Raw genomic sequence first — 112566 nt, 5'->3', positions numbered from 1 at the left:
CGCAGGGCTGGCAGCGACGGGCGTGACAGGCCTTTGCGCAGCGGGTAGGCGGCGTAGGCCGAATGCCAGCGGATGTACAGGGCAAGGGCGATGGCCATGCCCAGCGATACCACTGCGGTGACCAGGCCGATGCCCATCAGGCCCAGCTTTGGCAGCCCGAACATGCCTTCGATCAACGCCACGTTGAACAGGTAGTTGAGCACCGTGCCGACCACACTGATCACCATCACCGGGGTCGAGCGACCCAGCGCGCTGGTAAAGCCACGCAAGGCCATGAAGGTCAGGTAACTGGGCAGCGCCAGCGGCAGCAGGGTGAGGAATTCGGCGGCCGAGGCAACGTTTTCGGGCTGTTGCCCGAACAGTAGCAGTACCGGCTCAAGGTTCCAGAGGGCCAGCGCGGCGATCAGCGCCAGGCCCCAGGCCAGCCACACGCCGTTCTGTGCCAGGCGGGTGGCACCTTCGATGTCGTTGGCGCCCTTGCGGATCGCCACCAGCGTGCCGACCGCAGCGATCACGCCCAGGCAAAAGATCGACACGAATGAGTAGCTTGCCGCGCCCAGGCCGCCACCGGCCAGCGCTTGCGGGCTGATACGGGCCATCATCAGGGTGTCGGTCAGCACCATCAGCATGTGCGCCAACTGCGAGGCGATCAGCGGCCCGGCCAGGCGCAGCAAAGCCTTGAGTTCTGTGGTGGGCGCGACATGCATGGGGTGGTCCTTTTTCCTGGGGAAAACAACGAAGGGCGATTCTGAGGCTTCGGTCAACTTTGCACAAAAGGATAAAAGCGATCCTTGGCATGAGTCTGACTCATGTATATATGCTCATTGGTGATTCGCTCCACAGTCCCGTATGGCAGGTGCCTCATGTCCCGACAGCTCCCTCCGTTGTATGCCCTGCGCGCATTCGAAGCTGCTGCACGGCTTTGCTCGTTCACCCGTGCGGGCGAAGAGCTGTCGATTACCCAAAGTGCTGTCAGCCGGCATATCCGTACGTTGGAAGAGCACTTTGCCTGCCGCCTGTTCGTGCGCAGTGGCCGCAGCCTGCAGTTGACCGAAGCGGCGCGGGTGCTGTTGCCCGGGGTGCGCGAAGGCTTTGCGGCGCTGGAGCGGGCCTGCGATAACTTGCGCGGCGAAGATGACATCTTGCGCATGAAAGCCCCATCGACCCTGACCATGCGCTGGTTGCTGGCGTGCCTTAGCCGGTTCCGCCACCTGCAACCGGGCAACGAAGTGCAGCTGACCAGCGCATGGATGGACGTCGACCATGTGGACTTCAACCAGGAACCGTTCGATTGCGCAGTGTTGCTCAGCGACGGCGTGTTCCCGGCGGAGTGGGAGGTGCGCAAGCTGTTTCCGGAGTTGCTGATCCCGGTCGGTGCGCCGGACCTGCTCGACGAAGAGCCTTGGGACGTGGGCCGGCTGGCCTCTATCGAACTGCTGCACCCCACGGTAGACAAGCGTGACTGGCGGGAATGGCTGGAGCGCATGGGGCTTGGCGACAAGGTTTCGCTCAAGGGCGGGCAGGTGTTCGACACCCTGGAGCTGGGCATGATTGCCGCTGCACGGGGCTACGGGATTTCCATGGGTGATTTGCTGATGGTGGCCGAAGATGTGGCGCAGGGGCGGTTGAGCCTGCCTTGGCCGACAGCAGTGCCCAGTGGGATGGACTACTACCTGGTATGGCCGCGCACCCGGCCGGGTGGCGAACGGTTGCGGCGCTTGAGTGATTTTCTGGCAGACGAGGTGGCGGCGATGGATTTGCCGGATGTGGAAATCCTGCCGCCTCTCTGATCGCCCGTACCGGCCTCTTCGCGGGCTCGCCCGCTCCCACACGGATCGCACAGGCTTCAATACTGTGTATTACCTGTGGGAGCGGGCAAGCCCGCGAAGAGGCCCGTACGGTTTTACATCGAACCCAGGTTCAACGCCTGCGCACAGGCCTGCAGCGAGCGGCGCTCGCTTTGCGCATACAGCGCCAGCTCATCCTGCACCGGCAGCCCGAGCGCCGCTTCGAACGCATCGCGGTTGGCATTGCTGCCGTATTCGGCCTGTGCATCGTCGCCCAGGTTGGACTGGAAGATCCCCGCCGCACTCACCGGCAGGAAGTCCTCATACACCAGCGCTTCGAAATGCACATGGCCAGCGTCGATCAGCCCTTGCAGGGTGGTCGGGCGGCCCTCCTGGTCACGTGCAGCCAGGCCTTTCTCAGTGGCAAAGTAGCGGAAGTACGCCAGGCCCTGTTCACGCATCTGCGCCAGGTCATCCGGGAATTCGGCAAAGGTATCTTTGAGCAAGGTCATGTAGCGCTCGGCATTGGCTTCGGCCGGTGCGCCACCCAGGGCGGCGCGGGTGGCGTCGAGCAGCTTGTCGTACAGCTGGCGGCCTTTCGGCGTCAGGGCCGCGCCACGTTGCTCTATCTCGCCAAAGCGCGCGGTGTGGCTGCCTTCGCTACCCTGCTGGTCGCTGAACGCGACCTTTTCCTGCAAGGCCTTGAAGCTGGTCTGGCGCAGCAGGATCGGATGGCGGCGGGTGGGCGGGCCTTCGACCACGGCCTTCGGCGGGATGCCCTTGGCCGGCATGCCGAGCTGGATCGCATCGATGTCCAGGGTGCGTGGGGTGAGGTGGTTGATGTGTGGGCCCTTGAAGGCCACCACATCGGCAATCAGGCGGTGCTGGTCGTGCAGTTGCTGGTACTGCTCGGCGGTGACGGTGGCGTCATGGTGCCAGCGGAAGGTGTGCAGCGCTTCCTGCACGAACGCTTCGGCATCGGCTGCGTTCAGGCCGCCATCGCGCTCGCACTGGGCGATCAGTTCCAAGGCGCGGGTGGTGAAGATCTGCCGCTTGGCCAGGATGCTCTGTGCCAGCTCACGCAGCTGCGGGTTGTCGATCAGCTCCAGGCGCAGCAGCGAGGTGAACACACGGAACGGGCTGACGTGCAGCGACTGCTCGTGTACTGCGCGGAAAGCGGTGGAGTGCACCGGCACGCCGGCGGAGCTCAGGTCGTAGTAGCCGACCGGTTGCATGCCCATGACGGCAAACAGGCGGGCGATAGTGGCCAGTTCTTCAGCGGTGCCGACGCGGATGGCGCCGTGGCGTTCGTGGTCCAGGCGCTCGATTTCGCCGGTCCAGCGCAGGGCTTCGGCAACCTTGGGCTGCTGGGCCATGACCTGCTGGTTGATTTCGCTCACCAGCTCCAGCAGCGTGCCGTACAGCGGCACTTCCTGTTTGTACATGAGCGACATGGCGGCAGAGAACTGCGCGCGGATGCTGTCTGGGCTGACGAAATCGTGGGCGGGCATCGCTAGCTTCCTGGTTGGGTTCGGACGCTTACATGAAAGCTGGGAATGCACTTGGCTCACAAGCGAAAAAAAGTGAGTGTGTCATTCCTTTTTTGATCGACCTTCAGGGCCATTGGGGCCGCAAAGCGGCCCCGGCAATCTCAAGGCTGAAGCTGCTCCTGAATCCACTCCACCAACGCCCGCACCTTGGGCACCTCCGCCGCATGCTCGGCATACGCCAGGTAATGCGCCCCGGCACTGCGCATCGCATGGTTCCACGGCACCACCAGGCTCCCTTCCGCCAGTTCCTTCGCCGCCAGGTAACGCGGCACCAGCGCCACCCCGCAACCGGCCTGTGCCGCGCTCAACGCCATATAGAACGTATCGAAGCGCGGACCGTGGTAGGCGCTGACGCTCTGCAATCCCAGCTCCAGGAACCACTCATGCCAGGCCTCCGGCCGCGAAGTGCTTTGCAGCAGCACCAGGTCGGCCAGGTCTGCAGCATCGCCCAGCGTGCGCCCGGCCAGCAGCTCCGGCGCACACACCGGCACTACTTCCTCACGGAACAGCTCCACGCAGGTGGCCCCCGGCCACGTGCCTTGGCCATAGAAGAACACCACGTCCGCCGAGCCCTGCAGCAGGGCGAACGGCTCCATCTCGTTGCGGATGTCCAGGTGGATGTTGGTGTGGCGTTTGCCAAAACCCTTGAGGTGCGGGATCAACCAGCGCACGCCAAAACTCGGTTGAGTGGCTACCTTCAATATCTCGGTCTGCTCGCCGTAGGTGAGCACGTAGCGGCTGGACATATCCACCTGGGTGAGGATCTTGTTGACCTCGGCCAGGTACAGGCTGCCGGCTGGGGTCAGTTGCAAGCGCCGCCGGATGCGCAGGAAAAGGTGGTGGCGCAGCATGTCTTCAAGCTGCGCCACCTGCTTGCTGACGGCGCTCTGGGTCAGGTGCAGTTCTTCGGCGGCACGGGTAAAGCTCAAATGGCGGGCTGCAGCTTCAAAGCACTGCAGGGCGGTCATGGATGGCACCAGGCGTTTGGACATAGCGGTCTCTGCGGCTCAAATCATTACCTGACGGAATGATATGCGGAATAAAGGTCGTTTGTTGTACCTATGTGATCGGATTAATACTGATCCACATCATTTTTCCACCCCATCACCGATGTAGGAGATGCACAAATGGTTGCTGGATTGCTCGAGCGCCTTGGCGTTGCCGCCGAGGCTTATACCCAGGGCGACTACCCTGTTCACACGCCGATCGACGGCAGCCAGATCGCCTCGGTGAAACTGCTCGGCAAGGCCGAGACCATCGCGCGCATCGATCAGGCCCAGAGCGCTTTCGACGCCTGGCGCACTGTGCCGGCCCCGCGCCGTGGCGAACTGGTGCGCCTGTTCGGTGAAGTGCTGCGTGAGCACAAGGCCGACCTGGGCGAGCTGGTCTCGATCGAAGCCGGCAAGATCACCCAGGAAGGCCTGGGCGAAGTGCAGGAAATGATCGACATCTGCGACTTCGCCGTGGGCCTGTCGCGCCAGCTGTACGGCCTGACCATCGCCTCCGAGCGCCCGGGCCACCACATGCGTGAAACCTGGCACCCGCTGGGCGTGGTTGGCGTGATCAGCGCCTTCAACTTCCCGGTCGCCGTCTGGGCCTGGAACACCGCCCTGGCCCTGGTGGCCGGTAACTCGGTGGTGTGGAAACCGTCTGAAAAGACCCCGCTGACCGCCCTGGCCTGCCAGGCGCTGTTCGAAAAAGCCCTGAAAGCCTTCGGCGACGCCCCGGCTGGCCTGGCACAACTGGTAATCGGTGGCCGTGAAGCCGGCGAAGCCATGGTCGATGACCCGCGCGTACCGCTGGTCAGCGCCACCGGCAGCACCCGCATGGGTCGCGAAGTCGGCCCACGTGTGGCTGCCCGCTTCGGCCGCAGCATCCTCGAACTGGGCGGCAACAACGCCATGATCCTGGCGCCGAGCGCCGACCTGGACCTGGCCGTGCGCGGCATCCTGTTCTCGGCTGTCGGCACCGCCGGCCAGCGTTGCACCACCCTGCGCCGCCTGATCGTGCACCGCTCGATCAAGGACGAAGTGGTTGCCCGCGTCAAAGCCGCCTACGGCAAAGTGCGTATCGGCGACCCGCGCAAGGACAACCTGGTGGGCCCGCTGATCGACAAGCTGTCGTTCGACGCCATGCAGGGCGCGCTGGCCAAGGCCCGCGACGAAGGTGGCCAGGTGTTTGGTGGCGAGCGTCAGCTGGCCGACCAGTACCCGAACGCCTACTACGTGTCGCCTGCCATTGCCGAAATGCCGGCGCAGAGCGACGTGGTGCGCCACGAAACCTTCGCCCCGATCCTGTATGTGCTGGCCTACGACGACTTCGAAGAGGCCCTGCGCCTGAACAACGAAGTGCCACAAGGCCTGTCGTCGTGCATCTTCACCACCGACATCCGTGAAGCCGAGCGCTTCCAGAGTGCTTCGGGCAGCGACTGCGGTATCGCCAACGTCAACATCGGTACCAGCGGCGCCGAGATCGGCGGTGCGTTTGGTGGCGAGAAGGAAACCGGCGGTGGTCGTGAGTCGGGTTCGGATGCCTGGAAAGGCTACATGCGTCGCCAGACCAACACCGTGAACTACTCGCGCGAGCTGCCGCTGGCGCAGGGTATCGTGTTCGACTGATTCGATGCTGGATGGCCGGGGGCAAAGCCCCCGGTTCGCGGCACAAGGCCGCTCCTACACAGGCATCGCGATCTCCTGTAGGAGCGGCCTTGTGCCGCGAATGGGCTGCGCAGCAGCCCCAACAAGAACAAATTGCTGGAGCCGGCCATGTCCGAACTGCGTCAAGAATGCTTGTGGGAATTCGTCAGCAAACCGACCGTTGCCGCCCAGGCCCTGGCCGGTGAGCACAAGGCTGATGTCTGCGTGATCGGCGGTGGCATCACTGGCCTGTCGGCGGCCATCCACCTGCTCGAACAGGGCAAGTCGGTGATCCTGCTTGAGGCCTGGAAGATCGGCCACGGTGGCTCCGGGCGCAACGTCGGCCTGGTCAACGCCGGTACCTGGATCCGCCCCGACGACGTCGAGGCCACCCTTGGCCAGAAGCAGGGCAGCCGACTGAACAAGGTGCTTGGCGAAGCCCCGGCTGAAGTGTTCGCCATGATCGAGCGCCTGGGCATCGACTGCCAGGCCCAGCACAAAGGCACGCTGCACATGGCGCACAACGCCACCGGCATCGCTGACCTCGAGGCCCGCCACGAACAATGGCGCCGCCGTGGTGCCGACGTGGAGTTGCTGACCGGCACCCAGTGCCAGGAATACTGCGGTACCAACAAGATTTCCGCCGCGTTGCTCGACCGCCGCGCCGGCACCATCAACCCCATGGGCTACACCCAGGGCCTGGCGGCTGCCGTGGCGCGCCTGGGTGGCAAGCTGTTCCAGCAGTCTTCGGTCGAAGGCCTGGAACGTGATGGCGATGGCTGGCGGGTGAAGACTGCGCGTGGCTCGGTGCGCGCCGACAAGGTGGTTGTTTCCACTGGCGCGTACACCGAAGGCGACTGGAGCAACCTGCAGAAGCAGTTCTTCCGTGGTTACTACTACCAGGTGGCGTCCAAGCCGCTGCAGGGTGCCGCGGCCGACAAGGTACTGCCACATGGCCAAGGCTCGTGGGACACCCGCACCGTGCTTAGCAGCATCCGCCGCGACGATCAGGGCCGCCTGCTGCTCGGCAGCCTGGGGCGGGTCGACAACAAGCCGGCGTGGTTTGTGCGCAGCTGGGCAGACCGTATCCAGAGCCACTACTACCCGGAGCTGGGCAAGGTCGAGTGGGAAATGCACTGGACCGGCTGTATCGACTTTACCCCTGACCACCTGATGCGCCTGTTCGAGCCGGCGCCAGGGTTGGTTGCGGTTACGGGTTACAACGGGCGGGGCAACACCACGGGTACCGTAATCGGCCGTGCGTTTGCGGAGTTTCTGCTCAAGAGTGACGCGGACAGCCTGCCGATTCCGTTCTCGCCAATGAGCGGCGTGAGTGCGCCTTCGCTGCGGACCGCATTCTACGAATCCGGCTTCTCGCTGTACCACGCGGGGCAGTGCCTGAGGGTTGTGTTGTAAGTACTGGCCTCTTCGCGGGCACGCCCGCTCCCACAGGAATCGCGCAGATGCTGAAGCCTGTGGGGTTCTTGTGGGAGCGGGCATGCCCGCGAAGAGGCCGGCCAGGTTTACTTGTGCAACCAGCTGAGGAAGCCGCCTTTCTTGATCAGGGCCGGCTTTTGCAGCAACAACGACTCCCGGCTTTGCCGCCGGAACCGCTGCAGTTTGCTCAACGCCGTCTGCACCTCGCCACGCTGCTGCAAACAGCTCTTCACCTGTTCCTTTTCGATGCGGTACAGCACGCAACCGGTCAGTGTGCGGAACTCGGCGAACGAGTCATCCTCATCGATGATCCCCTCGATCCCCAGCACCTCACCCGGACCCATGCGCCCAGCCTCGATCCGCTTGTCGCCATCACGCACCGACGCCGACACCACCCCGCTGCCAATCACCAGCAGGTGCTCGGAATGCTCACCCACGCCCAGGATCACCTGGTCCGCCAGGTACTCCACCGCCGTCATGCGCTGGCTCAGCGCGTCACGCTCCTCATCGCTTAGCGAGCGGAACACCCGCACTTCGTCCAGCACCTCGCGCTGGCGGCTGCGCGGCGGCACGGCCAGGTCCACGTTCCACATCACCCCGCTGGCCTCCAGGTGCCGGTGGGCAAGGTCGAACAGCTGATTGCGTGCGTCGCCCTTGGTGCCCGCGTCGGCCACGAAGCCGCTGGCCTCGTACTCCACGGACTCCAGCGTCGAGGCCTTCACCGTCACCTTCGGCTTTGGGGTCGCAAGAATGGCACTCACGCCCTGCAAGGCCTTTTCCAGCGTATCGAACACCCGCTTGGGCCGCACCTTGGCCGGCACCACCACGCTGATCGACACCCCATGCACATCGGCCGGGCGGCTGTGGTTGAGCAGCCGCGCCTTGGCCGCGACCGAGTTGGGTATCACCGCCAGGCTGCCGGTGCCGGTCAGCAGCCGCGTGGCGCGCCAGTCGATGTCCAGCACCTTGCCTTCGGTGCCGTCGATGGAGATTGAATCGCCAATCTGATAGGGCCGCGTGGTGTTCAGCACGATGCCGCTGAACACGTCCGCCAAGGTGCTCTGCAACGCCAGGCCGATGACGATGGCCATCACCCCGGACGTAGCCAGCAAGCCCTTCACCGGCAATTGCATCACATAGCCCGCGGCAGCCACTACAGCGACCAGAAAGATCAACGCCCCCAGCACATCCTGCAGCAACCGCCCGCCATGGCTGCCCCGGGCCACCAGCAGCAGGCCGAACACCACCGTGACCGTGCGCGCGCCAAACAGCCACCAGCCGATGGCCAGTACCGTGGCCATGAGGTTGCGCGAGACATCGTCGGGCCAGGGTGGCGGTTGCAGCGGGCTCATGCCGGCGGCCACCAGCACCGAGCTGAACAGCAGGAATATCACCAGCCGCGTGCCGATGCGCCAGGCGCGGCGCTGCATGGGGATGACTTGCCAGAGCACGAGGTCGAGCAGGATGAGGGTAGTGCCGAGCAACAACGGGGACGACTGGATGAACGCCAGCATGGTGGTCTCGGGGGTGAGGGGAGGGCTGTGGGTAGTAATAGAGCAGGTTTGCCGGGCAGGCAATGCAAGCCTGTGCTGGCCCCTTCGCGGGCTTGCCCGCTCCCACAGGTAAAGCGGTGGTTGTGAATCTTGTGCGATCCCTGTGGGAGCGGGCGAGCCCGCGAAGAGGCCAGCAAAACTAACGCCAATCTATCGTTCCTAAAACAGAACGCTAAAGCCAAAAACCGCTGTCTACCGCTCCAAAGGTGATGGTTTTAATCTTCTCCCATCAACGCGAAACACCCAACTTACTGAAGACAGAAACCCTTAGGAGCAACGACCATGACCAACTTCAAATACAACCGCCTGAACAAAGACGACGCTGCCGTACTGCTGGTCGATCACCAGGCTGGCCTGCTGTCGCTGGTGCGTGACATCGAACCGGACGCTTTCAAGAACAACGTGCTGGCCCTGGCTGACCTGGCCAAGTTCTTCAACCTGCCGACCATCCTCACCACCAGCTTCGAGCAAGGCCCCAACGGCCCGCTGGTCCCCGAGCTGAAAGCCCTGTTCCCGGATGCGCCGTACATCGCTCGCCCCGGCCAGATCAACGCCTGGGACAACGAAGACTTCGTCAAGGCAGTAAAGGCCACCGGCAAGAAGCAGCTGATCATCGCCGGCGTCGTGACTGAAGTGTGTGTTGCTTTCCCGGCCCTGGCGGCCCTGGAAGAAGAGTTTGATGTGTTCGTGGTGACTGATGCCTCCGGCACCTTCAACGCCATGACCCGCGACGCCGCCCACAACCGCATGAGCCAGGCCGGTGCGCAGTTGATGACCTGGTTCGGCGTAGCGTGCGAGCTGCACCGCGACTGGCGCAACGACGTTGAAGGCCTGGCCGCGCTGTGCTCCAACCACATCCCGGACTACCGCAACCTGATGACCAGCTACAACGCCTTCAACGCCGGCAAGTAAGCCGACGTCCCCGGGCACCGCCAGTCGGTGCCCGCCAAGGCCAGCACACCCATCCAATCCTCCGCCCGTTCACCGTTGCACAGTGGATGCGGGCAAGCTCATCCAAAGGAACGCCGATGAACACTGCACTCCAGGACAACCGTGAAGTGGTGACCGTATGCCTGCAACACCAGGTTCTCGCTAGCCCGACGGGCGCCACGCCGGCCCAGCCGCCGCGCTGGAAGCAGGCGCTGCTGACCTACCTGGTGATCTGCCCGATGACCATGATCATTCCGCAGCTGCTGGCGCCGCTGTTCGCACGCTTTCCGCAGGTGGGCGGCCCGATCACAGGCAACCTCATCGTCAACCTGTTCGTCATCCTGCCCGTGGTGTTCTACATCATGCCTTGGGTAACCCGCCGCTGTGCCAACTGGCTGCGCGGGCAGCACAAAGTATGAACACGGCTAACCTTCTTCAACCCACCGCACATCCATCCAAGCCCTGACCGTGCATCAACCGGCATGCTTCGCAGTCGCCCTGCCGGCCCCAGTCGGAGAAGCCTATGTCCCAGGACCGCAACGACAAGACCCGTCGCCAGTTCCTCGCCACCAGCACCGTGCTCGGTGCCGCCGGCGCGCTCTGGTCTGCATTGCCCTTCGCCGGCCAGGCCGGTTCCGCTTACGCATCCATCCAAGGAGGTTCCATGACCGCTGACCTGATTCTGTTCAATGGCAAACTGCACACCGTTGACCGCGAAAAGCCCACCGCGACTGCTGTCGCCATCAAGGATGGGCGCTTCATCGCCGTGGGCAACGACGCCGAGGCCATGGCCCACAAGGGCACTAGCACGCAGATCATCGACCTCAAGCAGCGCACGGTCATCCCCGGCCTGAACGACTCGCACCTGCACCTTATCCGCGGTGGCCTGAACTACAACCTGGAGCTGCGCTGGGAAGGCGTGCCGTCGGTGGCCGATGCCCTGCGCATGCTCAAGGACCAGGCTGCGCGCACGCCCACCCCGCAGTGGGTACGCGTGGTGGGTGGCTGGAACGAATTCCAGTTCGCCGAAAAACGCATGCCAACCCTTGAAGAGATCAACCAGGCTGCGCCCGATACCCCGGTGTTCCTGTTGCACCTGTATGACCGTGCGTTGCTCAACCGCGCCGCGCTAAAGGCTGTCGGCTATGACAAGGCCACCCCGAACCCGCCGGGTGGCGAAATTCAACGCGACAAGTTCGGCAACCCGACCGGCATGCTGATCGCCCGCCCGAACGCGATGATCCTCTACGCCACCCTGGCCAAAGGGCCGAAGCTGCCGCTGGAGTATCAAGTCAACTCGACGCGCCAGTTCATGCGTGAGCTGAACCGCCTGGGCCTGACCAGTGCCATCGACGCCGGTGGCGGCTATCAGAACTTCCCTGACGACTACTCGGTCATCCAGGAGTTGGCCGACAACAACCAGCTGACTGTGCGCATCGCCTACAACCTGTTCACCCAGAAGCCCAAGGAAGAGCTGGACGACTTCAAGAAGTGGACCTCCAGCGTAAAGCTGCACAGCGGCACCGACTTCCTGCGCCACAACGGCGCAGGCGAAATGCTGGTGTTCTCCGCCGCCGACTTCGAGGACTTCCTCGAACCGCGCCCGGACCTGCCACAGACCATGGAAGAAGAGCTGGAGCCGGTGGTGCGTCACCTGGTCGAGCAACGCTGGCCGTTCCGCCTGCACGCCACCTACAACGAATCGATCACGCGGATGCTTGACGTGTTCGAGAAGGTCAACCGCGACATCCCGTTCAACGGCCTGCCGTGGTTCTTCGACCACGCCGAAACCATCACCCCGCAGAACATCGAGCGCGTGCGCGCCTTGGGCGGTGGTATCGCCGTCCAGGACCGCATGGCCTTCCAGGGTGAGTATTTTGTCGACCGCTACGGCGCCAAGGCTGCCGAGCAGACCCCGCCCATCAAGCGCATGCTCGACATGGGCGTACCGGTGGGTGCCGGTACCGATGCCACCCGCGTGTCCAGCTACAACCCGTGGACCTCGCTGTACTGGCTGGTCAGCGGCAAGACCGTCGGCGGCATGGAGCTGTACCCGGAAGGCCTGGATCGCGATACCGCACTGCAACTGTTCACCCAGGGCAGTGCCTGGTTCTCCAGCGAGCAGGGCAAGAAGGGCCAGATCAAGGTGGGCCAGCTGGCCGACCTGGCGGCGCTGTCGCTGGACTTCTTCAGTGTCGATGAAGAGGCGATCAAGGGCATCGAGTCGGTGCTGACCATCGTCGATGGCAAGGTGGTGTACGGCGCTGGCGAGTTCGACAGGCTTGGCCCGCCGCAGGTGCCGGTACTGCCGGAGTGGTCGCCAGTGGCCAAGGTGCCGGGGCACTGGCGCGTCGGTACGCCATCGTTGGCAGCCGCCGTGCACCAGTGCAGCGGGCCATGCGGCGTGCATGCGCACAGCCATGAAAAGGCCCGGCATTCGAGTGTGCCGGTGAGTGACTTCCAGGGCTTCTGGGGTTCGCTGGGTTGTTCCTGCTTTGCTTTCTAAGCTGCTTTGCCTGGATAAATGACGGCCGCTTCGCCGGACAAGCCCGCTCCCACAGGTTCACCACCCATCCCGAGGGCAGTGGGGTAACTTGTGGGAGCGGGCTTGCCCCGCGAAAGGGCCGTTACTGACAGCCACCGACTCACGCCATGTCGCTGATCGCAAATTCCTCAGCCAGATGATCGATCAGCGCCCGCACCGACGGCAATAACCCCCGCCGCGACGGGAAGATCGCATGCACGATGCCGCAACGCGGATGCCACTCAGGCAGTAATTCCACCAACCGCCCCGAAGCCAGGTCCTCGCGGACCGCCACCCGCGGCAAATGCGCGATCCCCACCCCAGCCACCACGAAATGGCGCAGGGCAAACAGGTCGTCGGTCACCATGCGCGGTGTATGCGGGATGACGATGCTGCGGCTGTTGTCCTCACCCTGGAACAGTTCCCACTGGTACTCGCGCTGGGCGCTGCCCCAATGCACGCTCGGTAGCGTGCCCAGCAGCTGTGGGTCAAACCCTTTGGGCAACTGCGCCAGGTAGTGCGGCTGGCCGACCAGGCACTGGGTGCTGTTGCTCAGCACCTTCATCACCATGTCGGTGTTCTCCAGCGGCGGAAAGCGCACGCGCAGGGCGATGTCGAAGCCCTCGTGCAGCAGGTCGACGCGGCGGTTGGTGCTCTCGATGAACAGTTCCACCTGGGGGTACTTGAGCATGTAGCGGGTCAGCATCGGCCCGACCCAGGAGTTGAGCAGGGTGGTGGGGCAACTGATGCGAACCAGCCCGCGTGGCTCGCTGCGGTTGCGCTCGATGATTTCCGCCGCGCCCTCGGCCTCCACGCGCATGGCCAGGCAACGGTTGTAGTAGGCCTGGCCGATTTCGGTCAGCGAACAGTGCCGGCTGGTGCGGTGCAGCAGGCGCACGCCCAGGCGGTCTTCAAGGTCGGCGATGCGCCGGCTGAGTTTCGACTTGGGCATGTCCAGCGCCCGCCCGGCCGGGGCGAAGCCGCCGTGCTCCACGACTTGGGTGAAGTAGTAGAGGGAGTTGAGGTCTTCCAATGATCGTTCTCCAAACGGAACGCTAAGGACGGTTTTCGCAGTCTAGTGCAGCAAAGGTGATGATTTTAATCTGTGCCCATCAACGCGAAACCCCCCGGATTGCTGAAAAATTCATAACCCTTAGGAGCACAGACCATGAGCAAATTTACCTACAACCGCCTGAACAAAGACGACGCTGCCGTACTGCTGGTCGACCACCAGGCTGGCCTGCTGTCCCTGGTGCGCGACATCGAGCCGGACAAGTTCAAGAACAACGTACTGGCCCTGGCTGACCTGGCCAAGTTCTTCAACCTGCCAACCATCCTCACCACCAGCTTCGAGCAAGGCCCTAACGGCCCGCTGGTGCCAGAGCTGAAAGCGCTGTTCCCGGATGCGCCGTATATCGCCCGCCCAGGCCAGATCAACGCCTGGGACAACGAAGACTTCGTCAAGGCGGTGAAGGCCACTGGCAAGAAGCAGCTGATCATTGCCGGTGTGGTGACTGAGGTCTGCGTAGCCTTCCCGGCGCTGTCGGCGCTGGAAGAAGAGTTCGATGTGTTCGTCGTGACCGATGCCTCCGGCACCTTCAACGAAATGACCCGCGATGCCGCCCATGACCGCATGAGCCAGGCCGGTGCGCAGCTGATGACCTGGTTCGGCGTGGCCTGCGAGCTGCACCGCGACTGGCGCAACGATGTCGAAGGGCTGGCTGCGCTGTGCTCAAACCACATTCCGGATTATCGCAACCTGATGACCAGCTATAACGCGGTGACTGCGGGTAAGTAACACTAAGTAACCTGATGATTGGCCTCCCCTGAGGCGATATCGTTGACTTGATCGTAGAGTGTTGTTAGCGTTTGACTTGAGCGCGAAACCAGCTGCCATTCAGCGGCACTAGCTGGCGTAGGAACCCCGTCGATGGCTGAATCATCAGCGTCGGGTGAGACCTCCACACCCCCGCTTGAGGGTGTGTATATGAATATCAAGCGCAAATACAGGGCCACTGGTGACAGTGGCCCTTTTTTTCGTCGGCAAAAAAGTGTACCGCTTGTAGAGCAGCTTTCCGTGGCGATGTTTATTCAATGCTTTTGCATCGCACTGCATGAAATTCCACAGCATTTTGCCGTTGTCGAGTGTCACGATTACCAGCATCTGCCGCCTGGTTTCGTAGGCGCCGATGAACGCCAGTCTGCAGGTATCATTGGTGTAAGCGACCTTCCATACCTCAAATGGTCCGATTAACGTATCCAGCGCTACTTTCACATAGCGTTCCCGGGCGTCCTGTCTCTTCTCGACGATGTGGTGGATACAGCTGCGCAGAATCCGGATGTCGCCCATTGGGCTGCTGATGCTTACTTCCTCAGTTTTTTCGCTGTCGAAGCCCAGCTGCTGCGCAGCAACCTCGATTGCAGCGTCATGCGAATCAGCAGGCGCTAGTTCTTCGATAGCCTGGGTGCGTAGATCGCGCGCAAGTGTTCTGAGGTCGGGTAGTTGTTCGTCCAGCCAGGACATCTGGCCTTTGTTCTCGGCAATTGTTGCGGCTGGGTTTTTGGGTCTCAATGAGATACCTGACGGGGAACAGTCGCTGATGCGGCGGCGGGCCAGGTGAGCCTATGCCGAAGTGTTCCCCCGAACAATCAGACGGAGGGTGACGCGTTTTGTAGGTCGTTTCCTGAATGTCGGTAGAGCAGGCTGATCATTGCAGCCTGCTCAAAGCTTATCCAATGCGCTTCAACTTATTGGCTGTGACTCAATCCCATCCAGCAGTGCCTCAACCAATCCTTCTGCCATTTCGATTGCATTCAGGTTGCTCCAGAACAGGCTTTTGCCGGTGTCATCCAGATGCTCCAAGGCTTTGTAGCCGCAGTCGTAGGCGCCGCGCAGGTACTGGGCGACATGCACCAGGGCGTCGTGGGCGGAGACACCCGGGTTTACTGTGAACAATGGGGGATGGCCGGCATCGCAGTGGCTGAAAGGGCGTTGTGTGGTGTTGGGGAGGGGTGGATCCGGAACAATCTTTTTCATTGCTGTAAGCTCTCTAGGTTGTACTGCAACCATCCGTTTCCACGCGAAGGGTGGCAGTTGTACGCGGGGTGGAAAACCGGTGAGAGGCAACCCGGTAGGCCATACGGCCTCCCGCGCACAACTGCCATTGAAGACAGCACCTCAGACCGAGACGGGTTTCCACACCCGATCGCTGAACCGACAGCGACCCGGTCAGCCAAGAGAGCAGGCCTTCCCCGGACAATCAGACGTGCGTCGACACGGTGTGTAGGATAAATCCTCGGGGACGGCGTTAACGTAGGAAATGGTTGGCTGGAAAGTAGGACCTTGCTGAGAATCGGACGATTCTGTGATGGTTTTTTTGGGGGCGCGTAATGGCGGCGACGTGATCGTCAGGAGGTTGCAGGATGGCCTCCAAGTGCCAGGCGATAGGTTTTTGGCGCCTGTGAGATCGAGCGCCGCCCGCGCGGCGCTCGATCTCACAGGCGCCACAACCCTCAAGGCGTACGACAAAAACTCTCAATCCGCATCCGAATCAAACAACCGCTCCAGCTCCACCCGCGCCTCCTTGGCCGTCTGCATCACCTTGGCCCGGTCATCGCGTACCCGCCCCTGGGCCACCAGCACTTCTTCGTCATGCTGGGTAAACCGCGCGATACGGTCCGCGGCCTGTTCATCGCTCAAGCCCAGCCCTACCAGTGCCCGACGGGTCATCTCCAGGCTGGAGTAGAACGTCTCGCGAATCGGCTCGGCGCCTGCATCCACCAACTTGTGCACATGCTGGCGGTTACGTGCTCGGGCGAGCACCTTCAGGTGTGGGTACAGGCGCTTCACCCGTTCGGCGGTATGAATGGCGGCTTCTGGGTCATCGATGGTGATGATGAAGTACTCCGCTTCACCCACCTTGGCGGCGTGCAGCACCTCGGGGCGCAGTGGGTCGCCGTAGAACACCGGCACCTGTTCGAACATGCGGGTCATCTCGATGGTGTCCACCGAGGTTTCCAGGGCAATGAACGGGATCTTCTGTGCCCGCAGGATGCGTGCGACGATCTGGCCCATGCGGCCCATGCCGACAATCACCACCCGCGGTGTATCCGTCTGGATCTGCTTATACTGCTCGGGCACTTCACGCGCCGGTTGCGGGCGTTTGAGGGCGCGGGCGCAGCCCAGCATCAGCAGCGGGGTGATGGCCATGGACAGGGTAATGGTCATCAGCAGCAGGTCGTAGGTCTGGGTGTCGAACAGGCCTTGGTCCTTGCCCAGCTTGAACACCACAAAGGCGAACTCGCCACCGGCCGCCAGCACCATGCCCAGGCGCAGGGCGCTGGCGCTGTTCAGGCCACCGACCAGGCGGCCGACGCCTATCAGCAGCGCCAGCTTTACTGTCACCAGCGGCAGGGTCAGGCCCAGCACCACCAGTGGCATGTCCAGCAGCAGGCGCAGGTTGGCGCCCATGCCCACGCTGATGAAGAACAGCCCCAACAGCAGGCCCTTGAACGGCTCGATCTGCGATTCCAGCTCGTGACGGTATTCCGAGTCGGCCAGCAGCAGGCCGGCGAGGAAGGCGCCAAGGGCCATGGAGATGCCGGCTTCTTCCATCAGCCAGGCTGTGCCGATCACCACCAGCAGCGCGGTGGCGGTGGACACTTCCGGCAGGCCGGTGCGGGCCACGGTGCGGAACACCGGGCGCAGCAGGTAGCGGCCACCGACGATCACCACGGCGATGCTGGCGAATACCTTCAGGCCGTGTTGCAGGCTGTCGCCATGGCTGGTGTCCGGACCACTGGCGGCCAGTAGCGGCACCAGGGCGATCAGCGGGATCGCGGCGATGTCCTGGAACAGCAGGATGGCGAACGCCAGGCGGCCGTGCGGGGCGTTGAGCTGCTTGCTCTCGGCCAGGCTCTGCAGGCCAAGGGCGGTGGACGACAGCGCCAGGCCCAGGCCGAGCACGATGGCTGCTGGCAGCGTCTGGCTGAAGCCGAACAGGGCAATGGCACCGATCAGCGCGCCGGTCAGCAGCACTTGGGCGGTACCCACACCGAACACCGACTTGCGCATCAGCCACAGACGCTTGGGCGACAGTTCCAGGCCAATGATGAACAGCAGCAGGACCACGCCCAGCTCGGAAATGTGCGCCACGCTCTCGGTGTCGCGGATCAGGCCAAGTGCCTGCGGGCCGATGGCTACACCGGCCAGCAGGTAGCCGAGCACGGCGCCCAGTTGCAGGCGCTTGGCCAAGGGGACGGCGACGACGGCAGCGAGTAGAAAGATCACCGCGGTTTGCAGAAGGCTGCCTTCGTGTGGCATTGGCTCTTACTCCATGAGCTGCCGGGGCAGCGTTTGAACAGTTTGGCCGACGATTCTGAGGGGTGAGGTGGCATCAGACAATCAGCTGCCCGGAAGAAACATTGTCCCGTAAAAAGGGACAGTTGCCGCGGGCCGTTGCCAATTGCAGGTTCTGCTGATGGGGCTGAAATTTCCAGGGCCGCTTTGCAGCCCTCATCTAACTGCTCCCCGGCCGGTACTGCAGGGCCTCGGCCAGGTGCGGCCGGCCAATCGCCTCGCACCCCTCCAGGTCCGCCAGTGTTCGTGCCACTTTCAATAACCGGTGCGCTGCCCGCAACGACAACGTCAACCGTTCGCATGCCCCTTCCAGCCAGGCCTGGTCCGCCGCGGCCAATCCGCAATGGCGGCGCAACCCTTCGAGGTCGAGAAACGCATTCACACACCCTTGCCGGCGCTGCTGTACCTCCCGCGCCTGCGCCACCCTTGCAGCCACATCGGCACTGGCTTCACCACAGGGCTGGTTGTTCAGCGTGGTGCTTTCGCGGGCCACGGTCAGGTGCAGGTCGATGCGGTCCAGCAGCGGCCCGGACAGCTTGTTGCGGTACCGCGCGATCTGCTCGGTGCTGCAACGGCAGCGGCCAGTGGGGTCGCCCAAGTAGCCGCAAGGGCATGGGTTCATCGCCGCCACCAGCTGAAAGCGTGCCGGAAAGCGCACCTTGTCGCGGGCGCGGGCAATCACGATCTCGCCCGATTCCAGCGGCTCGCGCAGTACCTCCAGCACACGCCGCTCGAACTCTGGCAGCTCATCGAGAAACAGCACGCCATGGTGGGCGAGGGTGATTTCGCCCGGTTGCGGACGGCTGCTGCCACCGACCAGTGCCGGGCCGGATGCGGAGTGGTGGGGGTGGCGAAAGGGGCGCTGCGGCCAGCTGCTGAGCGGTGTATGCCCGCTGACCGACTGGATGGCCGCCACCTCAAGTGCCTCGTGCTCGTCCAACGGTGGCAGCAGCCCTGGCAGGCGGCTGGCGAGCAAGGTCTTGCCGGTGCCGGGTGGCCCGGTGAATAGCAGGTTGTGCGCCCCAGCCGCCGCCAGCATCAATGCGCGTTTGGCCGCCAGCTGGCCTTGCACCTCGCTCAGGTCAGGGTAGGGACGTTGATGCAGGACCAAACCGTTGGCCGCGTAAGGCGCCAGCGGCACCTGGCCGTTCAGGTGGGCGACCAGCTCCAGCAGGTGCCCCACCGCATACACCACCAGCCCGCCGGCCAGGCTGGCTTCCTCGGCATTCTCCCGTGGAACCACCAGCGAGCGGCCCGCCTCGCGTGCCGCCAAGGCCGCCGGCAGCACGCCTTGCACCGCCCGCAATTTGCCCGACAACGCCAGTTCGCCCAGGCACTCGACCTCTGCAAGGCTGGCCGTGGGCACCTGGCCGTCGGCGGCCAGGATGCCCAGGGCAATGGCCAGGTCGTAGCGCCCGCCGTCCTTGGGCAAGTCGGCGGGGGCCAGGTTCTGGGTTATGCGCCGCTGTGGGTAGTTCAGCCCGGAGTTGACGATGGCACTGCGTACCCGGTCCTTGCTTTCCTTGACCGTGGTTTCTGGCAGGCCAACCAGGGTGAGATGAGGCAGGCCGTTGGCCAGGTGGGTTTCGACGCTGACCGAGGGTGCCTGCACACCCACCTGGGCGCGGCTGTGGACGATGGCTAGGGACATGGACGCTCCGTTGTCGCTGAAAAAGGGCCGCTTCCTGCGGCTGGGTCAAGGATAGCGATGGTGGCCACGACAGGCGCAACAAGTGTGCGTCGTGGTTTTGCAGAGCAGGTTTTTTCCCTGTGTTTTCTTAAAAATCGGCAAAAAATGGATCCAATAATCTTTGCGCAGGTGCGTGGTATGGCTTAGTGTTGTTGGGCAAATGCCGTTGCCATGGGATGGCACAGCGTCTTCTTTCAAATGGACTTGAGGTATTGCGCCGTGCAAACGCTCACCCACATGCGCCAGGTCATCCGCGAACTGGTGCAGGCCAAATCATTCATTGAACTCACCTGCTTTTTCGACAGCCTTGAGGCGCAATGGCGCCAAGCCCCGCCCGGCGAGTTCCCGGCCTACCTTGTGGCCATCGAAGGGCACATGCTGGTCGACCCGCAAAGCCAGGGTGACAGGGCCCTGAGCCAAGTTATCAAAGCCTGGATTCACGCCTGCCCGAAGGCTTATCACCCACAGGTGGTAATGGGCATGCACTGCTTCCACCGGGCTTGCCAGGTGCAGGGTGCTGGCCAGCACAACGCTGCGCGCTTGCTGGCCGTTGAGCAAATATGTGAAACCGCGACCGCGCACCTGTTGCGTGCAATGGACCGCTGCGCAAAACCCGTGGCAGCGGCCATTGGCATGCTGCGTATCAGTGCGCAGCTGCGCGAGCCTGGCTGGTTGATCGAACTGTTTCAGGGGCAGCCTGCGCGGTACAGGCCCAGCGCCCATGCCGATGTGGAAGTGCAGGAAGCCGCGGCGCCATTACTGGTGAAGCATGGGTTGTTGCCCTTGGCCGAGCTGCCCCAAACGTTGCCGGCGTGCCTGAGCAGGCGGGTCGATCACGAAAACGAAGCACCACGCTATTACTGGTTGCGCCATGCGCTGGTGGCCCGCCCTGGTTGTTTCGAAGCGGTCCAGGCCCTTGCCGTTTACCTGCTGCCCCGTTGGGGTGCCAGTTTCGATGCGCTGGAGCTGTTGGCCAATGGACCGTTGTGCGAGGCGTGGGACGAAGCGCTGCGCAATGCGTTGCGCTGGATGGCCGTGGAAGAACGGCTGAAGCTGCCACATGCCGAGCAGTTGCAGGCCGTCGCCGATTGGCAGCAACTGTTCGATGCCTGGCTGCAACGCCCGCTAAGGCCCAGGGAAAGCGCCGTCGTGCTGGCTTGGCGCGGCGCGCTGCGTAGCAGTGCCTTGCAAGACCATGCCGGCGGCATGCGCGATTTCGCCGCGAGCTTGGCATGTAACGCCGATCACGGTGCCATCGCTGCCATGGGCGAGCCATTTCGCTGCCTGGTCGGGCTGATAGTTCGCGATGGCATGGCAGATGAACACCAACTGTTGCGCACCGCCATCGAGCGCCTGTGTGAAGGCCGCTCGCATGCTGGCGCCTGTGCAATGCGTGCTGCCGGGCATCGCTTCGGCCTGTGGGGGCTGCCACGTTCGGCCGAGCAGGCAAGGCTATGGTCGCAGGTGGCGGTAACGCGCCAGCGCGCGGGCCAGGCGCCAGGCTTCGAGGTGCTCGCTGTTGCGCGGCTGCTGTGGGCTGCCAACCGGCATGAGGTGGCGTGTTACCTGTACGAGCGCTGTGCCGAGCTGAGCTTGCCGGGGGCTGCCCTAGGCCTGTACGAGCTGCACAGTGGCGGCCTGGGCAACACCCCGGCGGACTATCTGGATGACGAGGCGGCTGAGTATTGGCTGCAGCGTGCGGTAGAGGCGGGCAGCAGGCAGGCCAAGTACAACCTCGCCTGCCTGCGCATGGATGGCGATGAGGACCTGAATGAGCGAAGTGCCATGCTGGCTGTCAGGCGCCTGCTGGTCGATGCATTGGGTAATCCGCAGACCAATGCTCGCGCGCGCTTGCATCTGGGAATGCTGTTGCGCCAGTTTGGCGAAGTGCAGGAGCGATCCGAGGCGGTTGCCTACCTGTCGAGCCTGGTCGAGCACCCGGACGCGTGGATTGCCGGGCGTGCCAGTGCCGAACTGGGGTTGGCCTGGATGCAGGGGCGCGGCACCCGCAAGCAGAGCCGTTTTGCCGCCATCGAATGGGCCAACCGTGCGGCTGCCTTGCAGCCTGGGGATTCAGCCATCGAAGACATCCAGGCCGAGATCCTCAACTCGCACAACCGGGTGAAGACCCTGGTTACCCAGTGTGGTGCGACCTTGTTTCGCGGCACCTTGCACGCCAGCGAGTTGCCGCCGAAACAGTCAGTACCCGAGCCGGCCCGGCTACGGGCCTCGGCCTGATACCCTCAGGGCTTGGCGCCGAGGATAATGTGCGAGGCCTTGATCAGTGCAGTGGCCTTCACACCCGGTGCCAGGCCCAGCTCCTGCACGGCTTCGCGGGTCACGATGGCAAACACCTCGGTGCCGCCGGCCAGCTTCAGCACCACTTCGGCATTCACTGCACCATCACCCACCCGCACCACTTCGCCTTCCAGTGCGTTACGGGCCGATAGCTTGTAGCCTGCGGCGTCGGTCAGCAGTACCACCCACGGCGCCTTGACCAGCGCCACGGCGTCTTTGCCGACGTTGATGCTCAGTTTATGCAGGCTGGCCATGGTGACCACCGCTACCAGCTTTTCGCCGCCCCCCAGGGTCAGCTCGACTTCGGCATTGACCGCGCCGGGCTGAACGTTGGTGACTTTGCCTTCAAAAACATTGCGTGCGCTGACTTTCATGGGGAACGCTCCGTGTATCGGTTGTTATTCCTGCGCGCCGGGCGTCATGCGTGCTTCCAGCTCGGCAACTTGTTTTTCCAAGGCCTCCAGGCGAGCGCGGGTGCGCGCAAGCACGACCATCTGGCTGTCGAATTCGTCACGGCTGACCAGGTCCAGCTTGCTGAAGGCACCTTGCATCAGCACCTTGAACTGGCTTTCCAGTTCTGCGCGGGGCTGTGCAGTATCGCTGCTGAACAGGCGCGAGGCCTGGTCGCTCAGGGCATCGAGAAGGGCTTTGGGCGCAAGCATGGGGCAGTCCACTGAAACTGAGAATGGCCGGCAGTGTAGCACGCACAAACCTGACGTTTGAGTGCACGTTTTTCGCGCAATGCGCCCTGCTTGTGCGCACCGGAACTGTGCATGTTTCCCATGCTGGCGACTGGCCAATCCCGACCCTTTCGCATAACTCGCTGTTTTCTGGTGATTTGCCGGAACTGGCAAGGTTTCTGCAAAGACCTGTACGAGCCATGCACTGATGCAGTTCTTTGTGACCAAGCAGTGCGCACGCGGAGCCGGATGCCGACGACGCGTTACAAAGCCAACCGCTGCGCTTAGACTTGAGACGGGTTTGTTTTCCTGGGGCAAGTCCACCAAATCGGGAGAGAGTTTCATGAAGCTAGTCACAGCCATCATCAAGCCGTTCAAGCTGGACGACGTGCGCGAGTCGCTGTCGGAAATCGGCGTGCAGGGCATCACTGTTACTGAAGTCAAAGGCTTCGGCCGGCAGAAGGGCCACACCGAGCTGTATCGCGGTGCTGAATATGTGGTCGATTTTCTGCCCAAGGTGAAGATCGATGTCGCCATCGATGACAAGGACCTTGATCGGGTAATCGAAGCCATCACCAAGGCAGCCAACACCGGCAAGATCGGTGACGGCAAGATTTTCGTGGTGAATCTGGAGCAGGCGATCCGCATCCGTACCGGCGAAACCGATACCGACGCGATCTAAGCAGCAAAAAAGCCTCACCAAACCCAACGCCCCAGGAGAAAACAACATGACTCTGCGTAAGATCGCAGGGCTAGGAGCCCTATTGTCCCTCGTAATGCCCGGGCTTGCCCTGGCAGAGGAAGCTGCCCCAGCGCTGAACTCCGGCGACACCGCCTGGATGCTGACTGCAACGGCGCTGGTGCTGTTCATGACTATCCCCGGCCTGGCCCTGTTCTATGGCGGTATGGTGCGTTCCAAGAACGTGCTGTCGGTGATGATGCAGTGCTTTGCAATCACCGGCCTGATGAGCATTCTCTGGGTCGTCTACGGCTACAGCATGGCCTTCGATACCACCGGTATGGAAAAGGGCGTGCTCAACTTCAATTCCTTCGTCGGCGGCTTCTCCAAGGCCTTCCTCAGCGGCGTAACGCCCGAGAACCTGACCTCGGCCACCGCGCTGTTCCCTGAAGCGGTCTTCATCACCTTCCAGATGACCTTCGCCATCATCACCCCGGCACTGATCGTGGGTGCTTTCGCCGAGCGCATGAAGTTCTCCGCGATGCTGGTGTTCATGGGCATCTGGTTCACCCTGGTGTATGCGCCGATCGCGCACATGGTGTGGAGCGGTGACGGTGCACTGATGTGGGACTGGGGCGTACTGGACTTCGCTGGCGGCACCGTGGTGCACATCAACGCGGGTATCGCAGGCCTGGTTTGCTGCCTGGTGCTGGGCAAGCGCAAGGGCTACCCGACCACGCCGATGGCCCCGCACAACCTGGGCTATACCCTGATGGGCGCCGCCATGCTGTGGATCGGCTGGTTCGGCTTCAACGCAGGCTCCGCCGCTGCCGCCAACGGCACCGCTGGCATGGCCATGCTGGTCACCCAGATCGCCACCGCTGCTGCTGCACTGGGCTGGATGTTCGCCGAGTGGATCGGTCACGGCAAACCCAGCGCCCTGGGCATCGCTTCGGGCGTGGTTGCCGGCCTGGTTGCCATTACCCCGGCTGCAGGTACCGTGGGCCCGATGGGCGCCCTGGTGATCGGCCTGGCTTCGGGTGTGATCTGCTACTTCTGCGCCACCACCCTCAAGCGCAGGCTCGGCTATGACGACTCGCTGGATGCCTTCGGCGTGCACGGCATCGGCGGCATCATCGGTGCCATCCTAACCGGTGTGTTCGCAGCCCCGGCGCTGGGCGGCTTCGGTACCGTCACCGATATCGGCATGCAGGTCTGGATCCAGGCCAAGGGCGTGATCTTTACCGTGGTCTACACCGCCATCGTCACCTACGTGATCCTCAAGGTGCTGGATGTGGTGATGGGCCTGCGGGTCAACGAAGAAGAAGAGTCGGTCGGCCTCGACCTGGCTCAGCACAACGAACGCGGCTACAACCTGTAACTGCGACGCGGTAAAAACTTGCCCGGCTTGCCGGGCATTTTTTTGCCAGATTTTCAGCATTTCGCGCTTGGCAAACGGTTTATCCGTCACGTTCGCGACGTAGGTAAAAAACTTACAAGTCGTAGGGCGTTTATGGTGCTTTGCTTTTTCCACGGGCGCGCTAGAATGCGCGCCGAAGGGTGTTTGACGTGTAGTCCACACACTTCGCCAGCCTTTGCTAGGCTTGCCAATAGCGTGTGGCCAGCAGGGGCTAGATGGATTTGTCAGGTCCTGCCAGGAGCAGGGCCTGCTGGGTGCCGCCTCCCATCAGGAGCGCCGACCCAAGGGCAGTGGCCTAACCCACGGCCAGTTGAATTTTCACTGGTGGCTGCCGGTCTACGGCTGCACTGGTCTATAACTAACCTGCTTTTCGCAAGTCATGAGGTAGAACATGAGCGACGACGATCTGGAAAACGACGACCTCGAAGTAGGCGATGAAGACGAGGCTGATGAAGGCCTCGAAGCGGCGGCTGACGACGGCGTTGAAGACGCTGGCGATGACGACAGCAGCCCGGCACCTGCTGCCAAGGGCAAATCCAAGGCGGCTGTCTCGGTAGACGAGATGCCGAGCATGGAAGCCAAGCAGAAGGAGCGTGATGCACTGGCCAAGGCGATGGAAGAATTCCTTTCGCGCGGTGGCAAGGTGCAGGAAGTCGAGGCCAACGTGGTCGCCGACCCGCCCAAGAAGCCGGACAACAAATACGGCAGCCGCCCCATCTGAGTGGCTGAACGCAAAAAAGCCCGCCGTCGCTGCGGGCTTTTTTTGTGCCTGTGAGTTTTGTGCTGGCTGTACTGGCCCTATCGCCGGCAAGCCAGCTCCCACAGGATCACCGAGGGCCTCAGCCTTGCGCGATCCCTGTGGGAGCTGGCTTGCCGGCGATAGGGCCGCACAGCGGCCCCTGTCAGCGCCAGCGCGAAAGGATATCGGGCAACTGCGAAAGGCGCTGGATCTCGGCATCCGGTGCCTGCTCACCCGTCCAGGCCTTGCCCTGGGGGTTGAACCAGACGGCCCGTAGCCCGGCGCGCTGGGCGCCTGCGATGTCATCCCCGGGGTGGTCGCCGATGTGAACGGCGGCGCTGGCGTCCGCCTCGCCGCGGCGCAGGGCTTCCAGGAACGGTGCCGGGTCCGGCTTGCCGATGCCGAGGTCTTCGGCGCACAGGGCAAAGCGAAAGTAGTCCGCCAGCCCCAGCCGGCTCACATCGGCATTGCCGTTGGTGACCACGCCCAAGGTGTAGTGATGGCGCAAGATCTCCAGCACCGGCTGCACCTCGGGGAAGATCTCCACCTGGTGGCGAGCGTGGAGGAACACTTCAAAGCCTTCGTTGGCCAGGGACTGCGCTTGCTTTTCGCTGTAGCCGACCTCCTCCAGGGCATGGAACAGCACCCGTCGGCGCAGGGCGCTGATGCGGTGCTTGAGGCCGGGCTCGGCCTGTACCAGGCGCTCACGGATGGCGAACAGGTGCTCCACCGGCACGCCGCCCAGGATCGGGGCGTTGGCTTCGAGCCAGTCGCGCAGCACGACTTCGGCGCTGGCGATGACCGGCGCGGTGTCCCACAGGGTGTCGTCGAGGTCGAATGTGATCAGCTTGATGCTCATGAGTCTGTGCCTTTGCTGCGTTTGGCCCGAGGGTGGGCGCTGTCGTACACCGCGGCCAGGTGCTGGAAGTCCAGGTGGGTGTAGATCTGCGTGGTACTGATGTCGGCATGGCCGAGCATCTCTTGCACCGCCCGCAGGTCCTGGGACGATTCCAGCACATGGCTGGCGAAGGAATGGCGAAGCATGTGCGGGTGCAGGTGCTGGCCCAGCTCGCGCTCACCCGCCTTCTTCACCCGTTGCTGCACAGCCCGTGGCGTGATGCGGTTGCCCTGGCGGGTGATGAACACTGCGCGGTCACGCGGGTTGCCGATGCCGCGCAGGCAGTACCAGGCCTGCAGCGCCTCGCGGGCCTTGCGGCCAACCGGCAGGACGCGGGCCTTGCCACCCTTGCCCAGCACCTGCACCAGGCCGGCGGCGAGGTCGATGTGATCGAGGTCGAGGTTGGTCAGCTCGGACAGGCGCAGGCCAGACGAATAAAACAGTTCAAGAATGGCCTGGTCACGGCGGGCGATGAAGTCGTCGTCGACGCCGCCATCAAGCAGCTGCAGGGCGCGGTCGGTGTCCAGCACCTTGGGCAGCCGGCGCTCACCCTTGGGCGCGCTCAGGCCGGTGGCCGGGTCGTGCTGGCACAGGCCTTCGCGGTTGAGGTAGCGGTACAGGCCGCGCACCGCCGATAGCAGCCGTGCCAGGCTGCGCGAGGACTGGCCATGGTGGTGCAGGCGCGCGATCAGCTGGCGCAGCTGCTGGATCTGCAGCGCCTGCCAACCGTCAATTGCGTGTTCCTTGCAATAGGCGATGACCTTGTCCAGGTCGCGACGGTAACCCAGCAAGGTGTGCTCCGACACCTGGCGCTCGTTGCGCAGGTGTGCGCAATAAGCCTCCAGCTGGCGTTCCATCAGCGTACCGAGCGCAGGGTCTGGGTAACGCGCGGTACAACGCGGCCGAGCACTTCGGCGATGTAGCCGAGGAACAGGGTGCCGACGCTGCTCTTGTAGTGTTGCGGGTCGCGGCTGCCGATCGCCAGCACCCCGTGCAGCCCCTGGTATTCGAGGGTGGCCACGGCGCTGGAACCCACCTCCCGGCGCTGTTCTTCACCGAACAGGAACGCCAGCTCGTGTTCACGGAGGTTGCCACTGACCGTCTTGCCGCCGCCCAGCAGTGCACCGATGGCCTGTTGCGCCTCGGCGTTGCTGACCCAGCGCCCGACCGGCGCAACGTTGTCGCCGAACAGGATGAGGCTGACGAAGGGCACCTGGAATTCCTGGCGCAGGCTGTCTTCGACCGCCATCACCACTTCTTCCAGGGTACCGGCGTCGAGCAGGTCGAGGATCAGCCGTCGGGTCTTGTCGAACAGCCGGTCGTTGTCGCGGGCCACGTCCATCAGTTGCGAAAGGCGATGGCGCATCTCGATGTTGCGGTCACGCAGCAGCTTGAGCTGGCGTTCCACCAGGGACACGCTGTCGCCACGCTGGTGCGGGATGTGCTGTTCGATCAGCAGCTCATCGTGCTCGGCGAAGAAGGTGGGGTGGGCGCGCAGGTAGGCGACCACCGCTTCGGCATCGAGCTCGGCGGACTGCTGGGGTACAACCTTGGGCTGATCGGTCATGGCGGTTACTCGCTTAGAGACGAACCTGTCCTTCGTAGACGCGCACGGCAGGGCCGGTCATCAACACGGGCTTGCCGGGGCCGGCCCATTCGATGTGCAGGCGGCCACCGGGCAGGTCGAGGGACACCGGGGAATCCATCCAGCCTTGGCTGATCGCTGCCACGGCCGCGGCGCAAGCGCCGGTGCCGCAGGCCTGGGTTTCGCCCGCGCCGCGTTCCCACACGCGCAGGTTGGCGCGGTGGCGGTCGATGACCTGGAGGAAGCCGGCATTCACCCGCTGCGGGAAGCGTGGGTGGTTTTCGATCTTCGGGCCCAGCTCATGCACGGGGGCAGTATGCACGTCGTCGACGCGCAGCACGGCATGCGGGTTCCCCATGGACACGGCGGCAATCGAATGCAGCTGACCGTCGACTTCCAGTGGGTAGTTCAGCGCCTGCTCGTCAGCGACAAAGGGGATTTCGGCAGGAATGAACCGCGGTGGGCCCATGTCGACACTCACCTGGCCGTCGTTCTGCACGTCCAGCACGATGATGCCGCTCTTGGTTTCCACGCGAATGCGCTTTTTCGCGGTCAGGCGCTTGTCCAGCACGAAACGGGCGAAGCAGCGCGCACCGTTGCCGCACTGTTCCACTTCAGAGCCGTCGGCGTTGAAGATGCGGTAGCGGAAGTCCACTTCCGGATTGTTCGGCGCCTCGACGATCAGCAACTGGTCGAAGCCGATGCCGGTATGGCGGTCACCCCATTGCTTGGCGTGCTTTGGCTGGATATGCGCGTGCTGGCTGACCAGGTCGAGGACCATGAAGTCGTTGCCCAGGCCGTGCATCTTGGTAAAACGCAGCAGCATGGGCTTACTCCGGCAGCAGGCTTTCGCCAGCGTACAGTTCGGCGATGGTCTCGCGGCGGCGTACTTCGAACGCCTGGTCGCCGTCGACCAGGATTTCAGCGCAACGGCCACGGGTGTTGTAGTTGGAGCTCATGACAAAACCATAGGCGCCCGCGGACTGCACGGCCAGCAGGTCACCTTCGGCCAGGTTCAGCACACGGTCCTTGCCGAGGAAGTCGCCGGTCTCGCAGATCGGGCCGACCAGGTCGTAGGCACGGCCTTCGCCTTCGCGTGGGATGACCGCGCTGACACCCATCCAGGCCTGGTAAAGGGCCGGGCGAATCAGGTCGTTCATTGCCGCATCGATGATGGCGAAGTCTTTGTGTTCTGTGTGCTTGAGGTATTCCACGCGGGTCAGCAACACGCCGGCGTTGGCCACGATGTAGCGGCCCGGCTCGAACACCAGGGCCAGGTCGCGCTTGCCTACGCGTTCGCGAATAGCCTTGATGTAGTCGGCCACCAGCGGTGGCTCTTCGTCGCGGTAGCGCACGCCAACGCCGCCACCCAGGTCCAGGTGGCGCAGGTGGATGCCGCAGTCGGCGAGGCGATCGACCAGGTCCAGCAGGCGGTCGAGGGCATCGAGGAACGGCTCCACGGTGGTCAGCTGCGAGCCGATGTGGCAGTCGACGCCGACCACTTCCAGGTTCGGAAGCTGCGCGGCACGCACGTAGATAGCCTCGGCGTCGGCGATGGCGATACCGAACTTGTTTTCTTTAAGGCCCGTGGAGATGTACGGGTGGGTGCCGGCGTCTACATCCGGGTTTACCCGCAGCGACACCGGGGCAACCTTGCCCATTTCGGCGGCCACGACTTGCAGGCGCTCCAGCTCGTCGGTGGATTCGACGTTGAAGCAGTGCACGCCCACTTCCAGGGCGCGGCGCATGTCTTCGCGGGTTTTGCCGACGCCGGAGAACACCACGCGGTCGGCGCGCCCGCCAGCAGCCAGCACGCGCTCCAGCTCACCGCCGGAGACAATGTCGAAGCCTGCGCCCAGGCGTGCCAGCACGTTCAGCACGCCGAGGTTGGAGTTGGCCTTGACCGCGAAGCACACCAGGTGCTCCGCGCCTTGCAGGGCGTCGGTGTAGCTACGGTACTGGGCCTCGATGTGGGCGCGCGAATACACGTAGGTGGGGGTGCCGAAACGTTCGGCGACGGCCGACAGGGCCACCCCTTCCGCGAACAGCTGGCCGTCGCGGTAGTTGAAAGCGTTCATCTGGTTTCCTTACTGCGCAGGCGACTGCTCGGGCTCGGACTGCAGCTCGGGCTGCTGCGCTGGCGCCGGGGCGGGCTTGGCTTTTGGCTGGTGCTGGTGCGACTTGTGCGCTTTGCCGTTATCGCCGTCTTCAGGCAGATACAGCGGGCCTTTCTGGCCGCAGGCCGAAACGAGGCAGGCAACAGCGACCAGCGCCGCGAAGGAGGAAATCAGGCGCTTCATGGGTGAAATCCTTAGAAAAATGCAGTATTGCGCCCGAGTATACCGAGCGACCGGCGGCTTGCCTATGCAAGGGCCGGTCCGCCGGGCGGGCTATTCTTACCGCCTTCAATGGCTAATCTTTGCATTCGGCGCCAAGCGCCCGTATCTTGCCCGGCTTGCCTGTAACGCAGCCAATTTCGAGGTTCCTGCAATGAGTTTGAGTGAAGCGCGTTTCCATGATCTGGTCGACGCGACCCAACAGGCCCTGGAAGACCTGTTCGACGAGAGCGGCATGGACCTGGACATGGAGAACTCCGCCGGGGTCCTCACCGTCAAGTTCGAAGGTGGCGCCCAGCTGATCTTCAGCCGCCAGGAACCGCTGCGCCAGCTGTGGCTGGCCGACCGTTCCGGTGGCTTCCACTTCGACTACGACGAAGAAAGCGGCAAGTGGGTGTGCGAGAAGAGCGAAGAGCTGCTGGGCGAAATGCTCGAGCGCATCGTCTGGGAGCGGGCCGGCGAGAAGCTGGACTTCGACGAGATCTGACATGAGCAGCGCCCAGGCCCGGCCACCCAAGCCGCTCTACAGCAACGTCAGCCCCGCCGTGCCATCGCCGTGCATCAGCGTTTGCCGGCTGGACGAACAGCGGGTGTGCACCGGCTGCCAGCGGCATGTGGAGCACATTCGTGAATGGCGTTCCGCCGATGACGAACGGCGTCGACAAATCTGCCGCGAGGCCCAGCTTCTGCGCGACCAGGCTAAGGCACACTGAGAGCAGGGGCTTGAGTATTTGCCCGGCTGTGGTAGTGTCGAGTTCTGCGTCGGTGACGCCAAAGCATTCACAAACCCCGCCCTTGGGCGGGGTTTTGCTTTATCTGCCCGACGAAAATCGCCTGTTCAAAGGAGTCTGACTGGATCATGAGCACCAAGCCTTCCCTCATCCTCACCCGATTGGACGTACAGCGTCTGGAGCGTCTTATCGACAGCCTCGACGAGAGTACGCCGGGTGTGCTCGCCCTGCAGGACGAGCTGGACCGCGCCGAGCAGGTGGTCGGTCACGAGGACGTGCCAGCGGGCGTGGTGACCATGAACTCGCGCGTGCACTGCCGTGAGGAAGCCAGCGGCAAGGACTACCACCTGACGTTGGTCTATCCGAAGGACGCAGGGCCGGAAGGCAATGTCTCGGTCCTGGCACCGATCGGCTGCGCTTTGCTGGGGCTGTCGGTGGGCGAGCAGATCGACTGGCCGGCACCGGGTGGCAAGACCCTCAAGCTGAAGCTGCTGGAAGTGGAGTACCAGCCCGAAGCGGCGGGCGATTACGACCTGTAAGGGCAAGGGGGCCGCTGCGCGGCCCATCGCCGGCAAGCCAGCTCCCACAAGGGTTGCACAAGGCCCGAGGCCGGCGCCGTACCTGTGGGAGCTGGCTTGCCGGCGATGGGCTGCAAAGCAGCCCCTGATCATTCACTTAGCACCTGCTCCAACCCCTCATTCAACGCCTGCTCCAGCACCCGCTTGTAGCTCAGGTACACCTGCGTCGCGCCCAGCCGGTCATCCAGCAGCTCGGACAAATCCAGGTCGGTGATGTAGCACCGGTATTGTCCGGCACCGCGCCGTTGCCCGATGATCTGCCTGGCCACCACTGCATACAGCTGGCCACCATGCTCCAGCTCGGAAAACTCTTGCTGGTCGCAGTACAGCGTCACATGTGCCGCACCCGCCATTCCGGCCTGGATGATGGCCTGCACCTCATAGTAAGGCTGGCCGCTGCCTTCGACCGGAGCCTGGCGCGCCTCGATGCTGCGCGCCTTGCCAGCGCCGGAAGGCAACAGTTGCGCGTAGTGGATGTCCAGCGAGGCAGCGCGCTGGGTATCCAGCGGCAGCCGGGCATCACGGCGCATCACCACTGATCGCAGGAAGCGTTGCAGTGGCAGCAGCAGGTGGGCTTCGTCATGCAGGGGAAGGCGCTGCTGCCACAGGGCATTGTATTCATCCAGCACATACAACTCGGCCCAGCCACCCTGCAGGCGGTAGAAGACCTGGATGCAACCCGGCCGGCCCTGTTCCAGCACCAGGCGCAAGTCGTGGTCCAGCAGTGCGTTGCTATCCAGGTACAGCGGGCTGTAGGCGCTACGCTCCTCGCCCAGGTGGGCCAGCAGGGCTTCGTGCTCGGCCAGGGTGGCCAGGCCGACATGCCCGGCCAACAGCTCCAGCACATGGGTGTGTTGGGCCACCTGTAGCAGGTAGCGGTGGTTTAAGCCTTGGTCCAGCAGCAGCTGCACCGTGTCGAAAATTTCCTCCACGCGCTGGCCGATGGCCTGCGCGCGGCTCTGGCAAAAACAGCGCACCCGTACCCGTGGCCGGTGGCCGCGCAGCACCGGGCTGTTGAGGAAGTCCCGCAGGCAGCGCACCAGCGCGTGCTCACCGTCGTAGCGCTGGACCAGCACTTCGTTCCAGCTGTTCAGGGTGACCTGGTCCAGGGTCAGCACCAGGTTTTCGCGCACGCCTGCGTAGCTCAACGAATCGGTACGCTCGGTGGTCATCAGGATGTTCAGGTCGCGGTGATGGCGCAGCGGGTCGATGGCGACATTGACCAGCAACAGCACCTCGTCGGCAACGCTGGGCTGCAGCAGGCGCACTTCGCTGACGATCGGCAAGGGCAGGGGAATGCTTTGCTGCAGGCAACCCATCAGGTTGAACAGCTCGAACTCGCTGAGGTCGCTGACGCCCGGGTGCAGCGCCAGGCGCGTGCTGCTGTCGATCACGCCGTTGCGGTGGGCCCAGGCCAGCAGTTCAAGCAGCTCGCGGCAGCGTTTGATCGGGCTGAAGTGCTCCACCTCGTGGGTACTCAGGTTGCCGCTGTACAGCTCCCAGTGGTAGCTGCCGGGCTCCTTGCGGTTGGGCGCCTGGACCAGGGTCAGGGTGCCTTCGGCCAGGTCCGGGGCGATGCCGGGGTTGATCACCTCGACCTTGCCGGCGCGGCGCTCGAAGGCCGCATACAGGCGCCGGCCCAGCACATTGAGGTCGCGCTGGTCGGCGCGGCTGCTGGCGTTCTGGGTGCTGGCAAACTGGCTGAGGAAGCGGTAGCTATGGTTCAGCTCGGCCACCAGTTCGCGGCGCTCGACAGCGACTTGCTGCACTTTCCATTGGCTGCGGCTATCAAGCAGGGCCAGCTGACGCTCGTCCCAGCCCCACTCGTCTGCCAGGCGCTGCAACAGCCGGCGCTGCCAGCCATTGGCGCGGCCCTGGTCGCTGAGCTTCTTGTTCACCTTCAGGTACAGGCTGCGCCTTACCAGTTCCAGGCGTGCGGGCTCGCCACGTTGCAGCAGGTAACGTTCGATGCGTCGGTACACCATCACATACGGGTCCAGCTCGTCGAGGTCGAGCTGGTTGGCGAACACCGCCTGCTTGTAATCCAGGCTCAGGCAGCGGACGGCCGGGTGTTCACTGGCGTAGGTCTCGGTCAGCAACAGCTTGAGCAGCGATTTGTAGGGCGAATCAATGCCCTTGAACAGTTGCCACAGGCCGGCACCGACGAACTCGCCGGGCGGGATGTGCGCCAGGTTGCCGAGGTCGAGGGCATCCTGGCTGCGGATGAAACGCTTGGTCAGCAGGGTCTGCGTGTAGGCGCGGTAATTGTGCTCCTGGTAGACGGGTACCAGCCACCACAGGGGTGTGCGCCCTGCCAGCCAGAGGGTGGTGCGGTAGAACTCGTCCAGTAGCAGGTAGTGCTGGGTGGTACCGCAGTCGTCGGAGCCCAGTTGGCCGTCGCGTTGGCCCTGGGCAAAGCCTTGCGTGTCGATCAGGAAGAAATGCGCCTCGGCGCCCAGGCTTGCCGCCCAATCCTCCAGCAATTGGCACTTGCGGCGCAGTTCTCCCAGCAAGTGCTCGGGCAAGCCGGGCGCATGGCACACCCACAGGTCCATGTCGCTGTGCTCGGCCTGGGCCAGTGAGCCCAGGCTGCCCATCAGGTAGAGGCCGTGGATCGGGCGTGGCGGGTTGCCATGGCGGGCCTTGTAGGTGAACGAGCGGGCCAGGCGCTGGGCCTCGACCACCAGCTCGGCACCTGGCTCGTAGCCCGACACGCCAGCCGGTGTGCTACCCGAGACGTAGCCCGGCAACAGCGGATGGTTCACGTGAAACAGCAGCGGCAGTAGCGTCAGTACCTGTTGCTGGCGTGTCGACAGGCCTTCCATTGCCCGTTGCAGCCTCCCCTGGTTCAGCTGCAGGAAACGCGCACGCAATGTCGCCAGGACCTTGCGATCGATGCCTTCGTCCAGGTCAGGGCGGATTTCGTGAGGGTGGTTCATTGTGCGCTCGGGCAGGCCAGTAAAGCTGTGGCGAGTGTAGCCTGAGTGGTGGGGCCGGATAAGCGCTAATTGGGATTTTTGGCGCCATTTTTCCAGCGCGCGCCTGCTCCAGCTTTGGCTGCGCTTCAGGCATGATGGGCGCACTGATTTCATGTAGAGAAATTCCGATGCGTGTATGGATCGATGCCGACGCCTGCCCCAAGGCGGCCAAGGATCTGATCGTCAAGTTCGCCCTCAAGCGCAAGTTCGAAGTGGTGATGGTGGCGGGCCAGGCCGTGGCCAAACCAGCGTTCGCGATCGTGCGCCTGATCGTGGTACCCAGCGGCATGGACGCAGCCGACGACTATCTGGTCGAACACGCTGTGCCGGGCGAGTTGGTGATCTGCAGTGATGTGCCGCTGGCTGACCGCCTGGTGAAAAAGGGTGTGAGCGTGCTGGACCCGCGCGGGCGCGAATTCGACGAGCGCAACATGGGTGACCGCCTGGCGGCGCGCAACCTGTTCACCGAGCTGCGTGAGCAGGGCCAGGTGGGGGGAGGGCAGGCGGCTTATGGTGAACGTGAAAAGCAGGCGTTTGCCAATGCGCTGGACCGGATCATTGCCCGGCTTTCCAAAACCTGAATACAGTTCGGGGCGTCGGCTCTTTCGCTGACCTGTGGGAGTGGTTTTACCCGCGAAGCAGGCAGCCCCGCAGGGCCGCGCATGCCTGGGGCTTACTCGTGTGTGAGTTCCAGCACCCGGTCCACCAGCTTGTAGATCCCGCCCGCCGCTTCGCTGATCGACTTGGCTTCCATGTAAGCCGGGGTAGTTACCAGCTTGCGCTGGGTGTCTTCGACAATGTCGTGTACATCGCACTCCTCATGGGTGCCGCCCATCTTCTCGACAGCCGCCGCAGTACCGGCGTCGCTACCGATGGTGCAGACCACGCCCGGCCCGTAGATCTTTGCGGCCAGTGCCGGCGAGATGCAGATCAGGCCAACCGGCTTGCAGGCGTCGGCAAAGGCTTCGGCCAGCTCCAGCACGTCCGGGTTGACGCTGCAGTTGGCGCCTTCCACGGCGAAGTTGGACAGGTTTTTCGCCGCCCCGAACCCCCCCGGCACGATCAGCGCATCGAATTCCTCGGCCTTGGCTTCGCGGATGTCCTTGACCTCGCCACGGGCAATGCGCGCCGACTCCACCAGCACATTGCGCGACTCGGGCATTTCCTCGCCGGTCAGATGGTTGATGACATGCATCTGCGCAATGTTCGGCGCGAAGCACTGCACCTGCGCACCGCGCTGGTCGAGGCGCAGCAGGGTGATCACGCTTTCGTGGATTTCGGCGCCGTCATACACGCCACAGCCGGAAAGAATCACCGCTACTTTTTTTGTCATGCTCATTACTCCAGTGTCGAGGCGCTAAATGTCCTCTAGTTTGGCAGATGTCGCCATAGGGGTTGCCGCAGGCGCGGCCTAATCTTGATGGATACCGCCTGAGGCCGTACCCATGGACCTGATATTGCTGGCCGTGCCGTTCTTCTTCGTGCTCATCGCCGTGGAGCTGGTGGCCGACCGTGTGCGTGGCCAGCGCAACTTTACCTTGGCCGATTCGATCAACAGCCTGAGTACCGGCGTGCTGTCGACCAGCACCGGGTTGCTGACCAAAGGCGCAGGGCTGGTGACCTATGCCCTGGCGTTCGAGCACCTGGCACTTTTGCGCCTGCCGCCCGAAGCCTGGTGGGTATGGCTGCTGGCCTTTGTCCTGTACGACTTCTGCTACTACTGGCTGCACCGACTGGGCCATGAACGCAACGTGCTGTGGGCCGCGCATTCGGTGCATCACCAGAGCGAGGAATACAACCTCACCACCGCGTTGCGCCAGACCAGTAGCGGGTTCATCTTCTCGTGGATCTTCTACCTGCCGCTGGCACTGCTGGGCGTGCCGCCACTGGTGTTCATCACCGTGGCATCGCTCAACCTGCTGTACCAGTTCTGGGTGCATACCCGGCACATTCCCAAGCTTGGCTGGCTTGAGTGGGTGTTGATTACGCCATCCAACCATCGCGTCCACCATGCGCAAAACCCTGTTTACTTGGATCGCAACTACGGCGGTGTGTTCATTCTCTGGGACCGTCTGTTCGGCACCTTCAAAGAGGAGGACCCGGCCGAGCCTGTGGTGTTCGGGGTAACCACGCCGCTGGCCAGCTGGAACCCGCTGTGGGCCAACCTGCAGTTCTATGCCCAGCTCTGGCATGACGCCCGGCACACTGCCAGCCTGCGGGACAAGTTGCGCATCTGGTTCATGCCCACCGGTTGGCGCCCGGCCGATGTGGCCGCACGTTACCCACAGGCCAAGCAGGACCTGGCGCAGTTTCGCAAGTTCGAGGTTGCCCTGGGCCGCCCGCAGCAAGCTTACGTGGCGGCGCAGTTCGTGGTGTATGTGGCCTTGGGCAGCTACCTGATGGACGTAGCCGAACGCGTGCCGGCCGCCGCGCTGGTGCTCGGCTGGTCGCTGATGGCGTTTGGTCTGTTCGTGCTGGGCGGGTTGCTGGAGAACCGGCCCTGGGCTGCGCGCCTGGAACTGGCGCGGCTTGTGGTGAATGCGCCGGCGCTGTACCTGGCCGGCGCAATGGGCCTAGCGGTGGTCGCGCCGCTGGCCTGGTTCCTGCTCGTGGTCTATAGCCTTCTCAGCCTGTGGGGCCTGGGCCTGGTCCGCCGCCTTGCGCTCCGCGCGCAAGGCGCGGAAACGCCGGCGCAGCCACAACAAAACGCCCAGCCCCACCAGGCCACCAAGTACCCATAGCTCGTAACGCTTCACGTTGCCCAGCAGGCCTTCGAGGATGGCGCCAAAGTGGTACGCAGCCGCGCCCAGGGCTATTGCCCAGATGGCCGCGCCAAAGCCATTGAGCAGCAGGTAGCGGCGCGGTGGGTAGCCCGACAGGCCAATGGCCACCGGCATGACCGTACGCAGGCCATAGACGAAGCGGAAGCTCAGCACCCAGATGTCGGGGTGGCGGCGGATGTGGTCCAGCGCCCGGTCACCCATTGCTTGCCAGCGTGGTTTGCGCGCCAGGATCCTGCGCCCGTGACGGCGGCCCATGAAGTACCACAGCTGGTCGCCGGCATAGCTGCCGAGGAACGCCACCAGGCACACCAGCTTGATGTCCATGTACCCACGGAATGCAAGGAAACCCGCAAGCACCAGGATGGTCTCGCCTTCGAAGAAGGTGCCTAGAAAAAGGGCAAAGTAGCCGAAATCCTGCAGGAATTGTTGAAGCATTTTCTGAGGTGCTGGCGAAATGAACGCGCAGCCTACCCCTTCGCGCGCATTCGTGAAAGTGTCCAAATGTGTCTCGACGTGAACAATTCCTACACAGACAATGCCAGAGGCCACGCGCCATGGCTTGCCCTGGTGTGTAACACAGGCGTCATAATGGGCGCTTATCTTGCCGCTCAATTGATGATAGGGCGTTAACGTCCTCAGGAACGCCAGATGAATAATGAAGTGCTCACCCCTGTCGCGATCAAGGAAGCCCAGGAGCTCCCGGAAGAGTTGGTGCAGACCCCGCCAGACCTGCCGCCGGCGCCCGAGCCGGAGCCTGTAGAGGAGCAGGTCGCCGAGCCTGTGGCCGCGGCGCCCGCGCCCGCGCCGGCCCCGGCAATAACCGTCCCCGGCCTGGACGACAGCAGCCTGTACATTCATCGCGAACTCTCGCAGCTGCAGTTCAACATCCGCGTCCTGGAACAGGCCCTGGACGAGAACTACCCACTGCTCGAACGCCTCAAGTTCCTGTTGATCTTCTCCAGCAACCTCGACGAGTTCTTCGAGATCCGCGTCGCCGGCCTGAAGAAGCAGATCAACTTCGCCCGTGAACAGGCCGGTGCCGACGGCCTGCAGCCGCACCAGGCGCTGGCGCGTATCAGCGAGCTGGTGCATATCGAGGTAGAGCGCCAGTACGCGATCCTCAACGACGTGCTGCTGCCGGAGCTGGAAAAGCACCAGATCCGCTTCATTCGCCGCCGTTACTGGACGCCCAAGCTCAAGACCTGGGTGCGCCGCTATTTCCGCGACGAAATTGCCCCGATCATCACCCCGATCGGCCTCGATCCGACCCACCCGTTCCCGCTGCTGGTGAACAAGAGCCTCAACTTCATCGTCGAGCTGGAGGGGGTCGATGCCTTCGGTCGCGACTCGGGCCTGGCGATCATCCCGGCCCCGCGCCTGCTGCCCCGGGTTATCCGCGTGCCTGAAGAGGTGGGCGGCCCGGGTGCCAACTACGTGTTCCTGTCGTCGATGATCCACGCGCACGCCGACGACCTGTTCCAGGGCATGAAGGTGAAGGGCTGCTACCAGTTCCGCCTGACCCGTAACGCCGACCTGGCGCTGGACTCCGAAGAAGTCGACGACCTGGCCCGCGCCCTGCGCGGCGAGCTGTTCTCGCGCCGTTACGGCGACGCCGTGCGCCTGGAGGTGGCCGACACCTGCCCGAAACACCTGTCGGACTACCTGCTCAAGCAGTTCAGCCTCAGCGAAAGCGAGCTGTACCAGGTCAATGGCCCGGTCAACCTCACCCGCCTGTTCAGCATTACCGGCCTGGACAGCCACCCTGAGCTTCAGTACACGCCGTTCACCCCGGCGATCCCCAAGCTGCTGGTGAACGCCGACAACATTTTCAGCGTGATCAGCAAGCAGGACATACTGCTGATGCACCCCTTCGAGTCCTTTACCCCGGTGGTCGACCTGCTGCGCCAGGCCGCCAAGGACCCGCACGTGCTCGCCGTGCGCCAGACCCTGTACCGGTCCGGGGCCAACTCGGAAATTGTCGATGCCCTGGTGGACGCTGCGCGTAACGGCAAAGAGGTCACCGCGGTGATCGAACTGCGCGCGCGCTTCGACGAAGAGTCCAACCTGCAGATGGCCAGCCGCCTGCAAGCGGCCGGTGCGGTGGTGATCTACGGCGTGGTCGGTTTCAAGACCCACGCCAAGATGATGTTGATCCTGCGTCGCGAGCAGGGCGAGATCGTGCGTTATGCGCACCTGGGCACCGGCAACTACCACGCCGGCAATGCCCGCCTGTACACCGACTACAGCTTGCTGACCTCAGACGACGCCCTCACCGAGGACGTCGGCAAGCTGTTCAGCCAGCTCATCGGCATGGGCAAGACGCTGCGCATGAAAAAGCTGCTGCACGCGCCGTTCACCCTGAAGAAGGGCATGCTCGACATGATTGCGCGCGAAACCCAGTTTGCCCTCGAAGGCAAGCCCGCGCACATCATTGCCAAGTTCAACTCGCTGACCGACGCCAAGGTCATCAAGGCACTGTACAAGGCCAACCAGTCGGGTGTGAAGATCGACCTGGTGGTGCGTGGCATGTGCTGCCTGCGCCCAGGCATTCCGGGGGTTTCACACAATATCCAGGTGCGCTCGATCATCGGCCGCTTCCTTGAGCACACGCGGGTGTTCTACTTCCTCAATGGCGGCGAAGAGCAGATCTACCTGTCCAGTGCCGACTGGATGGAGCGCAACCTCGACAAGCGCGTCGAGACCTGCTTCCCGGTGGAAGGCAAGAAGCTGTTGCTGCGGGTGAAGAAGGAGCTGGAAGGCTACCTGACCGACAACACCCACGCCTGGACCTTGCAGCCAGACGGGCGCTACGTGCGCATCACCCCGACCGGCAACCAGAACCCGCGCAGTGCCCAGGCGACCCTGCTGGAGCGCCTGAGCAACCCGGTCCTCAACGTACGCTGAGGACGAAGCCGACCCGGGCCAGCCACTCCGCCTCGTTGGCGAAGTCGGCCTGGGTCAGCTGGTTCTGTTCCAGCCAGCCTTCAGGGAAGGCCACATCCAGGCTTGCATCGCCAGCCTTGAGCACCACCTTCGGCATCTGCTGGTTGCCACGGATGTGGTGAAACAGAATGGCGAAACGCAGCAGCACGCACAGGCGCAGCAGCTTGATGCCTTCGTCACCCAGCTCGGCGAACTTGTCCTTGGGGATGTTGCGGCGGTGGCCGCGTACCAGCAAGGCCATCATCTGCTGGTCCTCGCGGGAGAAGCCCGAAAGGTCGGAGTGCTCGATCAGGTAGGCGCCGTGCTTGTGGTAGTGATAGTGGGCGATATCGAGGCCTACTTCGTGCACTTTCGCGGCCCAACCCAGCAGATCGCGCCAATTTCCGTCTTTCAGCCCCCAGGCATCGGCCACTTGGTCGAAGGCATGCAGCGCCTTGCGTTCCACGCGCGCAGCCTGGCCCTGGTCCACGTGGTAACGCTCCATCAACGAGTTGAGGGTGCGTTCGCGCACGTCTTCATGGTGGTGGCGGCCGAGCAGGTCGAACAGCACACCTTCGCGCAGGGCGCCGTCACAGTGGTCCATGCGCTGCAGTTCCAGCGCGTCGAAAATCGCTTCGAGAATGGCCATACCCGCCGGGAAGATCGTGCGGCGGTCCGGCTTGATGCCGTCGAAGTCGATCTTGTCGACTTCCCCCAGCTTGAACAGCTTGCGCTTGACCCAGGCCAGGCCCTCGGCGTTGACCTCACCATTGCCCAGGCCACCGGCCTTGATGGCGGCCCCGATGGCGCGGATGGTGCCGGACGAGCCGATGGCCTCGTCCCAGGTCAGGCGATGCAGGGCATGCTCGATGCTCATCAGCTCCAGGCGCGCGGCCGTGTAGGCCTGGGCGTAGCGGGCCGGGGTGATCTTGCCGTCGCGGAAGTAGCGCTGGGTGAAGCTGACGCAGCCCATCTGCAGGCTTTCGCGCAGCAGCGGCTCGAAGCGCTGGCCGATGATGAATTCGGTACTGCCGCCGCCGATGTCCGCCACCAGGCGCTTGCCGGGGGTGTCGGCCAGGGTGTGCGACACACCCAGGTAGATCAGGCGCGCCTCTTCACGGCCGGAGATGACCTCCACCGGGTGGCCGAGGATGGCTTCGGCGCGCTGGATGAATTCGTTACGGTTGCGCGCTTCGCGCAAGGCGTTGGTACCGACGATACGCACGGAGCCTGCGGGCATGCCGTTGATCAGCTGCGAAAAGCGCTTGAGGCAATCCAGGCCTCGTTCCATTGCCTCTTCACTGAGTTTGCGTTCTTCGTCGATGCCGGCGGCAAGCTGAACCTTCTCGCCGAGCCGCTCGAGAATGCGGATTTCGGTATGGTGGGCCTTGGCCACGACCATGTGAAAACTGTTGGAGCCAAGGTCGATGGCGGCGATCAGGGACAGGTTCTTCGCGATGGTATGCGGCATGATCTGGTTGTTCTCGGTCGTTAACCCGGCAATCGTGCCACGATAGCAGGCTGACGCCAACGCGTGACACGCAGCCGATGTGCTCGCCTTGATGCAAGGCAATGTGCCATTCGATTCTATGACGGCTGTATGACAGTTTCGATTCGCGGCGTCTTGCACAACTATAGTTACAGTCAATCGTCCGTGGCTTCCTGTCGGCGGCGGGGGCGGCTATGATGGGCAACGTTTTTTATTGCTTACGACCTTGGAGATTTCCATGAGCGACAAAATCAAACACGTCACCGACGCCAGCTTCGAAGCCGACGTACTGCAGGCTCAAGGCCCGGTGCTGGTCGACTACTGGGCTGAATGGTGCGGCCCATGCAAGATGATCGCTCCGGTTCTGGACGATATCGCTGCTACCTACGAGGGCAAGCTGACCGTCGCCAAGCTGAATATCGACGAGAACCAGGAAACCCCGGCCAAGCACGGCGTGCGTGGTATCCCGACGCTGATGCTGTTCAAGAACGGTAACGTCGAAGCCACCAAGGTTGGCGCGCTTTCCAAGTCGCAGCTGGCCGCGTTCCTCGACGCCCACCTGTGATGTGAAAAAAGCCCCGCAAATGCGGGGTTTTTCTTTTCCAGAGCACTAGACGCAGAAAAAAGCAAGTGTTACATTCGGCCTCGCACTGCTTTTCCAGTGCCCTCTACACGCCGTCGCCGAAGCATCCCTAATTCGAATCAGTACGCGATCCTGTCGCCATCTAGCGGCGCGGCCTCATTAAGCCAGAAGCTTAATTCTCCCTTCTTACATGATTACGTCACTCCCCTTATGAACCTGACTGAACTCAAGCAAAAGCCGATTACCGATCTTTTGGAAATGGCCGAACAGATGGGCATCGAGAACATGGCCCGTTCGCGCAAACAGGACGTGATCTTCGCCCTGCTGAAGAAGCACGCGAAGAGCGGCGAAGAGATTTCGGGTGACGGCGTGCTGGAGATTCTCCAGGATGGTTTCGGTTTCCTGCGCTCGGCTGATGCGTCCTACCTGGCCGGCCCGGACGATATCTACGTCTCGCCCAGCCAGATCCGCCGTTTCAACCTGCGTACCGGCGACACCATCGTCGGCAAGATCCGCCCGCCGAAGGAAGGGGAGCGTTACTTCGCCCTGCTGAAGGTTGATACCATCAACTTCGACCGTCCGGAAAACGCGAAGAACAAGATCCTGTTCGAAAACCTGACGCCGCTGTTCCCGAACAAGCGCCTGAAGATGGAAGCCGGTAACGGCTCCACCGAAGACCTGACCGGTCGCGTCATCGACCTGTGCGCCCCGATCGGCAAAGGCCAGCGTGGCCTGATCGTCGCCCCGCCAAAAGCGGGCAAGACCATCATGCTTCAGAACATCGCGGCCAACATCACCCGTAACAATCCCGAGTGCCACTTGATCGTGCTGCTGATCGACGAGCGCCCGGAAGAAGTGACCGAAATGCAGCGCACCGTGCGCGGCGAAGTGGTTGCTTCCACCTTCGACGAGCCGCCAACCCGCCACGTGCAGGTTGCCGAAATGGTGATCGAGAAGGCCAAGCGCCTGGTCGAGCACAAGAAGGACGTGGTCATCCTGCTGGACTCCATCACCCGTCTGGCGCGTGCCTACAACACCGTGATCCCAAGCTCCGGCAAGGTGCTGACCGGTGGTGTCGACGCCCACGCCCTGGAGAAGCCGAAGCGCTTCTTCGGCGCCGCGCGTAACATCGAGGAAGGCGGTTCGCTGACCATCATCGCCACCGCGCTGGTCGAAACCGGCTCGAAGATGGACGAAGTGATCTACGAAGAGTTCAAGGGCACCGGCAACATGGAGCTGCCGCTGGACCGCCGCATCGCCGAGAAGCGCGTGTTCCCGGCCATCAACATCAACCGTTCCGGTACCCGCCGCGAAGAGCTGCTGACTGCCGACGACGAACTGCAGCGCATGTGGATTTTGCGCAAGCTGCTGCACCCGATGGACGAAATCGCTGCCATCGAGTTCCTGGTCGACAAGCTCAAGCAGACCAAGACCAACGACGAGTTCTTCCTGTCGATGAAGCGCAAGTAAGCTTCGCAGGCATCACGCAAAAGCCGGGGAAACCCGGCTTTTTGCTGTTTGTCACAAAAGACCGTTCGCCAGCACGCCGAACGAAGGCCAACATGCTGCTTGTGGCGTGGGGGCCTGCCTGATCCAGGCATTTGCCTCCTGCCTCCCGAAGACCAGCGAAGCCGGGCTGGTTGATGAATCGTCACACGGATGTCTCTTATAAGGTACACTTGGATGTACGCAGTTCATCACGTTCTATCCGCTAATGATGTGGATGTTTACCAGGCATGGCTGAACACCATCCGTGACACAAGGGTGAAGGCGCGAATCACTACAAGGGTCGACCGGGCGGCGCAGGGCTATTTTGGCGTGACCCAACCAGTGGGTGATGGCGTGTTCGAGATGAAACTGGACTTCGGGCCAGGCTATCGCGTCTATTACGCCATCTCCGGGCGGAAGATCATTTTCCTGCTCGGAGGTGGCACGAAAGACCGGCAGCAGGCCGATATTGATCAAGCCAGATCTCTGTGGCAGAGGCATAAGGTAGCGCTATGACCGGCACACGCTCGCATGAAGAAAGTGTTCTCGAAATGCTCCGCAAGGATGAGTCTTTCGCCATCGATTATCTTGCGGTTGCGCTTGAAGAAATCGATGAGCCTGGTGGCGCCGCAGGTTTTCTGACGGCGGTTCGGCGCGTAGCGGAAGCGCGTGGTGGGATGGGTAATCTGTCCCAGGCCACGGGGCTTGCGCGTCCAAACCTCTATCGAGCCTTGGCTGCTGATGGGGACCCGAGATTGTCGACTGTGTTGAAGGTGCTGCAGGCCCTTGGAATCGGGTTGTCAAAGGTTGTATCGCATAATCGGTGAGGCGCAAGGTAAGCGTCCCGACCAAGGCGTGAAGCGGTCACCAATGCATTTTTGCCCCCAAACCATGCCCGAACGGCGCTACACTCTGCACCCCGACCGATACGGCCAACACGAGGCTTTTGCATGCAGTATCGCGACTTGCGCGACTTCATCCGTGGCCTGGAACAGCGCGGCGAGCTCAAGCGCATCCAGGTTCCGATCTCCCCAGTCCTGGAAATGACCGAGGTCTGCGACCGCACCCTGCGTGCGAAGGGCCCGGCATTGCTGTTCGAAAAGCCCACCGGCTTCGACATTCCGGTGCTGGGCAACCTGTTCGGCACCCCCGAACGCGTGGCGATGGGCATGGGCGCCGAGTCGGTCGAAGAACTGCGAGAAATCGGCAAGCTGCTGGCCTTCCTCAAGGAGCCCGAGCCACCCAAGGGCCTGAAGGACGCCTGGTCCAAGCTGCCGATCTTCAAGAAGGTCGTGTCGATGGCGCCGAAGGTCGTCAAGGACGCGGTATGCCAGGAAGTGGTGGTCGAGGGTGATGATGTCGACCTCGGCGCACTGCCGATCCAGCACTGCTGGCCAGGCGACGTGGCGCCGCTGATCACCTGGGGCCTTACCGTCACCCGCGGCCCGAACAAGGACCGCCAGAACCTGGGCATCTACCGCCAGCAGGTCATTGGCCGCAACAAGGTCATCATGCGCTGGCTGAGCCACCGTGGGGGCGCCCTCGACTATCGTGAGTGGTGCGAGAAAAACCCCGGCCAGCCGTTCCCGGTTGCCGTGGCCCTGGGTGCTGACCCGGCGACCATCCTCGGTGCCGTGACCCCGGTGCCGGACACCCTCTCCGAATATGCCTTCGCCGGCCTGCTGCGCGGCAATCGCACCGAGCTGGTCAAGTGCCGTGGCAGCAACCTGCAGGTACCGGCCACCGCCGAAATCATCCTGGAAGGCGTGATCCACCCGGGCGAAATGGCCCCGGAAGGCCCGTATGGCGACCATACCGGCTACTACAACGAAGTGGACAGCTTCCCGGTGTTCACCGTCGAGCGCATTACCCACCGGCAGAAGCCGATCTACCACAGCACCTACACGGGCCGGCCGCCAGATGAGCCGGCGATTCTCGGCGTGGCATTGAACGAAGTGTTCGTGCCGATCCTGCAGAAGCAGTTCCCGGAAATCACCGACTTCTACCTGCCGCCGGAAGGCTGCTCGTACCGCATGGCGGTGGTCACCATGAAAAAGCAGTACCCGGGCCACGCCAAGCGCGTGATGCTGGGTGTGTGGTCGTTTCTGCGACAGTTCATGTACACCAAGTTCGTTATTGTCACCGATGACGATATCAACGCCCGTGACTGGAACGATGTGATCTGGGCCATCACCACGCGCATGGACCCCAAGCGTGATACGGTGATGATCGACAACACGCCGATCGACTACCTGGACTTCGCGTCGCCGGTATCGGGGCTGGGGTCGAAGATGGGCCTGGACGCCACGCACAAGTGGCCGGGCGAGACTACACGCGAATGGGGGCGGGTCATCGTCAAGGACGAAGCCGTCACCCGCCGTATCGATGAGCTGTGGGATCAGTTGGGAATAGATTGATGCAGGTAACGTTGCAGCCGTCCGGGGCGGTGCTGGCGCTCGAACCCGGGGAACGGATCCTGGATGGAGCGCGGCGGTTGGGCTATGACTGCCCGAATAGCTGCCGCAATGGCAATTGCCATGTCTGCGCCGCGTTGTTGGTCGAAGGGCGGGTACGCCAGGACGGCGAAGTCCGTGACCATGGCGAGCTGTTTACCTGCATTGCCGAACCGCTGGAGGACTGTGTTTTGCTCTGGGATGGTGTGCTCGCCCTGGGCGAGCTGCCGGTACGCAAGCTGGCGTGCAGCGTCAGTGAATGCGTCGACGTTGGTGGCGACGTCTGGCGGGTGCGCCTGCGTGCGCCAGCCGGCAAGCCACTGCGATACCACGCCGGGCAGTACCTGATGATCGAGCGCGAGGGCGGCAAGCCTGCCGCGTTTTCGCTGGCCTCCGCACCCCACGCAGGGCGAGAGCTGGAGCTGCACGTGCTGGCGCGTGAGCCAAGTGCATTGCAACTGATCGAGCAGCTCAAGCGTGATGGCTTGGCACGCATCGAAATACCGTTTGGCGACACCCACCTGGCCGAGCTGCCCGACGGGCCACTGGTGCTGATTGCCGCCGGCACCGGCATGGGCCAGATGCACAGCCTGCTCGAGCATTGCCGCGCCAACGGCTTCAAACACCCGGTACACCTGTACTGGGGCGTGCGTCGGCCCGAAGACTTCTACCAGATCGAGCACTGGGACGAATGGCAGCGCCTGCCCAACCTGTTTCTGCACCAGGTCGTCAGCGACCTGTGCGGCTGGGAAGGCCGCTGCGGCATGCTGCATGAGGCGGTCTGCGAGGACATCGCCGACCTCAATACCGTGCATGTATATGCCAGCGGTTCACCGAACATGATCTATGCCACCCTCGACGCCTTGGTCGAAGCCGGCATGGATGCACACCGCATGCGTGCGGATGTGTTTGCCTACGCGCCACGCGGTTAATAACCGAAGTTTGAAAGAGTGGGTATAAGGCGGTAATTGTTACCGCCTTGGCTAATAACTTTCACAGTTGCCGAAACAGTAATTCCCAGTCGTCGGAACCGCGCATGAAACTCTGCCGCGAGGGCTTGAGTATTCCTGCAATTCTGGCCTATGGTTACTGCAAGCGCCCTTGCTACAGAGGCTTGGGGCGTATCTCAATCGAATCTCGCTACATCCGTAGTTCATAGGGATAATGGCGGCAGCTTATGTCGGCACTTGAAAGTATGTCTTGGGAAGTATCATACCCTCCGGCACTCGACTTCGGTCAGCAACATACTCACGACCAGTTGTTCAACTCCATGAAGACGACCATGTCTCGGCATCAGGGCGGGCCCGTGTGGCTGTTCGCTTATGGTTCATTGATCTGGCGCCCGGAGTGCAGTTCGGTGGAACGCCAGCGGGCGCGGGTGCATGGTTATCACCGGGGCTTGTACCTGTGGTCGCACGAGCACCGTGGCACCCCGGAAACCCCAGGGCTGGTGTTCGGCCTGGACCGTGGTGGCTCCTGCAGCGGCTTTGCCTATCGGCTGGATGAAAGCAGCCTGGATGACTCGTTGATGGCCCTGTGGCAACGGGAGATGCCGTACCCGGCCTACCGGCCGCACTGGCTTAGCTGCCGGCTGGGCGATGGCAGCAAAGTGCAGGCCTTGGGCTTTGTGCTGGAGCGGCATTTGCCGTGCTATGCGGGCAACCTGCCGGATACCTTGCTCAGTCAGATCCTGGCCAGTGCCAAGGGGCGTTATGGCACTACGCGCGACTATGTCGAGCAGACCTTGAATGCCTTGCGCAGCCACCAGATGCCAGATCGCAACCTGGAGGCGCGGTTCAGGCGTTGCCATAACCTGCGTGAAGTTTGAGGTTTTGGGGCCGCTGTGCGGCCCCAGAATAATCAATGCATCAACACCACCAACTTACCCACAGCCTGCCGCTGCCCCAGTTTCTCGATGGCAGCCCCGGCCTCGGCCAGTGGATAAGTCTGCGACACCAGCGGCTTCAACTTGCCTTCGGCATGCCAGGCAAACAGCTGCTTGAAGTTGGCCGCGTTATCCTCGGGCTGGCGCTGTGCAAACGCCCCCCAGAACACCCCCAGCACCGCCGCGCCCTTGAGCAGCACCAGGTTGGCCGCCAGCTGTGGAATGCTGCCGCTGGCAAACCCCACTACCAGCAGTCGGCCATTCCAGGCCAGCCCGCGCACTGCCTGCTCGAACAGCTCGCCCCCCACGGGGTCGTAAATGACGTCCACGCCCTGGCCACCGGTCAGCCGCTTGATTTCTTCGCGCAGGCTGGCCTGGGTGTAGTCGATCAGCTCATCTGCCCCGGCCGCCTTGGCCACGGCCAGTTTCTCGGCACTGCTGGCTGCCGCGATCACCCGCGCGCCCATGGCCTTGCCGATTTCCACCGCCGCCAGACCGACCCCACCGGATGCGCCCAGTACCAGCAGCGTCTCGCCTGCTTGCAGTTGGCCGCGCTGGCGCAGGGCGTGCATCGAGGTGCCATAGGTCATGCCGAAGGCGGCAGCGGTGGTGAAGTCCATGCTGGCCGGGATCGGCAGTACGTTGTAGAAAGGCACCGCCACCTGCTCGGCGAAAGCACCCCAGCCGGTGAGCGCCATGACCCGCTCGCCGACCTTCAGCGCGCCGGCTTTTTCCCCGACCGCGGCCACCACGCCTGCGGCTTCGCCGCCGGGTGAGAACGGCAGCGGTGGCTGGAACTGGTATTTGCCTTCGATGATCAGGGTGTCGGGGAAATTGACACCGGCGGCCCGCACATCCAGCAGAATCTCGTTTTTCCTGGGCTGCGGGCTGGCCACGTCTTCCAGTACCAGATCGCGCGCCGGACCCAGGGTTTTGCACAACACAGCTTTCATCGGGGCTATTCCTTTGCGGGTAGTGGCCGATAAGTGTAGGAGGGCCGCTTGCCGGGTCAACGAGCATGGCCCGCCCTGATGGGCCGGCATAAGCCCGGGCTTGGGTTTGAGCGGCGTGCTGGGTAAGCTGGCGCCAACTGTATTGAGGAGCGAATTCGTGAAAGCGTGGATCTTGATGGTACTGGCGCTGCTGCTGCCGGCTGCGGCCATGGCCGAGGAAGCCAAGGAAGGGGCGCCCAAGGTCGCCTACATCAGCCTGAGCCCGCCCTTTGTCGGCAACTATGCCCTCGACGGCGGCCCGCGGCTGCGCGTGTACAAGGCCGACGTGGCCCTGCGCGTGACCGGTGACGAAGCGGCCAAGGCGGTAAAGCATCACGAACCTCTGATCCGCAACCAGCTGGTAGCACTGTTCACCCAGCAGACCGTGGACAACATGAGCAACGTCGAGGCCAAGGAACACCTTCGCCAGGAGGCGTTGAAGCAGGTGCAGCAGGTGCTGGAAGCGGAAGAAGGCAAGCCGATCGTCGAAGACCTGCTGTTCAACAACCTGATCGTGCAGTGATCAATGTGGGAGCGGGCGAGCCCGCGAAGCAGGCGGCGCGGTGAATGGCACCGGCTTCGCCGGTGTTCGCGGGCTTGCCCGCTCCCACAGTTGCCGACCATAGATCCTGAGGTATCATGAGGCCAGGCTGCGGCGAAACCGCGCCAGGGCGACGCTGAAAAACACCAGGCCGATCAGCGCCAGCGCCAGGATATCCGGCCAAACCACCGCCCAGCCGGCATCCCGGAACAAGATCGCAGTGCCCAGGCTGACAAAGTGCGTCGACGGTGACCCCTGCATCACCCATTGCAGCCATTGGGGCATGCTGTCCAGGGGTGTGCTGCCGCCAGACAGCAACAGCATCGGGATGATCACCGGGATTGCCAGCAGGCCGAACTGCGGCGTCGAGCGTGCCAGGGTGGCGAGGAAGATGCCCAGCGCGGTACTGGCGAACAGGTACAGCGCGGTCACGGCCAGAAACAGCCCCATCGAGCCGGACAGCGGCACACCCAGCGCGCCTTTCACGACCACCACCAGCGAAACCCACGTGCAGATCACCACCACCAGCGCGTTGCTGCCGATTTTCGCCAGCATGATTTCCAGTGCGGTGAGCGGCAGCACCAGCAGGTGGTCGAGTGTGCCATGCTCACGCTCGCGCAGCAGCGCGGTGCCGGTGAGGATGATCGCCAGGATGGTGATGTTGTTGACGATCTGGATCACCGCCAGGAACCAGCCCCCCTCAAGGTTGGGGTTGAACAGCGCCTTGGGGTTGATCAGCACCGGGCTTTGCACGTTGCCGCGCTGGCTGTAGTCGAGCAGCTCGCGCTCGAAGATGCGGCCGATGTAGCCGGCGCCCATGAACGCCTGGCTCATGGCCGTGGCGTCGACGTTGACCTGCAGCTCCGGCGAGCGCCCGGCCAGCAGGTCGCTCTGGAAGTTCACCGGTACGTTGATCACGAAGGTGTACTCGCCGCTGTCCATGGCCTGGTCCAGGCGTTCTGCGGGCAGCGACACGGCGGGCTGGAACTCGGGCGGTTGCAGGGCCTGGGTCAATTTGCGCGACAGCAGGCTGTGGTCTTCGTCCACTACCGCGACGCTGGCGTTGTGTACGCCGATCACCGAGCCGGCGGCCGGCATGTAGATCGCCACGCTGAAGGCATACAGCAGGAACAGCAGCAGCACGCTGTCATGGCGCAGGCTGGTCAGTTCTTTCAGGCCCAGGCGCAGGGTGTGGTTCAGGCGCGACATGTCAGGCCTCCTGCTTCTTCAACATGGCCAGGCTCAGGCCCGTGAAGGCCGCGAAGAAGCCCAGCAGGATCAGGCACTGCGGCCACAGCTCACGCAGCCCCAGCGCCTTGGTGAAGGTGCCGACCGCGATATCGAGAAAGTAGCCCGCCGGGAACAGCTGGCCCATCACCGCCGCTGCGCCGTCCAGCGACGAGCGTGGCACGATCAGCCCGGAAAACTGGATGGTTGGCAGGCTGGTGATGATCATGGTGCCCAGGATGGCCGCGATCTGGGTGCGGGTGAAGGCCGAGATCAACAGCCCCAGGCTGGTGGTGGCCAGCAGGTAGGCCACGCCACCACAGGCCAGGGCCAGCACGCTGCCCTTGAGCGGCACGGCGAACAGCCAGCGGTTCATGGCCACCAGCAGCGCCAGGTTGATCAGGCTCACGGCCAGGTAAGGCATCTGCTTGCCAAGCAGGAACTCCAGGCGGGTGAGGGGGGTGGCGTAGAAGTTGGTGATGGAGCCGAGCTCTTTCTCGCGGACAATGCCCAGCGCGGTGAGCATGGCCGGGATGAAGGCCAGGATCAGCGCCATCACGCCGGGGCCGATGGCATTCACGCTGACCACGTCCTGGTTGTAACGAAAACGTGTTTCCAGGCGCACCAGCTCCTGACGCGGCTGCGGCTCTGGGCTGGCCTTTGCCAGTTGCTCAAGGTTGGCCTGATGCACGGCTTCCACGTAGTTGCGGCTGGTTTCTGCGCGGAACGGCATGCCGCCGTCGAGCCAGGCCGCCACCACCGGTTGGCGCCCGGCGTACAGGTCGCGGCCAAAGCCGGGCGGAATCTCCAGCGCCAGTTTGATTTCCGAGCGTTGCAAACGCTGGTGCATCTCGCGGTTGTCACGAATCGGCGCCTGTTCGGCAAAATAGCGTGAGCCACGGAAGGCCTCAAGGTAGGCCCGGCTTTGCGGGCTCTGGTCCTGGTCGTGCACGGCGAAGGCAAGGTTTTCTACGTCCAGCGAAATGCCGTAGCCGAAGATCACCATCATGAACAGCGCGCCTGCCAGGGCGAAGGCCAGGCGTACCTTGTCGCGCAGCAGTTCCTTACCCTCACGGCTGGCCACCGCCAGCAGGCGGCGCAGGCTGAAGCCCTGGCGCAGCGGCGGAGCGGGCGTAGCTGCCTGCTCCAGCACGGCGTTGTCCGCGGCTGGCGGCGCGAGCTCCTGGGCCTGCTCCAGGCAACGCACGAACGCGTCCTCCAAAGTGTCCCCGTGGTACTGGCGCTGGAGGGCATCGGGGGTGTCGCAGGCCAGTACCCGCCCGGCATGCATCAACGAGATGCGGTCGCAGCGCTGGGCTTCGTTCATGAAGTGGGTGGAGAGGAAAATGGTCACGCCCTGTTCGCGTGACAATTGCACCAGCAGGCGCCAGAAGTCGTCGCGAGCGGCTGGATCGACGCCGGAGGTCGGTTCATCGAGAATCAACACTTCCGGGCGATGCAGCACCGCCACCGCCAATGACAGGCGCTGGCGCAGGCCAAGGGGCAGGGCGCCGGACGGTTGGTCGGCAATAGCGGCGAGGTCGAAGCGCTCGATCAGCTCATCGATGCGTTGGGCGCTCTCGGCTTTGGGCAGGTCGAACAGGCGGGCATGCAAGGCCAGGTTCTGCCGGGTGCTGAGCTCGCCATACAGCGAGAAACTCTGCGACATGAACCCGACCCGCTTGCGCGTGCCCAGGTCACTGGCGTCCACCGGGCGGCCGAGCAGGCTGGCGCTGCCCTCGCTGGCCGGCATCAGCCCGGTGAGCACTTTCATGGTGGTGGTCTTGCCGCAGCCGTTGGAGCCGAGGAAGCCGAAGATCTCGCCACGGCCAATGGCGAAACTGACCTTGTTCACCGCCGTGAAGTCGCCAAAGCGCAGTGTCAGGTCGTGGGCCTCGATGGCGACCGGGCTGTCCGTGGCCGGGCGCGGCGGGATGCGCAAGGGTTGCTGCTGCGCCTTGCCCTCGCCCTGGTAGTGGGTGAAGGCGTCGTCCAGCTTGCCGCTGGGGGTGACCGCAGCCAAGTCGTGGCTGGGGCCGGCGGCCAGCAGGCGGCCGCCATCGAGCATCAGGCAATGCTCGAATTGTTCGGCCTCTTCCATGTAGGCGGTCGCCACCAGCAGTGTCAGCTGCGGGCGCTGTGCGCGAACCTGTTCGACCAGCTCCCAGAAGCGCCGCCGCGACAGCGGGTCGACGCCGGTCGTGGGTTCGTCGAGAATCAGCAGGTCTGGCTCGTGGATCAGCGCGCAGCACAGCCCCAGCTTCTGCTTCATTCCACCCGACAGCTTGCCGGCCGGGCGCTCGGCAAAGCGTTGCAGGTCGGTGGCCTGCAGCAGATTGGCCATGCGCTGTTCGCACTCGCGGCGGCCCAGGCCGAACAGGGTGGCGAAAAAGCGGATGTTCTCGCTGATCGACAGCTCCGGGTACAGGTTATTGCCCAGCCCCTGCGGCATGAACGCCACTTTTGGGTACAGCGCCGCGCGATGACGGCGCTGGCGGATCGAGCCACCCAGCACCTGCAGCTCGCCCTGTTGCAGCCGTTTAACGCCGGCGATCAACCCCAGCAAGGTCGATTTGCCGGCGCCGTCAGGGCCGATCAGCGCGCAGCGGGTGCCAGCAGGCAGGCTGAAGCCGAGGGTGTGCAGGGCCACCAGGCCGCCGTAGCGGTGGCCGATGCCCTCGGCCAGCAGTGCCGGGGCGTTCATTGCAGGTTGGCCGGCCAGTCCACCTCAGCCGTGCGCACATACCCGGCGCCTGGCATACCCGGTTTGGCCTGCGGCACTGCGCCGGGGTCGGTCAGGCGAAGCTTGACGCGGAACACCAGCTTTTGCCGCTCGTCGCGGGTTTCGACCTGCTTGGGGGTGAACTGGGCCTTGGCTGCGACAAAGGCCACTTTGGCCGGCAAGGCGCGCTCGGGCAGGGCGTCGAGCACGATGCGCGCCTGGTCGCCTACGGTCAGCGTGCCGCTGGTGGAAGCCGGCAGGTACAGGTTCATGTACTGGTCGCTGGGGTCGATCAGCATCAGCACGCGGCCGCCGGCACCCAGCACTTCACCGGGCTCGGCCAGGCGCAGCTGGATAATGCCGTTGATGGGCGCACGCAGGCTGCTGTCGTCGATTTCGCTGGTGAGCTGGGCCACCTGGGCTTCGGCTGCGCCGATGGCGGCTTTGATCGCTGCCAGCTGGGCGCGGGCGGCGACCACGGCGGCGTTGGCGGTGTCAAAGCGTGCCTGTTGCTGGTCGAGCAGTTGCTGGCTGGCGTATTTGCGCTGGAAGATTTCGCGCACGCGCTTGAGGTCCTGGCTGGCCAGCAACAGTTCGCTCTGGCGCAGCTGTACGCTGGCCTGGGCCGCGGCGTAGTTTTCCCGCGCGCGCAGCACTTCGGCTTCGGCCTGGGTGCGCTGGGCTTCCATGGTGCGGGTGTCAATGCGCGCCAGTAGCTGGCCGCGGGTGACCTTGTCGCCTTCGTCGACCAGCACTTCGGCCAAGCGGCCGGGGATCTTGCTGGCGATCTGCACTTCGGTGGCTTCGAGGCGGCCGTTGCCCATGCTCAGGCCTTCGGGCAGCTGGTCGTGGAGCGACTTCCAGTACCCCAGCCCTGCGGCTGCAGCGAGCAGGGCGATCAGCGCGGTGGCGAAGATTCTGGGGGCGTATCGGTTCATCGATCTGCATCCTTGCGGTTTTGCACACCACATCATGGCGCGGGGCCATTCGTGGCGTGTTGATATCGGTCAAACCCTTGACCTTAGCCACTGTTTCAACACAACGCGACAATCACCGCCCATTGTTCGGGTGTCACCGGCATCACCGACAGGCGGCTGCCTTTCTGCACCAGCGGCAGCTCGGCCAGGCCGGACTGCTGTTTCAGCCTGCCCAGTTCCAGCACCCGTGGCAGAGTTTGCACATGGGCCACATCCACCGCACTCCACGGGTTCTTGTCGGCCGTGGCCTTGGCATCGTAGTAGTGGCTTTGTGGGTCCAGCGCGGTGGGGTCGGGGTACGCCGCGCGTGTGATTCTGGCAATACCGGCGATGCCCGGTTGCGGGCAGCTGGAGTGATAGAAGAAAAATTCGTCACCCACATTCATGGCCCGCAGGAAATTACGCGCCTGATAGTTGCGCACGCCGTCCCAGCGCGCTTCGCCAAGGCGGCCGAGGCCTTCGATGGAGAGTTCGTCGGGCTCGGATTTCATCAGCCAATAGGCCATGGATGCTGCTCCTGAAAAGGTTTGAAATAACCTGTTGCACGAAACCGACAGCCGGTTGGCGTCAAGGTTTGCGTGCGGACGCAGGTTGTCGGAAAATGCGCCCCGTTTAAAGCGCGATGCGCTGGCGATACCCAGAAAATCGCCAAGCACTGAACAGTTTGCCTGGGGGGCAATCTTCAATGAATCAACGCAAAAAGCCGGATCTGCTGTGGATCCTGGTGTTCATTTTTGGCCTGGGTGTGGTCACTACCGGTTATGCGCAGGGTTTGTGGGAGCGCAAGCTGGACAGCGCCTACCAGATGCCGGTCGACGCCAGCCAGCCACAACGTTGATGCCCCCGCTGGCGCCGCTCAACGCGGTGCCAGGTACCAGCCACGGTCCGAGACCGTCCCCTGCAGTGGTACATCCCAGCTGGCCTGCGCCAGCCGCTCGACCTTCTGGCATTCGTGCGCCAGCCCCAGCAGCAATGGTTTTTTCCAGGTTTGCCGACGCGCCTGGTAGGCCAGGCTGCGATCATAAAAGCCGCCGCCCATTCCCAGACGCCCGCCCACTTCGTCAAAACCGACCAGCGGTAGCAGGATCAGGTCCAGCGCCCAGACCGGTCGCTGCCGCTTGCGGTCGGTCACCGGCTCTGGAATACGGAAGCGGTTGGGCTTGAGCTTTTCGCCCTGCTCGAACCGCTGGAATACCATGCGCGTGCGCGGCCAGGCGTGCAGCACCGGCAGGTAGGTACGCTTGCCGCGACGCTGGGCTTCGCGCAGCAGCAGGCAAGGGTCGATTTCGCCGTCGTTGGGCAGGTACAAGGCAATGTGGCGGGCGCGGCGGAACAATGGGTGTTGCGCCAGCTGGCGGTACAGGCCGAGGGTGGCCTTGCGTTGCTGGGCAGGGGTAAGGGCGCGGCGGGCATTGCGAAGCAGGCGACGGAGCTGGGGGCGGGTGAGCGGCGCGGTGTCGGTCATGGCACGGGCGATCCCAGATGTACTGGCCGGCACTGGACGGTGGGCCAAAACGAATTGCCCGCCTGAAGGGGCGGGCAAAAAAATTCAGGCTCCCCGATCAGACCGCTGTCGGTGTAGCCCTTGAACCCGAAAGTTCAAGGTGGAGATTGCAGGGGGCGTTAAGGCTTTCCGTCGGGCGGACATGCACACCGGCCCCAGCGTGCAACCCCCGTGGTTGTGCGTATCGGCTCAGGGACATAACCGACTGGCGCATCCACCAGGGAGTGGCGCCAGTATACCAATCTCAGCCGATTTTGGTATCCGTGTCGTCGGACAAAGCCTTGTCTACCCGATCCAGCAGGTCACGCACCTGTTCGCGGTTGGCGCCGCTGGCCGGGGCTTCGGCGCGATCTTCCTGGCGATGCAGCATTTCGTGGGTAATGTTCAATGCCGCCATGACCGCGATGCGGTCGGCGCCAATCACCTTGCCGCTGCTGCGGATCTCGCGCATCTTGCCGTCCAGGTAGCGCGCGGCGCTGACCAGGTTGTTGCGCTCTTCCGGCGGGCAGATGATCGAGTATTCCTTGTCGAGGATCTGCACGGTGACGCTATTGCTTGAACTCATGAGTCTTGCTCCAGAGCCTTGAGGCGTAAGATCATCGACTCGACCTTGCGCTTGGCGATCTCGTTCTTTTCGATGAGGTGGGCGCGCTCTTCGCGCCAGGATTTTTCCTGAGCTACTAGGAGTGCATTTTGCCGTTTTAGTTGCTCGACGCGTTCGATCAGCAACTCGAATCGGCTCATCAGTGCCTGAAGGTCGTTCTCTTGCGTGGGTTGCACTCGATTCGCTCCGTCGTTGAGTCACCTGGCGATGATGCCTCTCCCTGGGCGGCGACGGCCAGTGCCGATGGTCTTGGCGCGCCTGCCGGTGCTAGGATACAAGGTCTCCATTCTAGTCATTGCGCCGTCTGGCGCCTAGCTGCCCATGCCCAATACCCAATCGCCTTACATCGCCTTCGCCATGCTGCTCTCGAGCAATGGTCATCCTGTCACCCCGGCCGAACTGCACGGCCTGCTGGTCGGCCGCAGCTGCGCCGGCGCCGGCTTCGACGCCGATGCCTGGCTGGCCGATGCCGCCCAGTTGCTGGAAAACGAGCCGGGTGACACCGTGCGCAACGCCCTGATCGGCCTGCAGGAAATGGTCAAGGGCGAGCTGACCAGCGACGACATGGCCATCGTCCTGTTGCTGCCTTCCGACGACGCCGCCCTGAGCGACCGCGCCACCGCGCTGGGCCAGTGGTGCCAAGGCTTCATTACCGGTTTCGGCCTGAATGCCGGCGGCAAGGACTTGTCTGACGAAGCCAAGGATGTGCTGCAGGACCTGGTGGCCATTTCCCAGGTACAGGAAGCCCTCGAAGAGTCCGAAGACGGCGAGAGCGACTACATGGAAGTCATGGAGTACCTGCGCGTGGCACCTCTGCTGCTGTTCTCCGAGCTGGCCAAGCCGGCCGCACCCGCGCCCAAGCCATCGCTGCACTGATCAACCGGGGGTAGTCTGCCCATGAGCCACATTCCCAAGGGCGAGTATGCCCGTCGGCGCAAGGCGCTGATGGCGCAGATGGTCCCCAACAGCATCGCCATCCTGCCCGCCGCCGCTGTTGCCATCCGCAACCGCGACGTCGAGCACGTGTATCGACAGGACAGCGACTTCCAGTACCTCAGCGGCTTTCCGGAGCCTGAGGCGGTCATTGCGCTGATCCCGGGGCGTGAACATGGCGAGTACGTACTGTTTTGCCGTGAGCGCAACCCGGAGCGCGAACTGTGGGACGGGCTACGGGCCGGCCAGGAAGGCGCGGTGCGCGATTTCGGCGCCGACGACGCCTTCCCCATCACCGATATCGACGAGATCCTGCCGGGCCTGATCGAAGGCCGCGAGCGGGTGTACAGCGCCATGGGCAGCAACCCCGAGTTCGATCGGCGGCTGATGGACTGGATCAACGTGATCCGCTCCAAGGCCCGCCTGGGCGCGCAGCCGCCGAACGAGTTCGTTGCGCTGGATCATCTGCTGCACGACATGCGCCTGTATAAATCGGCAGCGGAAGTGAAGGTGATGCGTGCCGCCGCAGCCATCTCGGCGCGGGCACATGTGCGGGCCATGCAGGCCTGCCGGGCCGGGCTGCACGAATACAGCCTGGAAGCCGAACTGGACTACGAGTTCCGCAAGGGCGGCGCGAAGATGCCGGCCTACGGCTCGATTGTCGCGGCCGGGCGCAATGGCTGCATCCTGCACTATCAGCAGAATGACGCCCCGCTCAAGGATGGCGACCTGGTGCTGATCGACGCCGGTTGCGAAATCGACTGCTACGCCAGCGACATCACCCGCACCTTCCCGGTCAGCGGGCGCTTTTCCCCCGAGCAGAAGGCCATCTACGAGCTTGTGCTCAAGGCCCAGGCCGCGGCGTTTGCCGAAATCGCCCCAGGCAAGCACTGGAACCACGCCCACGAGGCGACCGTGAAGGTCATTACCGAAGGCCTGGTCGAGCTTGGCCTGCTTTCGGGCGAGGTGCAGGCGCTGATCGACAGCGAGGCCTATCGCGCCTTCTACATGCACCGTGCCGGGCATTGGCTGGGCATGGATGTGCACGACGTGGGCGAGTACAAGGTGGGCGGCGAGTGGCGGGTGCTGGAGCCCGGCATGGCGCTGACCGTCGAGCCGGGCATCTACATAGGCGCCGACAATCAGGCCGTGGCCAGGAAATGGCGCGGCATTGGCGTAAGGATCGAGGACGACGTGGTGGTGACCAGGCAAGGTTGTGAAATCCTGACTTCGGGCGTGCCGCGCACGGTTGCCGAGATCGAGGCGCTGATGCAGGCCGCCCGCAAGGACGCGGCATGAACCGCGTGAACCTGGCGATCATTGGCGGTGGCCTGGTGGGCGCAAGCCTGGCCTTGACCCTGCAGGCCGGGGCCAAGGCGCGCGGCTGGAAGATCTTGCTGATCGAGCCGTTCGCCCCCGGCGACAGCTTCCAGCCCAGCTACGATGCGCGCTCTTCGGCGTTGTCGTTCGGCACCCAGCAGATCTACCAGCAGCATGGCCTGTGGCAGGCTATCGGCCGCCGTGCCGAGCCGATTCGGCAAATTCACGTGTCCGACCGTGGCCGTTTCGGCGCCACCCGCCTGGATGCCCAGGAAGAGGGTGTGCCGGCGCTGGGCTACGTGGTGGAAAATGCCTGGCTTGGCCAGTGCCTGTGGCAAGGGCTGGACAGCGACGTGGTGAGCTGGCGCTGCCCGGCGGAAGTGACCTCGATGGAGGCGATCGAAGGCGGTTACCGCCTGGGGTTGAATGACGACACCCAGCTGGAATGCGACCTGGCGGTACTGGCCGACGGTGGCCGTTCCGGCCTGCGCGAGCAGTTGGGGATTCACGTGCGTCACACGCCCTACCAGCAGAGCGCGTTGATTGCCAACATCACCCCGGGTGAAGCCCACGGCGGCCAGGCGTTCGAGCGCTTCACCGAAGAAGGCCCCATGGCCCTGCTGCCGTTGCCGGAAAACCGCTGTGCGCTGGTGTGGACCCGCCAGGGCATGGATGCGCGGCGCCTTGCCGACATCGATGAGCGCAGTTTCCTGCGCGAACTGCAAGGCGTGTTTGGCTATCGCCTGGGCGCGTTGCGCCAGGTCGGGGCACGGCACCTTTACCCCTTGTCGCTGATCGAGGCCCAGGAGCAGGTGCGGCCGCACCTGGTGGTCCTGGGTAATGCCGCGCACAGCCTGCACCCTATTGCCGGCCAGGGCTTCAACCTGTCGCTGCGCGATGTGCAGTCGCTGGCCGATGCATTGCTGGCCGGCCCGCAGCAGCCTGGCGACCTGGCCACGCTGCAGGCTTACGCCAAGCGCCAGCGTCTGGACCAGGCCATGACCATCGGCTTTTCCGACCAGGTCACCCGGTTGTTCGGCAGCAACCAGCCCTTGCTGGCCGCCGGGCGTAACCTGGGGCTGCTCGGGCTCGACTTGCTGCCGCCGGCCAAAAGCTGGTTCGCCCGCCAGGCCATGGGCCTGGGCACCCGCCCCGATCCGCGGGGGCAGGCATGAGCAACTCGCGTAAACTGGCACGTCGTGCGCGTATGTTGCGCTGGATGCTGAACCTCTACCCGCCGTACCTGGGGGCGGGCATCCGCGTGCAATCCATCAGCCCCGACCTGCGCAGCGTCAAGGTGGCGATGAAGCTGACCCGCTGGAACCGCAACTATGTCGGTACCCAGTTTGGCGGCAGCCTGTATTCGATGGTCGACCCTTTCTACATGCTGCTGCTGATCGAGCAGTTGGGCCGCGACTACATCGTCTGGGACAAGGCCGCCAGCATCGACTTCATCTCGCCGGGCAAAGGCCCGGTGTATGCCGAGTTCCACGTCGATGACGCGCTGCTGGACGACATCCGCCAGCAGACCGCCACCGGCAAGAAGTGCCTGCCGCGATTGCAGGTCGATATCCGCGATGGCGCCGGCGAGCTGGTGGCGCGGGTCGATAAAACCCTATACGTGCGGCTCAAGCCGCAAGCGAGGCTGGCGTAAGGCATGGAAATGCGCGCAGATCTGTTGATTGTCGGTGCCGGTATGGTCGGCAGTGCACTGGCCCTGGCGTTGCGCCACAGTGGCTTGCAAATCCTCTTGCTCGATGGCGGCCCGCTGACGGTCAAGCCCTTCGATGCCCAGGCGCCCTTCGAACCGCGTGTCAGCGCGTTGTCGGCGGCCAGCCAGCGCATCCTCGAGCGCCTCGGCGCGTGGGACGGCATCGCCCAGCGGCGTGCTACGCCATATTCCGACATGCATGTGTGGGATGGCAGCGGCACCGGGCAGATTCACTTCTCGGCCGCCAGCGTGCATGCCCAGGTGCTTGGCCATATCGTCGAGAACCGGGTGGTGCAGGATGGCCTGCTGGAGCGCCTGCACGACAGCGACATCGGCCTGCTGCCCAATGCGCGGCTGGAGCAGTTGCGTCGCTCGGGGGACGAGTGGTTGCTGACCCTGGCGGATGGCCGGCAACTGCGTGCTCCACTGGTGATCGCCGCCGACGGCGCCAACTCGGCGGTGCGGCGCCTGGCCGGTTGCGAAACCCGCGAATGGGATTACCTGCACCATGCCATCGTCACCAGCGTGCGCTGCAGTGCCGGGCACCAGGGCACGGCCTGGCAGCGCTTCACCGATGAGGGGCCTTTGGCGTTTCTGCCGTTGACCCGCGATGGCCAGCAAGATTGGTGCTCGATCGTGTGGTCGACCACTCCGGAGCACGCCGAGCAGTTGATGGCACTGGATGAAGCCGCCTTCCTGCAGGCCCTGGAGCGGGCCTTCGAGGGGCGCCTGGGTGACGTGCTGCAGGCCGACCCGCGGGTGTGCGTGCCGCTGCGCCAGCGCCACGCCAAACGCTATGTGGACGAGGGCCTGGCCTTGATCGGCGATGCTGCGCACACCATCCACCCGCTGGCGGGGCAGGGCGTCAACCTGGGCTTCCTGGATGCTGCGGTACTGGCCGAGGTGCTGGTCAATGCCTGCGAGCGTGGCGAGCGGCTGGCAGATGTGAAGGTGTTGAGCCGTTACGAGCGGCGGCGCATGCCGCACAACCTGGCGCTGATGGCGGCCATGGAGGGCTTTGAGCGGTTGTTCCAGGCCAACCCGCTGCCGTTGCGCTGGTTGCGTAACAGCGGGTTGAAACTGGTGGAGCAGATGCCGGAGGCCAAGGCGCTGTTTGTGCGCCAGGCGTTGGGTTTGAGTGGTGATCTGCCGGATCTGGCCAAAGCCTGAAGGCTGCTCCTGCAATGGGCGGTGCATGCTCTGCAACATCCGGTAACTGCTAGGTAGATGAGCCAGAAAATGGGATTCACTACCATTCGCACCTCTCAAACGATCCGAGGAGTGCTTCCCATGTTGCCACGCAAGCCCCTACTGGCCGCCCTGGCCCTGACCCTGTTCGGCGGCACCGCCCAAGCGGCGGACGAAGTGGTGGTGTACTCCTCGCGCATCGACGAGCTGATCAAGCCGGTGTTCGATGCCTATACCGCCAAGACCGGGGTCAAGATCAAGTTCATCACCGACAAGGAAGCCCCGCTGATGCAACGCATCAAGGCCGAGGGCGACAACGGCGTGGCCGACCTGCTGTTGACCGTCGATGCCGGCAACCTGTGGCAAGCCGAGCAGATGGGCATCCTGCAGCCGATCAAGTCCGACATCATCGACCAGAACATTCCGCCGCAGTACCGCGCCTCGTCCCACGACTGGACCGGCCTGAGCCTGCGCGCCCGCACCATCATCTACTCCACAGAGCGGGTCAAACCCGAGGAGTTGAGCACCTACGAAGCCCTGGCCGACAAACAGTGGGAAGGCCGCCTGTGCCTGCGCACGGCGAAGAAGGTGTACAACCAGTCGCTCACCGCCACCCTGATCGAGACCCATGGCGAGGCGAAGACCGAGCAGATCGTCAAAGGCTGGGTCAACAACCTGTCCACCGATGTGTTCTCCGACGACAACGCGGTGATCCAGGCCATCGAGGCCGGCCAGTGTGACGTGGGCGTGGTCAACACCTATTACTACGGCCGCCTGCACAAGCAGAACCCGAGCCTGCCGGTGAAGATCTTCTGGCCCAACCAGGGGGACCGTGGCGTGCACGTCAACCTGTCGGGTATTGGCCTGACCAAGCACGCGCCACACCCGGAAGCGGCGAAAAAGCTGGTGGAATGGATGACGGGCGAAGACGCGCAAAAGCTGTTCGCCGACATCAACCAGGAGTTCCCGGCCAACCCGAAGGTGAAGCCTTCCGAGGAAGTGGCAGCATGGGGCAGCTTCAAGGCTGACAGCATTCCGGTTGAAATTGCCGGCAAGCGCCAGGCCGAAGCCATTCGCTTGATGGATCGCGCTGGCTACAACTAAGCGCCAGGCCGTATCCTTCCGGGGCCTGCAAGGGCCTCTTCGCGGGCATGCCCGCTCCCACAGGATCTGCACTGCCTTTGAGGGTTGTGCGGCCCTCTGTGGGAGCGGGCATGCCCGCGAACGACCGCAAAGCGGTCGCACATCAGCCACAGAGACATAGAACTTGCCCCACACCCCCCAACGCCGCTGGTACCTTCCGGTCTCCCTGATCGCCGCCCTGGTGCTGCTGCCCCTGAGCGTCCTGCTGTTGTCCTGGCAGTCGATCGATACGCAGATCTGGTCGCACCTGCTCGACACCCAGATGAGCCGCCTGTTGGGCAATACCCTGACGCTTGTGGTGGGCGTAGGTATCGGCGTCACCGTGCTAGGCGTGAGCCTCGCCTGGCTCACCAGCCTCTGCGAGTTCCCAGGCCGGCGCTGGCTGGACTGGGCGCTGATGCTGCCGTTCGCCATCCCTGCCTATGTGCTGGCGTTTGTATTCGTCGGCCTGCTGGACTTCGCCGGCCCGGTGCAAAGCGCCCTGCGTGAGGTGTTCGGGCCGATGCGCCTGCCGCGGGTGCGCTCCACCGGCGGGGTGATCATCGTGCTGGTGCTGGTGTTCTACCCCTACGTCTACCTGCTGGCGCGCACGGCCTTCCTGGCCCAGGGCAAAGGCCTGATGGAAGCGGCGCGCGTCCTCGGGCTATCGCCCCTGCAAGCGTTCTGGCGCGTGGCCCTGCCCATGGCGCGGCCAGCGATCGGTGCCGGCATCGCCCTGGCCTTGATGGAAACCCTGGCCGACTTCGGCGCGGTGGCCGTGTTCAATTTCGACACTTTCACCACCGCCATCTACAAGACCTGGTACGGCTTCTTCAGCCTGTCCAGCGCCGCCCAGCTGGCCAGCCTGTTGCTGCTTGCAGTGATGCTGGTGCTGTTTGGCGAGCGCCGTGCCCGGGGCGCCAGCCGCAGCGGCAACGAGCGGCCGCGGGCGCAGGCGTTGTACCACCTGCGTGGGATGAAGGCGTTGCTGGCCAGTGGCTGGTGCCTGCTGGTGTTTGCTTGCGCCTTCGTCATCCCGCTGCTGCAGCTGCTGGCGTGGTTCTGGCAACGCGGCCGGCATGACCTGGACGAGCGCTATATCGGTCTGGTGTTGCACACCTTGTACCTGGGCAGCATGGCGGCACTGGTCACGGTGAGCGTGGCGCTGTTGCTGGCCTTTGCCCGGCGGCAGGCGCCGACTGGGGGTATCCGCGCCGGGGTCGGCCTGGCCAATCTGGGCTATGCCTTGCCCGGCTCGGTGCTGGCAGTGTCGATCATGCTGGCCTTCAGTTACCTCGATAACCACTTGGTCATCCCGCTGTCCAGCTGGTTGGGCGGGGCAGGCAAGCCGCTGCTGCTGGGCAGCCTTGCGGCATTGCTGTTGGCCTATCTGGTGCGTTTCATCGCCGTGGCCTACGGGCCGCTGGAAAGCAGCCTGGAGCGTATCCGCCCGTCACTGCCCGAGGCCTCCCGTAGCCTCGGCGTGAGTGGGCCCAGATTGTTTTTCAAGGTGTATCTGCCGCTTCTGGTGCCCGGTGCCCTCAGCGCCGCCCTGCTGGTGTTCGTCGATGTGCTCAAGGAGATGCCGGCCACCTTGCTGATGCGACCGTTCGGCTGGGACACCTTGGCGGTACGGGTGTTCGAGATGACCAGCGAGGGCGAATGGGCACGTGCCTCGCTGCCAGCATTGACGCTGGTACTGGTGGGCCTGCTGCCGGTCATCGGCCTGATCCGCCGTTCGGCACATCGACCAGGTCACAATCACTGAGGGTGCCAGCCTGCGTCCTTGCGGCTACAATGCGCGGCATTCGCGCGGTGGGTCCTACAAGAAGAGCTGACGATCAAACGTCATCGACCGCCGCCGCTTCGCCACGCCCGGAAGGAGAAACCCATGGGACAGCGCACGCTTTTGTATGACCTGCACCTGGCGCTTGGCGCCAAAACGGTCGATTTCGGTGGCTGGGACATGCCCCTGCACTATGGCTCGCAGGTTGAGGAGCACCACCAGGTGCGCAGCGATTGCGGGGTTTTCGATGTGTCCCACATGACCGTGGTCGATGTCGATGGCAGCGACGCAACTGCCTGGCTGCAGCGTTTGCTGGCCAACGACGTGGCCCGCCTCGAAGAAACCGGCAAGGCGCTATACAGCCCGCTGCTCCATGAGGAGGGCGGGGTGATCGACGACTTGATCGTCTATCGCACGGAAAACGGCTACCGCCTGGTCACCAACGCCGCCACCCGGGCCAGAGTGCTCGATTGGCTGCAACAGCAGCGGGCCGGTTTTACCGTGGGCTTCCAGGTCCGCCCCGATCTTGCCATTCTCGCCATCCAGGGCCCGCGTGCCCGTGAAAAGGTGGCAGCCCTGCTCAGCCCCACGCGCGCAGCACTGATTCGCGAACTGCGCCCGTTCGAAGGCGTTGCCGAGGGCGACTGGTTTATTGCCCGCACCGGGTATACCGGAGAAGACGGCCTGGAGATCATCTTCCCGGGCGATCAGGCGGTGGCATTCTTCAACGACCTGGTCGGCGCCGGCATCGCCCCAAGTGGCCTCGGCGCCCGCGACACCCTGCGCCTGGAAGCCGGCATGAACCTGTACGGCCAGGATATCGACGAAGCCCACACCCCGCTGACCTCCAACCTGGGCTGGAGCATCGCCTGGGAGCCGGCCGAGCGGGACTTCATCGGCCGCGCCGGCCTGCTGGCAGAAATCGAACAGGGTGTGCAGGAAAAACTGGTCGGCCTGGTGCTGGAAGAGCGCGGCGTGCTGCGTGCCCACCAGGTGGTGCGTGTGGCCGGGATTGGCGAAGGGGAGATCACCAGTGGTAGTTTCTCACCTACGCTGAGCAAGTCCATTGCCCTTGCGCGCGTACCCATGGCTACCGGTGACCGGGCCGAGGTGGAAATCCGCGGCAAATGGTACCCGGTGCGGGTGGTCAAACCGACCTTCGTGCGCCACGGCAAGATCCTGATCTGAACATTTTTTAACCGGCGGGCGTACCGCTGAGCCAATCGAGGAATTCAAGACATGAGCAATATCCCCGCCGACCTGCGTTTTGCCGAAAGCCACGAGTGGGCTCGCCTGGAAGCCGACGGTAGTGTGACCGTGGGTATCAGCGACCACGCCCAGCAAGCCCTGGGTGATGTGGTGTTCGTCGAGTTGGCTGAAGTCGGCAAGGTATTCGCCGCTGGCGATGCGGCCGGTGTGGTCGAGTCGGTCAAGGCCGCTTCGGACATCTACGCCCCGATCGGTGGCGAAGTGATCGCAGTCAACGAAGAGCTGGCCGACAGCCCGGAGCAGCTCAACGAAGAACCTTACGGCGCGTGGATCTTCAAACTGAAGCCAAGCAACCCGGCCGAGCTGGACAAGCTGCTGGATGCTGCTGGCTACAAGGCCGCTATCGGCGAGTAAGACCGCGTCGCCTGCTTCGCGGGCGCGCCCGCTCCCACAGGGATAGCGCCCGCCGCTGGCCTTTGATCAACCTGTGGGAGCGGGCATGCCCGCGAAGAGGCCGGTACTGACCAAGCAAGTTTCCCCGCAGAATCGGCAATCCCTTCCTAGACTTGTAAGTCTCCATGAGACCTGGTCTAGGAAGAGAGCGTCGTCATGTCCCAGTCGCCATCCCTGCATCAACTGCAAGAGCTCAACCCTTTCCTGCGTCGCCACCTGGGCCCCGATGCCGCAGAGCAGCAGGCCATGCTCAACGTGTTGGGTGTTGCCAGCCGCAACGAGCTGATCGAGCAGACCGTACCGCCAGACATCCGCCTCAATCGCCCCCTCGACCTGCCAGCGGCGCTGGACGAACAGGCCGCCCTGGCCAAGCTCGCCGGGTACGCCGAGCAGAGCCAGGTCTGGACCAGCCTCATCGGCATGGGCTACCACGGCACCATCACCCCCACTGTCATCCTGCGTAACGTGCTGGAAAACCCCGGCTGGTACACCGCCTATACGCCGTATCAACCCGAAATCGCCCAAGGCCGGCTGGAGGCGTTGCTGAACTTCCAGCAAATGGTCATCGACCTCACCGGGCTGGCGCTGGCCAATGCCTCGCTGCTCGATGAAGCCACCGCCGCCGCCGAGGCCATGGCCTTGGCCAAGCGGATGGCGCGCAACAAGAGCAACGGCTTCTTTGCCGACCAGCATTGCCACCCGCAGACACTGTCGGTGCTGAAGACCCGCGCCGAGGGCTTTGGCTTCGAACTGATCGTCGACGCTGTGGATAACCTTGGCAAACACGCGGTGTTCGGCGCGTTGCTGCAGTACCCCGATACCCACGGCGAGGTGCGCGACCTGCGCCCGCTGATCGACCATCTGCACAGCCAGCAGGCGCTGGCCTGCGTGGCTGCCGACCTGCTCAGCCTGGTGGTGCTGGCGCCCCCCGGCGAGCTGGGCGCCGATGTGGTGCTGGGCTCGACCCAGCGCTTCGGCGTGCCGATGGGCTACGGTGGCCCCCACGCGGCCTACTTCGCCTGCCGCGACGACTACAAGCGTGCCATGCCGGGGCGCATCATTGGCGTGTCTCGCGATGCCCGTGGCAACACGGCGCTGCGCATGGCCCTGCAAACCCGCGAGCAGCATATCCGCCGCGAGAAGGCCAACTCCAACATCTGCACGGCCCAGGTGTTGTTGGCCAACATTGCCGGCTTCTACGCGGTGTATCACGGCCCTGAAGGCCTGCAGCGCATCGCCCAGCGTGTGCACCGGCTGACCTTCATCCTGGCGGCTGGCCTGGAAGCCAAAGGCATCCAGCGGCTCAACCAGCATTTCTTCGACACCCTCACCCTGGATGTAGGCGGTGCCCAGGCGGCCATTATCGAAAGCGCTGAAGCCGCGCACATCAACTTGCGCATTCTTGGCCGGGGGCACCTGGGCGTGAGCCTGGACGAAACCTGTAACGAGCACACGGTGTTGCGCCTGCTCGACATCTTTCTCGGTGTGGACCACGGCCTGGAGATCGCTGCCCTCGATCAGTTGGCCCTGCCCGAAGGCATTCCTGCCGGCCTGGTGCGGCGCACGCCGTTTCTCGCTCACCCGGTGTTCAACCTGCACCACAGCGAAACCGAGATGCTGCGCTACCTCAAGCAGTTGGAGAACAAGGACCTGGCCCTGAACCAGTCGATGATCCCGCTGGGTTCGTGCACCATGAAGCTCAACGCCACCAGTGAGATGATCCCCATCACCTGGCCCGGCTTTGCCCAGATGCACCCCTTTGCCCCGGCGGCCCAGGCCACGGGTTACAAGGCGATGATCGATGAACTCGAGCGCTGGCTGTGCGCGATTACCGGCTTCGACGCCATCTGCATGCAGCCCAACTCCGGTGCCCAGGGCGAGTACGCAGGCCTGATGGCCATTACTCGCTACCATCGCAGCCGCCACCAGCCACAGCGCACGCTGTGCCTGATCCCGTCGTCGGCCCACGGCACCAACCCGGCGTCGGCGCAAATGGCGGGCATGGAGGTGGTGATCGTGGATTGCGACGCGCACGGCAACGTCGACCTGGCCGACCTCAAGGCCAAGGCCCACGCGGCCGGGGAGCGCCTGTCATGCCTGATGGTCACGTACCCGTCCACCCACGGGGTGTACGAAGAGGGTATTCGCGAAATTTGCGAAGTGGTCCATCAGCACGGCGGCCAGGTGTACATGGATGGCGCCAACCTCAATGCCCAGGTGGGCCTGACGCGTCCGGCCGACATTGGTGCTGATGTCTCGCACATGAACCTGCACAAGACTTTCTGCATTCCCCACGGCGGGGGTGGCCCAGGCATGGGTCCGATCGGTATCCGCGCGCACTTGACGCCGTTTGTAGCCAGCCACCCCGTGGTACCGGTGCCCGGCCTGGACCCGAACAACAGCGCGGTCAGCGCTGCGCCCTGGGGTAGCGCAAGCATCTTGCCGATCAGCTGGATGTACATTGCCATGATGGGGCCGCAGTTGGCCGATGCCAGCGAGGTGGCGATCCTTTCGGCCAACTACCTGGCCAGCCAGCTGGGCGGCGCCTTCCCGGTGCTCTACCGCGGGCGCAACCAGCGGGTGGCGCATGAATGCATCCTGGACCTGCGGCCGTTGAAGGCACTGACTGGCATCAGTGAGGAGGACGTAGCCAAGCGCCTGATGGACTATGGCTTCCACGCCCCGACCATGTCGTTCCCGGTGCCGGGTACGCTGATGGTAGAGCCAACCGAAAGTGAGTCGAAAGCCGAGCTGGACCGGTTCGTCGAGGCGATGCTGGCGATTCGTGCGGAGATTGGCGAGGTGCAGGAGGGCAACTGGCCGGCGGAGAACAATCCGCTCAAGCACGCGCCGCATACCTTGGCCGATGTGCTGGGGGTGTGGGACCGACCCTACAGCCTGGAGCAGGCGGTGGCGCCCAGTGCTCACGTGCGCCAGCACAAGTACTGGCCGGCGGTGAACCGGGTGGACAACGTGTATGGGGACAGGAACCTGTTCTGCGCGTGTGTGCCGGTGGAGGCTTACCGCTGAGATTGGTGCTGGGTTTTTCGCGGGCCTGCCCGCTCCCACAGGAATTGCACAAGATTCAGCCTTGTGCAGTCCCTGTGGGAGCGGCAGGCCCGCGAAGCAGGCGACGCGGTTACTCGGCTACCGCATTCTTGGCCAGGATGGCATTGGCCAGCTCCATGTCGGAAGCCTGCATCCCTGGGTGCTCTGCCCGCGCCTGGCGCATGGCCGCTTCCAGGAACGGCCCGCGGATCGCGCCTTCGCTGGCGACGAAGCTGCTAGCGTCATCCTGTGCGGCCACAACCAGTTTGTGATCTCGCGAGGTCAGGTAGCTCGATGCCGTGGTTGCACCGGAAGTCATCACGTTACGCCAGAAGGTATCGGCCATGGCCGAGCCAATGGGCAGCGAAAGCAAGGCAGCGGCAGCGATGGCGGTTTTGAGACGCATGTTGAAACACCTCGAAGGGTGAGGGTTGAAGATGCGCGGTTGGATCTTTCCGGGCAAGGCAAGTTCCTTGAATACAAAGGACTTTTCGTCAGCTGCAGACGCGCAGCACTTCCTCGGCACGGGTCTGCCCGCAAGCCACTTTGGCCTCGCCGCAACGGCGCAGGTCAACCAGGCCATCGTCCAGTGCCTGTTGCCGCAAACGGGTAAGGTCGGCGTTCGGGCCAATCAATGCACGCAGGCTTTCGCTGGGCTGCAGCAGCTCGAACAGGCCCGTACGCCCATGAAAACCGGTGCCACGGCAGGTCAGGCAACTGGCTGATGGATTCGCCACACAGTCTGGGCACACAGTACGCACCAGTCGCTGGGCCATGACCCCGACCAGCGTGGCCTTGATCAGGTAGTCGGCCACACCCAGCTCTTGCAGGCGGGTGATTGCAGCGCAGGCGTCGTTGGTATGCAGGGTCGACAGTACCAGGTGCCCGGTCAGGGCCGCCTGCACCGCCACCAGCGCCGTTTCGCGGTCGCGGATCTCGCCGATCATGATGATGTCAGGGTCCTGGCGCAGCATGGCCCGCACGGCGCTGGCAAAACCCAGGTCTAGCGCGGGCTGTACCTGCAGCTGGTTGAAGGCCGGTTCCAGGCGCTCGATAGGGTCTTCGATGGTGCACAGGTTGACCTGCGGTGTGGCCAGCAGCTTGAGGCTGGCGTACAGCGTGCTGGTCTTGCCGGAACCGGTGGGGCCAGTGACCAGGATGATGCCCTGGCGCTGGCGCAGCAGGCCTTGCCACTGGGCCAGTTGTGGCCCCTGCAGACCGAGGCGCTCGAAGCCCTCGTGCAGTTGGTGCGGGTCGAACAGGCGCAGTACCAGCTTTTCGCCGAACGGGGTCGGCAGGGTCGACAGCCTTAGCTCCACTTCGCCGCCACCTGGTAGCCGGCTTTGCAGGCGGCCGTCCTGCGGGCGGCGCTTTTCTGCAACGTCCAGGCGGCCCAGGTGTTTCAGGCGGCTGACCAGCGCCAGGGTGACCCCGGCGGGGAAGGCATAGACGGTGTGCAGCAGGCCATCGATGCGGTAGCGCAACTGGCCCTGTGCGCGTCGGGGTTCCAGGTGGATATCGCTGGCGCGCTGATCAATGGCGTACTGCAGCAGCCAGTCGACGATATGCACGATGTGCGCGTCGTCGGCGCTGGCCTCGGCCTGGCGCTTGCCTAGCTCCAGCCACTGTTCGAGTTCGCCCAGGCTGGTCGATTGCTGGTGCTGCGCGCCCTTTACCGACTGGGCCAGGCGGTGAAACGACTGCCCTGACTGGCGAATCTGCAACGGGTTGGCCAGCACGCGGCGGATCGGGCGACCCAGGCTGCGGGCCAGGTCAGCCTGCCAGTCGTTCTGGTAAGGCTGGGCGCTGGCCACGGTGATGCCGGAAGGGTCGTCGGCGACGATCAGGATACCGTGGCGCTGGGCGAAAGCGGGGGATACCAGGCCGGCGACCTGGGGCAGGTCGAGTTGCATGGGGTCGATACGCAGGTAGGGCTGGCCGACCTTGTTGGCCAGCCATTGGCAGAGGCTGTCCAAGTCCAGCAGTTGGCCGGGTTGTCGGCGGTCTTTCAGGCAGCAGGCGGCAACTTGTTCCAAGGGGTGGGCGGTGGGGTGTGCGGCGGCGTGTTCGAGCACTTGCAGGGTGTCGGTGGCGTGCAGGTACTGGTCGGCGAGCAGCGCCTGTAGCACGTGCTTCAGGTCGAGTTCCAGGTTGTCGGGGGTGTGCATGGTGGCGTCCGTGCCTGATGGGGAGTGCTGATCAGGCTAGTCGGATGGGTGAGATCTACCGAAACTGAAGGGTTTCGGAATTTTGCTATGCCTGTGCTGGCCTCTTCGCGGGCTCGCCCGCTCCCACAGGATGTCCACCGACCTCAAATACTGTGGTGTTCCTGTGGGAGCGGGCGAGCCCGCGAAGAGGCCGGCACAGGCACAGCAGAGGGTTCAGACCACTGCCAACGCCACCCGCTGTACATTGGTCAGGCTCACCTCACCCACACACACCAGATTACGCAGTTTCTGCGCAATCACTTCGGCCCGGTGCCAGCTCAGGCCGCCAATGCCGACTTCGATATCCAGCCAGTCTTCCTGCTGGCTGACGTGCACGCTGTGCGGGGTCAGGAACTGCAGGGCAAACAGGTTGAGCACGCGGCACAGGCTGTCGGGCTCGGCGTCGGCCTGCAGGCGGTAGTGCACGGTGCTGTGGGCGTTGCTGGCAGCCCAGGCGTCGGTACGGGGTTGTGCGTTCATGCTGGTCTCCGCAAATGTGGGAGAAATTCTTGCACGTCAGTGGCGGCATTTTTTCGCTATGATCTGATCATTTCGCTGTATTGATGAATTGATCAATTCAAATAACGCCGCTCAGGAGATTGAACAATGCATAGCGAGCTGGACGCTTACGACCGCCGCATTCTCGAACTGCTGCAAGAGGACGCTTCGCTGTCCAGCGCGCAGGTCGCCGAACGCGTAGGGCTGTCGCAATCGCCGTGCTGGCGGCGCATACAACGCTTGAAGGAAGAGGGGGTGATTCGCGGCCAGGTGACCTTGCTGGACCGCAAGAAGGTCGGCCTGAACACGCAGATTTTCGCCGAGGTGAAGCTCAACGCTCACGGGCGCTCCAACTTCACCGAGTTCACCGAGGCGATCCGCGGGTTTCCGGAGGTGCTTGAGTGTTACGTGCTGATGGGGGCGGTGGACTTTCTGCTGCGCATCGTCACGTCGGATATCGAGGCCTACGAGCGGTTCTTCTTCGAAAAGCTGTCGAACGTGCCAGGCATTCAGGAAGTGAACTCCATTGTGGCGCTGTCCGAGATCAAGTCCACCACCAGCCTGCCGCTGTCGCGGTGAGGCCATTCGCGGCGCCGAACCGCCGCGAAATGGCGACGCGGTATCAAGCCTTGATCAGGTGCTTCCAGCCGCGGCTCTGATCCACTGCCCGGGCCTGTTCGATACGCGCTTCCAGCACTTCATCGCTGATCGGCAGTTCGGCCAGCTCGTGCAGCTTTTTCAGGTCGCCATACAGGCGGTCCATCTGCGGCGCTTCCAGCACCTGGCGGGCGTGGTGCAGCCAGCCCAGCAGTTGCTCGATACGTGGCAGCTGCTCGGCCAGGTCTTCCGGGCGCTGGGTGTACAGCGGCAGCTTCAACGCACGGCCTTCCTCCCCCAGCAGGTGAGCCAGCCAGCTGGCCAGCTGCGCCTTGCCCTGACGTTCGCCACGGCCTTTGCGCTCCACGGTCCAGGCGCGGGCCAGCAGCCAGCGCGAGGTTTCCAGCGAGAACTGGCCCCAGCGCACGTCTTCCAGCTCTTCGGCAAACTGCTCGGGCGCGGCGCGGCGGATGTCTTCGTCGTCGTTGCCGGCCTGCACCAGCGGGCGCCAGTCTTCCAGCAGGGCATCGAGGCTGCTGCGCAGGTCACGGGTGCTGGCACGCGGCGCGGCCTGGCCAAGGCTGGCGGTGAGGGCGCGCAGTTCGCTCAGGCACTCGACCCAGTCCTGCAGCAGGCGCCAGTGGCCGTTGTGGCGGTACTGCTCGGCCAGGCGCTGGCTGCTGCCCAGCAGTTGCCAGGCCAATGCGGCGTAGGCGTCGTCCAGGGCCATTTCGGCTTCCAGCTCGGTGTGCGGCAGGCCCAGCTCGTAGCTGTCCGGCTCCAGCAGGCGGTAGCCACGCTCTGCCTTGCTGATGTCGCAGGGCATCAGCGGCAGGCTGGCGGCCAGCTCGGCGGCCAGCTCCAACAGCGCTTGCGGGTCACCTTCGCGCAGTTCCAGCTCCAGCTCGCAGATCTCTTCCTTGCGCTTGCCGGCAATCACGAAGCCTTGGTCCAGCGCGGCCTCGATCACGACTTTGCTCTTGCCACGGCCCCAGGCGATTTCGGCGTATTCACGGCTGAAGTCGGTGGTGAACAGCGGCTTGATGGTTTTCTTGTCCAGGCCTGCCAGTTGCTCGGGCCAGCAGGTGGCGTCCAGCTTCTTCAGATCGAGCTTGACCTTGTCCAGGTTCCATTCGTACTCGTTGCGCTCGGACAGGCCGGCCACGCTGGTGCCGCGGCACTTGAGGGTCTGGATGACGGCATCGCCATCGCGGCGCAGGCGCAGGGCGACACGGGCGGCGGACAGCTCACGCTCGGGGGTGTCGAAGTACTGGTTGAGCAGTTCACGGGTCTGCCAGCCGGACTTGTTGCGCTTTTTCAGCAGAGGGTGCTCGCGCAGGGCGGCAAGGGTCTCGCGGCTGGCGCGGAGCTTCAGTTCGGTTTCTTTGTGCATCACAGACTCGAAAGAGGGGCGTGGTTGGCGGAGAGTCTACAGCAGTCAGCCGCCAACGGTTTATTCCAGACGGCGGATAGTCCTATGATGGGCAACGCTTCCGAGGAGTTTGCGCATGCCGTTGCCGACGCTGAAAGACCAGTTTGCCGCCTTGATCGCCGCGCCTTCGGTCAGTTGCACCCAGCCCGCGCTGGACCAGTCCAACCGCCAGGTCATCGACCTGCTGGCGGGGTGGCTGGGCGACCTGGGCTTCACATGCGACATCCAGCAGGTCACGCCGGGCAAGTTCAACCTCCTGGCCAGCCGTGGCAGCGGCCCGGGTGGGCTGGTGCTGGCCGGGCACAGCGACACTGTGCCCTATGACGAACAACTGTGGGCCAGCGACCCGTTGAAGCTGACCGAGGTCGATGGCCGCTGGGTCGGCCTGGGCAGTTGCGACATGAAGGGCTTTTTTGCCTTGGTCATCGAAGCCGTCATCCCGCTGCTGGAGCACGATTTCAAGCAACCACTGCTGATCCTCGCCACCTGCGACGAAGAAAGCTCCATGTCCGGTGCCCGCGCCCTGGCCGAGGCCGGCCAGCCGCTGGGCCGTGCGGCGGTCATCGGCGAGCCTACCGGGCTACGGCCGATCCGCATGCACAAGGGCATTCTCATGGACCGCATCGACATCCTCGGACGCAGCGGCCATTCGTCGGACCCGAACCTGGGCCGCAGCGCCATGGAGGCCATGCATGCGGTAATGGGCGAGCTGATGGGCCTGCGCCAGCAATGGCAACAAACCTATCGCAACCCACAGTTCACCGTGCCGACCCCGACCATGAACTTTGGCTGCATCCACGGCGGCGACAACCCCAACCGCATCTGCGGCCAGTGTGCGCTTGAATTCGACCTGCGACCGTTGCCGGGCATGGATGTAGAGCAACTGCGCGCAGCCATTCGCGAGAAGTTGGTGCCCGTGGCCGAGCGCCATGATGTGCGCATCGACTACGCGCCACTTTTCCCGGAGGTGCCGCCGTTCGAGCAGGCTGCCGATGCCGAGCTGGTGCAAGTGGCGGAACGCCTGACCGGCCATCGCGCCGAAGCGGTGGCGTTCGGCACCGAAGCGCCTTATCTTCAGCAGCTGGGCTGCCAGACCATCGTGCTGGGCCCTGGCGACATCGCCTGTGCCCACCAGCCCGGCGAATACCTTGAAATGTCACGAATCGAGCCTACCGTGCGTCTATTGCGTGACCTGATCCGGCACTATTGCCTGCACTAAACGTCAATCGAGTTGATTCGTTCCTGCCTAGAGGAGACCGCGCGTGACCGCAAGCCTGTTCCGACGATGATATTGAACGCCCCTTGTATCGCCGTTCTCCGTCCACTTATTCACAGGCCCTGTCATGCCCGACTACGTCAACTGGCTGCGTCATGCCTCCCCGTACATCAATGCCCATCGCGACTGCACCTTCGTGGTCATGCTCCCTGGCGATGGGGTGGAACACCCTAATTTCGGCAACATCGTCCACGACCTGGTGTTGCTGCACAGCCTTGGCGTGCGTCTGGTGCTGGTGCATGGCTCGCGCCCGCAGATCGAAAGCCGCCTGGCCGATCGCGGGCTGACCCCGCACTACCACCATGGCCTGCGTATTACCGATGCCGCCACCCTGGACTGCGTGATCGATGCCGTAGGCGCCCTGCGCCTGGCCATCGAGGCACGCCTGTCGATGGACATCGCCGCGTCGCCGATGCAGGGCTCGCGCCTGCGCGTGGCCTCCGGCAACCTGGTTACCGCACGGCCGATCGGCGTGCTCGAAGGGGTGGACTACCACCACACCGGTGAGGTGCGCCGGGTCGACCGCAAGGGCATCAGCCGCCTGCTCGACGAGCGCTCCATCGTGCTGCTGTCACCGCTGGGCTACTCGCCCACCGGGGAAATCTTCAACCTGGCCTGCGAAGACGTGGCTACCCGTGCCGCCATCGAACTGGGGGCCGACAAGTTGCTGCTGTTCGGCGCCGAGCCGGGCCTGCTGGACGCGGACGGCAAGCTTGTGCGTGAACTGCGCCCGCAGCAGGTTGCCCCGCACCTGCAGCGCCTGGGCAGCGACTACCAGGGCGAGCTGCTGGACGCCGCCGCCGAGGCCTGCAAGGGCGGCGTGGCCCGCAGCCACATTGTCAGTTATGCCGAGGACGGCGCGCTGCTGACCGAGCTGTTCACCCGTGGTGGTGGCGGTACGCTGGTGTCGCAGGAGCAGTTCGAAGTGGTGCGTGAGGCGACCATCGAGGATGTGGGCGGCTTGCTGGAGCTGATCAGCCCGCTGGAAGAACAGGGCATCCTGGTGCGCCGCTCGCGTGAGGTGCTGGAGCGGGAGATCGAGCAGTTCAGCGTGGTGGAGCGCGAGGGCATGATCATCGCCTGTGCGGCTCTGTACCCGATTGCCGACTCCGAGGCAGGGGAACTGGCATGCCTGGCGGTGAACCCGGAATATCGCCACGGCGGGCGCGGGGATGAATTGCTGGAGCGCATCGAGAGCCGGGCGCGGCAGATGGGTTTGAACACCCTGTTTGTGCTGACGACGCGTACTGCGCACTGGTTCCGCGAGCGCGGTTTTGCACCCAGCGGCGTGGAGCGCCTGCCATCGGCGCGGGCATCGCTGTACAACTACCAGCGCAACTCGAAGATTTTCGAGAAACCCCTGTAAGCCTGTGCCGGCCTCTTCGCGGGCTCGCCCGCTCCCACAGGGTAATCTGCAGGGCTGAAGCCTGTGGTCTTCCTGTGGGAGCGGGCGTGCCCGCGAAGCAGGCGACACCGGTCTAAAACAAAAACGCCGCCCTTGTGGGCGGCGTTTTTTTTACACGGTGTGCAGGTACCAGTTGTACTCGAGGTCGGAGATCGAGTGCTCGAACTCCTCCAGCTCGCTTTCCTTGCACGCGACAAAGATGTCGATGTACTTCGGATCGATGTACTTGTTGAGGATCTCGCTGTCGTCCAGCTCGCGCAGGGCATCGCGCAGGTTGTTCGGCAGGCTCTGCTCCAGCTGCTCGTACGAGTTGCCTTCGATCGGCTTGCCCGGCTCGATCTTGTTGGTCAGGCCATGGTGAACGCCAGCCAGCACGGCCGCCATCATCAGGTACGGGTTGGCATCGGCGCCGGCTACCCGGTGCTCGAGGCGCACGGCATCGGCAGAGCCTGTTGGCACACGCAGCGCTACGGTGCGGTTGTCCAGGCCCCAGCTTGGCGCGTTCGGTACATAGAACTGCGCGCCAAAGCGGCGGTACGAGTTGACGTTCGGGCAAAGGAACGCCATGGACGCGGGCAGGGTCTCGAGCACACCGCCGACAGCGTGACGTAGCGCGGCGTTCTGCTCGGGATCCTCGCTGGTGAAGATGTTGTGGCCATCTTTGTCCAGCACGGAAATGTGTACATGCAGGCCGTTGCCTGCCTGGCCCGGGTAGGGCTTGGCCATGAAGGTGGTGTCCATTTCATGGTCGTAGGCGATGTTCTTGATCAACCGCTTGAGCAGTACCGCGTAATCGCAGGCCTTGAGCGGGTCGGGCACGTGGTGCAGGTTGACTTCGAACTGCGCCGGGGCGCTTTCCTTGACGATGGCGTCGGCCGGGATGCCTTGTTCTTTCGCGCCTTCAAGGATGTCCTGCAGGCAGTCGGCATATTCGTCGAGGTCGTCGATCAGGTACACCTGGGTCGACTGCGGGCGTTTGCCCGAAATTGGCGAGCGCGGCGGCTGTGGGCGGCCGTTCACGTTCTCCTGGTCGATCAGGTAGAACTCCAGCTCGAATGCAGCGCAGATGGTAAGGCCCAGTTCGTCGAACTTGCTCACTACCTGACGCAGCACTTCACGAGGGTCGGCGAAGAACGGCTCGCCTTCGATCTCGTGCATGGTCATCAGCAGTTGGGCAGTGGGGCGCTTTTGCCACGGCTCATTACAGAGCGTGTCGGGGATCGGGTAGCAGATGCGGTCAGCATCGCCGATGTCCAGGCCAAGCCCGGTGCTTTCGACGGTGGAACCGTTGATGTCCAGGGCGAAGAGGGAGGCCGGCAGGTTGATGCCTTTCTCGTAAACCTTGTGGAGGCTGGTGCGCTCAATGCGCTTGCCACGCACCACACCATTCATATCTGCAATCAGAAGGTCAACGTAGAGAACCTCAGGATGTTCCTTAAGGAACGCGTTCGCTTCGTTAAGCTGAACGGCACGCGGGGGTACCGACATGATGCAACACCTTTGTTGTTAAAAATATCAATCAAGGGGGGCTTGCAGGACCAGTCAATCGAAAAGCCATACTGATGTCAAGCCAACCCCATGATGCCCTGAAATGGCACATCTACGGCAGATTTGCTGCAAATCGGGGCGTGCCATTATCCGCTATTTCACGTGTGAAGGGCTATCTCAAGCGTACCGTCTTTTATTTTTTACGCGGGTGTTGTGTAAAAAAATGAACAAGGCTAAGCTCGGTCACAACCCAGAACACAATAATACGAGGGTCACATGGTCCGCTTGCCGCGACCTGAAAGCACTGCCTGCGCAGTGCCAACAGGTACCTCTGTCGTTTTTGCAAGCTTCGTCAATGGCGTGGTCGCCCTGGCCGCAATAATTGACGTTTGGCGTTTCCGGGCCCGCCCTCGTAGCGGCTTGCCGCCCTTCGCTTCGTCTTCCTGCCCTTCGAACTCATTACGGACACACTTGTTTTCAGTGTATCCACTGCGGCGCTGCGCGGGGGTTTTTGCTTTAGCAATCTACTCCATCCAGAATCAATGCGCGGCCCACCTTACCTCCTGAGGTATTTATGAGTAACAACCTCGACCAGCTCACCGATTGGTTGAAAGAGCACAAGATCACCGAAGTCGAATGCATGATCAGTGACCTGACCGGCATCACGCGCGGCAAGATTTCGCCCACCAACAAATTCATCGCCGAAAAAGGCATGCGCCTGCCCGAGAGCGTGCTGCTGCAGACTGTGACCGGCGACTACGTCGACGACGACATCTATTACGAACTGCTCGACCCGGCCGACATCGACATGATCTGCCGCCCCGACGAGAATGCCGTGTTCCTTGTACCGTGGGCCATCGAGCCGACTGCGCAGGTGATCCACGACACCTACGACAAGAAGGGCAACCCGGTCGAACTGTCGCCACGCAACGTCTTGAAGAAAGTCCTCAAGCTCTACGCCGACAAGGGCTGGCAGCCGATTGTCGCGCCTGAGATGGAGTTCTACCTGACCAAGCGCAGCGAAGACCCGGACTTCCCGTTACAGCCCCCGGTAGGCCGTTCGGGCCGCCCGGAAACCGGCCGCCAGTCGTTCTCGATCGAAGCCGCCAACGAATTCGACCCGCTGTTCGAAGACGTCTACGACTGGTGCGAACTACAGCAGCTGGACCTGGACACGCTGATCCACGAAGACGGCACGGCGCAGATGGAAATCAACTTCCGTCACGGCGACGCCCTGCACCTGGCCGACCAGATCCTGGTGTTCAAGCGCACCATGCGCGAGGCGGCGCTCAAGCACAACGTGGCTGCCACCTTCATGGCCAAGCCGATGACCGGCGAGCCGGGCAGTGCCATGCACCTGCACCAGAGCGTGGTCGACGTGGCCACCGGCAAGAACATCTTCAGCAATGAAGACGGCAGCATGAGCGAGCTGTTCCTCCACCACATCGGTGGCCTGCAGAAGTTCATCCCCGAGGCACTGCCGCTGTTCGCCCCCAACGTCAACTCGTTCCGCCGCTTCCTGCCCGACACTTCGGCGCCGGTGAACGTGGAGTGGGGCGAAGAAAACCGCACTGTCGGCCTGCGCGTACCGGATGCCGGCCCGCAAAGCCGCCGGGTCGAGAACCGCCTGCCGGGCGCCGACGCCAACCCATACCTGGCCATTGCTGCCAGCCTGCTGTGTGGCTACATCGGCATGGTCGAAGGCATTCAGGCCAGCGCGCCGGTGCAGGGCCGTGGCTACGAACGCCGTAACCTGCGCTTGCCGCTGACCATCGAAGACGCCCTGGAGCGCATGGAAAACAGCCGTGCGCTGGTGCAGTACCTGGGCAAGAAGTTCATCACCGGCTACGTCGCAACCAAGCGCGCCGAGCATGAAAACTTCAAGCGTGTCATCAGTTCCTGGGAGCGAGAGTTCCTGCTGTTCGCTGTCTGATAAACCCTGGGGCCGCTGGAGCGCGGCTGTCGAACAACGGAGAAGCACATGAGCACCAACAACCCGCAAACCCGTGAATGGCAAACCCTGAGCGGGGAGCACCATCTCGCACCTTTCAGTGACTACAAGCAGCTGAAGGAGAAGGGGCCGCGCATCATCACCAAGGCCCAGGGGGTGCATTTGTGGGACAGCGAGGGGCACAAGATCCTCGACGGCATGGCGGGCCTGTGGTGCGTGGCGGTGGGTTACGGCCGTGAAGAGCTGGTTCAGGCAGCAGAAAAGCAGATGCGCGAGCTGCCGTACTACAACCTGTTCTTCCAGACGGCCCACCCGCCTGCACTGGAACTGGCCAAGGCCATTACCGATGTGGCGCCCGAGGGCATGACCCATGTGTTCTTCACCGGCTCCGGCTCCGAAGGCAACGACACCGTGCTGCGCATGGTGCGCCACTACTGGGCGTTGAAGGGCAAGCCGCACAAGCAGACCATCATCGGCCGTATCAACGGCTACCACGGCTCCACCTTCGCCGGTGCTTGCCTGGGCGGCATGAGCGGCATGCACGAGCAGGGCGGCCTGCCGATCCCGGGCATCGTGCACATCCCGCAGCCGTACTGGTTCGGCGAAGGCGGTGACATGACCCCGGATGCGTTCGGTATCTGGGCGGCCGAACAGCTGGAGAAGAAAATCCTCGAAGTCGGCGAAGACAACGTCGCCGCCTTCATCGCCGAGCCTATCCAGGGCGCAGGCGGCGTGATCATCCCGCCGGAAACCTACTGGCCGAAGGTGAAGGAGATTCTCGCCAAGTACGACATCCTGTTCGTTGCCGACGAAGTCATCTGTGGTTTCGGCCGTACCGGCGAGTGGTTCGGCTCTGATTACTACGACCTCAAGCCCGACCTGATGACCATCGCCAAGGGCCTGACCTCCGGTTACATCCCCATGGGCGGTGTGATCGTGCGTGACAAAGTGGCCAAGGTGATCAGCGAAGGCGGTGACTTCAACCACGGCTTCACCTATTCGGGCCACCCGGTAGCGGCGGCGGTGGGCCTGGAAAACCTGCGCATCCTGCGCGACGAGCAAATTGTCGAGAAGGCGCGTACTGAAGCGGCACCGTATTTGCAAAAGCGTTTGCGTGAGCTGCAGGACCACCCGCTGGTGGGTGAAGTGCGCGGCCTTGGCATGCTTGGCGCGATCGAGCTGGTGAAAGACAAGGCCACCCGCAGCCGTTACGAGGGCAAGGGCGTGGGCATGATCTGCCGCACCTTCTGCTTCGAAAACGGCCTGATCATGCGTGCGGTGGGTGACACCATGATCATCGCGCCGCCGCTGGTCATCAGCCATGCGGAAATCGACGAACTGGTGGAAAAGGCACGCAAATGCCTCGACTTGACCCTTGAGGCGATTCGGTAGGCATTTGCTAGGCTAGCGATGTGACATTAAGTCGTTACAAGGCTCTGCTTTCCTTGAAACAGAGCCTCGTAACTTGCCAGACTAGCGACTGATTCAGTCGCCGCGCGCTCTGCACCGTAGGTCCTGGCTGCTGAACAGATGGCTAAATAAAAATTCTGGAGCATGACGCATGAATAAAATGGGCAAGACGTTGCTGGCCGCAGCCCTGATGGGTGCCATGGCTACTGCTGCACAGGCTGACGACAAGGTGTTGAACGTCTACAACTGGTCGGACTACATCGCGCCGGACACCATCGCCAAGTTCGAGAAGCAGACCGGTTTCAAGGTCAAGTACGACGTCTTCGACAGCAACGAAACCCTCGAAGCCAAGCTGCTGGCAGGCAAGTCGGGCTACGACATCGTGGTGCCGTCCAACAACTTCCTGGCCAAGCAGATCAAGGCGGGGGTTTACGAGGAACTGGACCGTTCCAAGCTGGCTAACTGGAAAAACCTCGATCCGGACCTGCTCAAAGCCGTTGGCGATGCCAGCGACAAGGACAACAAGCACGCCTTCCCGTACATGTGGGGCTCGATCGGCATCGGCTACAACCCGGAGAAGGTCAAGGCCGCGCTGGGCGTGGACAAGATCGACTCGTGGGACGTCGTGTTCAAGCCTGAGAACATTGCCAAGCTCAAAAGCTGCGGTGTGAGCTTCCTGGATGCACCGACCGAAATGATCCCGGCCGCGCTGCACTACCTGGGCCTGCCGAGCGACAGCACCAAGAAAGAAGACCTGAAGGCCGCCGAGGACCTGTTCCTCAAGATTCGTCCTTCGATCACCTATTTCCACTCCTCCAAGTACATCGGCGACATGGCCAACGGCAACATCTGTGTAGCCGTCGGTTACTCGGGTGACCTGGAGCAGTCCAAGGCACGTGCCCACGAAGCCGGCGACAAAGTCAAAGTGGACTACGTCATTCCGAAGGAAGGCGCCGGTACTTTCTACGACATGGTGGCCATCCCGAAAGATGCCGAGCACAAGGATGAGGCCTACCAGTTCATGAACTTCCTGCTGCAGCCGGAAATCATGGCCGAGATCACCAACGCCGTGCGCTTCCCGAACGGCAACCAGGCTGCCACTGCGCTGGTGGATAAAGACATCAGCGGTGACCCGAGCATTTACCCGCCTGCCGAAGTGAAGAAGCAGCTGTACGCAATCGCTGCGCCTGACGCTTCTGTGCAGCGTGTGATCACCCGCAGCTGGACCAAGATCAAATCGGGCAAATAAGCCCGATGCGACACCTCTGGGCCGGGCTTTACCGGCCCAGAGCCAGTGAAAGGCAATTGTTGATTGCGGCATCGAAGCTGCGAAGGTAAGTTGCGCGCCGGTTTTGCGTGTGCGGCAGCATTGTCGCGACCCAGGCACTGATTGTGAGGAGCACCCACTTGTCTATTTCTGTATTCCGCAAGGCCTTGATGGCCGGTGCGGGCCTGACGCTGGCATGCAGCGTCCAAGCGGCGCCTACGGTGCACTTTTACAACTGGTCCGACTATATCGGCCCGACCACACTCGCGGACTTCGAGAAAGCAACGGGCATCAAGCCCGTGCAGGACGTGTTCGACTCCAACGAAACCCTGGAAGGCAAGCTGCTGGCCGGTAACACCGGCTATGACGTGGTAGTGCCGTCCAACCATTTCCTCGGCAAGCAGATCAAGGCGGGCGCGTTCCAGAAGCTCGACAAGAGCCTGCTGCCCAATTATGCCAACCTGGATCCGGCGTTGATGAAACGCCTGGAAAAGAACGACCCGGGCAACCAGTACGCCGTGCCTTACCTGTGGGGCACCAACGGCATCGGTTACAACGTCGACAAGGTGAAGGCCGCGCTGGGCGTGGACACCATCGACTCCTGGGCCGTGCTGTTCGAACCCGAGAACATGAAGAAACTCTCCAAGTGCGGCGTGGCCTTCCTCGACTCGGCGGACGAAATGCTGCCGGCGGTGCTCAACTACATGGGCCTCAACCCCAACAGCACCGACCCCAAGGACTATGCAAAAGCCGAGCAGAAGCTGCTGGCCGTGCGCCCGTACGTGACCTACTTCCACTCGTCCAAGTACATCACCGACCTGGCCAACGGCGACATCTGCGTCGCGGCAGGCTTCTCGGGCGATATCTTCCAGGCCAAGGCCCGCGCTGAAGAAGCGAAGAAGGGCGTGAACCTGGCCTACGCCATTCCCAAGGAAGGCGGCAACCTCTGGTTCGACGTGCTGGCGATCCCCGCCGACGCCAAGAACGTCAAAGAGGCCCACGCCTTCATCAACTATTTGCTGAAACCTGAGGTTATCGCCCAGGTCAGTGATTACGTCGGTTACGCCAACCCGAACCCCAAGGCTGGCGACCTGATGGACCAGGCCGTGAGGACTGACGCTGCGGTTTACCCACCGCAGGAAGTGCTGGACAAGATGTTCGTGAATTCAGAGTTGCCGCCCAAGGTGCAACGTTTGATGACCCGTAGCTGGACCAAGGTCAAGTCGGGCAAGTAACAATCCAGGCCCGCCGCCCAAGCAGGGGCGGGCACACAAATCTTGTTGGGAGTTTCACTCATGGCAGTTGCCTCCGGTGCCTATAAGAAAGCCCTCGAGGGTGGCCAGCAACCCAAGCAGGTGCTGGTCAAAATCGACCGGGTCACGAAGAAGTTCGACGAAACCATCGCCGTAGACGATGTGTCACTGGAAATCCGCAAAGGCGAGATCTTCGCCCTGCTGGGTGGCTCCGGTTCCGGCAAATCGACCCTGCTGCGCATGCTGGCCGGCTTCGAGCGCCCTACCGAAGGGCGGATCCTGCTCGACGGCGTCGACATCACCGACATGCCGCCCTACGAGCGGCCTATCAACATGATGTTCCAGTCCTACGCCCTGTTCCCACACATGACCGTGGCACAGAACATCGCCTTCGGCCTGCAGCAGGACAAGCTGCCCAAGGCTGACATCGACGCCCGCGTGGCCGAGATGCTCAAGCTGGTGCACATGACCCAGTACGCCAAGCGCAAGCCGCACCAGCTGTCCGGTGGACAGCGTCAGCGCGTAGCCCTGGCCCGCTCCCTGGCCAAGCGCCCCAAGCTGCTGCTGCTCGACGAGCCGATGGGTGCGCTGGACAAGAAACTGCGTTCGCAGATGCAGCTGGAACTGGTAGAGATCATCGAACGCGTGGGCGTGACCTGCGTGATGGTGACCCACGACCAGGAAGAGGCCATGACCATGGCCCAGCGCATTGCCATCATGCACCTGGGCTGGATTGCCCAGATCGGCTCGCCCGTGGACATCTACGAAACGCCGACCAGCCGCCTGGTGTGCGAGTTCATCGGTAACGTCAACCTCTTCGAAGGTGATGTGGTCGATGATGCCGAAGGCTACGCGATCATTGCCAGCCCGGAGCTTGAGCGCAAGATCTACGTGGGCCACGGCATCACCACCTCGGTGGAAGACAAGCACATCACCTACGCGCTGCGCCCGGAAAAGCTGCTGGTAACCACCAAACAGCCGGATTTCGAGCACAACTGGTCGCGCGGCAAGGTGCACGACATCGCCTACCTGGGTGGCCACTCGGTGTTCTACGTGGAGTTGCCGAGCGGCAAGGTTGTGCAGTCGTTCGTCGCCAACGCCGAGCGCCAGGGTACCCGCCCGACCTGGGGCGATGAAGTGTACGTGTGGTGGGAAGACGACAGCGGCGTGGTACTGCGGTCATGAAACTGCGCAAGCTCAAGCGAGCCTTCCAGCGCCTGACCCCGCGGGGGCGGCACGTGGTGATCGGCGTGCCGTTCATCTGGCTGTTCCTGTTCTTCATGCTGCCGTTCTTCATCGTGCTGAAGATCAGCTTCGCCGAAGCCGACGTGGCGATCCCGCCGTATACCGAGATCTACAGCTACGTCGAAGACAAGATCCAGTTGGTGCTCAACCTGGCCAACTATGGTTTGTTGACCGAGGATGAGCTGTACCTCTCGGCTTACCTGGGCTCGTTGAAGATGGCGTTCTTCAGCACCCTGCTGTGCCTGCTGATCGGCTTCCCTATGGCCTACGCCATTGCCAACGCCAAGAAGGAAACCCAGACCGTCCTGCTGCTGCTGATCATGATGCCGACCTGGACCGCGATCCTGATCCGCGTCTATGCCTGGATGGGCATTCTCAGCAACAACGGCCTGCTCAACGGCTTCCTGATGTGGACCGGGTTGATCGACCAGCCGCTGCAGATCCTCAACACCAACCTGGCGGTGTACATCGGTGTGGTCTATTCGTACCTGCCGTTCATGATCCTGCCGCTGTTCGCCAACCTGGTGAAGCATGACCCGAGCCTGCTCGAGGCTGCATCCGACCTGGGTTCGAGCACCTTCAACAGCTTCTGGAAAATTACCGTGCCGCTGTCGAAAAACGGCATCATCGCCGGCTGCATGCTGGTGTTCATCCCGGTGGTGGGCGAGTTCGTGATCCCTGAACTGCTCGGCGGCCCGGAAACCCTGATGATCGGTAAAGTGCTGTGGCAGGAGTTCTTCAACAACCGTGACTGGCCGGTAGCCTCTGCGCTTGCGGTAGTGATGCTGGCGATCCTGATTGTGCCGATCCTGCTGTTCAACCGCAGCCAGGCCAAAGAAATGGAGGGCCGCGCATGAAACGCTTCAGTTTCTCCAAGCTGATGCTGGTGCTCGGCTTGCTGTTCATCTACCTGCCGATGCTGATCCTGGTGATCTACTCGTTCAACGCCTCCAAACTGGTGACAGTGTGGGGGGGCTGGTCGATCAAGTGGTACGTCGGCCTGCTCGACAACACCCAGTTGATGGGGTCGGTGATGCGCTCGCTGGAAATCGCCTGCTACACGGCGGTGGCGGCGGTGGCGCTGGGTACGCTGGCGGCCTTCGTGCTGACCCGGGTCACCCGCTTCAAGGGCCGTACGCTGTTCGGTGGCCTGGTCACCGCGCCGCTGGTAATGCCTGAAGTGATCACCGGTCTGTCGCTGTTGCTGCTGTTCGTGGCCATGGCGCAGATGATCGGCTGGCCGCAGGAGCGCGGTATCGTCACTATCTGGATCGCCCACACCACGTTCTGTGCGGCGTATGTGGCGGTGGTTGTATCGGCGCGGCTGCGTGAGCTGGACCTGTCGATCGAAGAAGCGGCAATGGACCTGGGTGCCAAGCCGTGGAAGGTGTTCTTCCTGATCACCATCCCGATGATCGCGCCGTCACTGGCGGCGGGCGGCATGATGTCGTTCGCGCTGTCGCTGGACGACCTGGTGCTGGCCAGCTTCGTGTCCGGCCCGGGTTCGACCACCTTGCCGATGGAAGTGTTCTCGGCAGTGCGCCTGGGCGTGAAGCCGGAGATCAACGCCGTGGCCAGCCTGATCCTGCTGTCGGTGTCGCTGGTGACCTTCTTTGTCTGGTACTTCAGCCGCCGCAGCGAAGAGCGTCGTCGCAAGGCGATTCAGCAGGCGATCGAGGAAGGCGCTGCGGCCAACGCTTCGCAGCCGCAGGTCAAGCGCCCGACACAGGTAGCTGCGTCGGCCTGACCCGGCCCTTTCGCGGCGGTTCGGCCCTTTCGCGCCGAACCGCCGCGAAGGCTCCAGCATCGAATCAAAGCCATACTGCATCCCAGTGTGGATATTCCCGGACACTTCTGACCAATCCAGCCCTCAACGGATTGGCAACAATGTACCGGGCTACATGCACCATGCTTTCCTCCCTTCTCAATGCCCGGTCCTGATACCCAGGCTGCCATACCGGGTCGTGGTCAACCCCTGCCTGATGTAATGCGCGACTGGAGCGGGACTTGAACCTGCGCATCAGGGTGCCCAATGTTGTTCCTTTCAGCTCGATCAGCGAATGCAGATGGTCTGGCATCAGCACCCACGCCAGTGAGCGGCAGGCGTGCTCCTGATCGGTTTGCCGCAATTGGTGAATGACTAACCGGGCGTGGTGGAAGTCATCGAATAGCGGCTTGCGCTGATGGGTAACGGTGGTCAGCAGATAGAGCCTGCCAAGCTCTGAATAGCGACCACGACGAAGTAGATGGGATTGGGCTCTGGGCATCAGATTCTTCCTTGAATAGCGATCCACCTCCCAAGGTAGTGGCTGTATTGCACTCCCAGGGAAGCAGATGATTTCTGGATATGGCAGGACCGGCCCTTTCGCGGGTGAACCCGCTCCCACAGGTACTGCACAGGATTCAGCCTATGCACGAGCCCTGTGGGAGCGGGTTCACCCGCGAAGAGGCCGGTACAGGCTGTGAAAATGCCGAACTGATCCGCGTCAGTGATGTTTATCGAACCCTGAACTACGCTCACAGTCGCATTCCACAAATCATTTGTGCACGAGCAAGGAGCCAGCATGGCGTTGATGCGTCCGCTGTCGGTCGTCTGCCTGGGGCTGCTTTACATGCTCACCGGCTGTAGCAAGGAAGAGGTCCCCGAGACGCTGCCTCGGGTGGGTGTGCAACAGGTCCAGTCCACCGATTTCGCTGCCAGGGTCACCCTGACCGGCGACGTGCAGGCGCGGGTGCAGACTGATCTGTCGTTCCGTGTCGGCGGCAAGATCATTTCGCGCAGCGTCGATGTTGGCGATCACGTCAAGGCCAACCAGGTGCTGGCCCGGCTGGACCCGAAAGACCTGCAGAACAACGTCGACTCGGCCAAGGCCGAAGTATTCGCCGCGCAGGCGCGGGTCACCCAGACCAGCGCCGCCTTCGTGCGCCAGCAAAAACTGCTGCCCAAGGGTTACACCAGCCAGAGCGAATACGATGCTGCCGAGGCCGCGCTGCGCAGCAATCAGAGCGCGCTCAAGGCCGCCCAGGCGCAACTGGCCAATGCCAACGAGCAACTCAGCTACACCGCACTGGTCTCCGAGGCCGCCGGGGTGATCACCGAGCGCCAGGCCGAAGTCGGCCAGGTGGTGCAGGCGACCATGCCGATCTTCAGCCTGGCCGTGGATGGCGACCGCGATGCGGTGTTCAATGTCTACGAGTCGCTGCTGGTGGCGCCGCCCAGCGATGCCGGGGTAGTCGTGAGCCTGCTGGACGACCCCAAGGTCCAGGCGCAGGGTTTCGTGCGCGAAATCACGCCCACGGTGTCGGCGCAAAGCGGCACGGTGCAGGTCAAGGTGGGCCTTAAAGACGTGCCACCCGGCATGCAACTGGGTGCACCAGTCACCGCCTCCACCAATGCCCAGGGCCGGCCCAGCGTCGAACTGCCGTGGTCGGCGCTGACCAAGGCCCTGCATGACCCCGCCGTGTGGGTGGTGGGCGAGGGCGACAAGGTGGAATTGCGCAAAGTCGAAGTCAGCCGTTATCTCACCGGCAAGATTGTGGTCGCCAGCGGCCTGAAGGGCGGCGAAACCGTGGTGGTCACTGGCGGGCAGTTGCTGCACCCCGGCATGCAGGTGCAGAAGGTCGACGCCAAGGCCCAAGGGGGTGAGCTATGAAACGCCTGCTGCTGATGCTGTCGGCCGGCGTATTGCTGGCTGGCTGCAGTAGCGAAGAAGAAGCACCAGAGCCGATTCGGCCGGTGCTGTCGGTCAAGGTCGAACCCCAGGTGCAGTCGCAACTGGGCCGCTTCGCCGGCAGTATCCAGGCGCGTTTTGAAAGTACCTTGGGCTTTCGTGTTTCCGGACGCATTGCCCGGCGTTGGCTGGATGTGGGCGCCCAGGTGAAGCCGGGCGACACCCTGGCCACCCTCGACCCGACCGACCAGCAGAACCAGCTGCGCGCCGCCGAAGGCGACCTGGCCAAGGTGCAGGCGCAGTGGATCAACGCCCAGGCCGATGCCCGTCGCCAGCAACAGCTTTATGACCGCGGCGTTGGCGCCCAGGCCCAGCTGGATATCGCCCAGACCAACCTGAAAACCACCAGCGCAGCGCTGGAGCAGGCGCGCTCTGCGCTCAGCCAGGCCCGTGACCAGCTCGACTACAGCACCCTGCGCACCGACCACGCCGCCGTGATTACCGCCTGGCAGGCCGAAGCCGGGCAAACCGTAACGGCCGGCCAGGCCGTGGTGACCCTGGCCCGTCCGGACGTGAAGGAAGCGGTGATCGACCTGCCCATCGGCCTGGCCGAACAACTGAGCAGTGGCCTGACCTTCACCGTCGCCTCGCAGCTCGACCCCACCATCAACACCACCGCCACGCTGCGCGAACTGGAACCTCAGGCCGACGCCACCACCCGCACCCGCCGCGCCCGCCTGACCTTGGCCGGCACGCCTGCGGCCTTTCACCTGGGCACCGCGATCAGCGTGACCTTGAGCTCGCAAGTCACGCCCCGCAGCGAACTGCCCCGCAGTGCCTTGCTCGAGCGTGACGGCAAGACCCAGGTGTGGGTGATCGATACGCAGCAGAAGACCGTTGCAACCCGTGACGTGGCGCTGATCGAACGCACCGCCGACAGCATCGTGCTGACGTCGGGCGTGCAGCCCGGTGAGCGCGTCGTTACCGCAGGTGTGAACAGCCTGAAGCCTGGCCAGAAGGTCACCTTCGACGAGGATGCGCAATGAAAGGAAGCTTCAACCTCTCCGAATGGGCGCTCAAGCACCAGTCATTCGTGTGGTACCTGATGTTCGTTGGCCTGCTGATGGGGATTTTTTCGTACTTCAACCTCGGGCGTGAGGAAGACCCGTCGTTCACCATCAAAACCATGGTCATCCAGACCCGCTGGCCCGGTGCGACCCAGGACGAAACCCTGTACCAGGTCACCGACCGCATCGAGAAGAAGCTCGAAGAACTCGACTCGCTCGACTACACCAAGAGCTACACCCGCCCCGGTGAATCCACGGTCTACGTCTACCTGCGCGACACCACCAAGGCCAAGGACATTCCGGATATCTGGTACCAGGTGCGCAAGAAGATCCAGGACATTCGTGGCGAATTCCCGGCGGGCATCCAGGGCCCGGGTTTCAACGACGAATTCGGTGATGTATTCGGCTCGATCTATGCCTTTACCGCCGACGGCCTGACCTTGCGCCAACTGCGTGACTACGTGGAACAGGCCCGGGCCGAGGTGCGCGATGTGCCCAACATCGGCAAGATCGAGCTGGTCGGCACTCAGGACGAAGTGCTGTACCTGAACTTCTCCACCCGCAAGCTGGCCGCCCTGGGCATTGACCAGCGCCAGGTGATGCAGGCCCTGCAATCGCAGAACGCGGTGACCCCGGCTGGCGTCATCGAGGCCGGCCCGGAACGTATTTCGGTGCGTACCTCCGGCCAGTTTGCCTCGGAAAAGGACCTGCAAACCGTCAACCTGAGGATCAACGACCGCTTCTTCCGCCTGGCCGACATCGCCGACATCGAGCGCGGTTACGTCGACCCGCCTTCACCGATGTTCCGCTACAACGGCCAGACGGCGTTGGGCCTGGCCATCGGCATGAAGGCCGGTGGCAACATCCAGGTGTTCGGTGAGGCGCTGAAAAAGCGCATGGACAAAGTGGTCCAGGACTTGCCGATAGGTGTCGGCGTACACACCGTGTCGGATCAGTCCGTGGTGGTCAAGCAAGCGGTCGGCGGCTTTACCAGTGCGCTGTTCGAGGCAGTGGTGATTGTGTTGGCCGTCAGTTTTGTCAGCCTCGGCGTGCGTGCGGGCCTGGTGGTGGCCTGTTCGATCCCGCTGGTGCTGGCCATGGTGTTCGTGTTCATGGAGTACAGCGGCATCACCATGCAGCGGATTTCGCTGGGGGCGTTGATCATTGCGCTGGGCCTGCTGGTGGACGATGCGATGATTACCGTGGAGGTGATGGTCACGCGGCTGGAAATGGGCGAAACCAAGGAGCAGGCGGCGACATTCGCCTACACCTCCACAGCCTTTCCCATGCTGACCGGCACCTTGGTGACCGTGGCGGGTTTTGTGCCTATCGGCCTGAACGCCAGCTCCGCGGGTGAATATACCTTCACCCTGTTCGCGGTGATCGCCGTGGCCCTGATAGTGTCTTGGGTGGTGGCAGTATTCTTTGCGCCGGTGCTAGGGGTGCATATTCTCAAGAGCGACAAGGTCAAGGCCCATGAGGCCGAGCCTGGCCGTGTCGGGCGGGCATTTGAAGGCGGGTTGCTGTGGTGCATGCGCAACCGCTGGTTGACCATCATCGGTACCGTGGTGCTGTTCGCGCTGGCGCTCTTTTGCATGCGCTTCGTGCAGAACCAGTTCTTCCCGTCCTCGGACCGCCCGGAAATTCTCGTCGACCTCAACCTGCCACAGAACGCCTCGATCGAGGAAACGCGCAAGGTGGTCGACCGCTTCGAGGCGCGGATCAAGGACGACCCGGACCTGGTGCACTGGAGCACTTACATTGGTCAGGGGGCGGTCCGCTTCTACCTGCCCCTCGACCAGCAGTTGCAGAACCCTTACTACGCGCAGCTGGTGATTGTCAGCAAAGGCTTCGAAGAGCGCCAGGGCATGATGGAGCGTCTGCAGAAGATCCTGCATGAAGAGTTCGTCGGCATTGGCTCCAATGTGCAGTCGCTGGAAATGGGCCCGCCTGTAGGGCGGCCGATCCAGTACCGGGTCAGTGGTCCTGATATCGATCAGGTGCGCAAGCACGCGATCGAACTGGCCACCTTGCTTGACCAGAACAAGCACATCGGCGAGATGATCTACGACTGGAACGAGCCGGGTAAGGTGCTGCGCGTGGAAATCGCCCAGGACAAGGCCCGCCAGCTGGGGCTGTCGTCGGAAGACGTGGCCAATGTGATGAACAGCATCGTCAGTGGCGTGCAGATCACCCAGGTCAACGACAACATCTACCTGGTGGACGTGGTCGCGCGGGCCGAAGACAGTGAGCGCGGCTCGCCCGATACCCTGCAGAACCTGCAGATTCTCACCCCCAATGGAACTTCGATCCCGCTGCTGTCATTCGCTACCGTGCGCTACGAGCTGGAGCAGCCGCTGGTGTGGCGCCGGGATCGCAAGCCGACCATCACCCTCAAGGCTTCGGTCACTGGCGAGATCCAGCCCACCGACCTGGTGGCGCAGCTCAAGCCGAAGATCGATGAGTTCGCCAGCCAGCTGCCGGTCGGTTACGAAGTGGCCACTGGCGGTACGGTGGAGGAGAGCAGCAAGGCACAGGGCCCGATCGCCAAGGTCATTCCGCTGATGCTGTTCCTGATGGCGACCTTCCTGATGATCCAGCTGCACAGCGTGCAGAAGCTGTTCCTGGTGGTCAGCGTGGCGCCGCTGGGGTTGATCGGTGTAGTGCTGGCGCTGGTGCCCACCGGTACCCCGATGGGCTTCGTGGCGATCCTCGGCATCTTGGCGCTTGCGGGCATCATCATTCGTAACTCGGTGATTCTGGTGACCCAGATCGACGAGTTCGAAGCCCAGGGCTTCTCGCCTTGGGATGCGGTAGTGGAAGCCACCAACCATCGGCGCCGGCCAATCCTGCTGACTGCGGCGGCGGCCAGCCTGGGCATGATCCCGATTGCCCGCGAGGTGTTCTGGGGGCCGATGGCTTACGCCATGATTGGCGGGATCATCGTTGCCACCCTGCTGACGCTGCTGTTCCTGCCGGCCTTGTATGTGGCCTGGTACAAGATCCGCGAGCCGCAGAAACAAAACTGAAGCCTTGTACGGACCCTGTGGGAGCGGGTTCACCCGCGAATGCGACGGTGGCTCCAACATCGCATTCGCGGGTGAACCCGCTCCCACAGGGCTTTGCGTCGGCTGCAAAATCACGATTTGAATTTGGTTATATAAACATTCTTAAACAGTATTTTTAAGAATAACTCCGCCTCACTACTATTGCCCTCAAGCCAGGCGCAAATCCCCTTCAAACCTCTGCCCGGCACCCTCACTCCAAGGAGAACGAGCATGAGTGCATCTCTGCGTAGCATCGACGGTCAGGACGAAGCCACCATTCTGCGTGAAATCCAGAGCGCCTTGCGCGACCTGCGGTTTGGTGCGGTGGAGATCACTGTGCACAACGCTCAGGTCGTACAGATCGAGCGCAAGGAGAAGTTCCGCCTGCAACAGCCCGGCAACAAGTCCGGCTGATCGCGCCTCACCTCCAAAATTAGAAAAATGCCAATCGGGAGCTTCACCATGTCCATTCGCCGTTATGCGCTTGCCGCTCTGGCCAGTGCTGTTTTTGCCGGTTCCGCCATCGCCAAGGACTACGAACTGCTGAACGTGTCCTACGACCCGACCCGCGAGCTGTACCAGCAGTACAACGCCGAGTTCATCAAGCACTGGCAGCAGGCCCACCCGGGCGACAAGGTGAAGATCCAGCAATCCCATGGTGGCTCGGGCAAGCAGGCCCGTGCGGTGATCGACGGCCTGCGCGCCGACGTGGTGACCCTGGCCCTGGCCGGCGACATCGACGAAGTGGCCAAGCTCGGCAAGACCCTGCCGGACAACTGGCAGACCCGCCTGCCGGATGCCAGCACCCCGTACACCTCGACCATCGTGTTCCTGGTGCGCAAGGGCAACCCGAAAGGCATCAAGGACTGGGGCGACCTGATCAAGAAGGACGTTTCGGTCATTACCCCGAACCCGAAAACCTCCGGCGGTGCGCGCTGGAACTTCCTGGCGGCCTGGGCCTATGGCCTGAAAGCCGGTGGTAGCGAAGACAAGGCCAAAGCCTACGTGCAGGAGCTGTTCAAGCACGTACCCGTACTGGATACCGGCGCCCGTGGCTCGACAATCACCTTCGTCAACAACGGCCAGGGCGATGTGTTGCTGGCTTGGGAAAACGAAGCGTTCCTGGCGCTGAAGGAAGACGGTGGCGCCGACAAGTTCGACATCGTCGTACCGTCGCTGTCGATCCTGGCCGAACCGCCCGTGGCGGTGGTGGACAAGAACGCCGAGAAGAAGGGCAATACCGACATTGCCACCGAATACCTCAAGCACCTGTACAGCCCGGCCGGGCAGAAGATTGCCGCCGAGAACTTCTACCGTCCGCGTGACGAGAAGGTCGCCGCCGAATTCGGCAAGCAATTCCCGAAACTGGACCTGGTAACCATCGACAAGGACTTCGGTGGCTGGAAAACTGCACAACCCAAATTCTTCAATGATGGCGGTGTGTTCGACCAGATCTATCAGGCACAGTAAACGCCAGGGAAAAGCGGGGGCCGCCTTGCGGCCCATTTGCGGCACAAGGCCGCTCCCACACAGAGCCGCGATCCCCTGTGGAACCGCGATCGCTGTGGGAGCGGCCTTGTGCCGCGAATGGGCTGCAAAGCAGCCCCAGGATTCAGAAGCCTGCACCGGCCCCGGATCGATACTGGGCCAAGTGCATTCAACCAGGGACACTTATGTCGCGTCGTATTTCCCCCGTCATACCCGGCTTCGGGCTGACGCTGGGCTACACCTTGGTGTACCTCAGCCTGATCGTGCTGATACCGCTGGCAGCCATGTTCATTCATGCCTCGCAGCTGACCTGGGAGCAGTTCTGGAACATCATCAGTGCGCCGCGGGTGATCGCCGCGCTCAAGCTGAGTTTCGGCACCGCCCTGTTCGCCGCCATCATCAACGGGGTGATCGGCACCCTGCTGGCCTGGGTGCTGGTGCGTTACACCTTCCCTGGGCGCAAGATCATCGACGCGATGATCGACCTGCCGTTCGCCCTGCCCACCGCCGTTGCCGGTATCGCCCTGACTGCCCTGTACGCGCCTGCGGGCTGGGTTGGCCAGTTCGCCACCGACCTTGGCTTCAAGATTGCCTACACCCCGCTGGGCATCACCCTGGCGCTGACCTTCGTCACCTTGCCCTTCGTGGTGCGCACGGTGCAGCCGGTACTGGCCGATATCCCGCGTGAAGTGGAAGAGGCCGCGGCCTGCCTGGGAGCCAAGCCGCTGCAGGTGTTCCGCCACATACTGGCGCCAGCCCTGCTGCCGGCCTGGCTCACCGGCTTTGCCCTGGCCTTCGCCCGCGGCGTGGGCGAGTATGGTTCGGTGATCTTCATTGCCGGCAACATGCCGATGAAGACCGAGATCCTGCCGCTGCTGATCATGGTCAAGCTCGACCAGTACGACTACACCGGCGCGACTGCCATCGGCGTGCTGATGCTGGTGGTTTCCTTCATCCTGCTGCTGCTGATCAACCTGCTGCAGCGCCGCATCGAAACCCCTTGAAGGAGGCCGGCATGTCCAGTTCATCCCTGAGTGCAAGCGCCGCCGCCAACGCAGCCCGCCGTGGCAGTGCTACCTCGCGGCGTATTCTCATCGGCCTTGGCTGGCTGGTGTTCGCCCTGTTCCTGCTGCTGCCGCTGGTGATCGTGGTGTCGCAGGCGCTGAAGAACGGTTTTGGCACCTTCTTCGAGGCGATCTTCGAGCCTGATGCCTTGTCGGCGCTGAAGCTGACCCTGCTCGCCGTAGCCATTTCGGTACCGTTGAACCTGGTGTTCGGTGTCAGCGCCGCCTGGTGCGTCAGCAAGTACACCTTCCGTGGCAAAAGTATCCTGGTCACCCTTATCGACCTGCCGTTCTCGGTATCGCCGGTAATCGCCGGCCTGGTCTACGTGCTGATGTTCGGCGCGCAGGGGCTGTTCGGGCCCTGGCTGCAGGACCATGACATCCAGATCGTCTTCGCCCTCCCGGGCATCGTCCTGGCGACCATTTTCGTCACCGTGCCATTCGTGGCCCGTGAGCTGATCCCGCTGATGCAGGAGCAGGGCACGCAAGAAGAGGAGGCCGCGCGTCTGCTCGGCGCCAATGGCTGGCAAATGTTCTGGCACGTGACTTTGCCCAACATCAAATGGGGGCTGATCTATGGCGTGGTGCTGTGTACTGCACGGGCCATGGGCGAGTTTGGCGCAGTGTCGGTGGTGTCGGGCCACATTCGTGGCGTGACCAACACCTTGCCGCTGCACGTAGAGATCCTCTACAACGAGTACAACCACGTCGCAGCCTTCAGCGTGGCCAGCCTGTTGCTGATCCTGGCGCTCTTCATCCTGCTGCTCAAGCAGTGGAGCGAGAACCGTATTAACCGCCTGCGCCACAGCGCCGCGGAGGAATGATTCATGTCGATCGAAGTTCGTAATGTCAGCAAGCGCTTCAACAGCTTCCAGGCCCTGAACAACATCAACCTGGACATCAACAGCGGCGAGCTGGTGGCGCTGCTGGGCCCGTCCGGCTGTGGCAAGACCACCCTGCTGCGCATCATCGCCGGCCTGGAAACCCCGGACCAGGGCAACATCGTGTTCCATGGCGAGGATGTGTCCGGCCACGACGTGCGTGACCGCAACGTCGGGTTCGTGTTCCAGCACTACGCGCTCTTCCGCCACATGAGCGTGTTCGACAACGTCGCCTTCGGCCTGCGCATGAAGCCCAAGGGCGAGCGCCCGAGCGAGAGCAAGATTGCCGAGAAAGTGCACGAGCTGCTGAACATGGTGCAGCTGGACTGGTTGTCCGACCGCTACCCGGAGCAGCTGTCTGGCGGCCAGCGCCAGCGTATCGCCCTGGCCCGCGCCCTGGCCGTGGAGCCCAAGGTGCTGCTGCTGGACGAGCCGTTCGGTGCGCTGGACGCCAAGGTGCGCAAGGAGCTGCGCCGTTGGCTGGCGCGGCTGCACGAAGACATCAACCTGACGTCGGTGTTCGTCACCCACGACCAGGAAGAGGCCATGGAAGTTGCTGACCGCATCGTGGTCATGAACAAGGGCGTGATCGAGCAGATCGGCTCGCCGGGCGAGGTGTACGAAAAGCCCGCCAACGATTTCGTCTACCACTTCCTGGGCGATTCCAACCGCCTGGCGGTGAGCGAAGGGCACCATGTGCTGTTCCGCCCGCACGAGGTGTCGCTGTCGCGGCATGAGACAGAAGGGCACCATGCTGCCGAGGTGCGGGATATCCGGCCGCTGGGCGCTACCACGCGGGTGACCTTGAAGGTGGAAGGGCAGAGCGAGTTGATCGAGGCCGAGGTGGTCAAGGACCATGACAGCCTGACCGGGCTGGCGCGGGGCGAGACGTTGTTCTTCCGGCCGAAGGTTTGGCAGAAGGTGGCGGATATCTGAGCCGCCCTTGAAGATGAAAAAGCCCGGGCTTGGTTCCGGGCTTTTTTTCGCCTGACAGATTGCCGGGGCTGTGTGCCGCGGCCAAATGTGGGAGCTGGCTTGCCGGCGATCAAGGGCGCAGCCCTCGCGGCATTCTCATGCCTTGCGCGAATATTTTGCATGCCGACAATGCATCGCACTTATCCCTGAAAGCCGCAGGCCGCGCAATTCGCGGGTTTCACGCTCCCCCTAGAAAACAATATTCAATCCAGTTCTAACCATAATTTTAAACATTACTTTAAGAGATAAGCCTCTGGCCCCGATGATTCAGCCACACACCTGAATCGAGACCCCAGGAGTTTGATCAATGGGTAATGTCCAGTCGGCCGTCAGGGCCTACGACCAGCCATGGCGCCCGGCCCCGGGTGACCTGGTCGAGCTTGGACGCACGCTTCGCCTCCCGCTTGGCCAGCTGCGCCTGCAACGCACGCCCGTCAGCGGGCTCAAGCGCCGCGACAAGCTGGTGTTGGGCCTGCTGGTGCTGGTGCTGCATGGCGCTGCAGCGTACTGGGTCAGCCAGGCGCCAACGCCCGAGCTGCCAGTGGTGCCGCCACAGGTGCCGCCCATGACCATCGAGTTCGCAGCGCCAGCGCCGCCCGTGGTCGAACCACCGCCGCCAGCGCCCGCGCCGCCTGTGGTCGAGCCGCCCCCGCCACCACCGGTAGTCGACGAACTGGCCGCCAAGCCCAAACCCAAGCCAAAGCCCGTGCCCAAGCCTGTGGTCAAGCAAGCGCCCAAGCCACAGCCCAAACCGGTGGAGGCACCACCGCCAGCGCCGGTGGCCGCCCCCGCACCGCCTGCGCCAGCGCCACCCGCGCCGGCCCCGATAACCCCGGCATCGGCCAACGCCGCGTACCTGAAGAACCCGGCACCGGAATACCCGCAAATGGCCCAGCGCCGTGGTTGGGAAGGCACCGTGCTGTTGCGCGTAGAGGTGCTGCCAAGCGGCAAGCCCGGGCAGATCCAGATACAGAAAAGCAGTGGCCGTGACGCCCTCGACACTGCCGCGCTGGCCGCGGTCAAGCGCTGGAGCTTCGTGCCCGCCAAGCAGGGCGATGTGGCCCAGACCGGCTGGGTCAGCGTGCCGATCGATTTCAAGCTTCGCTAACTATTTCGCAGAACACAGGAAGACACCATCATGAGCCTGCTGGCATCCCCCCTCGAATCCGTTGAAAGCGCAGTCATCTGGCTGCTGGTCGGTTTCTCTGTCGTCACCTGGGGCCTGGCCCTGGTCAAGGTCGCGCAGTTCGTGCGGCTGAAAAACCAGGACAAGCGCTTCCACCAGCAGTTCTGGGCTGCCTCCAGCCTGGACTCGGCTGCCGAACTCAGCCATGAGCTGCCCGGCCCGGCGGCCCGCGTTGCCCAGTCCGGCTATGCCGCGATTGCCGTTGGTGATACCCAGGCCAATGACCTGAGCCACGCCATCAACCATCAGGACCGCCTGGAGCGCGCCCTGCGTCAGCAGATCGTGCGTGAGCGCCGCTCGCTGGAAACCGGCCTGGCGGTGGTCGCCAGTATCGGCAGCACCTCGCCCTTCATCGGCCTGTTCGGCACCGTGTGGGGCATCATGGAAGCGCTCAAGGGCATCAGTGCGGCCGGCTCCGCCAGCCTGGAAACTGTTGCTGGGCCCATCGGTGCGGCACTGGTGGCTACCGGTGTGGGTATCGCCGTCGCGGTGCCGGCAGTGCTGGTGTACAACTACTTCCTGCGTCGCCTCAAGCTGACTGCTGCCGACCTGGATGACTTCGCCCACGACTTCTACAGCCTGGCGCAGAAGAGTGCCTTCCGTGTGCTGGTGCACCCTGCTGTGCAAAAAGCCCAGCCTGGTTTCACCCAACCCGTGAAGGAGGCGTCCTGATATGGCCTTTTCGACCCAGGACAGCGACGAAGTCCTCAGTGAAATCAACGTCACGCCTTTGGTAGACGTCATGCTGGTGCTGCTGGTGGTGTTCATCGTCACCGCGCCGCTGCTGACCAACGCCATCCCTATCAACCTGCCCAAGACCGAGGCCGTGGCCCCGGTGGAGCAGAAGGACCCGCTGGTGGTCAGCATCGACGGTGAAGGCAAGCTGTTCATCAACAAGGACCAGATCCAGCCCGACCTGCTGGAAACCAACCTCAAGGCTGCCAAGGACAAGGACGCGGACGTGCGCGTGCAACTGCAGGCCGATGACGGCGTGAACTACGGCGAAGTGGCGCGGGCCATGGCAGCCATCGAACGTGCGGGTATCAGCAAACTGGCGGTGATAACCGCGCGCTGATACCTGCAAAACCTCTTCAGGCAAGTGACTCTCGCAAGTGCGTTGGGGCCATATCTCTTGGCAGGGGTTGGCCCTTTTTTTTGCCTGTGAGGGCCCTATCGCCGGCAAGCCAGCTCCCACAGGTATTGTGCTGCCCTGAGGCTGTGTGCAGTCCCTGTGGGAGCTGGCTTGCCGGCGATAGGGCCATCGACAGAAATTACATATAGTTATTAATAAATAGCTTCTTATTCCTTTACGAATATAACTCCCTCCCTATACTTGTCTCCAAGCACGCAAACTTACTGGAGGCGTCCCCATGCGCAATGAGTCGATTCGTTACCTGATTGTGCCGGGCTGGCAAGGATCGCCAGACAACCATTGGCAAAGTCACTGGCAGCGCACCCTGCCCAACAGTGCGCGGGTCGAGCAGCACGACTGGCTCACCCCGCAACGGCAGGACTGGGTGCAGGCGCTGGAGCAGGCGATTGCCGCCGAGCGCTCGCCGGTGATCCTGATTGCCCACAGCCTTGGCTGCGTCACTGTCGCCCATTGGGCTGCGCAGGCCAGTCCGGCCTTGCGGCGGCAGGTGCGGGGTGCACTGCTGGTGGCACCGGCAGACGTCGAACGGCCGACCTGCGCGCCGGCCCTGCGCAACTTCGCGCCGATCCCGACCGAGGCCTTGCCATTCCCCAGCCAGGTCGTCAGCTCTGACAACGACCCTGCCGTAAGCGTGCCGCGGGCCCTGCACCTGGCCCAGGCGTGGGGCGCCGAAGCGGGGTTGCTGAGCAATGCCGGGCACATCAACGTCAAGTCCGGCCATGAGCGCTGGGAACAAGGCTTCGCCTACTTGTATCGCTTGCAGAGCCGGGTCGAGCAGCGCGCACTGCGTCGCGCCTGATAGGCCTTAGCGTTTTCCGTTTACCTGACGCCCGGCCAATGAAGGCCTGGGGCGGGAGTTCGTCATGACGTTTCAAAACCCGTTTGGCCAGCCACTGCTGACCTTCCCCGAGCTGGACAAAAGCCCGCTGAGCATCCGTGCCAAGGCCCTGGTGTTCATTGATCCGCGTTCGCAGCAGTTGCGCGAAGACCTCGAGCGCTTGGCGCCGCAACCTTTGCCTGTGCTGATCCGTGGCGAAACCGGTACCGGCAAGGAGTTGCTGGCCCGGCAGATCCACCGTGCCAGCGACCGTGGAGGGCTGTTCGTGTCGGTCAACTGCGCGGCCATCAGCCCCACTTACGCCGATGCCGAGCTGTTCGGCTACAGCGCCGGCAGCCATGGCGGTACGGCCAGCAGCCGCGCTGGCTGGTTCGGTTCGGCCAACGGCGGCACGCTGTACCTGGACGAAATCGCCGACTTGCCGCTGGCCATCCAGGGCAAGCTGCTGGCGGCCCTGGAAAACCGCGAGGTCACCCGGGTGGGCGCGCAGCAGCCACAGCCGGTGGATGTGCGCCTGGTCGCCGCCACCAGCATCGATCTGGCACGGGTGGTACGTGCGGGGCGCTTCAACGAGCGCCTGTACCAGTACCTGCGCGAGGGCGCGCTGGAACTGCCGCCACTGCGCGAGCGGCCGGGCGATATCCTGCCGCTGGCCGAGTACTTCGTGGGCATCTACAGCGTACGCCTGCAGCGGCCTGTGCCGTTGGTAAGCGAGGCGGCGCAGCAGGTACTGGAGGCGCATTTCTGGCCTGGCAATACCCGCGAACTGGAGAACGTCATTCACTTTGCCTTGCTGGTGAATGACAGCGAAGAGATCCAGGCAGAGGACCTCGACTTGCCCAACACCGCACGCTAGACATCGCTCATAAGCAAAGTGGCTGGTGGCAGTTTTTTTTTGGAATAAGCAGCTAAATAAAAGATATTGTTACGGAATAAAAAATCTAGGTATTGTCCGTTTCACGCCCGCTGGTGAACCGGTTGGGCAACCGATTCGCCATCGCCGATGGCCCAGATTCAGAACAAGGACCACCATGAAGAAGACCCTGCTGACCACCGCCCTGGCCGCTGCCCTGTCGTTCTCCGGCCTGGCCGCCGCTGCCGAGAAACTGGTGGTTGCCGCTACCCCGGTACCGCACGCCGAAATCCTTGAGCTGATCAAACCGACCTTGGCCAAAGAGGGGGTGGACCTGCAGATCAAGGTCTTTACCGACTACGTACAGCCGAACGTGCAGGTAGACCAGAAGCGTCTGGACGCCAACTACTTCCAGACCCTGCCATACCTGAAGAGCTTCAACGAAGGTAAAGGCACCCACCTGGAAACGGTCATTGGCGTACACGTCGAACCCTTCGGTGGTTACTCGAAGAAGATCAAGAACCTGTCCGAGCTGAAGGAAGGCGCTACCGTTGCCATCCCTAACGAAGGCAGCAACAGCGGCCGCGCCCTGATCCTGCTGCAGAAGGCTGGCCTGATCACCTTGAAAGACCCGAAGAATGCCCTGGCCACCCCCAAGGACATCGCCGAGAACCCGAAAAAGCTGAAGTTCCGCGAGCTTGAGTCGGCCATGCTGCCGCGTGTGCTGGACCAGGTCGACCTGGACATGATCAACACCAACTACGCCCTGGAAGCCGGCCTGAACCCGGCCAAGGATGCGCTGGTGATCGAAGGTGCCGACTCGCCGTACGTGAACTTCCTGGTTGCCCGCCCGGACAACAAGGACAGCGAAGCCATCCAGAAACTGGCCAAGGCCCTGACCAGCCCGGAGGTGAAGGAATTCATCGCCAAGAAGTATCAGGGCGCTGTGCTGCCAGCGTTCTGATTCGCTTGCGATACCCTGCATAACCCAACGCCGACACCCCTGTGTCGGCGTTTTTGTTTCTGTATCTGGGGCCGCTTTGCGGCCCTAGGATGTATGCCCCGGTGAAAAATGCTTGGTGATATGCATATGCAATAAAGATATTTATTAAAAATTTTTTAGATCATTACAGTCTAGCAATCGTGCCCCCGCGCACCCCGCAGACTTGCTTTACCCATGACCCTCGACACCGCATTCATCCTCAGCACGCTACCCGCCTTCCTCAAGGCCGTGGGCGTGACCTTGCAGGTAGGCCTGATCGCCATCGCCACCTCGCTACTGGTTGCCCTGGTCAATGCCACCCTGCTGGTACTACGCACCCCCTACCTGTGGCGTCTGGTCAAAGCCTACGTGGAGCTGGCCCGCAACACGCCGCTGCTCATCCAGCTGTTCTTCGTCTACTTCGCACTGCCGGGCCTGGGCCTGAAGATTTCCGGTTTTTCCGCTGCGATCATCACCATGACCTTCATGGGCGGTGCCTACCTCACCGAAGTGTTGCGGGCAGGCATCGAGGCTGTGCCCCGTGCCCAGCTTGAGTCCGGGCGCTCCATCGGCCTTTCCGAGGGGCAACTGCTGCGCCATGTGGTGCTGCCCCAGGCCGGTATCCTCAGCCTGCCGGCACTGTTCGCCAATTTCATCTTCCTGCTCAAGGAAACCACTGTGGTGTCGGCGGTGGCCGTGCCGGAAATCCTCTACACCACCAAGAACTACATCGCGCTGTACTACAAGACCTACGAAATGCTCACCGTGCTGACCCTGCTCTGCGTGCTGCTGTTCCTGCCGCTGTCGTTGCTGCTGCGCTATGCGGAAAGGAGGCTGCAACATGGCCAGTTCGGGATTTGACCTGTTGCTGCAGGTGTTGCCGCAGCTCGCCGGCGGCGCCGCGCAGACCTTGGCCATCTCGGCGCTGGGTATTCTGTTCGCAACGCTGGGTGGCGTGCTGTACGGCGTGCTGGCAACCCTGGGCAACCGTGCCCTGAACATCGCCTTGCAGGTGTACCTGGAGCTGTTCCGCGCCATCCCGGTGCTGGTCTGGCTGTACCTGGTGTTCTTCGGCCTGCCGATCTTCTTTGCCCTGAGCATCCCCAGCTTCTGGTGCGCCGTGCTGGTACTGGCCCTGTGGGGCGCCAGCGAGGTAGGCGAGGTGGTGCGCGGTGCACTGGCTTCGCTGCCGCGGGGCCAGCGCGAGGCCGGGTTGTCGATCGGCCTGGCCGGCTGGCAGCTATATGGCTACGTGCTGCTGCCGCAGGCGCTCAAGCGCATGACCCCACCGACTATCAACATCTACACGCGGATCATCAAGACCAGCTCGCTGGCGGTGCTGATCGGCGTGGTCGAGGTGATCAAGGCCGGCCAGCAGATCATCGAACGCACCTACGAATCGGTGCTGATCTATGGCGCCTTGTTCCTGTTCTTCTTCATCGTCTGTTATCCGCTGTCCGCCGCTTCACGCGTGCTGGAACGCCGTTGGGCACACTCATGAGCGCATTGATCGAATTCCAGGGTTTCAACAAGTTTTTTGGCGAGCAACAGGTGCTCAAGGACGTCGACCTCAAGGTGGCGGCCGGCGAAGTGGTGGTCATCCTCGGCCCCAGCGGTTGCGGCAAAAGCACGCTGCTGCGCTGCCTCAACGGCCTGGAGCAGGCCCATGGCGGCCACCTGCGCCTGGCCGGGCAAGAGCTGCTTGACCCGCGCACCGACTGGCGCGACGTTCGCCAGCGGGTTGGCATGGTGTTCCAGAGCTACCACCTGTTCGGCCACATGAGCGTGATCGACAACCTGCTGCTCGGCCCGCTCAAAGTGCAAAAACGCGAACGAGCCGAAGCGCAGGCCCAGGCCGAGGCGCTGCTGGCGCGGGTCGGCCTGCTGGACAAACGCGACGCCTTCCCCCGGCAATTGTCCGGCGGCCAGCAACAGCGCATCGCCATCGTGCGCTCGCTGTGCATGAACCCCGAGGTGATGCTGTTCGACGAGGTTACCGCCGCACTCGACCCGGAAATGGTCAAGGAGGTGCTGCAGGTGATCCAGGGCCTTGCCCGCGACGGCATGACCTTGCTCATCGTTACCCACGAAATGGCCTTCGCTCGCGCGGTGGCCGACCGCATCGTGTTCATGGAGGCCGGCAGGATCCTTGAACAGGGCGACCCCGAGAGCTTCTTCACCCGACCGCAGACCGCACGCGCGCAGCAGTTCCTGGAGAAATTCTCCTTCGTAGAAAGCCTGCCAAAGACACTGCACAAGGAACTGTCATGAAAACTGCCAACCTCACCAAACTGCTGGCGCCGTTGTTTGGCCTGGCCCTGCTGGCCGGCTGCAACAAGGCCGAAGAACCGCCCAAGCCGGCAGCGGCATCGCCAGCCACCAGCTACCTGGAAACCATCAAGGCCCGCGACAAGCTGATTGTCGGGGTGTTCACCGATAAGCCGCCGTTCGGCTTCGTCGATGAAAAAGGCCGCTATGTGGGCTTTGACACCGACATTGGCCGGCGCCTGGCCAAGGACCTGCTGGGTGATGAAAACAAGGTCGAGTTCGTTGCCGTGGAACCGGCCAGCCGCATTCCGTTCCTGCAGAGCGACAAGGTCGACTTGATCCTCGCCAACATGACCGTGACCCCGGAGCGCAAGGAAGCGGTGGACTTCACCAACCCCAACCTGCGCGTTGCCGTGCAGGCCATCGTGGCTGATGGCAGCTCGGTACAGAAGCTCGACGACCTGGCCGACAAGACCATCATCGTCACCACCGGCACCACGGCAGATATCTGGCTGACCAAAAATCACCCTGACTGGAAACTGCTCAAGTTCGAAAAGAACAGCGAGTCGCTGCAGGCCCTGGCCACCGGCCGTGGCGATGCCTATGCCCAGGACAACCTGATCCTGTTCAGCTGGGCCAAGCAGAACCCGGGCTACCGCGTGCTGCCGCAGCTGCTGGGTGACGAAGCACCGATTGCGCCAGCGGTGAAGAAGGGCAACACCGAGCTGCGTGACTGGGTGAATGCCGAGCTGGCCAAGCTGGGGGAAGAAAAGTTTCTGCTGAAGCTGTATGACCAGTATGTGCGCAAGGAACTGAGCGATGACACCAAGCCGGAAAGCGTGATCGTCGAAGGCGGCAAGTGGCAGGGCTGACCGTGTGATTGGGCTGCAAAGCAGCCCCATCGATCACCCACCCGGTACCAGCCTCAGGGTACTTTGCGCCGGAATCACCCCCATCTGCGCCCGCTGATACTCCCCCTGCACATACCCCTCGGCCTGGTCCGCATAATACTTGTCGAACGGCACGCCACTCTGGCCGACCGGGTTGATGGTCAGTGCCTGCCCGGCATCGGCAAAGTCGATCAGCCGCCGGGTCGACGGCCCATAGGTGACCGGCCACGGCGCCGGGCCGATCTTCGCCGAGAGGTTGTTCGGCACTTCGTGGGTACCGGGTGCGGCGAACGGCCCGACGTTGAACAGCAGGTTCAGCGGCTTTTTCACCCCCAGCGGGTGGTTGTGGGTCAGGGTATGCGCCTTGCCCCATTGCCAGCTGGCGGGGTCACTGCCCAGGGTGTCACGCAGGTGCTTCAAACTGCTCTGCCAAGCCGTGCGCACGACTGCGGTACGGTCGGTGCGCAGGTTGCCTCCGCGGGTGTTCCACCAGGGTGAATCGGCATCCGCCGCCAGGCGCGGCAAGGCGGCATCGATGGCGCGGGTGCTGATCAGTACCGGGAACCACGTGTCACCCAGTTCGTCATGCAGGGCAGCAAATGCCAGTTCGTAGAGGAACTGGTTGAACAGCGTGGCGCTGGTCGAGTCCAGCGGGTAGTCGCCGCGCCAGGCAGCCAGCTGCTCGACCAGTTCCTTCTCTTCGTCACCTTCGGCCACCGCGCGCAGCGTTGCCAGCAGTGGTGCAAGGGTGCGCGGGCCATGGTCGCTGGCGGTGTCCAGCTGCAGCGACTGGCTGTTGTGCGTGTCCCATTTCACCTCAGGGTTGGCCAGCTGGCGGTCGACCTGGCGGCCACGGTCGGGCAGGTTGTAGTAACCCGGTATCGGCACCGCTGCCGGCGGTTGGTAGTTGGCAGAGACGATGTAGCCGCGCGCCGGGTTTTCCTGTTGTGGGTTGGCGTTGAAGGGGTAGAAGCCGAGCTTGTCGGCCTGCGCGCTGGCACCGTCGAGGATGAACGCCGGGTCGACGCCGTCTGGGCGGATTGGCAGCTTTGCCGCCGCCCACCAGCCGATATCGCCACGGGCATTGGCCCAGACAAAGTTCAGCCCCGGCGCGTGAACTTTGGCAGCGGCTTCGCGCATCTTGCCCAGCGTATCGGCACGGTTGAGCTGGTAGAACCCTTCGAGGATCGGGTTTTCGGTTTCCAGAAATGCCCACCACATGGCGATTGGCGTGGGCCCGGCCGTGGCGCCCAACACGTCGTTGACGATCGGGCCATGGGGCGAGCGGCGCAGGCTGAGAGTGACCGGCGCTTCGCCTTTCACCGCAATCTGCTGTTCGGTCTTTTCCAGCGCCTGCCATTTGCCGTCGACCATGACCTGGTTGGCGTCGGCAGGGTTGGTGCGCTCGGCGATCAGGTCGACGTCGTCGTTCTGGAACATGGTCAGGCTCCAGCCGAAGTCGCGGTTATGGCCCAGCAAGGCGAACGGGTTGAGCGCCTGGAAGTAACCATACAGGTTGAAACCGGGCGCCGACAGTTCGGCCTCGTACCACACCGCCGGCACCGCGAAGCCGATATGCGGGTCGCCGGCCAGCAGCGGCTTGCCGCTGCGGGTATGGCTGCCGGCCACCGCCCAGGCGTTACTGCCTTCGAACTGCGGGATACCGGCGTCGCCCAGTGCTTCATGGCTGAGCCGGGCAAGGGCCTCCAGGCTTTGCCAGTCGGCAGCCGCCAGTGGCGTGCCCAAGGCGCCTTCGGGCTGCCAGCCGAGATCGAAGATGTTCAGGTATTCAGGCCCTAGCTGGTCGCGGATGTAGGTAAGCGCGGGCTCGGTGCGAAACGCGGCCGCGAAGCTGTAGGCCAGGTAACCGGCGATACTCAGGGTGTCTTCGGCGGTGAACGGGCGCGGGGTGATGCCGAGCAGGTCGAACTCCATGGGCTTGGGATGGCTGGCCTGCCAGCTGTTGACCCCGTCGAGGTAGGCTTGCAGGGCCTGCCAGGCAGGGGATTGCGGGTCCTGACGCTTGGCCATCAGTGCGGCCTGATCGCGAATGCGCAGGCTGCGGAACAGGGTGTCGGTGGGCAGTAGCTTGTCGCCCAGCACCTCGGCCAGTTCACCACGGGCCAGCCGGCGCAGGATCTCCATCTGGAACAGCCGGTCCTGGGCATGCACATAGCCCAGGGCGCGATACAGGTCTGGTTCGCTCTGCGCCTGCAGGTGCGGCACGCCGCGGCCGTCGTAGCGCACAGTGACCTGCGCCTGCAGGCCGGCCATGGCCACCTCGCCCTCGCGTTGTGGCAGTTTGCCCTGCACGTACCAGTAACCGGCGCCAGCGGCCACGGCCACAACCACGGCCAACAGGGTCAGGCTGCGCTTCATGCAGACTCCTTGTGCGTTCAAGCGGAAAATGTGGTCCGATCATCGGCGGATTCGCGAACAGAGCATAGCCCCAGGAAGGAGTTTCCATGTCCCTCAGCGAAAAACAGAAAATGCTCGCCGGCCAGCTCTACCACGCTGGCTGCCCCGAGCTACAGGCCGAGCAGATCGCCAACAAGCACTGGATGCACCGTTACAACAGCAGCGTAGAACTGCTCAACGATGCGCGTCACGGGCTGTTGGCCGAACACTTCAATGAAGTTGGCGAAGGCGCGGTGATCCGCCCGCCGTTCTATTGCGACTACGGCTACAACATCAGCGTCGGTCGCAATACCTTCATGAACTTCAACTGCGTGATCCTTGACGTGGTGCAGGTGCATATCGGCGACGATTGCCAGATTGGGCCCAATGTGCAGATCTACACCGCCGACCATCCGCTCGACCCCGAGGTGCGACGCAGCGGGCTGGAGAGTGGGCGGCCGGTGACTATTGGCAACAACGTGTGGATCGGCGGTGCTGCGATCATCCTGCCGGGGGTGACCATTGGCGACAACGCCGTGGTGGGCGCCGGCAGTGTGGTGACGCGGGATGTGCCGGCGGGTGCGACGGTAGTGGGTAACCCGGCGCGGGTGCGTCAGCCCGCCCAAGGGCAGTAGCAGCCCACTGCCAGGGTATTGGAGGCGCTGACCTGGCGACTGTCGAGCAAGGCCTTGAGGATTGGCTCGATGAAGCTGTTGCTGGCATTGCACACGGCGCCTTCGCTGTACGGGCCAAAGTAGGCCAGGCGGCCTTGCCGGTCCCAGATGGCCACGGCCGGGGAGGCCGGCAGGTGTTCGCTGCCCGGCAGGTTGGCGATGGGCTTGAGGGCGGCGAGGTTGGCGGGTAGTTGGCCGTGGCTGCCGGGCTTTTGCAGCACGTGGAAGGTAACGCCGTGGCCTGCGAACTGGTTTACCAGGTCGCCCAGGTGTTGCTGGTTGCCGACATTGCACGGGCACGCCGGGTCCCAGAAATGCACCACCCGGACCGGGCCGGGGCCGGCCAGCTCGGCAGGCAGTTGCAGCTGGCTGCCGTCGAACAGCGTGGTCTGGTTGTCGAACGGGCGCAGGTAGCGGGCCTGAAAGGTGGTGTAGGCCTGCCAGGCCAGAGCGGTGCAGAGTGGCAGGGCAAGGGCAATCAAGATTGGTTTGACGAGTCGCGTCTGCATGGATGTCTGCGGATATCTTGTGGTGGGTTCACTGGCCCTATCGCCGGCAAGCCAGCTCCCACAGGTTATCCGCTGACCTCAGGCCCGAGGATAACCTGTGGGAGCTGGCTTGCCGGCGATAGGGCCAGTTCAGGTGACACATAGCCCAAGCTTGCCATGGCGCCGGCCAGAGCTGAAGATTCCAGATCAATACATTGCATCAATGTGGATGTGCTCGATGCCCGCTGCTTTTCACCCCGACCACCTGCGCCTCAGCCTTTTGCCGTTTACTGCTCGCCAGCCGTTGTCGGTCGAGGCACAGGGCTACCAGCGCTTCTATGGCCTGAACCTGTCGGTACACAGCTGGCTGGGCGGTTTCCAGGCGGCGGGCTTCGACCTGGTCGGGCAGGCCTGGTTGCCTGACCAGCCAACCGCGACGCTGTTCCTGCTGCACGGCTACTACGACCACATGGGCCTCTACCGGCATGTGATCGAGTGGGCACTCAAGCAGGGTTTCGCCGTAATCAGCTGCGACCTGCCCGGCCACGGCCTGTCCAGCGGCGAGCGGGCCAGCATCAGCGATTTCGCAGTGTACCAGCAGGTGCTGGAGGCGCTGTTCGAACAGGTGCGCACGCTGCAACTGCCGAACCCGTGGCACTTGTGCGGGCAGAGTACGGGCGGCGCCATCGCGGTGGATCACTTGCTGCACCAAGGCGCGCGCAGCCCCATCGATGGCCAGGTCATCCTGTTGGCACCGCTGGTGCGGCCGTGTTCCTGGCGTTGGTCGAAGTTCAGCTACCGGGTGCTGCGGCATTTCGTCAACGGCATCGAACGGCGCTTCAGCGAGAACACCAACGACCCGGCCTTCCTGCCGTTTCTGGAGGCCGACCCGCTGCAACCCCGTCGCCTGCCAACTGCCTGGGTGGGCGCACTGATCGCCTGGGTCAAACGCATCGAGGCCGCGCCGCGCAGTTCGCGGCGGCCGTTGATCGTGCAGGGGGAGGCCGATGGCACGGTGGATTGGCCCTACAACCTTGAAGTGCTCAAGGCCAAGTTTGCCGAGCCGCAGATCCTGATGCTGCCCGAAGCCCGTCACCACCTGGCCAACGAGCTGCCGGGCATTCGCCAGCGCTACTTCGACTTCATCGACCAGCGCCTGGGCTGATCACTTCAGGTCGTTGGTGCTCTGGCCAACCGCCAGGCCCGCGCGGACTGCGGCCAGGGCCGCCTGGTAGTAAGCCTTGCCGTCGGGGGACTCGGCGAAGGTGGCAAATTCTTCCAGCTCGGCGTCGGACAGATCGCGGTAGACGTACAGCAGCGTGTTGTTGAGGTCTTCGCCAATCTGCCCCATCAACCGCTGGCGCTGGCCGTCGAGCAGGCCCTGGGCCTGGCCGCCGCCGAACAGGCCGGGGATCATCGAACTGAGGCTATCGGCTGCCACGCCGGCGATGGCCAGGCTCACTTCGGCACCGGCTTCACGCGCCGGCAGGGCCTGGGCCAGGTGGCCAATGACCAGCAGGCGGTCGTCGCTGGCCTGGATCTTCGGCAGCCCCTTGGCGTTCTTGGCCAGCTCATCCTTGCGGGTGGCCTTGAGTTCCGCCGCCACCACCTTGCGCCCCAGCGGTGACTGGAAGAACGCCAGGGCCGGGGCCGGGTTGGCCAGGGTGGCGCGCAGCTTTGCCTGGGCACGACGGTCCACCGCCTGGGCCTGGAAGCGCTGGTTGCTGTTGTTGACCAGCGCCTGGTACACGGCGGGTGGCAAACTGTTGCGGTAGCGTTCCTGGGCGGCGCTCAGGGCATCGTTGAAGTGGGCGCGCTGGTCGGGCCAGCCGGCGGCCTTGTACAGTTGATCCAGGTTGTCTGCCCAGACAGGCATGGTGCAGATCATCAGCAGAATCAGGGAAAACAGACGGCGCATTCAGGACTCCTGTCGGCAGGTGGCTATTGTCCTTGGCCCGGCGCCGGTTTGTCGAGTTATCCGCGTGTTTCTCGGCCAAGTGGCGCTGTGCGCCGGCATGGCTAATGGATATGATGCGCGCCATGCACATCTCCCCTGAACACCCGATGCTTGCGGCCGTCGTCGACGATCTGGCCACCCATGGCTGGTCCCGGCAGGCACTCTTTCTGCCTGGCGAACTGGTGCGCGCGCTGGCGGCCGAATGCCGGCGGCGTGATGCCGAAGGCGAGCTCAACCCTGCGGGAGTTGGGCGCGGTGGTACCCAGGAGGTGCGCGAAGCCATTCGCGGCGACCAGATCCAGTGGATCGATCCGGGGCAGGCCGAGGCCTGCGACCAGTATCTGTCGGCCATGGACCAACTGCGCCTGGCCATCAACCAGGGCCTGTTCCTGGGCCTGGAAGACTTCGAATGCCATTTTGCTCTGTACCCACCGGGGGCGTTTTATCGCCGGCACCTGGACCGCTTTCGCGACGATGACCGGCGCATGGTCTCGGCCGTGCTGTACCTGAATGAAGGCTGGCAGCCGCAGGACGGTGGCCAGTTGCGCATGTTCCTGGCAGACGACGTGGCGCTCGACGTCGAGCCTGTGGCGGGTTGCCTGGTGGTGTTTCTGTCGGGTGAAGTGCCCCACGAAGTGCTGCCGGCCGGCCGTGAACGGTTGTCGTTGACGGGTTGGTTCAGGCGACGTGGCAATGACCCGTTCTGATTTGCCCAAGGTGCTGGTCAGCGCCTGCCTGCTGGGGCAGCCGGTGCGCTATGACGGCCGGGCCAGCGGGCACCCGGACCTGTTGCAGCAATGGCAGGCCGAAGGGCGCGTGGTGCCGTTGTGCCCCGAGGTGGCCGGTGGCTTGCCCACCCCGCGCCCGCCAGCGGAGATACCGGGCGGGCAGGGCGGCGAGGTGCTTGATGGCACTGCACAGGTGCTGACGGTGACGGGCGAAGATGTCAGTGCCGAATTTCTGGCCGGGGCGCAGCTGGCGCTGGAGCTGGTGCGTCGGCATGGCATCCGTGTGGCGGTACTGAAGTCTGGCAGCCCCTCGTGTGGTAACCGGCTGACCTACGACGGCACGTTCAGTGGGGTGAAGGTGGCGGGGGAAGGGGTGACCACGGCGCTGTTGCGGCGGGCTGGGGTGCAGGTGTTCAGCGAGCTGGAGCTGGAACAGGCGCAGCGGGCGCTGGCTGAACTTTCAGTTTAAACCTGTACTGGCCTCTTCGCGGGCGCGCCCGCTCCCACAGGTCAATCACAGGCCCGGGCCGGTTGCTATCCCTGTGGGAGATTCTATGGTTTTCAGCAAGGCGCTTTCCCACCCTTGGTGACATATTCGTCCT

Annotated in this window: 105 protein-coding genes, 1 other RNA gene and 1 pseudogene (1 of these 107 only partly in view); 68 read left to right on the top strand and 39 right to left on the bottom strand. The window is 63.3% G+C overall.

The features are described 5' to 3' along the window. Positions 1-707 carry the 5' portion of a NorM family multidrug efflux MATE transporter gene (locus WF331_RS13940; protein WP_016502208.1) on the bottom strand. Its footprint begins 682 nt before the window's first position, so 707 of the gene's 1389 nt are visible here — the first part of the coding sequence; its start codon is at positions 705-707; the stop codon falls past the left edge of the window. Positions 708-863: 156 nt separating this feature from the next. Between WF331_RS13940 and WF331_RS13935 the strand changes: the two genes are divergently transcribed. Continuing rightward, positions 864-1790, top strand: a complete 927-nt coding sequence (locus WF331_RS13935) for a LysR substrate-binding domain-containing protein (RefSeq protein ID WP_016502207.1) — start codon at positions 864-866, stop codon at positions 1788-1790. A 113-nt stretch (positions 1791-1903) separates the two neighbouring features. On the opposite strand, the gene hglS is transcribed toward WF331_RS13935, so the two are convergent. Together hglS and WF331_RS13925 are read right to left on the bottom strand one after the other, a co-directional pair. After that, a complete protein-coding gene (hglS, locus tag WF331_RS13930) occupies positions 1904-3298 on the bottom strand; it encodes a 2-oxoadipate dioxygenase/decarboxylase HglS (protein ID WP_059394531.1) in 1395 nt (464 codons plus the stop codon). A 140-nt stretch (positions 3299-3438) separates the two neighbouring features. Then, entirely contained in the window at positions 3439-4329 is an 891-nt protein-coding gene (locus WF331_RS13925; protein WP_049275904.1) for a LysR family transcriptional regulator, read from the bottom strand. Positions 4330-4464: 135 nt separating this feature from the next. Here WF331_RS13925 and amaB point away from each other — a divergent pair, with 135 nt between their 5' ends. Then, complete coding sequence (gene amaB, locus WF331_RS13920; RefSeq protein WP_012274799.1) at positions 4465-5955, top strand: L-piperidine-6-carboxylate dehydrogenase; 1491 nt, start codon at positions 4465-4467, stop codon at positions 5953-5955. Between the two features lie 147 nt (positions 5956-6102). Beyond that, a complete protein-coding gene (amaA, locus tag WF331_RS13915) occupies positions 6103-7389 on the top strand; it encodes an L-pipecolate oxidase (protein WP_284359205.1) in 1287 nt (428 codons plus the stop codon). Between the two features lie 107 nt (positions 7390-7496). Here amaA and WF331_RS13910 read toward each other — a convergent pair whose 3' ends face one another. Beyond that, entirely contained in the window at positions 7497-8924 is a 1428-nt protein-coding gene (locus WF331_RS13910; RefSeq protein WP_340623006.1) for a mechanosensitive ion channel family protein, read from the bottom strand. Between the two features lie 321 nt (positions 8925-9245). Here WF331_RS13910 and ycaC (WF331_RS13905) point away from each other — a divergent pair, with 321 nt between their 5' ends. The 3 genes from ycaC (WF331_RS13905) (at position 9246) to WF331_RS13895 (ending at position 12399) form a co-directional block, all read left to right on the top strand. Then, positions 9246-9875, top strand: coding sequence for an isochorismate family cysteine hydrolase YcaC (gene ycaC, locus WF331_RS13905; protein WP_016502202.1), 630 nt, complete (start codon positions 9246-9248; stop codon positions 9873-9875). A 116-nt stretch (positions 9876-9991) separates the two neighbouring features. Then, entirely contained in the window at positions 9992-10312 is a 321-nt protein-coding gene (locus WF331_RS13900) for a hypothetical protein (RefSeq protein ID WP_016502201.1), read from the top strand. Between the two features lie 245 nt (positions 10313-10557). Beyond that, positions 10558-12399, top strand: a complete 1842-nt coding sequence (locus WF331_RS13895) for an amidohydrolase (RefSeq protein WP_162471789.1) — start codon at positions 10558-10560, stop codon at positions 12397-12399. Positions 12400-12538: 139 nt separating this feature from the next. Here the strand turns inward: WF331_RS13895 and WF331_RS13890 are convergent, their stop codons facing one another. Continuing rightward, on the bottom strand, positions 12539-13450 hold the full coding sequence (locus WF331_RS13890) for a LysR substrate-binding domain-containing protein (RefSeq protein ID WP_016489788.1): 912 nt from the start codon (positions 13448-13450) through the stop codon (positions 12539-12541). 135 nt (positions 13451-13585) lie between these two features. On the opposite strand from WF331_RS13890, the gene ycaC (WF331_RS13885) reads away from it, so the two are divergent. Further along, complete coding sequence (gene ycaC / locus WF331_RS13885) at positions 13586-14215, top strand: isochorismate family cysteine hydrolase YcaC (RefSeq protein WP_284359198.1); 630 nt, start codon at positions 13586-13588, stop codon at positions 14213-14215. A gap of 144 nt (positions 14216-14359) precedes the next feature. On the opposite strand, the gene WF331_RS13880 is transcribed toward ycaC (WF331_RS13885), so the two are convergent. The 4 genes from WF331_RS13880 to WF331_RS13865 form a co-directional block, all read right to left on the bottom strand. Then, complete coding sequence (locus tag WF331_RS13880; RefSeq protein WP_340623005.1) at positions 14360-14941, bottom strand: PBECR2 nuclease fold domain-containing protein; 582 nt, start codon at positions 14939-14941, stop codon at positions 14360-14362. Between the two features lie 219 nt (positions 14942-15160). Further along, positions 15161-15454: a hypothetical protein gene (locus WF331_RS13875; RefSeq protein ID WP_284359193.1), complete on the bottom strand. Its 294-nt coding sequence runs from the start codon at positions 15452-15454 to the stop codon at positions 15161-15163. 498 nt (positions 15455-15952) lie between these two features. Then, positions 15953-17740: a monovalent cation:proton antiporter-2 (CPA2) family protein gene (locus WF331_RS13870; protein WP_284359190.1), complete on the bottom strand. Its 1788-nt coding sequence runs from the start codon at positions 17738-17740 to the stop codon at positions 15953-15955. Between the two features lie 196 nt (positions 17741-17936). Then, positions 17937-19427, bottom strand: coding sequence for a YifB family Mg chelatase-like AAA ATPase (locus WF331_RS13865; RefSeq protein ID WP_340623004.1), 1491 nt, complete (start codon positions 19425-19427; stop codon positions 17937-17939). 258 nt (positions 19428-19685) lie between these two features. On the opposite strand from WF331_RS13865, the gene WF331_RS13860 reads away from it, so the two are divergent. Then, positions 19686-21704, top strand: a complete 2019-nt coding sequence (locus WF331_RS13860) for a DUF4034 domain-containing protein (protein WP_340623003.1) — start codon at positions 19686-19688, stop codon at positions 21702-21704. Positions 21705-21709: 5 nt separating this feature from the next. On the opposite strand, the gene WF331_RS13855 is transcribed toward WF331_RS13860, so the two are convergent. Together WF331_RS13855 and WF331_RS13850 are read right to left on the bottom strand one after the other, a co-directional pair. Next, on the bottom strand, positions 21710-22138 hold the full coding sequence (locus WF331_RS13855) for a TOBE domain-containing protein (RefSeq protein WP_016502195.1): 429 nt from the start codon (positions 22136-22138) through the stop codon (positions 21710-21712). A gap of 24 nt (positions 22139-22162) precedes the next feature. Continuing rightward, a complete protein-coding gene (locus WF331_RS13850; RefSeq protein WP_049273661.1) occupies positions 22163-22426 on the bottom strand; it encodes an accessory factor UbiK family protein in 264 nt (87 codons plus the stop codon). Positions 22427-22787: 361 nt separating this feature from the next. Between WF331_RS13850 and glnK the strand changes: the two genes are divergently transcribed. The 3 genes from glnK (at position 22788) to sutA (ending at position 25264) form a co-directional block, all read left to right on the top strand. Next, entirely contained in the window at positions 22788-23126 is a 339-nt protein-coding gene (gene glnK / locus WF331_RS13845; protein WP_002555808.1) for a P-II family nitrogen regulator, read from the top strand. Positions 23127-23172: 46 nt separating this feature from the next. After that, positions 23173-24504 (top strand): ammonium transporter, encoded by a 1332-nt coding sequence (locus WF331_RS13840; protein ID WP_016502193.1) that lies wholly within the window; start codon positions 23173-23175, stop codon positions 24502-24504. A 430-nt stretch (positions 24505-24934) separates the two neighbouring features. Further along, positions 24935-25264: a transcriptional regulator SutA gene (sutA, locus tag WF331_RS13835; RefSeq protein ID WP_019473552.1), complete on the top strand. Its 330-nt coding sequence runs from the start codon at positions 24935-24937 to the stop codon at positions 25262-25264. Positions 25265-25445: 181 nt separating this feature from the next. Here sutA and WF331_RS13830 read toward each other — a convergent pair whose 3' ends face one another. From WF331_RS13830 to lptM, 6 genes are read right to left on the bottom strand one after another with little or no spacing between them, the layout of a single operon-like run. Continuing rightward, positions 25446-26141, bottom strand: coding sequence for an HAD family hydrolase (locus WF331_RS13830; protein WP_241799975.1), 696 nt, complete (start codon positions 26139-26141; stop codon positions 25446-25448). Then, the gene (gene xerC, locus WF331_RS13825) at positions 26138-27037 is read right to left on the bottom strand and encodes a tyrosine recombinase XerC (RefSeq protein ID WP_340623002.1); all 900 of its coding nucleotides are present in this window, start codon (positions 27035-27037) and stop codon (positions 26138-26140) included. Before xerC ends, WF331_RS13830 begins: the two co-directional genes overlap by 4 nt. Next, a complete protein-coding gene (locus WF331_RS13820; protein WP_049273680.1) occupies positions 27037-27747 on the bottom strand; it encodes a DUF484 family protein in 711 nt (236 codons plus the stop codon). Before WF331_RS13820 ends, xerC begins: the two co-directional genes overlap by 1 nt. 13 nt (positions 27748-27760) lie before the next feature. Beyond that, positions 27761-28591 (bottom strand): diaminopimelate epimerase, encoded by an 831-nt coding sequence (gene dapF / locus WF331_RS13815; RefSeq protein WP_016502188.1) that lies wholly within the window; start codon positions 28589-28591, stop codon positions 27761-27763. A gap of 4 nt (positions 28592-28595) precedes the next feature. Then, on the bottom strand, positions 28596-29843 hold the full coding sequence (lysA, locus tag WF331_RS13810; RefSeq protein ID WP_016502187.1) for a diaminopimelate decarboxylase: 1248 nt from the start codon (positions 29841-29843) through the stop codon (positions 28596-28598). Positions 29844-29852: 9 nt separating this feature from the next. Next, on the bottom strand, positions 29853-30065 hold the full coding sequence (gene lptM, locus WF331_RS13805) for an LPS translocon maturation chaperone LptM (RefSeq protein WP_016502186.1): 213 nt from the start codon (positions 30063-30065) through the stop codon (positions 29853-29855). Between the two features lie 190 nt (positions 30066-30255). Here lptM and cyaY point away from each other — a divergent pair, with 190 nt between their 5' ends. The 3 genes from cyaY (at position 30256) to rnk (ending at position 31371) form a co-directional block, all read left to right on the top strand. Continuing rightward, positions 30256-30588, top strand: a complete 333-nt coding sequence (gene cyaY / locus WF331_RS13800) for an iron donor protein CyaY (RefSeq protein ID WP_016502185.1) — start codon at positions 30256-30258, stop codon at positions 30586-30588. A gap of 1 nt (position 30589) precedes the next feature. Next, entirely contained in the window at positions 30590-30814 is a 225-nt protein-coding gene (locus tag WF331_RS13795) for a DUF1289 domain-containing protein (RefSeq protein ID WP_284359141.1), read from the top strand. Positions 30815-30960: 146 nt separating this feature from the next. After that, positions 30961-31371, top strand: coding sequence for a nucleoside diphosphate kinase regulator (gene rnk, locus WF331_RS13790; protein WP_016502183.1), 411 nt, complete (start codon positions 30961-30963; stop codon positions 31369-31371). Between the two features lie 128 nt (positions 31372-31499). Here the strand turns inward: rnk and WF331_RS13785 are convergent, their stop codons facing one another. Continuing rightward, positions 31500-34349 (bottom strand): class I adenylate cyclase, encoded by a 2850-nt coding sequence (locus tag WF331_RS13785; protein ID WP_016502182.1) that lies wholly within the window; start codon positions 34347-34349, stop codon positions 31500-31502. Between the two features lie 167 nt (positions 34350-34516). Between WF331_RS13785 and WF331_RS13780 the strand changes: the two genes are divergently transcribed. Beyond that, the gene (locus WF331_RS13780) at positions 34517-34969 is read left to right on the top strand and encodes a YaiI/YqxD family protein (protein ID WP_197897845.1); all 453 of its coding nucleotides are present in this window, start codon (positions 34517-34519) and stop codon (positions 34967-34969) included. 92 nt (positions 34970-35061) lie between these two features. On the opposite strand, the gene elbB is transcribed toward WF331_RS13780, so the two are convergent. Continuing rightward, positions 35062-35721 (bottom strand): isoprenoid biosynthesis glyoxalase ElbB, encoded by a 660-nt coding sequence (gene elbB, locus WF331_RS13775; protein WP_174370260.1) that lies wholly within the window; start codon positions 35719-35721, stop codon positions 35062-35064. Between the two features lie 112 nt (positions 35722-35833). On the opposite strand from elbB, the pseudogene WF331_RS13770 reads away from it, so the two are divergent. Next, positions 35834-36460, top strand: a pseudogene (locus tag WF331_RS13770) (sterol desaturase family protein); the annotation flags it as partial. Between the two features lie 501 nt (positions 36461-36961). Here the strand turns inward: WF331_RS13770 and WF331_RS13765 are convergent. Then, complete coding sequence (locus WF331_RS13765; RefSeq protein ID WP_340623001.1) at positions 36962-37606, bottom strand: DedA family protein; 645 nt, start codon at positions 37604-37606, stop codon at positions 36962-36964. A 213-nt stretch (positions 37607-37819) separates the two neighbouring features. On the opposite strand from WF331_RS13765, the gene ppk1 reads away from it, so the two are divergent. Beyond that, positions 37820-40075 (top strand): polyphosphate kinase 1, encoded by a 2256-nt coding sequence (gene ppk1 / locus WF331_RS13760; RefSeq protein WP_340623000.1) that lies wholly within the window; start codon positions 37820-37822, stop codon positions 40073-40075. Here ppk1 and ppx read toward each other — a convergent pair. After that, positions 40062-41564: an exopolyphosphatase gene (gene ppx, locus WF331_RS13755; protein ID WP_016502176.1), complete on the bottom strand. Its 1503-nt coding sequence runs from the start codon at positions 41562-41564 to the stop codon at positions 40062-40064. The two genes, ppk1 and ppx, sit on opposite strands and share 14 nt — an antisense overlap. Positions 41565-41820: 256 nt before the next feature. Here ppx and trxA point away from each other — a divergent pair, with 256 nt between their 5' ends. The 7 genes from trxA to WF331_RS13720 all read left to right on the top strand — a co-directional run bounded on the left by trxA (position 41821) and on the right by WF331_RS13720 (position 47934). Then, positions 41821-42147 carry a thioredoxin TrxA gene (trxA, locus tag WF331_RS13750; protein WP_012274768.1) on the top strand — a complete coding sequence of 109 codons (327 nt, stop codon included), beginning with the start codon at positions 41821-41823 and terminating at the stop codon, positions 42145-42147. Between the two features lie 228 nt (positions 42148-42375). Beyond that, a complete protein-coding gene (gene rho, locus WF331_RS13745; RefSeq protein ID WP_003253661.1) occupies positions 42376-43635 on the top strand; it encodes a transcription termination factor Rho in 1260 nt (419 codons plus the stop codon). A 213-nt stretch (positions 43636-43848) separates the two neighbouring features. Beyond that, positions 43849-44169, top strand: coding sequence for a type II toxin-antitoxin system RelE/ParE family toxin (locus WF331_RS13740; protein ID WP_019470978.1), 321 nt, complete (start codon positions 43849-43851; stop codon positions 44167-44169). Then, positions 44166-44480: an addiction module antidote protein gene (locus WF331_RS13735; protein WP_016489756.1), complete on the top strand. Its 315-nt coding sequence runs from the start codon at positions 44166-44168 to the stop codon at positions 44478-44480. The genes WF331_RS13740 and WF331_RS13735 overlap by 4 nt, the downstream gene beginning before the upstream one ends. 123 nt (positions 44481-44603) lie before the next feature. Next, complete coding sequence (ubiD, locus tag WF331_RS13730) at positions 44604-46070, top strand: 4-hydroxy-3-polyprenylbenzoate decarboxylase (protein ID WP_016502174.1); 1467 nt, start codon at positions 44604-44606, stop codon at positions 46068-46070. Next, the gene (locus WF331_RS13725; RefSeq protein ID WP_340622999.1) at positions 46070-47038 is read left to right on the top strand and encodes a CDP-6-deoxy-delta-3,4-glucoseen reductase; all 969 of its coding nucleotides are present in this window, start codon (positions 46070-46072) and stop codon (positions 47036-47038) included. Before ubiD ends, WF331_RS13725 begins: the two co-directional genes overlap by 1 nt. 245 nt (positions 47039-47283) lie before the next feature. Next, positions 47284-47934, top strand: a complete 651-nt coding sequence (locus WF331_RS13720) for a gamma-glutamylcyclotransferase (protein ID WP_041167937.1) — start codon at positions 47284-47286, stop codon at positions 47932-47934. A gap of 32 nt (positions 47935-47966) precedes the next feature. Here the strand turns inward: WF331_RS13720 and WF331_RS13715 are convergent, their stop codons facing one another. Beyond that, positions 47967-48944 (bottom strand): NADPH:quinone oxidoreductase family protein, encoded by a 978-nt coding sequence (locus WF331_RS13715; protein WP_016502171.1) that lies wholly within the window; start codon positions 48942-48944, stop codon positions 47967-47969. 157 nt (positions 48945-49101) lie between these two features. Between WF331_RS13715 and WF331_RS13710 the strand changes: the two genes are divergently transcribed. After that, positions 49102-49506, top strand: coding sequence for a flagellar basal body-associated protein FliL (locus WF331_RS13710; protein ID WP_016489751.1), 405 nt, complete (start codon positions 49102-49104; stop codon positions 49504-49506). Between the two features lie 114 nt (positions 49507-49620). Here WF331_RS13710 and WF331_RS13705 read toward each other — a convergent pair whose 3' ends face one another. The 4 genes from WF331_RS13705 to WF331_RS13690 form a co-directional block, all read right to left on the bottom strand. Beyond that, positions 49621-50733 (bottom strand): ABC transporter permease, encoded by a 1113-nt coding sequence (locus tag WF331_RS13705; protein ID WP_016502169.1) that lies wholly within the window; start codon positions 50731-50733, stop codon positions 49621-49623. A gap of 1 nt (position 50734) precedes the next feature. After that, positions 50735-53455 carry a ribosome-associated ATPase/putative transporter RbbA gene (gene rbbA / locus WF331_RS13700; RefSeq protein ID WP_284359122.1) on the bottom strand — a complete coding sequence of 907 codons (2721 nt, stop codon included), beginning with the start codon at positions 53453-53455 and terminating at the stop codon, positions 50735-50737. Continuing rightward, positions 53452-54411, bottom strand: coding sequence for an HlyD family secretion protein (locus WF331_RS13695; protein WP_059394518.1), 960 nt, complete (start codon positions 54409-54411; stop codon positions 53452-53454). The genes rbbA and WF331_RS13695 overlap by 4 nt, the downstream gene beginning before the upstream one ends. A gap of 95 nt (positions 54412-54506) precedes the next feature. Beyond that, a complete protein-coding gene (locus tag WF331_RS13690; RefSeq protein ID WP_016502166.1) occupies positions 54507-54956 on the bottom strand; it encodes an EVE domain-containing protein in 450 nt (149 codons plus the stop codon). A 179-nt stretch (positions 54957-55135) separates the two neighbouring features. Between WF331_RS13690 and WF331_RS13685 the strand changes: the two genes are divergently transcribed. Next, positions 55136-55288, top strand: a complete 153-nt coding sequence (locus WF331_RS13685; RefSeq protein ID WP_016489747.1) for a hypothetical protein — start codon at positions 55136-55138, stop codon at positions 55286-55288. Between the two features lie 18 nt (positions 55289-55306). Here WF331_RS13685 and WF331_RS13680 read toward each other — a convergent pair whose 3' ends face one another. The 4 genes from WF331_RS13680 to WF331_RS13665 form a co-directional block, all read right to left on the bottom strand. Next, positions 55307-55915 (bottom strand): 5-formyltetrahydrofolate cyclo-ligase, encoded by a 609-nt coding sequence (locus WF331_RS13680; protein ID WP_016502165.1) that lies wholly within the window; start codon positions 55913-55915, stop codon positions 55307-55309. An 86-nt stretch (positions 55916-56001) separates the two neighbouring features. Further along, a non-coding RNA gene (gene ssrS / locus WF331_RS13675) (6S RNA) lies at positions 56002-56181 on the bottom strand. Between the two features lie 17 nt (positions 56182-56198). Next, positions 56199-56519 (bottom strand): cell division protein ZapA, encoded by a 321-nt coding sequence (locus WF331_RS13670; RefSeq protein WP_049278290.1) that lies wholly within the window; start codon positions 56517-56519, stop codon positions 56199-56201. Continuing rightward, complete coding sequence (locus WF331_RS13665; protein ID WP_029886233.1) at positions 56516-56698, bottom strand: TIGR02449 family protein; 183 nt, start codon at positions 56696-56698, stop codon at positions 56516-56518. Before WF331_RS13665 ends, WF331_RS13670 begins: the two co-directional genes overlap by 4 nt. Before the next feature lie 181 nt (positions 56699-56879). Here WF331_RS13665 and WF331_RS13660 point away from each other — a divergent pair, with 181 nt between their 5' ends. From WF331_RS13660 to gcvP, 10 genes are all read left to right on the top strand, one after another. Beyond that, the gene (locus WF331_RS13660; protein ID WP_016502163.1) at positions 56880-57434 is read left to right on the top strand and encodes a YecA/YgfB family protein; all 555 of its coding nucleotides are present in this window, start codon (positions 56880-56882) and stop codon (positions 57432-57434) included. A gap of 21 nt (positions 57435-57455) precedes the next feature. Next, complete coding sequence (gene pepP / locus WF331_RS13655; RefSeq protein WP_016502162.1) at positions 57456-58790, top strand: Xaa-Pro aminopeptidase; 1335 nt, start codon at positions 57456-57458, stop codon at positions 58788-58790. Beyond that, a complete protein-coding gene (gene ubiH / locus WF331_RS13650) occupies positions 58787-59986 on the top strand; it encodes a 2-octaprenyl-6-methoxyphenyl hydroxylase (protein ID WP_016502161.1) in 1200 nt (399 codons plus the stop codon). Before pepP ends, ubiH begins: the two co-directional genes overlap by 4 nt. After that, complete coding sequence (locus WF331_RS13645; RefSeq protein ID WP_016502160.1) at positions 59983-60465, top strand: DUF4442 domain-containing protein; 483 nt, start codon at positions 59983-59985, stop codon at positions 60463-60465. Before ubiH ends, WF331_RS13645 begins: the two co-directional genes overlap by 4 nt. 9 nt (positions 60466-60474) lie before the next feature. Then, a complete protein-coding gene (locus WF331_RS13640) occupies positions 60475-61692 on the top strand; it encodes a 2-octaprenyl-3-methyl-6-methoxy-1,4-benzoquinol hydroxylase (RefSeq protein WP_162838454.1) in 1218 nt (405 codons plus the stop codon). A 120-nt stretch (positions 61693-61812) separates the two neighbouring features. Then, positions 61813-62814 (top strand): extracellular solute-binding protein, encoded by a 1002-nt coding sequence (locus tag WF331_RS13635; protein ID WP_016502158.1) that lies wholly within the window; start codon positions 61813-61815, stop codon positions 62812-62814. 163 nt (positions 62815-62977) lie between these two features. Continuing rightward, the gene (locus WF331_RS13630) at positions 62978-64600 is read left to right on the top strand and encodes an ABC transporter permease (protein ID WP_340622998.1); all 1623 of its coding nucleotides are present in this window, start codon (positions 62978-62980) and stop codon (positions 64598-64600) included. Positions 64601-64723: 123 nt separating this feature from the next. Then, on the top strand, positions 64724-65806 hold the full coding sequence (gene gcvT / locus WF331_RS13625; RefSeq protein WP_016502156.1) for a glycine cleavage system aminomethyltransferase GcvT: 1083 nt from the start codon (positions 64724-64726) through the stop codon (positions 65804-65806). 51 nt (positions 65807-65857) lie between these two features. Further along, the gene (gene gcvH / locus WF331_RS13620; protein WP_016502155.1) at positions 65858-66241 is read left to right on the top strand and encodes a glycine cleavage system protein GcvH; all 384 of its coding nucleotides are present in this window, start codon (positions 65858-65860) and stop codon (positions 66239-66241) included. A gap of 195 nt (positions 66242-66436) precedes the next feature. Next, positions 66437-69310, top strand: a complete 2874-nt coding sequence (gcvP, locus tag WF331_RS13615; RefSeq protein ID WP_340622997.1) for an aminomethyl-transferring glycine dehydrogenase — start codon at positions 66437-66439, stop codon at positions 69308-69310. A 109-nt stretch (positions 69311-69419) separates the two neighbouring features. On the opposite strand, the gene WF331_RS13610 is transcribed toward gcvP, so the two are convergent. The 3 genes from WF331_RS13610 to WF331_RS13600 form a co-directional block, all read right to left on the bottom strand. Beyond that, entirely contained in the window at positions 69420-69734 is a 315-nt protein-coding gene (locus WF331_RS13610) for a DUF2388 domain-containing protein (RefSeq protein ID WP_016502153.1), read from the bottom strand. An 88-nt stretch (positions 69735-69822) separates the two neighbouring features. Then, positions 69823-71496, bottom strand: a complete 1674-nt coding sequence (locus WF331_RS13605; RefSeq protein WP_284359111.1) for a GspE/PulE family protein — start codon at positions 71494-71496, stop codon at positions 69823-69825. A gap of 213 nt (positions 71497-71709) precedes the next feature. Further along, the gene (locus WF331_RS13600) at positions 71710-72015 is read right to left on the bottom strand and encodes a hypothetical protein (RefSeq protein WP_016502151.1); all 306 of its coding nucleotides are present in this window, start codon (positions 72013-72015) and stop codon (positions 71710-71712) included. Between the two features lie 126 nt (positions 72016-72141). Here WF331_RS13600 and WF331_RS13595 point away from each other — a divergent pair, with 126 nt between their 5' ends. After that, the gene (locus WF331_RS13595) at positions 72142-72612 is read left to right on the top strand and encodes an Lrp/AsnC family transcriptional regulator (RefSeq protein WP_016502150.1); all 471 of its coding nucleotides are present in this window, start codon (positions 72142-72144) and stop codon (positions 72610-72612) included. A 43-nt stretch (positions 72613-72655) separates the two neighbouring features. Here WF331_RS13595 and WF331_RS13590 read toward each other — a convergent pair whose 3' ends face one another. Then, positions 72656-74023, bottom strand: coding sequence for a CYTH domain-containing protein (locus WF331_RS13590; RefSeq protein ID WP_016502149.1), 1368 nt, complete (start codon positions 74021-74023; stop codon positions 72656-72658). Positions 74024-74138: 115 nt separating this feature from the next. On the opposite strand from WF331_RS13590, the gene argE reads away from it, so the two are divergent. Further along, the gene (gene argE / locus WF331_RS13585) at positions 74139-75281 is read left to right on the top strand and encodes an acetylornithine deacetylase (RefSeq protein WP_019473412.1); all 1143 of its coding nucleotides are present in this window, start codon (positions 74139-74141) and stop codon (positions 75279-75281) included. 124 nt (positions 75282-75405) lie between these two features. After that, positions 75406-76704: an amino-acid N-acetyltransferase gene (gene argA / locus WF331_RS13580; RefSeq protein WP_016502147.1), complete on the top strand. Its 1299-nt coding sequence runs from the start codon at positions 75406-75408 to the stop codon at positions 76702-76704. 150 nt (positions 76705-76854) lie between these two features. Here the strand turns inward: argA and WF331_RS13575 are convergent, their stop codons facing one another. After that, positions 76855-78231, bottom strand: a complete 1377-nt coding sequence (locus WF331_RS13575; protein WP_016502146.1) for a glutamine synthetase family protein — start codon at positions 78229-78231, stop codon at positions 76855-76857. Positions 78232-78805: 574 nt separating this feature from the next. Here WF331_RS13575 and WF331_RS13570 point away from each other — a divergent pair. The 7 genes from WF331_RS13570 (at position 78806) to WF331_RS13540 (ending at position 87104) form a co-directional block, all read left to right on the top strand. After that, positions 78806-80164 (top strand): glutamine synthetase family protein, encoded by a 1359-nt coding sequence (locus WF331_RS13570; RefSeq protein ID WP_016502145.1) that lies wholly within the window; start codon positions 78806-78808, stop codon positions 80162-80164. A gap of 48 nt (positions 80165-80212) precedes the next feature. Further along, complete coding sequence (locus WF331_RS13565; protein WP_016502144.1) at positions 80213-81574, top strand: aspartate aminotransferase family protein; 1362 nt, start codon at positions 80213-80215, stop codon at positions 81572-81574. A gap of 169 nt (positions 81575-81743) precedes the next feature. Continuing rightward, on the top strand, positions 81744-82841 hold the full coding sequence (locus tag WF331_RS13560) for a polyamine ABC transporter substrate-binding protein (protein ID WP_340622996.1): 1098 nt from the start codon (positions 81744-81746) through the stop codon (positions 82839-82841). 158 nt (positions 82842-82999) lie between these two features. Further along, positions 83000-84094 (top strand): polyamine ABC transporter substrate-binding protein, encoded by a 1095-nt coding sequence (locus tag WF331_RS13555; protein ID WP_041167936.1) that lies wholly within the window; start codon positions 83000-83002, stop codon positions 84092-84094. 60 nt (positions 84095-84154) lie between these two features. Next, entirely contained in the window at positions 84155-85297 is a 1143-nt protein-coding gene (potA, locus tag WF331_RS13550; RefSeq protein ID WP_016502141.1) for a polyamine ABC transporter ATP-binding protein, read from the top strand. After that, entirely contained in the window at positions 85294-86214 is a 921-nt protein-coding gene (locus WF331_RS13545) for an ABC transporter permease subunit (protein WP_016489722.1), read from the top strand. The genes potA and WF331_RS13545 overlap by 4 nt, the downstream gene beginning before the upstream one ends. Further along, positions 86211-87104 carry an ABC transporter permease subunit gene (locus WF331_RS13540; protein WP_016489721.1) on the top strand — a complete coding sequence of 298 codons (894 nt, stop codon included), beginning with the start codon at positions 86211-86213 and terminating at the stop codon, positions 87102-87104. The genes WF331_RS13545 and WF331_RS13540 overlap by 4 nt, the downstream gene beginning before the upstream one ends. A gap of 64 nt (positions 87105-87168) precedes the next feature. On the opposite strand, the gene WF331_RS13535 is transcribed toward WF331_RS13540, so the two are convergent. Beyond that, positions 87169-87624, bottom strand: coding sequence for an REP-associated tyrosine transposase (locus WF331_RS13535; protein WP_197898195.1), 456 nt, complete (start codon positions 87622-87624; stop codon positions 87169-87171). A 297-nt stretch (positions 87625-87921) separates the two neighbouring features. Between WF331_RS13535 and WF331_RS13530 the strand changes: the two genes are divergently transcribed. The 18 genes from WF331_RS13530 to WF331_RS13445 all read left to right on the top strand — a co-directional run bounded on the left by WF331_RS13530 (position 87922) and on the right by WF331_RS13445 (position 105702). Beyond that, the gene (locus WF331_RS13530) at positions 87922-89010 is read left to right on the top strand and encodes an efflux RND transporter periplasmic adaptor subunit (RefSeq protein ID WP_016502139.1); all 1089 of its coding nucleotides are present in this window, start codon (positions 87922-87924) and stop codon (positions 89008-89010) included. After that, positions 89007-90074, top strand: a complete 1068-nt coding sequence (locus WF331_RS13525) for an efflux RND transporter periplasmic adaptor subunit (protein WP_016502138.1) — start codon at positions 89007-89009, stop codon at positions 90072-90074. The genes WF331_RS13530 and WF331_RS13525 overlap by 4 nt, the downstream gene beginning before the upstream one ends. Continuing rightward, complete coding sequence (locus WF331_RS13520) at positions 90071-93124, top strand: efflux RND transporter permease subunit (protein ID WP_084967340.1); 3054 nt, start codon at positions 90071-90073, stop codon at positions 93122-93124. The genes WF331_RS13525 and WF331_RS13520 overlap by 4 nt, the downstream gene beginning before the upstream one ends. Positions 93125-93373: 249 nt before the next feature. Continuing rightward, positions 93374-93556, top strand: coding sequence for a sulfur starvation response protein OscA (gene oscA, locus WF331_RS13515; RefSeq protein ID WP_016489716.1), 183 nt, complete (start codon positions 93374-93376; stop codon positions 93554-93556). A gap of 48 nt (positions 93557-93604) precedes the next feature. Beyond that, the gene (locus WF331_RS13510) at positions 93605-94612 is read left to right on the top strand and encodes a sulfate ABC transporter substrate-binding protein (RefSeq protein WP_016502136.1); all 1008 of its coding nucleotides are present in this window, start codon (positions 93605-93607) and stop codon (positions 94610-94612) included. A 203-nt stretch (positions 94613-94815) separates the two neighbouring features. Next, positions 94816-95634: a sulfate ABC transporter permease subunit CysT gene (cysT, locus tag WF331_RS13505; protein ID WP_012274724.1), complete on the top strand. Its 819-nt coding sequence runs from the start codon at positions 94816-94818 to the stop codon at positions 95632-95634. Between the two features lie 11 nt (positions 95635-95645). After that, a complete protein-coding gene (gene cysW, locus WF331_RS13500) occupies positions 95646-96518 on the top strand; it encodes a sulfate ABC transporter permease subunit CysW (protein WP_016502135.1) in 873 nt (290 codons plus the stop codon). 3 nt (positions 96519-96521) lie between these two features. Next, complete coding sequence (locus WF331_RS13495; protein WP_016502134.1) at positions 96522-97511, top strand: sulfate/molybdate ABC transporter ATP-binding protein; 990 nt, start codon at positions 96522-96524, stop codon at positions 97509-97511. 346 nt (positions 97512-97857) lie between these two features. After that, positions 97858-98658, top strand: coding sequence for an energy transducer TonB (locus WF331_RS13490; RefSeq protein ID WP_016502133.1), 801 nt, complete (start codon positions 97858-97860; stop codon positions 98656-98658). Between the two features lie 30 nt (positions 98659-98688). Beyond that, entirely contained in the window at positions 98689-99408 is a 720-nt protein-coding gene (locus WF331_RS13485) for a MotA/TolQ/ExbB proton channel family protein (RefSeq protein ID WP_016502132.1), read from the top strand. 1 nt (position 99409) lies between these two features. Then, a complete protein-coding gene (locus WF331_RS13480) occupies positions 99410-99811 on the top strand; it encodes an ExbD/TolR family protein (protein ID WP_012274719.1) in 402 nt (133 codons plus the stop codon). Positions 99812-100106: 295 nt separating this feature from the next. Beyond that, positions 100107-100688: an alpha/beta hydrolase gene (locus WF331_RS13475; RefSeq protein WP_016502131.1), complete on the top strand. Its 582-nt coding sequence runs from the start codon at positions 100107-100109 to the stop codon at positions 100686-100688. 64 nt (positions 100689-100752) lie between these two features. Beyond that, positions 100753-101583 (top strand): sigma 54-interacting transcriptional regulator, encoded by an 831-nt coding sequence (locus tag WF331_RS13470; protein WP_197863386.1) that lies wholly within the window; start codon positions 100753-100755, stop codon positions 101581-101583. A gap of 175 nt (positions 101584-101758) precedes the next feature. Then, on the top strand, positions 101759-102544 hold the full coding sequence (locus WF331_RS13465; protein ID WP_016502129.1) for a MetQ/NlpA family ABC transporter substrate-binding protein: 786 nt from the start codon (positions 101759-101761) through the stop codon (positions 102542-102544). Positions 102545-102757: 213 nt separating this feature from the next. After that, positions 102758-103423, top strand: a complete 666-nt coding sequence (locus tag WF331_RS13460) for an amino acid ABC transporter permease (RefSeq protein ID WP_049278320.1) — start codon at positions 102758-102760, stop codon at positions 103421-103423. Next, positions 103404-104063, top strand: a complete 660-nt coding sequence (locus tag WF331_RS13455; RefSeq protein ID WP_016502127.1) for an amino acid ABC transporter permease — start codon at positions 103404-103406, stop codon at positions 104061-104063. The genes WF331_RS13460 and WF331_RS13455 overlap by 20 nt, the downstream gene beginning before the upstream one ends. Then, positions 104060-104833, top strand: coding sequence for an amino acid ABC transporter ATP-binding protein (locus tag WF331_RS13450; protein WP_340622995.1), 774 nt, complete (start codon positions 104060-104062; stop codon positions 104831-104833). Before WF331_RS13455 ends, WF331_RS13450 begins: the two co-directional genes overlap by 4 nt. Beyond that, complete coding sequence (locus WF331_RS13445; protein WP_049278324.1) at positions 104830-105702, top strand: transporter substrate-binding domain-containing protein; 873 nt, start codon at positions 104830-104832, stop codon at positions 105700-105702. The genes WF331_RS13450 and WF331_RS13445 overlap by 4 nt, the downstream gene beginning before the upstream one ends. Before the next feature lie 33 nt (positions 105703-105735). Here WF331_RS13445 and WF331_RS13440 read toward each other — a convergent pair whose 3' ends face one another. After that, on the bottom strand, positions 105736-108099 hold the full coding sequence (locus tag WF331_RS13440; protein ID WP_340622994.1) for a penicillin acylase family protein: 2364 nt from the start codon (positions 108097-108099) through the stop codon (positions 105736-105738). An 86-nt stretch (positions 108100-108185) separates the two neighbouring features. Here WF331_RS13440 and WF331_RS13435 point away from each other — a divergent pair, with 86 nt between their 5' ends. Next, complete coding sequence (locus WF331_RS13435) at positions 108186-108752, top strand: sugar O-acetyltransferase (RefSeq protein WP_016502123.1); 567 nt, start codon at positions 108186-108188, stop codon at positions 108750-108752. Here the strand turns inward: WF331_RS13435 and WF331_RS13430 are convergent. After that, the gene (locus WF331_RS13430) at positions 108731-109300 is read right to left on the bottom strand and encodes a DUF6436 domain-containing protein (RefSeq protein ID WP_059394502.1); all 570 of its coding nucleotides are present in this window, start codon (positions 109298-109300) and stop codon (positions 108731-108733) included. The two genes, WF331_RS13435 and WF331_RS13430, sit on opposite strands and share 22 nt — an antisense overlap. A 217-nt stretch (positions 109301-109517) precedes the next feature. On the opposite strand from WF331_RS13430, the gene WF331_RS13425 reads away from it, so the two are divergent. Next, entirely contained in the window at positions 109518-110444 is a 927-nt protein-coding gene (locus WF331_RS13425; RefSeq protein WP_340622993.1) for an alpha/beta hydrolase, read from the top strand. Here the strand turns inward: WF331_RS13425 and WF331_RS13420 are convergent, their stop codons facing one another. After that, the gene (locus WF331_RS13420) at positions 110445-111197 is read right to left on the bottom strand and encodes a DUF2059 domain-containing protein (RefSeq protein ID WP_016502120.1); all 753 of its coding nucleotides are present in this window, start codon (positions 111195-111197) and stop codon (positions 110445-110447) included. It abuts the gene before it with no gap. Between the two features lie 110 nt (positions 111198-111307). Here WF331_RS13420 and WF331_RS13415 point away from each other — a divergent pair, with 110 nt between their 5' ends. Both WF331_RS13415 and WF331_RS13410 read left to right on the top strand, forming a co-directional pair. Then, complete coding sequence (locus WF331_RS13415; protein WP_080642827.1) at positions 111308-111943, top strand: 2OG-Fe(II) oxygenase; 636 nt, start codon at positions 111308-111310, stop codon at positions 111941-111943. Next, positions 111930-112433 (top strand): DUF523 domain-containing protein, encoded by a 504-nt coding sequence (locus tag WF331_RS13410; RefSeq protein ID WP_174371350.1) that lies wholly within the window; start codon positions 111930-111932, stop codon positions 112431-112433. The genes WF331_RS13415 and WF331_RS13410 overlap by 14 nt, the downstream gene beginning before the upstream one ends. Positions 112434-112566 lie beyond the last annotated feature (133 nt).

The sequence above is a fragment of the Pseudomonas sp. YNh genome, from assembly GCF_037993085.1.
Classification (GTDB): domain Bacteria; phylum Pseudomonadota; class Gammaproteobacteria; order Pseudomonadales; family Pseudomonadaceae; genus Aquipseudomonas; species Aquipseudomonas putida.
The sequence above is the reverse complement of the archived record's forward strand: the minus strand, read 5'-3'. Positions and strand labels throughout refer to the sequence as shown.

Excerpts from the sequence above, each read along its gene's own strand:
- xerC (WP_340623002.1), bottom strand. The coding sequence starts at position 27,037 with ATGGAACGCCAGCTGGAGGCTTATTGCGCACACCTGCGCAACGAGCGC.
- gcvH (WP_016502155.1), top strand. The coding sequence starts at position 65,858 with ATGAGCAATATCCCCGCCGACCTGCGTTTTGCCGAAAGCCACGAGTGG.
- WF331_RS13795 (WP_284359141.1), top strand. The coding sequence starts at position 30,590 with ATGAGCAGCGCCCAGGCCCGGCCACCCAAGCCGCTCTACAGCAACGTC.
- lptM (WP_016502186.1), bottom strand. The coding sequence starts at position 30,065 with ATGAAGCGCCTGATTTCCTCCTTCGCGGCGCTGGTCGCTGTTGCCTGC.
- amaB (WP_012274799.1), top strand. The coding sequence starts at position 4,465 with ATGGTTGCTGGATTGCTCGAGCGCCTTGGCGTTGCCGCCGAGGCTTAT.
- WF331_RS13455 (WP_016502127.1), top strand. The coding sequence starts at position 103,404 with ATGGCCAGTTCGGGATTTGACCTGTTGCTGCAGGTGTTGCCGCAGCTC.
- WF331_RS13565 (WP_016502144.1), top strand. The coding sequence starts at position 80,213 with ATGAGCACCAACAACCCGCAAACCCGTGAATGGCAAACCCTGAGCGGG.
- WF331_RS13410 (WP_174371350.1), top strand. The coding sequence starts at position 111,930 with ATGACCCGTTCTGATTTGCCCAAGGTGCTGGTCAGCGCCTGCCTGCTG.
- WF331_RS13445 (WP_049278324.1), top strand. The coding sequence starts at position 104,830 with ATGAAAACTGCCAACCTCACCAAACTGCTGGCGCCGTTGTTTGGCCTG.
- WF331_RS13645 (WP_016502160.1), top strand. The coding sequence starts at position 59,983 with ATGAGCAACTCGCGTAAACTGGCACGTCGTGCGCGTATGTTGCGCTGG.
- WF331_RS13670 (WP_049278290.1), bottom strand. The coding sequence starts at position 56,519 with ATGAGTTCAAGCAATAGCGTCACCGTGCAGATCCTCGACAAGGAATAC.
- WF331_RS13595 (WP_016502150.1), top strand. The coding sequence starts at position 72,142 with ATGCATAGCGAGCTGGACGCTTACGACCGCCGCATTCTCGAACTGCTG.
- WF331_RS13475 (WP_016502131.1), top strand. The coding sequence starts at position 100,107 with ATGCGCAATGAGTCGATTCGTTACCTGATTGTGCCGGGCTGGCAAGGA.
- WF331_RS13830 (WP_241799975.1), bottom strand. The coding sequence starts at position 26,141 with ATGAGCATCAAGCTGATCACATTCGACCTCGACGACACCCTGTGGGAC.
- potA (WP_016502141.1), top strand. The coding sequence starts at position 84,155 with ATGGCAGTTGCCTCCGGTGCCTATAAGAAAGCCCTCGAGGGTGGCCAG.
- WF331_RS13725 (WP_340622999.1), top strand. The coding sequence starts at position 46,070 with ATGCAGGTAACGTTGCAGCCGTCCGGGGCGGTGCTGGCGCTCGAACCC.
- WF331_RS13590 (WP_016502149.1), bottom strand. The coding sequence starts at position 74,023 with ATGCACAAAGAAACCGAACTGAAGCTCCGCGCCAGCCGCGAGACCCTT.
- ppx (WP_016502176.1), bottom strand. The coding sequence starts at position 41,564 with ATGCCGCATACCATCGCGAAGAACCTGTCCCTGATCGCCGCCATCGAC.
- WF331_RS13855 (WP_016502195.1), bottom strand. The coding sequence starts at position 22,138 with ATGAAAGTCAGCGCACGCAATGTTTTTGAAGGCAAAGTCACCAACGTT.
- WF331_RS13740 (WP_019470978.1), top strand. The coding sequence starts at position 43,849 with ATGTACGCAGTTCATCACGTTCTATCCGCTAATGATGTGGATGTTTAC.
- WF331_RS13925 (WP_049275904.1), bottom strand. The coding sequence starts at position 4,329 with ATGTCCAAACGCCTGGTGCCATCCATGACCGCCCTGCAGTGCTTTGAA.
- glnK (WP_002555808.1), top strand. The coding sequence starts at position 22,788 with ATGAAGCTAGTCACAGCCATCATCAAGCCGTTCAAGCTGGACGACGTG.
- ubiH (WP_016502161.1), top strand. The coding sequence starts at position 58,787 with ATGAACCGCGTGAACCTGGCGATCATTGGCGGTGGCCTGGTGGGCGCA.
- WF331_RS13715 (WP_016502171.1), bottom strand. The coding sequence starts at position 48,944 with ATGAAAGCTGTGTTGTGCAAAACCCTGGGTCCGGCGCGCGATCTGGTA.
- hglS (WP_059394531.1), bottom strand. The coding sequence starts at position 3,298 with ATGCCCGCCCACGATTTCGTCAGCCCAGACAGCATCCGCGCGCAGTTC.
- ppk1 (WP_340623000.1), top strand. The coding sequence starts at position 37,820 with ATGAATAATGAAGTGCTCACCCCTGTCGCGATCAAGGAAGCCCAGGAG.
- WF331_RS13680 (WP_016502165.1), bottom strand. The coding sequence starts at position 55,915 with ATGACCGACACCGCGCCGCTCACCCGCCCCCAGCTCCGTCGCCTGCTT.
- argE (WP_019473412.1), top strand. The coding sequence starts at position 74,139 with ATGCCGTTGCCGACGCTGAAAGACCAGTTTGCCGCCTTGATCGCCGCG.
- WF331_RS13440 (WP_340622994.1), bottom strand. The coding sequence starts at position 108,099 with ATGAAGCGCAGCCTGACCCTGTTGGCCGTGGTTGTGGCCGTGGCCGCT.
- rbbA (WP_284359122.1), bottom strand. The coding sequence starts at position 53,455 with ATGAACGCCCCGGCACTGCTGGCCGAGGGCATCGGCCACCGCTACGGC.
- WF331_RS13560 (WP_340622996.1), top strand. The coding sequence starts at position 81,744 with ATGAATAAAATGGGCAAGACGTTGCTGGCCGCAGCCCTGATGGGTGCC.
- dapF (WP_016502188.1), bottom strand. The coding sequence starts at position 28,591 with ATGCTGCTGCGTTTTACCAAGATGCACGGCCTGGGCAACGACTTCATG.
- WF331_RS13535 (WP_197898195.1), bottom strand. The coding sequence starts at position 87,624 with ATGCCCAGAGCCCAATCCCATCTACTTCGTCGTGGTCGCTATTCAGAG.
- WF331_RS13540 (WP_016489721.1), top strand. The coding sequence starts at position 86,211 with ATGAAACGCTTCAGTTTCTCCAAGCTGATGCTGGTGCTCGGCTTGCTG.
- rho (WP_003253661.1), top strand. The coding sequence starts at position 42,376 with ATGAACCTGACTGAACTCAAGCAAAAGCCGATTACCGATCTTTTGGAA.
- WF331_RS13465 (WP_016502129.1), top strand. The coding sequence starts at position 101,759 with ATGAAGAAGACCCTGCTGACCACCGCCCTGGCCGCTGCCCTGTCGTTC.
- WF331_RS13900 (WP_016502201.1), top strand. The coding sequence starts at position 9,992 with ATGAACACTGCACTCCAGGACAACCGTGAAGTGGTGACCGTATGCCTG.
- gcvP (WP_340622997.1), top strand. The coding sequence starts at position 66,437 with ATGTCCCAGTCGCCATCCCTGCATCAACTGCAAGAGCTCAACCCTTTC.
- WF331_RS13530 (WP_016502139.1), top strand. The coding sequence starts at position 87,922 with ATGGCGTTGATGCGTCCGCTGTCGGTCGTCTGCCTGGGGCTGCTTTAC.
- WF331_RS13820 (WP_049273680.1), bottom strand. The coding sequence starts at position 27,747 with ATGACCGATCAGCCCAAGGTTGTACCCCAGCAGTCCGCCGAGCTCGAT.
- WF331_RS13460 (WP_049278320.1), top strand. The coding sequence starts at position 102,758 with ATGACCCTCGACACCGCATTCATCCTCAGCACGCTACCCGCCTTCCTC.
- WF331_RS13415 (WP_080642827.1), top strand. The coding sequence starts at position 111,308 with ATGATGCGCGCCATGCACATCTCCCCTGAACACCCGATGCTTGCGGCC.
- trxA (WP_012274768.1), top strand. The coding sequence starts at position 41,821 with ATGAGCGACAAAATCAAACACGTCACCGACGCCAGCTTCGAAGCCGAC.
- WF331_RS13525 (WP_016502138.1), top strand. The coding sequence starts at position 89,007 with ATGAAACGCCTGCTGCTGATGCTGTCGGCCGGCGTATTGCTGGCTGGC.
- WF331_RS13935 (WP_016502207.1), top strand. The coding sequence starts at position 864 with ATGTCCCGACAGCTCCCTCCGTTGTATGCCCTGCGCGCATTCGAAGCT.
- lysA (WP_016502187.1), bottom strand. The coding sequence starts at position 29,843 with ATGAACGCTTTCAACTACCGCGACGGCCAGCTGTTCGCGGAAGGGGTG.
- WF331_RS13685 (WP_016489747.1), top strand. The coding sequence starts at position 55,136 with ATGAATCAACGCAAAAAGCCGGATCTGCTGTGGATCCTGGTGTTCATT.
- WF331_RS13420 (WP_016502120.1), bottom strand. The coding sequence starts at position 111,197 with ATGCGCCGTCTGTTTTCCCTGATTCTGCTGATGATCTGCACCATGCCT.
- WF331_RS13695 (WP_059394518.1), bottom strand. The coding sequence starts at position 54,411 with ATGAACCGATACGCCCCCAGAATCTTCGCCACCGCGCTGATCGCCCTG.
- WF331_RS13490 (WP_016502133.1), top strand. The coding sequence starts at position 97,858 with ATGGGTAATGTCCAGTCGGCCGTCAGGGCCTACGACCAGCCATGGCGC.
- WF331_RS13635 (WP_016502158.1), top strand. The coding sequence starts at position 61,813 with ATGTTGCCACGCAAGCCCCTACTGGCCGCCCTGGCCCTGACCCTGTTC.
- WF331_RS13840 (WP_016502193.1), top strand. The coding sequence starts at position 23,173 with ATGACTCTGCGTAAGATCGCAGGGCTAGGAGCCCTATTGTCCCTCGTA.
- cysW (WP_016502135.1), top strand. The coding sequence starts at position 95,646 with ATGTCCAGTTCATCCCTGAGTGCAAGCGCCGCCGCCAACGCAGCCCGC.
- WF331_RS13605 (WP_284359111.1), bottom strand. The coding sequence starts at position 71,496 with ATGCACACCCCCGACAACCTGGAACTCGACCTGAAGCACGTGCTACAG.
- WF331_RS13520 (WP_084967340.1), top strand. The coding sequence starts at position 90,071 with ATGAAAGGAAGCTTCAACCTCTCCGAATGGGCGCTCAAGCACCAGTCA.
- WF331_RS13660 (WP_016502163.1), top strand. The coding sequence starts at position 56,880 with ATGCCCAATACCCAATCGCCTTACATCGCCTTCGCCATGCTGCTCTCG.
- WF331_RS13495 (WP_016502134.1), top strand. The coding sequence starts at position 96,522 with ATGTCGATCGAAGTTCGTAATGTCAGCAAGCGCTTCAACAGCTTCCAG.
- WF331_RS13850 (WP_049273661.1), bottom strand. The coding sequence starts at position 22,426 with ATGCTTGCGCCCAAAGCCCTTCTCGATGCCCTGAGCGACCAGGCCTCG.
- gcvT (WP_016502156.1), top strand. The coding sequence starts at position 64,724 with ATGGGACAGCGCACGCTTTTGTATGACCTGCACCTGGCGCTTGGCGCC.
- WF331_RS13450 (WP_340622995.1), top strand. The coding sequence starts at position 104,060 with ATGAGCGCATTGATCGAATTCCAGGGTTTCAACAAGTTTTTTGGCGAG.
- elbB (WP_174370260.1), bottom strand. The coding sequence starts at position 35,721 with ATGACAAAAAAAGTAGCGGTGATTCTTTCCGGCTGTGGCGTGTATGAC.
- WF331_RS13665 (WP_029886233.1), bottom strand. The coding sequence starts at position 56,698 with ATGAGCCGATTCGAGTTGCTGATCGAACGCGTCGAGCAACTAAAACGG.
- WF331_RS13575 (WP_016502146.1), bottom strand. The coding sequence starts at position 78,231 with ATGTCGGTACCCCCGCGTGCCGTTCAGCTTAACGAAGCGAACGCGTTC.
- WF331_RS13785 (WP_016502182.1), bottom strand. The coding sequence starts at position 34,349 with ATGAACCACCCTCACGAAATCCGCCCTGACCTGGACGAAGGCATCGAT.
- WF331_RS13430 (WP_059394502.1), bottom strand. The coding sequence starts at position 109,300 with ATGCAGACGCGACTCGTCAAACCAATCTTGATTGCCCTTGCCCTGCCA.
- pepP (WP_016502162.1), top strand. The coding sequence starts at position 57,456 with ATGAGCCACATTCCCAAGGGCGAGTATGCCCGTCGGCGCAAGGCGCTG.
- WF331_RS13510 (WP_016502136.1), top strand. The coding sequence starts at position 93,605 with ATGTCCATTCGCCGTTATGCGCTTGCCGCTCTGGCCAGTGCTGTTTTT.
- WF331_RS13910 (WP_340623006.1), bottom strand. The coding sequence starts at position 8,924 with ATGCTGGCGTTCATCCAGTCGTCCCCGTTGTTGCTCGGCACTACCCTC.
- WF331_RS13865 (WP_340623004.1), bottom strand. The coding sequence starts at position 19,427 with ATGTCCCTAGCCATCGTCCACAGCCGCGCCCAGGTGGGTGTGCAGGCA.
- WF331_RS13735 (WP_016489756.1), top strand. The coding sequence starts at position 44,166 with ATGACCGGCACACGCTCGCATGAAGAAAGTGTTCTCGAAATGCTCCGC.
- WF331_RS13690 (WP_016502166.1), bottom strand. The coding sequence starts at position 54,956 with ATGGCCTATTGGCTGATGAAATCCGAGCCCGACGAACTCTCCATCGAA.
- WF331_RS13470 (WP_197863386.1), top strand. The coding sequence starts at position 100,753 with ATGACGTTTCAAAACCCGTTTGGCCAGCCACTGCTGACCTTCCCCGAG.
- WF331_RS13480 (WP_012274719.1), top strand. The coding sequence starts at position 99,410 with ATGGCCTTTTCGACCCAGGACAGCGACGAAGTCCTCAGTGAAATCAAC.
- WF331_RS13880 (WP_340623005.1), bottom strand. The coding sequence starts at position 14,941 with ATGTCCTGGCTGGACGAACAACTACCCGACCTCAGAACACTTGCGCGC.
- WF331_RS13705 (WP_016502169.1), bottom strand. The coding sequence starts at position 50,733 with ATGTCGCGCCTGAACCACACCCTGCGCCTGGGCCTGAAAGAACTGACC.
- WF331_RS13545 (WP_016489722.1), top strand. The coding sequence starts at position 85,294 with ATGAAACTGCGCAAGCTCAAGCGAGCCTTCCAGCGCCTGACCCCGCGG.
- WF331_RS13780 (WP_197897845.1), top strand. The coding sequence starts at position 34,517 with ATGCGTGTATGGATCGATGCCGACGCCTGCCCCAAGGCGGCCAAGGAT.
- WF331_RS13425 (WP_340622993.1), top strand. The coding sequence starts at position 109,518 with ATGCCCGCTGCTTTTCACCCCGACCACCTGCGCCTCAGCCTTTTGCCG.
- amaA (WP_284359205.1), top strand. The coding sequence starts at position 6,103 with ATGTCCGAACTGCGTCAAGAATGCTTGTGGGAATTCGTCAGCAAACCG.
- ycaC (WP_016502202.1), top strand. The coding sequence starts at position 9,246 with ATGACCAACTTCAAATACAACCGCCTGAACAAAGACGACGCTGCCGTA.
- WF331_RS13435 (WP_016502123.1), top strand. The coding sequence starts at position 108,186 with ATGTCCCTCAGCGAAAAACAGAAAATGCTCGCCGGCCAGCTCTACCAC.
- WF331_RS13875 (WP_284359193.1), bottom strand. The coding sequence starts at position 15,454 with ATGAAAAAGATTGTTCCGGATCCACCCCTCCCCAACACCACACAACGC.
- argA (WP_016502147.1), top strand. The coding sequence starts at position 75,406 with ATGCCCGACTACGTCAACTGGCTGCGTCATGCCTCCCCGTACATCAAT.
- sutA (WP_019473552.1), top strand. The coding sequence starts at position 24,935 with ATGAGCGACGACGATCTGGAAAACGACGACCTCGAAGTAGGCGATGAA.
- WF331_RS13720 (WP_041167937.1), top strand. The coding sequence starts at position 47,284 with ATGTCGGCACTTGAAAGTATGTCTTGGGAAGTATCATACCCTCCGGCA.
- WF331_RS13640 (WP_162838454.1), top strand. The coding sequence starts at position 60,475 with ATGCGCGCAGATCTGTTGATTGTCGGTGCCGGTATGGTCGGCAGTGCA.
- oscA (WP_016489716.1), top strand. The coding sequence starts at position 93,374 with ATGAGTGCATCTCTGCGTAGCATCGACGGTCAGGACGAAGCCACCATT.
- WF331_RS13600 (WP_016502151.1), bottom strand. The coding sequence starts at position 72,015 with ATGAACGCACAACCCCGTACCGACGCCTGGGCTGCCAGCAACGCCCAC.
- WF331_RS13895 (WP_162471789.1), top strand. The coding sequence starts at position 10,558 with ATGACCGCTGACCTGATTCTGTTCAATGGCAAACTGCACACCGTTGAC.
- ycaC (WP_284359198.1), top strand. The coding sequence starts at position 13,586 with ATGAGCAAATTTACCTACAACCGCCTGAACAAAGACGACGCTGCCGTA.
- cyaY (WP_016502185.1), top strand. The coding sequence starts at position 30,256 with ATGAGTTTGAGTGAAGCGCGTTTCCATGATCTGGTCGACGCGACCCAA.
- WF331_RS13570 (WP_016502145.1), top strand. The coding sequence starts at position 78,806 with ATGAGTAACAACCTCGACCAGCTCACCGATTGGTTGAAAGAGCACAAG.
- rnk (WP_016502183.1), top strand. The coding sequence starts at position 30,961 with ATGAGCACCAAGCCTTCCCTCATCCTCACCCGATTGGACGTACAGCGT.
- WF331_RS13610 (WP_016502153.1), bottom strand. The coding sequence starts at position 69,734 with ATGCGTCTCAAAACCGCCATCGCTGCCGCTGCCTTGCTTTCGCTGCCC.
- WF331_RS13765 (WP_340623001.1), bottom strand. The coding sequence starts at position 37,606 with ATGCTTCAACAATTCCTGCAGGATTTCGGCTACTTTGCCCTTTTTCTA.
- ubiD (WP_016502174.1), top strand. The coding sequence starts at position 44,604 with ATGCAGTATCGCGACTTGCGCGACTTCATCCGTGGCCTGGAACAGCGC.
- WF331_RS13485 (WP_016502132.1), top strand. The coding sequence starts at position 98,689 with ATGAGCCTGCTGGCATCCCCCCTCGAATCCGTTGAAAGCGCAGTCATC.
- cysT (WP_012274724.1), top strand. The coding sequence starts at position 94,816 with ATGTCGCGTCGTATTTCCCCCGTCATACCCGGCTTCGGGCTGACGCTG.
- WF331_RS13870 (WP_284359190.1), bottom strand. The coding sequence starts at position 17,740 with ATGCCACACGAAGGCAGCCTTCTGCAAACCGCGGTGATCTTTCTACTC.